Consider the following 110,544-nt stretch of genomic DNA (forward strand, 5'->3'; position numbering starts at 1 on the left):
CCGCTTCGGCGCCGAGCTGGTGTCCGACGACGTCACCTCGGTCGACCTCACCGGCGACATCAAGACCGTGGCCCTGGCCAACGGCAACACCTACCGTGCCCACGCGGTGATCCTCGCGATGGGCTCGGGCTACCGCAAGCTCGGCATCCGGGGCGAGGACGCGCTCTCGGGCCACGGCGTCAGCTGGTGTGCCACGTGCGACGGCTTCTTCTTCCGCGGCAAGGACATCGCGGTCGTCGGTGGCGGCGACTCCGCCGTCGAGGAGGCGCTGTTCCTCACGCGCTTCGCCGACAAGGTCACCTTGATCCACCGTCGCGACGAGCTGCGCGCCAGCAAGATCATGGCTGACCGCGCCTACGCCAACGACAAGCTCGAGTTCGCGTGGAACAGCGCCGTTGACCAGATCCACGGCGACGGAATCCTCGAGGGCGTCACGCTGCGCGACACCCAGACGGGTGAGACCCGCCGGCTCAACGTCAGCGGCCTGTTCATCGCGATCGGCCACGACCCGCGCTCGGAGCTGCTGACCGGTCAGGTCGACCTCGACGACGAGGGCTACGTCCTCGTCCAGCCCGGCTCCACCGCCACCAACCTGCGCGGCGTGTTCGCCGCGGGCGACCTCGTCGACCACACCTACCGCCAGGCCATCACGGCCGCCGGCACCGGCTGCCAGGCCGCCCTGGACGCCGAGCGCTTCCTCGCCGACATCGAGGCAGGATTGGTGAACGCCTAGGCGTCAGGCGTCCAGTGCGCGGGCGAGGGTCGACATCGCGCCGGGGACGAGGGCGTAGAAGGACCACTGGCCTCGCTTGGTCCGGGTCAGCAGTCCGGCCTTGACGAGGATCCCCAGGTGATGGCTGACCGTCCCCTGGCTCAGGTCGAGCGACTCATTCAGGTCACAGACACACGCTTCACCCGACTCGGTAGCGGCGATGAGGGACAACAGCCGCAGGCGGCTGGGGTCGCCCATCGCCTTGAACCGGGCGGCGAGGCTCCTAGCCTCCGCATCGCTCAGGACGCCGCCGGTGACGGGGGAGCAGCAGCTCGTCGAGACCGGCTCGAGCACGGTGAGTTCGGTGGCCATGACACCACCCTAGATCGTTCATTGACATTCATCAATGAAGCGCTAGAGTCGAGGCATCGACAATCGTCAATGTACGCGAGGAGCGTCCCTGATGTCTGAGCTTTCCGACCTACCCGTCGTCGTGATCGGTGCGGGTCCCGCCGGCCTTGCCGCCGCCGCCCACCTGCGTGGCCGTGGAGTGGACTTCATCGTCCTGGAAGCGGGAGACGCCGCAGGTGCGGCCGTCCGGGAGTGGGGCCACGTGCGGCTCTTCTCCGCGTGGTCCGAGCTGATCGACCCCGCGGCCGAGAAGGTCCTGGCCGACGCCGGCTGGACCCCGCCTGACCCGAAGCGCTACCCCACGGGGGCGGACTGGGTGGCCGGCTACCTCCAGCCCCTGGCCGATGCGCTCGGTGGCTCGGTCCGCTTCAACACGACGGTGACGGCCGTGGCCAAGCAGTCGCGCGACCGTTTGGTGAGCTCGGGTCGCGACGAGGCCCCGTTCACCGTCCACGTCACCACGCCCCTCGGGGTCGAGCGCCTCACCGCCCGTGCGGTGATCGACGCCTCCGGCACCTGGAGCGGTCCCAACCCGCTCGGCGGGGACGGCGTCCCGGCCATCGGTGAGCACGAGGCAACGGACCGCATCTCCTACCGGATCCCGGATCTCGGCAACGCCGCAGAGCTCGACCGCTACGCCGGAAAGCACGTCGTCGTGGCAGGGACGGGCGCTTCGGCGAAGGGCGCGTTGATCGGGCTCACCGCCCTGGCCAGGACGGCGCCCGAGACGCGCATCACCTGGCTCGTCCGGCGCGCGAGCGTGGGGGAGGCGTTCGCCGGCAGTGGCCAGGACGAGCTGCCGGCGCGGGGTGAGCTCGGTCAGCAGGCCCAGGCGGCAGTCGAATCCGGGCCCGTGACGACGATGAACGGCTTCCGGACATCGCGCGTCTCGCGGCAGGACGACGACCGGCTGACCATCGAGTCCTTCGACGGACAGATCGTCACCGACGTGGACGAAGTGGTCGTCCTAACCGGGTTCCGCCCCGAGCTGCAGATGCTGTCGGAGCTGCGACTGGACCTCGATCCGGTGCTCCAGGCACCTCGCGACCTGGCGCCGCTGATCGACCCGAACGAGCACTCCTGCGGCACCGTCTACCCGCACGGCGCCAAGGAGCTCGCCCAGCCCGAGAGCGGGTTCTACCTGGTCGGCATGAAGTCCTACGGTCGTGCGACGTCCTTCCTCGCGCTGACCGGCTTCGAGCAGACGCGTTCGGTCGTCGCGGCCATCGCCGGCGACCACGAAGCCGCGGAGCGCGTGGAGCTGACCCTTCCCGACACCGGCGTCTGCGGTGGTGCCGGACTGTTCGACGACGAGAGCGCCGAGGGCGGGAGCTGCTGCGTCGCTCCCGCTGCACCTGAGCTCATTCAGCTCGGCGGTCCGACCGCCTGATGAGCGGCGGGTGAAGCAGCATGTCCACCACGCTGCGTCCGATCGATGACCGGCTATGTTTGATGCATGGTCTCCAGAGCCCCGCGTCCCGACGGCTCGCAGCCGTCGCGGCCCGCGGCGGTCCTGCGACCTGCTCTGACGCGGCAGCAGGCCGAGGACACGGCTCAGCTGCTGAGTGTCGTCTCGAACTCCACGCGACTTCAGCTTTTGAGCCTCGTGCATCTCAGCGAAGGTGGACGCGCGCGGGTCGTCGACCTGACCCAGGCGCTGGAGCTGCGCCAGCCGACGATCAGTCACCACGTCAAGGTGCTGCACGAGGCCGGGATCTTGTCGCGGACCCCCGTCGGTCGGGAGGTCTGGTACAGCATCGTGCCGGACCGGTTGAGCGCCATCGCCGATCTCCTGCGCTAGTCGTCCGGCCGGCACCATGACTCGCTCCCCGGTGTCCCCAGCCGCTCAGGCGCGAGCCATGGCCGACCCGATCCGTGTGCATCTCCTCGCCATGGTCATGGCGGCGCCCTCGGGCCAGATGAGGATCGACCTGCTTCAGCGCGCGCACGGTGATGGCGTCACGTCGCACGTGGACGCCATGGTCGAGGCGGGACTGCTCGAGGCCGACGAGTATTCGGTCCGACCCACCCACGACGCCCTGGTGCGTTTCGGGGCATGGGTCGCCGAGCCCTCGGGCGGTCAGCCCGAGCCCGCACCACGGGATCACGCGCGCTCGCTGGATGACATCAGCGAGGAGCTGATCGACCGGTACGACGGCATCGTTGCCGCCGAAACGGTTCGGGAGTTCGTCCAGGACAGCTACGACCTCCTCGCGTCGCGGGCCACCGTTCGGCGCTTCCTGCCGCAACTGACTGCGCGATTCGCGGCGGACCGACTCTCAGCGTTGGCGTCGCTCTCGGGCCGGGATGGAAGGCGCCGGGCCGACATCCTCTTCGTCTGCGTCAGGAACGCAGGTCGGTCGCAGATCGCTGCCGCGCTCGCGCGGTCGATCGGGGGAGAACGTGTCCGGGTGCGCACGGCCGGATCGATGCCGGCGGCGCACCTGGACCCGGCGGTCCGCGCCGAGCTGTCCGCTCTGGGCATCGATCATCTGACTGAGTTCCCGCGACCGCTCACGCGGGAAGTGATCCAGGCGTCGGGCACCGTCGTCACGATGGGATGCGGTGACGCCTGCCCCATCGTGCCGGGGCGCAGGTACGTCGACTGGCCGGTGATGGATCCGGTCGGATGCTCACGGGACGAGGTTCGGGCGATCATCGAGGACATCCGTCGTCGAGTCGAGACACTCCTGGAGGAGCTCGGTGTGATCACGGCGCCGGGTCTGCGTTAGGGCGGGGTGAACACTCCGGGGTTGAGGCGGTAGCCGACGCCTCTCACCGTCTGGATGGCGTCGAGCACTCCGGCCTCGGCGAGTTTGCGGCGCACCCGTTTCACCGCGGCGACGAGCAGGTCGTCTGCGGACGTCCTGCAGTCGGACCAGAGAGCATCGATCAGCTCGTCGCGTGTCACGGAGTAGCCGGCGCGCTCGGCGAGCATGTGGAACAGGTCGAACTCCAGAGCACTGAGGTCGAGCGGTGTGTCGCGGACATGAGCGTCGATGGATTCGGTGATGAGCGTCAGCACGCCCAGCGTGAGGCGATCTGCTCGCTGTCGCGGAAGCGGACTCTGGTCGATGATCTGAGCGATCTCGCCGACGCGGTACGGCAGAGCGATGGCCCGAGCTCCTTCCAGCACGGCCGGCCCGATCGACGCCACATCGGTGCTGGCACAGGCCACCAGGACCGGGACGGCCGACTCCGACCGGATCACCTTGACCACCTCGGACAGCGGCACGGGACCGGGAGCGGCATTCAGGACGACCGCGCAGACGCCCGCGGCGTTCAGGCGCGCCACCAGCCGGAGGGGGTCCGACGCAGCGAGAACCGTTAGGCCGAGAGGTCGCAGACTCGACTGGAGGTCGGCGACGGTCTGCGCATCGGACTCGAGCAGCAGGATCGTGTCGGCTTCGGGTGGGCGCCGCAGGCGCGAGCGGCTGGCGTGCTGGTCCGCGGACCTCGGGGCCAGCACCCGCAACTCCGTCATCCGAACCGCCCGGTGATGTACGCCTCCGTCCGGGGGTCAGCCGGAGCCTCGAAGATGTCCTGGGTCCGGTTGAACTCCACGAGCAGCCCGGTGCGGTTTCCGGTGGTCTCGTCCGGTCGGGCCGTGAAGAACGCCGTTCGGTCGGAGACCCGCGAGGCCTGCTGCATGTTGTGCGTGACGATGATGATGGTGAACTCCGTCTTCAGCTCGCTCATGAGGTCCTCGATGCGCGCAGTGGCGATCGGGTCAAGGGCCGAGCACGGCTCGTCCATGAGGATGACGTCAGGCCGAGTCGCGATGGTTCGCGCGATGCACAGTCGTTGCTGCTGCCCACCGGACAACCCGTAGGCCGGGGACTTGAGCTTGTCCTTCACCTCGTCCCACAGGGCGGCCCCGCGAAGGGCGTCCTCGACCACGGCATCCATGTCCGTCACCTTCATCCCCGTCACGCGGGGTCCGTAGGCGATGTTGTCGTAGATGGACTTGGGGAAGGGATTGGGCTTCTGGAAGACCATCCCGATGTGCTGGCGAACGGTGATCGGATCGACCTTCGGGCCGTAGATGTCCTCCCCGTGGTAGGTCACGCTTCCCTGGACCTTCGCGCCTGCGACCAGATCGTTCATCCGGTTGAGGGACCGCAGCACGGTGGACTTCCCGCACCCGGAAGGTCCGATCAGCGCGGTGATCTCGTGGCGTCCGAACGAGAGGTTGACGTCGTGGACCGCATGGAAGTCGCCGTAGAAGACGTTGAGATCGCGCGTCTCCATCACCGGCCCGCGCGGGGCGGTCCTTGCGAGGTCGGAAGCGTCGCCGTTGTTCACCGCCTCCGTCCGGTCGGTCACGTCGAGGATCTCGTCCGTCGTGCTCGTGGGGGAGTGGATCGTCATGTCAGCTGGACTCCTACCAGTTCCGCTGGAACTTGTTGCGAATGAGAATGGCGAGGGCGTTCATGCCCAAGATCATGAGGAGCAGCAGGATGATGGCGGCCGATGCGGCCTGCTGGAGCTCTTCTTGCGGGGCGGACGCGAGGTTGTAGATCTGGACGGGCAGGGCCGCGACCTTGTCGGTGAGCCACGCGGGATCGAACCGGACCGTCGCCACGCCGATCATGATGAGTGGCGCCGCCTCGCCGATGGCGCGCGACAGGCCGAGGATCGTGCCCGTGGCGATGCCCGGGACTGCCGACGGAAGCACCTGGCGCCAGGTGGTCTGCCACACCGTCGCCCCCAGTGCCAGCGACCCGTGCCGAATCTCCTGGGGCACGGCGCGTAGGGCCTCGCGGGTCGAGATGATGATGACGGGCAGGATCAGCAGTGCGAGGGCGATCGCGCCGCCCAGGACGATCCCTTGGTAGGTGTATCCGAGGATCGTCATGATCGCTGCGGCGAGCATGCCGTAGATGATCGACGGCACGGCGGCCAGGTTCTGGAGGTTGACCTCCACGAACTTGTTGTACCAAGCCCTGGAGTCGGCGAACTCCTCCAGGTAGACCGCCGACGCGATCCCCAGGGGAATCGCGAGAAGCGCCGTGCTCATCATGAGCCACAAGGAGCCGAGGATGCCGGCACGGAAGCCTGTCTCGCCCTTGCGAACCGTCGACTCGTAGTTGGTGAACAGGTTGGCGTCGAAGCGCCCGGCACCCGCGATCGCGGTGTCGACGATGAGGACGACCAGCACGGCGACACCGAAGAACAAGGAGAACCAGAGCGCGCACAGGAAGACGAGGGATGCGACGTTGCGATCCTTGTTCCCGCCGGTGCGGAGACTTTGAGTGGTGGCGCGGGACGCGGTGACGGCTGCGACGTTCATCAGTACACCTGCCTGTAGCGACGGACGATGACGATGCTGATCGCGTTGATGATCAGTGTCACCAGGAACAGCAGCAGGGCGACGGCGAAGAGCATGTTGTAGCTGGCCGTGCCCACGGGGTTCTCACCCTGGGCTGTCTGGGCGATGAAGGCGGTCATCGTCTGATGGCCCTCACCGACGTCGGGGGACGTGTTCTTGGCCGAGCCTCCCGCGAGTGCGACGATCATGGTCTCGCCCACGGCGCGGGACATGCCCAGCACGACCGCCGCGGCGACTCCGGAGATGGCGGCCGGCAGCACCACCCGCAGCGACGTCTGCATCCGATTGGCGCCCATGGCCAGGGATCCCTGGCGCAGCGCCTGGGGCACCGCGCTGAGCGCATCCTCGGAGAGCGAAGCGATGGTGGGAATGATCATGACGCCGACGAGGATGCCGGCCGCGAGCGAGTTCGTGAACGACACGTCGAGGCCGAGCCACCCGTTCAAGACCGTGGGAGTCAGGAAGAAGACCGCGAAGAAGCCGTAGACCACCGACGGCACGCCGGCCAGCAGCTCGACCGTCGGCTTGAGCCAGGCGCGGGTGCGGCGCGTGGCGTACTCGGACAGGTACATCGCGGCTCCGACTCCGAGAGGGATCGCCAGCGCCAGGGCGATGACCGTGACCATGAAGGTACCGAGCAGCAGCGGGAGCACCGCGGGGCGCAGATCCTTGCTGCCCTGGTCGGTCCACGAGAAGAAATCGCCGAGCGGGACCTGGCCGAAGAAGTGGATGACCGGCTCCACCAGCGCCACGATGATGCCGAAGGTGATGGCGACCGAGAGGAGGGCGGAGGCGATCAGCAGCCCTTGGATGACGGCTTCGCCCGGACGACGCTTCGCGGTGAGGAGCGGACCGCCGGGCAGGCCCGCCCTCGCGGGCGGGCCTGCCTGGGTGAACTGAGACATGTGTGGGCCGGCTGTCAGAGCGCTTCGACGGCGGATTGCGTCTCCGCCAGGTCTTCGTCGTTGAGAGGAATGAACTGCGCCGACTCGGCGATGTCGGTCAGGTTCTCCACGTAGAAGTCGACGTAGGTCGAGACGGCCTCGTTGTCGGCGTAGGCGCTGTTCTTGACGTAGATGAACAGTGGACGGGACAGGGGCGTGTACGAGCCGTCGCGTGCGGTCTCGGACGAAGGCTCGACACAACCGCTGCCGTCGTCGATGGCGACCGCCTTGAGGTTGTCCGCGTTCTCCTCGAAGTAGGAGTACCCGAAGAAGCCAACGCCTCCCTTGGTGCCCGAAACGCCCTGGACCAGCACGTTGTCGTCCTCCGAGGACTCGAAGTCCTCGCGCAGCGCCTCGGACTCGTGACCGACGACGTCGGCCGCCATGTAGTCGTAGGTCCCGGAGTCGGTACCCGGGATGAAGCCTGTGACCTTCTGGTCGGGGAAGCTCGGATCCAGGTCCTTCCAGTTCGTGATCTTGGAGTCCGGGCCGAACAGCTGCACGACCTGGTCAGTCGTGAGGCAGTCCACGCCGAGATCCGGGTGGGTGACCACCGTGAGCGCGTCGGTCGCGACGTGGAGCTCGGTGAACTCGACGCCCCCGGTCTCACAGGCCGTCTTCTCCTCGTCCTTGATGGGTCGGGACGCGTCCGAGATGTCGATGTCACCGGCGCAGAACTTCTCGAACCCGCCCCCGGTGCCCGAGAAGCCGACGGACACCTCGATGTCAGGCTGCTCCTCCGAGAGGAGTTCGGCCGCGGTGTTGCTCATCGGGTACACGGTCGAGGATCCGTCCACCGCAACGGAACCGGACACAGCGTTCTCGTCTGCGCTGGAACCGCCACCGCAGGCGGCCAGGGTGAGCAGCAGGGCGGAAGCACTCAACGTCGCAGTGAGTGTCTTGGAGCGAAACATGCACGTTTCCCATCAGTTTGGCCGCGGGAGCGGCGCGTCTTTGATCGAACAAGATAGATAGAACGCCGTCTATGTGAACGGGCGATGAACGTAGCCGGACGCGCACATGAAGGTGCGAACACGGGTGGAAATAGATCGCGCCGGCCGTTCTGGTTGGCCATCATTCATTGCACCGAATCGATGAATCGTCGGCTAGAGTATCCATCGACGAACTTCGATATACGATCGCGAACTCTCGACCGATCCGATCGAGCCGTCGCTCAACCCGAGGCCCAAGGAGGCAGGACAGTGGACCCATCGCACGAGTTGAACCGCGAGGCGATCTCGTCGGAGATCGCCTACGAGCACCAAGGCACGTTCACGCTCGACGAAGTCAGGGAATTCGTCGACCGCGCAGCCGAGTCGCTGCTGACCGACGCAAAGATCGCACGACACGTCCCGCTGCTCGTCAGCCGCTACGCTCGCGAGCTCTTGACGGCCTCGGCCCAGACGAAGGGACTGATCGCGAAGAAGGTTCCCGAGCTCCTGTTCGTCTGCGTGCAGAACGCCGGACGCTCACAGATCGCCGCCGCCATCGCTGCGCACCTGGCGCCAGGGAAGCTGCACGTGCGTTCGGCCGGGTCCCGGCCCACGGGCGAGATCAACCCTCTCGCGGTCCAGGTGCTCGCCGAGCGCGGCATCGAGCTGGCCGAGGCGTACCCGAAGCCCCTCTCCGACGACGTCCTGCACGCTGCGGACGTCATCGTCACCATGGGATGCGGCGACGAGTGCCCCTACTTCCCCGGCAAGCGGTACGAGGACTGGGACGTCTCGGACCCCGAGGGCGCCACGCTCGAAGAGGCACGAGACATCCGGGACGACATCCAGCGTCGTGTCACGGATCTGCTCCGCGACCTCGACGTCTGAGAACCGCGCGGAGCCTGCCAGCGGCCGGTCTCAGGCCACGGGCCACCATGGGGGAGTGACTGACGGCATCGCGATCCTCGGCATGACTCCCGAGGACTGGCCACAGGTGGAGGCCATCTACGCAGCCGGCATCGACGCCGGACACGCGACCTTCGAGTCAGTGGTCCCGACCTGGGAGTCGTTCGACTCCTCACGGCTTCCCGACCACCGTCTCGTGGCAGCGCACGCCTCCGGAGCAGTGGCCGGATGGGCCGCGTGCTCGCCGGTGTCGAGCCGACCCGTGTACGCGGGTGTGGTCGAGCACTCGATCTACGTCGCGCCGCAAGCCCACGGCGGCGGGATCGGCAGTCTGCTCCTCGAAGCGCTCATCGAGTCCACGGAGGACGCGGGCATCTGGACCATCCAGTCGAGCATCTTCCCCGAGAACACGGCGAGCCTTCGCCTCCACGAACGCCACGGCTTCCGGACCATCGGCACCCGAACCCGCGTCGCGAAGGCCATCGTCGGCCCCGCCGCGGGCAGATGGCGGGACACCGTCCTGGTCGAGCGCCGGAGTCAGGTCGCGCGCATCGACTGAGCAACGGTCACGCCCGCCGCCCGCGAGTCCCGGTGATGGCGGCCGCTGTCGACCGAGCCGTGGGGCCGACGCCGGCCAGAGTTGCCGAGGCCGGTCCGGTCCAGTCCCCGTACCCCACCAGGAACAGCCGCGGCTCGCCGATCGCCTGCGTCCCGGAGGCGCCTCCGACAGCGATGCGTCCACCCTCGAGGCGCAGGCCCAACGGACGTAGGTGACGAAGCTCCGGTCGAAAGCCGGTGCACCAGATGACCGCGTCACACGGTTGCTCCGTGCCATCGGCCCACGCGACGCCGTCGGTGCTGAGCCGGTCGAACATCGGACGCGCCTCTAACACGCCGCGTTCTCTGGCGTCCTTCACGCTCGCCACCATGACGATGTCCCCAAGCCCCGCCACACCGCTGTGCTCGCGCCCCTCGGCCAGCGCCTTGACGCGGGCGCTGGCCGTCTCGAACAGCACCCTTCCATCCACCTCGTCGGCCAGGAACCTGGGCGGACGGCTGGTCACCCACGTCGTGGCAGCCACCGTGGATACCTCCGCGAGGATCTGGGCCGCGGAGTTGCCGCCGCCCACCACCACGACGTGCTGCCCGGCGAACTCGTCAGGCCTGCGATAGTCAGCCGCGTGCAGCTGCCGGCCGGCGAACGCCGCAGCGCCCGGGTAGACCGGCCAGAACGGTCGCTCCCAGGTGCCGGTGGCCGAGACCACGGAGCGAGCAGCCACCGCGAGGTCACCGCCGACGACCCCGAGCAACCCGTGGGGGTCCTCATCAAGACGCGTCACGGACTCCACGCGGCACGGGCGCAACACCGACAGCTCATAGCGCTCCTCGTACCGGGTCAGGTAGTCCACCACGTGGTCCCGCGGCGGAAAGCCACGGGTCGCGTCGTCCCAGGCTGGCATCATCCAACCCGGGAGCGAGGAAAAGCCCGCCGGTGAGAACAACCGGAGCCCGTCCCACGTCCGGGGCCATGCTCCACCGGGCCGATCGGCAGCGTCGAGGATGACGAAGTCACGCCCCGGGACCATGCCCGCACGCCGCAGGTAGAACCCCGTCGCGAGCCCGGCCTGACCGCCCCCGATCACGGCGACCTCGACCTCTCGCGCCTCCCCGCCAGCGGCCCCGGAGGGTGAGTCGTCTCGTGAGGACGGTTCCATCCGCTGACTCTCCACCGTGACCTCCGTTGCTGGTTTCGGACGCATCGACGCCTCGCAGGGGCAACCGGCCGTTCGCCCCTGCGATTCTGTCCCGTCTGACGTTGCCAGGTGGGACGCGCCTCCGTTCGGCGAGCGCTATGTGGCCTGACTGGACAGTGTTCGTTGTTGGCAGACGGGCATCGTCGGACGTGACCGAACGAGCTGAGCGGCGGCGCGAACCCACCCCGGGCTGAGGGGTGCGCAGCGGTGAGCACGTCACGCCTGGCGATCGGCACCTACGGGTCGATCGTCTTGGGATGCGAACAACCCAGAGGGGTCTGGGAGGTGTCCGCCTTCAGCGGCCGAGCAGGTTCCGGAGCCACCCTCCTTGGCGCTCTGACTTCGGGTGTCCGGGGCACCACTGATCGGCGGGGACCGTCGCCTTGACCTGGGCGATGTGCTGGCCGCAGCCGGCCCAGGTGGTCTTGTGGCACGTGCGGCAGGTGGTCGGTCGGCACATGGAATGCTCCTTTTTCTGGTGGGTGTTCGTGTGGGGAGTGAGGGGTGCGGCCCGGAGGCTGGGGAAGCGTCGCCCCCGGGCCGCGGAGGTGCCCGGGCGGGGGGACCCCGGGCGGTCTGGGAGTCAGTCGTGCGCGAACGTGATGTTCGGCAGGACCTTGCGCAGCCAGGCGGGGCTGTACCAAGCGGCGTGGCCGGTCAGCCGGAGCATCACCGGCAGCAGGACCAACCGGACCAAGAAGGCGTCGAGCAGTACGGCGATGCCGAGGACGACACCCATCTCCTTGGGCGGAATGGGGCCGGACAGGGCGAAGGTGAAGAAGACGGCGACCATGACTGCCCCAGCGGCGAAGATGACACGGCCGGAGTGGGCCAGTGAGCCGACCATCGCGTCCTTGGCGTCACCGGACCGCTCGTAGTGCTCCTTGGCGGACGCGAGCAGGAAGACGGTGTAGTCCATCGCGATGGCGAAGATCATCGCGAAGAAGAAGACCGGGGCCCAGGCGTCCAGGAAACCCTGGGGCTCGAAGCCGAGGAGATCGGCGCCGTACCCCTCCTGGAAAATGAGGCGTGCCACGCCGAACGCGGCGGCAGTCGACAACAGGCTGGCGAGTGTGCCCAGCAGCGAGATCAACGGTGCCTGGAGGGCCACCAGCAGGAGCAGGAAGCCGAGCACCAGGACCACGCCGATGACGATGGGGGTGGACTCGTCGAGCTGGGACTTCAGGTCCAAGTTCTCCACGGCGGCGCCACCCACGAGCGCTGAATCCGGCAGGTCGGCGCGCAGGCGCTCCACGGTGTCCCCGAGTGCGGGGTCGGACGGGTCGACGGTCGGCACGGCTTGGACTAGCACGAGGTCCGATCCGTCGGCAGCGGGCATCGGCGCCATCGCCGCGGCGATGCCGTCATCGGCGGCCAGCACGGCTGTGGTCGCGTCGGCGTCGGCGCCGGCCGTGACGATTTGCAGAGTGCCGGGCGCACCCTCGCCGAACGACTCCTGGACGCGGTCGTAGCCAACACGCGCCGAGGCGTCCTCGGGCAACACCTTGATCGACGGCATGGCGGTCTGCAGCCCGAGAATCGGCGCAGCGAGGGCGACGAGCACTACCAAGGAGGCCAGACCCCACGTGAGGGGCCGCTTCCAGAGCCGTTCACCCCATGCAGCGAACTTCGCCGAGCGGTGCTCGCCTGAGCGGGACCATGGGAGGGCGAACTTGTTGATTCGGTCATCGAGCTTGACCAGCACCAACGGAAGGAGCGTCAACGTCGCCGCCAGGACGAAGACGACCGAGAGCATGATTCCTCCGGCCATCGAGCGGAAAGAGGGCGACGGCACCAGCATCACGGCCGAGAGCGAGATAAGCACGGTCATGCCAGAGAGCAGGACGGCCTTGCCGGCGGTGTCCATGGTCTGCGCGATGGCCCACCGCCGATCGGCCGCCGCCATTGCCGGGTCGGCCGAGCGCCGGGCCGCCCGGGCGGCCCGGTAGCGCACGACGATGAAGAGCGCGTAGTCGATGCCGAGCGCGAGGGCGAACATCATGGCGAAGTTCATCGCCCAGATCGAGACCGGAACGAGCTCGTTGATGAGCACGAGGGATCCCGCCGAGGCGACGAGGCCGGCGAGCGTGAGGATCAGGGGAAGTCCTGCGGCGACCAGCGCGCCGAAGGCGAGAACGAGGATGGCAAGGGTGACGGGCCAGGACATGAATTCCGACTTCAGCATGGCGTCAAGGTTCGCCTCGTTGAAGTCGCTCCACAGCAGGGAGGATCCGGTGGGATTGACCTCGACCGTCTCGGTTGAGAGCCCTTGGAGTTCGCCCTTGATGTCGGTGGCGACCCGCACCATCTCGTTGGTGTCCGCGCCTGCTCCGGCGAGGACGATCGCGGTCTCACCGTCCTGGGAGAGGGTGGCGCCAGGTGTCGGCGGCACGACCTCGGCGATGCGGGGCTCCTGCTCGAGGATGTTGGTGACCTTGGCGAGGACCTGCTGGCCGTCACCCTCGGTGACGGGGCCGTCGGTGGAGCGCACGACGACCTGGATGGCGGACGAGGCGTTGCCGCCGAAGTGTTCGCGGGCCAGCTCGCGGGCTTCGACGGACTCCGACCCGTTGGCCTGCCAACCGGCGCCGGAGAGGTTGTGCTCGACCTGCGGCGCGAACGCACCGAGGCCGACGATGGTCAGCAGCCACAGGACGCTGACAAGCCTGGCGTGATCGGTGACCCACACGCCGAGGCGGCCCAAGGGGCCAGGTCGGCTGGGCGCGACGTGGTCGGGTGAGGGTGAAGCAGTCCGGGGGGAGGCCGGGGTGATGCTCATGAGTGTCCGTTTCTGTGATGGTGCGGTGGCCCGCGGGAAGGGAGCGAGGCGACGGCGAGCTGCCGAGCCGAGGTCAGAGGAGCGCGGGGAATGCCAGCGCAGCGGTGTAGAGAGATACCCCGAGAATGAGGATGGTGAACGCGCCCTGGAGGCGTGCGGTGTCCAGCCGGTCCGCGACCGAGGCGCCCACCGCTGCGGCTACACCGGACGCCACCGTGAGCGCCAGCACGAAACCCCAGTCTGGGTCCGTGCCGGTGCCGGCGCGCACCATGAGTGCCGCAGCGCTCGTGATGGTGATCACCACCAAGGACGTGCCGGCCGCGTACTTCATCGGTAGTCCCATTGCGAGCACCAGGGCCGGGACGACGAGGAAGCCGCCGCCGACCCCGAGGAAGCCAGTCAGCAGCCCGACTGCCGTGGCCGTGAGGAACAGCTTCAGGGCTCGAGGGCAGTTGCACGCGAAGGTCGGGCTGAACGTGACGATCGGGTCGTCCAGTCGCGGGCGGATGCCCGCGCTGTCGCCACGGCGATTGTGGTGGAACTGGCGCCACGCCATCAGGCTGCCGATGAGCAGCAGCAGGATCGCGAAGGCGGCCAGCAGGACCTCGCCCCTCACGTGGGACGCCGCCTTGGCACCGATTGCGGCGCCCCCGATCGCGACGGTGCCGAACACGACTCCGCGGCCGAGCAGCACGTTCCCGACCCGGTGGGCGGCCGCGGCGCCGATCAGCGCGGTCACGCCCACGACCACCAAGGAGCCGGTGGTCGCTTCGGCCGGGGTCTGGTCCAGGAGGAAGACCAGCACCGGGACGGCGAGGATGGACCCGCCGCCTCCGAGCGCTCCGACCGATAGGCCGATGAGCACGCCGGCGACGACGGCGAGAGCGAGGGTCATGTCAGGCGTTCGGTCCGCCCTGGTCGTCCGCGGGACTGACGAGGTGCAGTCCGACCTTCTCGGCGTTGTCGAACGAGTCGTCGACTGCGACGATGCGGCGGGCGGCGGCGTCGAGGAACGACGCGGCGACCGAGGCCCGGTAACCTCCGGCGCAGTGGACCCACACCTCGCCGGCGGGCACCTCCGCGACGCGGCGCGGCAGTTCATGAATCGGGATGTTGACTGCGCCCTCGATGCTGGACTGACGGTGCTCGTCGCTGCGACGGACGTCAAGGATGACGACCTCGCGGTGATGCAGGACGTCCGCGAGCTCGGCGAAACTGGCCGTCGGGAAGCTCCCCAACTCGCCCGTGGCCCAGGTGGTGGGGTCGCCGGTGGCGCGCGCAGCGGGTCGGTCGATGCCGATGCGGACCAGCTCGCGTTGCGCCTCCGCCACGTCCTCGGCCGTCTCGCCGAGCAGCGTGACCGGGGTGCCCCACTCGATGAGCCATCCCAGGTAGGTCGAGAATGCACCGTCGAGACCGAAGTTGAAGGTTCCCGGCGCATGGCCGGCGGCGAACGCCGTTCGATTACGCAGGTCGACGACCCACTCGCCGGCCTCGATCCGACGACGCAACTCATCGGCGTCGGCCTCGGAGACGGGGGAGAGGTCAGGGGCGGCCGGTCCGGCGGCGTTCGCGGCGCCCATGTGGGCGTAGTAGGCCGGATAGGCGCCGAGCCCGTCGAGGAGCTCGCGGACGTAGGTCTCCTCGTCCTGGGTCAGGACGGGGTTGGACTGCTTCTCCTGGCCGATGGTGGACTCGGTGGCGTCTGACTGGGTCGCCGAGCAGAACGATCCGAACCCGTGGGTGGGGTAGACCTCGGCCTCGTCCGGGAGCTGCTCGGCGAGTTTGTGGGCCGAGGCGTGCTGATGGCGCACCAGTGTGTCGGTGTGTTCCTCGCCCATGAGGTCAGGCCGGCCAGTCGCCCCGTAGAGCAGCGACCCTCCGGTGAAGACCGCATACGGTTCGTCGCCCTCGGGCCCGCTGGTCGCCAGGGCGTAGGAGAGGTGGGTGAAGGTGTGGCCCGGTGTCGAGATGGCGCGGACTCGCATCCGGTCACCGACCTCTACGGTCTCGCCGTCAGCGATCGGCGTGCGTTCGAAGGCCACCTCGTCCTCACCGTTGACGCGGTACTCCGCACCCGTTCGCTGGGCGAGCGCGAGACCGCCGGTGACGTAGTCGTTGTGAATGTGGGTCTCGAAGACGTGCGTCAAGCGGACGCCGTGCTCCTCGAGGAGGTGCAGCACGCGGTCGATGTCGCGCTGCGGATCCACCACGAAGGCCACCTCCCCGTCGTGGACGAGGTAGCTTCGGTCACCGAGGGACGCGGTCTCGATCGAGACGACGGTCAGGTCTTGGTTCATCGGTATCTCCAATCGCCGTGGCGCTGTGTGGAAGTCATCAGAAGGTCAGTCGCGAGGAGGGACGCCGGTTTCCACCGGCCGGCCCGAACGCACCCAGGCGCTGGTGCCGCCGACGACCGAATACGCGTCGAAACCCTGCGACACCAGCAGGTCGGTCATCGCGGAACTGCGGTTGCCAGACGCACAGACGACGTAGACCGGACGGGTCGCATCGATGTCGCCGAATCGCGAGGGGAGCATTCCCATCGGAATGAGCGCGGCCCCGGGCACGTGGCCCTCCGCGTATTCCGAGGGCTGACGGACGTCGATGACGGTCGCGTGGCGCTCTGTGGCCGTCGCGAGGACATCGATGGAGATCTCGGGTGTGTCCTGGCTCATCGGCGAGTTCCTCTCGGGTCAGTCCAGCACGATCGCGTCTTCTCGACTCGTACCCGGATACTGGGTGGGGTATTCGCTCTCTATCAACCATGACACCCCGGGGGGTATTCCGCAAGCGACGTCGCTGGCGGCCAAACGCGCTGGCGGAATACGGAGGGGGGTATACTGGTTGTGCTGGGGGAAGCCCTCTTCGAGGGCCGTCACGACAGCGAAGGAGCAAGCATGGCCACCATCGATCTTGACAAGTCAAACTTCGAAGGCACGATCACCGGCAACGAGATCGTCCTCGTAGACTTCTGGGCCGGGTGGTGCGGTCCCTGCCGGATGTTCGCTCCGGTCTACGAAAAGGCATCGCAGAACCACCCCGACATCGTGTTCGGGAAGGTGGACACCGAGGCGGAGCAGGAGCTCGCTGCCGCGGCGAAGATCACGTCGATCCCGACGCTCATGGCTTTCAAGGGCGGGACCCTGGTGTTCGCCCAGCCGGGTGCTCTTCCTGCGACGGCGTTGGAGCAGGTCATTGCCGGAATCCGCGACCTCGACGCCGACCAGCAGCGGAGCGCCTGATGGGCGACTACACGATCTCCACCACGCTGGCCCGGCCCTACGCCGATGCCGTCCACCTGGTGCGCACCGCCTTGGGGGAGCAGGGCTTCGGCATCCTCACCGAGATCGACCTCAAGGCCACACTGAAGTCCAAGCTCGACGTCGACGTAGCGCCCCAAGTCATTCTCGGGGCGTGCCGCCCCGCGCTGGCCTATGAAGCGCTCACCGCCGAGCCCTCGATCGCGGCCGTCCTGCCCTGCAACGTCGTGGTTCGCGCGCTCGATGACCGCACGACGGTGGTCGAGGCGTTCGACCCCGACGCGATGATGGGCCTGGCGGACAACCCCGCGCTCCATGCGGTCGCCGCCGACGCGAAGCAGCGGATCACAGCGGCCCTGGCTGCTCTTCACTCCAACGAGGGAGACCACTGATGGAACTCGACCCTGACGCGATGGCGCCCGTCAAGAACCGGATCAAGAGGGCACGCGGACAACTCGATGGCGTCCTGAGAATGCTCGAGGAAGGCCGTGACTGCGAGGACGTCGTGACCCAGCTTGCGGCGGTCTCGCGTGCGATCGACCGTGCCGGGTTCGCCATCGTTGCCAGTGGCATGCGCGAATGCATGAACAACGGCGACGATGTCGACAGCCTCGACGTGAAGAAGATGGAGAAGCTCTTCCTCTCCTTGGCATGAGCTGTGCCGGGCTGCAAGCTCGCCCGCGGGGTGTCAGTCGGCTCGATCTGGGTACGAGTGACGTGAGTCTGTCTACGGAGGGGGAGTTCAAGGAAGACCAAACGCTCGAAGGTGGCCGGTCGACTGACGTGCAACCGCGGAGCCTTGCCGTACTCGGCATCGTGCTCGGTGTCGGACTGGGCGGCTTCGTCGATGGGATCGTGCTCCATCAGTTGTTGCAATGGCACCACATGCTGACGTCGACCGACACCGACAACATCGGTGTGCGCTACTACCCCGAGAGCACCGTCCATGGACTGGAGATCAACACGGTGTGGGACGGTCTCTTCCACGTCTTCACCTGGGTGATGGTTCTCGTGGGACTCGCGCTGCTCTATTCACGCGTCCAGCACTCGCGCGGTCGAGTGTGGACGTCGCGTGCCCTTTGGGGTTGGGTTCTCGTCGGCGCGGGCGTCTTCAACCTGGTTGAAGGGGTCGTCGATCATCACATCCTGGGAATTCACCACGTTCGCAGTGGAGACAACCAGATGTGGTGGGATCTCGGTTTCCTCGCGCTCGGCGCACTTCTGGTCCTCGTCGGCTGGCTCCTGCAGCGAGGAGCTTCCTACCGCGACCCCGAACTCTCGGCGGCGCGCGGTCGCGGCGAGCAGGCGTGAGCAGGTCGCCATCGATGGTCTTCGAACTGCCAGCCAAGCTCGGCTCTCACGCAAACCATCAGCACGAACCTGAGGGGTGGAGTGCGATTGCGGGCGCGCTCACCGTCTGGCTGCCGCTGCTGCTCATCGGCGCGGTTGCGGCAGGGTACGTCTGGCTCTCGATCCGCGAGAAGGCTGGTCGGGGGTGGCCGACGTCGAGGATCGCTCTCTTCCTCGTCGGGTCACTTCTGTTGCTGGTGGCACTCGGCCCCGGCCTCGACGGCTACGCGGACCGGGACTTCGGCGGACACATGGCGCAGCACCTCTTGCTGTCGATGATTGCTCCGCTTGCGTTGGTGCTTGCCGCGCCGGTGACCTTGCTGCTGCGACAGCTTCCCCACCGGCACGCGCGACGTCTCGGCAGGTTGCTCAACACGCCGGTGGTCCACTTCCTCTCACATCCGGTTGTGGGACTCACGCTGACCAGCGGGGGGGGGCTCATCGTCCTGTACTTCACCCCGCTGTACGCACTCAGCACCACGAACGAGACGGTGCACGTCGCGGTGCACCTGCATCTCATCGCTTCGGGTTTGCTCTTCGCGTGGGCCATCGCCGGCCCCGACCCGGCCCCGCACCGGGCGTCCGTACGTTTCCGGCTCGTGGTTCTCGGTATCGCCATCGTCATCCATTCGGCGGTCGCGCAGCTGATCTTTGCGGGCTTGTTCGTTCAGGTCCGGGAGCCGATCGATGAAATGCGGGCCGCGGGGAACCTCATGTACTTCGGCGGAGACATCGCCGAGCTGCTGCTCGCCTTGGCGCTCCTGCTGACGTGGCGACCAGCTCCCGCCCCGGCGCCACCCGGCCTGGGGTCCAGCGCGACCTCGAAGGCGACGTCCACCGGTCGCGATCTCCATCCCGTGCTGGATACCGGTCAGGGTCGATGAGCCTCTCGCTCCTTCAGGAAGTACTGCCGCACGCAGTCGGTTTGGAGCCGGAGGGCCTCCTCCCCGCTCGTCAGCAGATGGCGCTCTCCCTCGGCTGGCACATCATCTTGGCGTCGTTCGGTGTGGCCTTCCCGGCGATCATCTGGGCGGCGCACTGGCGAGGGGTGTACCGCGGCGACGACGTCGCCCTCAACCTGGCCAGACGGTGGGCCAAGGTCTCGGCGGTGCTGTTCGCGATCGGCGCGGTGTCCGGGACGGTCCTCAGCTTCGAGATGGGGCTGCTCTGGCCTGGACTCATGGGGCCCTACGGTGACGTCTTGGGTCTGCCGTTCGCCTTCGAGGGCCTCTCGTTCTTCGTGGAGGCCATCTTCCTCGGCATGTACCTCTATGGCTGGGGGCGTGTCCCGCCCAAGCGGCACCTGCTCATGCTGGTGCCCATGGCGATCGCGGGCGTCGTGGGCAGCTACTGCGTCATCTCGGTCAACGCCCGGATGAACATGCCGGTGGGCTTCCGCGTCGAGGATGGACAGGTCGTCGACGTGGACCCGTGGGCGGTGCTGTTCAACCCCGGCGCAATCCTGCAGTTCGCGCACATGTGGGTCGCGGCCTACATGGTCGTCGGCTTCACGGTGGCCGGGGTCTACGCCGCCGGCATGCTCCGTGGACGCCGCGACCGACATCACCGGCTCGGTTTCACCATTCCCTTCGTCTTCGCCAGCGCGGCCGCAGTGGTGCAGCCCTTCCTCGGCCACGTCCTCGGCCTGCGGATCGCCGAGGCCCAGCCGGCCAAGCTCGCTGCCTTCGAGCTCGCGACGGAGACCGAGAGTCCCTCGCCGCTGCGGCTCGGAGGCCTGCTCATCGACGGTGAGGTTCGCTACTCCCTGGACATCCCTGGCCTCGGGTCGATCATCGCGCGCAACTCCTTCACCAAACCCGTCCAGGGGCTGGAGACCATCGCGCCCGCGGACCGGCCCCCCGTCAACATCACCCACGTCGCCTTCCAATCCATGGTCGGCATCGGCACGCTCCTGTTCGTCGCGGTGCTCGTCTACTGGTTCGTCCGCTGGCGCGGACGCGACCTGCTCGACCACCGATGGACGCTGCGGGCCGCGGTCGCAGCGGGCCCGCTCGCGGTCGTGGCCATGGAGGCAGGTTGGATCGCGACCGAGGTGGGCCGCCAACCCTGGGTCGTCTACGGGTACCTGCGCACTCCCGACGCGGCAGGGGACAACCCACAGATCTGGATCCTCCTGGTGGCCACGGCCGTCCTCTACACCGGTCTCACCGTGGGGGCGGTGGTCGTGCTGCGCTCGATGGCTCGGCGATGGCGCGCCGGCGAGGAGGACCTGCCCAGCCCGTACGGGCCTGAGTCGGCTGCAGCGGGCGGCGCCTCGCGGCCCCACGACCGTGGTCCGGAGGCGTCGTGACCCTCGAGCTCGCCGTGGCGGTTGCCCTGTTCGCCGGAGTCGTCGCCTACGCGCTGTTCGGCGGCGCTGACTTCGGATCCGGGTTCTACGACCTCACTGCCGGAAGTGCCCACCGTGGCTCCGAGCTTCGGACCCTCGTCGACCACAGCATCGGGCCGGTGTGGGAGGCCAACCACGTGTGGCTCATCTACATTCTGGTGATGTGGTGGACGGGCTTTCCCGAGTCCTTCGCCAGCGCGATGAGCACCCTGATCCTGCCGATGCTCCTGGCTCTGCTGGGGATAGTCCTGCGGGGGTCGTCGTTCGCGTTCCGCAAGTTCGCCCCGACGATCGGCCAGGCGAGGTTGTACGGCGCAATCTTCGCCGGCTCATCGCTGATCACGCCGTTCTTCCTCGGCACGGTGGCCGGGGCCATCGCCTCGGGCCGTGTGCCGGCGCAGGGACGCGGGGACCTGTGGTCGTCCTGGCTCAATCCCACGTCGCTGCTGGGCGGCGTCATCGCTGTGGGGAGCAGCGCCTTCCTCGCGGGGGTGTTCCTCACCGCCGAGGCCCACCACGCGGACCGCGGAGCGCTGACGGCCTCGCTGCGTCGACGCACCCTCGCGGTGGGAGCGGTCACCGGTGCGGTCGTCTTCGCGGCGCTGATCCCGATCCTGCACGACGCTCCCACGCTTGCCGACGGACTGACAGGGCGTGCCGCACCTCTGATCATCGCCTCAGGTCTGGCCGGAGCAACAGCCTTGGCCCTGGTGGCCGCGCGGCGCTACGGTCCGGCGCGCATCAGCGCAGTCGCTGCCGTGGCGTCGGTCATCAGCGGCTGGGGGGTGGGCCAGTACCCGTGGCTGCTCGTTGACGAGGTCCGCATCGCCGACGGTGGTGGTGCGGACGCGACCCTGGCCGGGCTGCTTGTCGTGGTCGGACTCGCCGGTGTGCTGGTTCTTCCCCCGCTGGTCTATCTCTTCCGGCTCACTCAGTCCGATGAATGGGTGCAGCATTGACGCCAACCGCCAACGGGTTGGTCGGTCAGCACATCGCCAACGCGAGACGACCACGTCACCTCGGAAGCGATGACCGCCCGAAGGGATCGGACTTCCAATTGGCGATGTAACGACTTCGGCCCACGATGCGTCTAAGTGGTAAACCTAGTCGAAGGAGAATCTGATGAGACTCAATATGGGTACCCTCGACCGTCGGCTGCGCTTGTTCATCCTTGCACCGATCCTGGTCATCGCCGGCGTGATCGTCGGCCCGACGAGCATCCTCGCGATCGTGCTGTACGTGCTCGCTGCGGTCATGGTGGGGACCTCGCTGGCGGGCTCGTGTCCGTTGTACACGCTCTTCGGGATCCAGACCTGCCCGAAGCAGACGTTCACCACGGCCGACGAGGGGGGAGTCGCCCGCTGAGCCCGGCCGTCGATCCCGAGCGGCTCCGAGGCCGGCTCAGCGAAGAGATCCCGGGGCTTCTTCGGTATGCCCGGAGCATCACCCCGGACCGCGCGCTGGCCGAGGACCTCGTGCAGACCACGATGGTGCGGGCCTTGGAACGACTCGACACCTTTCGCGGCGAGTCCGGCCTGGCCACGTGGTTGCATCGGATCTTGCACAACGCCTTCGTGGATCACGTCCGCCGCACCCGAGAGGCGCCCGCCGAGGACGTGTGGGAGATGGTGGAGGGGCGCTGGCGCGACGATGCCTACACCCTGGATCCCGCCACCGTGGCCGCACGGGCGAGCACGGTGCAGGACCTGCGCGACGCACTCCTGCGCCTACCGATGATGTACCGCAGCGCAGTGGTGCTCCACGACATGGAGGGTCTCACGGTGCCGCAGATCGCCCGGGTCCAAGAGATCGGGCTCTCCGCTGCCAAACAACGCCTGCACCGCGGCCGCATCATGCTCGTCAGCGCACTCGCATCCGGAGCCGAGCGCCGAGCGGCCACGAGAGGAGTGCCGATGAACTGCTGGGACGCACGCACGCAGGTGTCCGACTACCTCGACGACGAGCTCGGCGACCGCGACCGGCAGCTCCTCGAACAACATCTGGAGCATTGCCCAACCTGCCCACCGCTCTACTCGGCCCTGGTTGCCTCCCGCGACGCGGTCACCAGGCTCCGCGACGCCGACACGGTCATCCCACGAAGTCTCGCGGACCGACTAGAGCGGCTCCGTCAAGAATCTCGCCGGCCAAAGGAAGACGCCCCACCACCGGCTCCGCGCGTCATCTGATCAGGCGGGAACAGTTGGCGCTGCGACCGCCGGACCACAACACCCATCATGGCGCGAGGTGGGGCACGCGACGACGGCGCCGGCAGTCGCCGGAGAACCTGACAACAGCCTGGACGTGAGGAAGAAGGAGAGCTTCCTTCGCTCGCCGACCTGATCCGTGTCAATCATGCCGGACCCGGTCACCGCGCTGCAGGTGTGTCGGTGCGTTTCATGCGGCGCCAGGCCACGAACGAGGAGACCGCCAGAACGACCGCGGGCAGGACCCACGCCGGGACGGACGCCGCAAGATCGCTGACGGCACGCTGGGCGTCGAACTCCATGTCCGTGGTGTCGCCGAACCCGAGGAATCCGGTGATTCCCGCGGTGCCGTCGAAGCGCAGGAAGAGCACGCCGATGACGACGAAGAGCAGCCCTGACAGCAGTGAGGTCGTGTGCAGGCGCAGGGGCCCGAGTTCAATCGTGCGACCGCGCAGCCAGCGGCGCCGGCCCAAGTCGAAGCGGTCCCACAGCGCGGCGAGCACCAGCAGTGGAGCTGCCATTCCCAGCGCGTACGCGGCAAGCAACAGGCCTCCGTGCCAGACGGACGACTGCGTCGCGGCCATCGTGAGGATTGCGCCCAGCACGGGTCCGGAGCAGAATCCGGCCAGTCCGTAGACGGCACCGAGGGCCACGGTGCCCAGGTGGGAGGATCCGCCGTGCGCGGCCACGCGGCTCTGGAGAGCGGAGACGAACGGAATGGAGAAGCCCCGGCCCAGCAATTGCCACACCCCAAGTGCGATGATCGTCCACCCGGCGATCGTGATGAGCACTGGCCGATGGCCGTAGAACAGCTGAGATGCAGCGCTGACCCCGAGCCCGAGCGGCACCAGAGTCAGGAGCAGGCCGAGGTAGAAGGACGCGGTTCGCCCCACCAAGGCTCCCGTGCTCCCGAACGCATAGGCGAAGAACGATGGCAGCAGTAGCGCACTGCAAGGAGACAACAGTGCCAGGACTCCGGCCGCCAGCGCGGCCAGGAGCCCTACCTCACCCACGGGCGTCCTTGATCGCGGCGTCGATCGTTTCCACGAAGTCCTCGGTGGGCAAGGCACCCATCAGCACCCGATCGTTGATCAGGAACGCGGGCGTCCCCGTGACACCGATGGCCATGCCCTCGTCGCGGTCGCGTTTGATCGCTGCCGCGACCTCGTCGGAGTCCATGTCCTTCAAGAAGCGGTCGGTGTCGAGTCCGAGGTCCTTCGCGATGCCGCTGAGGCGTTCGCGGTCCAGGCGGCCACTGTTGGGCGGTGGCTGCTCGGCGAAGAGCCGCTCATGGAACGGCCAGAAGCTGTCCTGTTCGGCCGCGGCTCGTGCTGCGCGTGCTGCTAGGTCGGACTCGTCCCCCAAGTAGGGGAAGTCTCGGAACTCGATCCGCAGCAGGCCTTGGTCGACGTACTTCTCGACGAGTTTCGGTGCGGTCTCTCGCGAGTACTTTCCGCAGAAGGGGCACTGAAACTCCGAGTACTCGATCATCACGACGGGGGCGTCGACGTCGCCCAGCGCCATGGGATCGTCGGCCTTGCGCCGCGCGAGTTCGGTGAGCTGGGAACTGCCCGCGTTCTCGGACGAGGTGACGGTGGCCGGACTCTCGTCGCCGGCTCCGCTGCCGCCACTTGCGACAGCGAGCATCAAAGCTACCGCGGCGCCGAGGGCGATGACGATCGGTAGGACCGGGATCTTACGGGTGTCGGACATGGGTACCTTCCTGGGTTCGGACGGCGCAGGCGATCTCGCCGAGAAGCCGTTGGCGCAGCGCCCAGAGCAGCAGGGCGACCGCGACGAGTTGGAGGATCGGCTGGATCGGCTCGAACCAGGTGATCGCGCCGGCGCTGCCCAGTGCGACGAGGACGAGCTTGTTGCAGACCGGGCAGCCGACAGCGAAGAATGTCAGGAATCCGCCGGCCCAACCCCCGCGTCGTGCTCTGGCCTCGTCAGCCATCCCCGCGGGGGCCGCGACGTACGTAGCAGCCAGCAGCCCGGCGAGAACGCCGGAAACCGCAAGTGACGGCCATGCCCACCACGGACTCGGGATCTCGCGACTGAAGAACGGTGTCTCCACCATGGCCGTCGGAATCGCGATGACGGCCATCACCAGGAGGGCGACCACCGCGGCCGTCAGCCAACGCCGCAGCGGCCACCGGCTAAGGGCGCGCGTCATCATCGGCCGACCTCAACGGGTTGCCCGTGGCTTCGCCATTCGAGCATGCCGTCCTCGAGTCGCCGGGCCTGGACGCCCTCGCCTGACAGGAGGCGGACAGCGTCGTGCGCCATGACGCAGAACGCGCCGCGGCAATAGGCGATGACATCCTCCGAACCCGTCAGCTCGGAAGCGCGCGCGATGACCTCGGCAAGGGGCACGCTGCGAGCACCGGGGATGTGTCCCGCAGCGAACTCCTCAGCGGGCCGCACGTCCAGGACGACTGCCTCGCCGCTCTCGAGGAGGCCGATCAGCTCTTCGCGGGTGACGATGCCCACCTCGTCGCCCGAGGGCACGCCGAGGTGGGACTCCAGGGCACGCTGAACCTGCGGCGACCGAGTGCGGGCGACGGTTCGCATGGCGTCGTAGAGCTCGAGAACGTCGTCACCCGCGAGGCTGTAGTGGATCTTGGTGCCCTCGCGTCGCGACTGGACGAGGTTCGACAATTTGAGGACCTGCAGGTGGGCTGACACGGTGGTCAGTCCCATGTCCGCTGCTTTCGCCAAAGACTCGACCGTTCGCTCGCCCTGGGCCAGGAGGTCGATGAGTTCGAGCCGCTTCGGGCTGCCGAATGCCTTGCCGACGACTGCCAGCTCGTCGAATGCCGTTGTGTTCACCTCTTCACCCCTTATCCAGTAATCTTTGGAATAACGTATCAAGGGAACTCGACAGCAAGTGGCGCGCTCACTCGGGGTCCGGGTTCCGGTCAGGACGGGAGAACGAGTGCGAGTGCAGTTGTGTGACGATGACGCCAGTGACTCGTCGGGATTTCGGCAGATCAGGAGGGCACGTAGGTGGACCAAGCGAAGGCGAGTCAGTCGAAGCTGAGTCGGCAGGACCTCCCGCTCCTGGCGGCCATGGGGGGCACGATCCTCGTCCTGCACGTCGTGGGAATCGCGCTGCTGGTGATCGCGGCGGGACAGGACGTCCGCCTCTCCAACGGCGCGTTCTTCAGCATTGGGCTCGGCGTCACGGCCTACACGCTGGGAATGCGGCATGCCTTCGATGCCGACCACATCGCGGCGATCGACAACACGACCCGCAAGTTGGTGGCGGAGGGTGGGCGCCCGCTCTCGGTGGGCTTCTGGTTCTCGCTGGGACATTCAAGCGTCGTGATGGGCCTTTGCGTGTTGCTGGCCATCGGAGTTCGGTCCCTGATCGGGCAGGTCAGCGACGACGCGTCCGAGCTGCAGCTGGTGGCAGGAGCGATTGGCGCCACGGTGGCCGGGCTGTTCCTCATCGCCATGGGGCTTATCAATCTCATCTCGCTCGCACGGATCGCGAGTCTGTTCCGCACCATGCGTGATGGGAAACTGGACGAGGCCGCACTGGAGCACGAACTCAACCGGCGCGGCCTGATCGCTCGAGTGCTCCGACCGTTGACGCGATCGGTGACGCGACCCAGGCACCTCTACCCGGTTGGCCTGCTGTTCGGACTGGGCTTCGACACCGCCACGGAGGTCTCCCTGCTCGCCCTCGCCGGCGGAGCCGCGCTGACCCTTCCCTGGTACGCGATCCTGTCGCTGCCGATCCTTTTCACCGCGGGCATGTGCCTGTTCGACACCATCGACGGTGTCTTCATGAGGACGGCCTACGGGTGGGCGTTTGAGGCGCCGGTTCGCAAGGTCTACTACAACCTCGTCGTCACGCTGCTGTCCGTCGTGGCGGCTCTGGTGATCGGAGTCATCGTCATCAGTGCGCTGGTGGCAGAGCACACCGAGATCAATGACGGGCCTGTCGCCATGCTGGCGCGGATCAACATGGACCTCGTCGGGTACGCGATGGTCGCCTTCTTCATCACGGCGTGGGCCGTGTCGACGTTGGCGTGGAGAGTGTTCCGGATCGAGGAACGATGGGTCCGCCCGCCGGCGCACGACTGATCGGTGACCTCGACAGTTGACGTAGCCGCGGATTCCCAGCTTCAGATGAGATTAGGCGGCCGACGGTCTCCGACGGGGCCGGGTTCACGTTCGCCTCCCAGGACCCGCAGGCTGGCGGCGATCGATCGGTCTGGTCGATCAGTGGCCATTTGGTGTCCGGATTGGCCCAGCGCGCCTCGCCGGTACTCGGGTATCGTCGGAAGTGACTCAAGGGGATCATCCCTACCATTGAAGGGAATTCCGCAGTTCTCGGTACCCAGCGTGTCGGCTCGTATAGAGCTCGGCTTCGACAGGGGGTCGCAGGTTCAAATCCTGTCAGCCCGACAACGGAAAGCCCCGGGAGACCGGGGCTTTCGTCATTTCTCGGGTGCGTCGAGGAGCGGGATCTACTCGCGGGCCGGGGTGAGAGCCACGACGAGCGCACCTGTCACGAGGTAGACCAACTGCAGGACGTGGAACCCGCGGATCGAGGCGACCTCACCGACGAGCAGGTTCACTTCGGGGTCAGCCCCGACCGGGTGCCAGCCCGCGAACGCCGCCGTACCTCGCGCGGTGAGCATCCCCACCAGCGCTGTGAGCACCGACTGAGCACGGACTGCTCCGAGAAGCCCAGCGCGGAGGCGATCTGGCTCATCGCCATGGTGGTCGCCGTCAGGTAAGTGCGTGCCTTGGCTTGTCTCTGGGCGTCGAGCAGCGCGGCGAAGGACGTGCCTTCGCCAGCGAGGCGACGCTGCAGGGTGCGAGGGTGCATGGCGAGGATCGCGGCTGTCGAGTCGATGTCGACAGGTGCCGTGCCGAGCAGCTGCTCGATCGTGGACTCGACCCGCGGCGCGATGTCCCCGGGGATCGCGGTGTACCGCTGCAGGTGCTCGAGTGCGAGGTCGCGAACGACCGTGTCGGCTCGGTCGAGGGATCGGGTCAGCAAGGAGCTCGGGACGCGCAACAGGGCTCGTGGTCGGCCCGGCCTGACCCGGGCGCCGAAGAACTCCTCGTAACGCGCCAGCGGGCTGATCGGCAGGTGCGGCAACTCGACGGAGCGCAGTCCATAGGGACCGGCGACGAACTCGCCGATGGCGCGGTGCAGGAATCCCAGTCCGGAGTCGATGCCCTGGCGGAAGGCGCCGCCACCGGCAGGCGTGGAGTACTGGATCGCGATGACGCCCGCCGCACCGTGGGGATCGGGGACGATCTCGACGCTGAGTCCGGGCGCGTGGACGAACAGGTACCGAGACGTGCAGGCGAGGGCCTCCGCGACCGTGGGGGAGTTGCCGATGGCGACGGCCAGGGGGCCGAGCATCGAGGAGTCCTGCCTCTGGGCGACCCGTAGGCCGAGGTCGGGCAGATCGAGCTCGGCCGCGGCCAGCTCGAGCACTCGACCGAGGGCGAGCTCCTCCACGAGGATCTCGTCGCTGCGCAGCGCCTCCACGGGCAGCCGCACGCGCCGGGCGAGGTCCTCCGGATCCCCGCCGTGCTCGGAGACGAGGTCGGCGAACCCACGGATACCAGCCGAGCGGATCAGAGCCATGTCGTTCAGGGTCAAGTAGTTGTCGCCTCAGGTCAAGTCTGCGCAGCCGGGACAGGTCATGCTCGACGCATGAGCACGCGAGAGCAGACCCCGTCTGACCACGTCGACGTCGTCATCGTCGGAGCGGGTCTGTCCGGTGTCGGGGCGGCCTACCGCCTCCAGACCGAGGCACCCGGCACCAGCTACACGATCCTGGAGGGTCGCACCGCCCTCGGTGGCACGTGGGACCTGTTCCGTTACCCGGGCATCCGCTCGGACTCGGACATGTACACGCTCGGGTACTCCTTCAAGCCGTGGCGGGACGGGAAGGCGCTGGCTGACGGAGCGTCGATCCTGGAGTACATCCGCGAGACCGCGGACGAGTTCGGGATCGAGGAGCACATCCGGTACGCCAGCAAGGTCGTCGACGCCGACTTCGACACCGAGTCCGGACACTGGACCCTGACCATCGAGGACACGACCACCGGCGACCGGCGCTCGATGACGTGCGGCTTCCTCTACTCCTGCGCGGGCTACTACGACTACGACGACCCCCAGGCTCCGGAGTTCCCCGGGGCGGAGACGTTCACGGGACGAGTCGTCCATCCCCAGTTCTGGCCGACGGATCTCGACCACGACGGCAGCCGGGTGGTGGTGATCGGTTCGGGAGCGACCGCCGTGACGCTGGTGCCCGCGATGCTCGCCGGCGACGAGGCGGCCGCGCACGTCACCATGCTCCAGCGAACGCCGACCTGGATCAGCGCGGTGCCGTCCACCGACAAGCTCGCCGAGCGCCTGAAGTCCGTCCTGCCCGCGAAGGTCGCCCACCGCGCCGTTCGCGCCAAGAACATCGCCTTCTCGACCGCCGTGTACCAGTTCTGCCGTCGCTGGCCCGAGAAGGCCCGCACGGTGCTGACGGCCAACGTGGCCAAGTTCGTGGGCGAGGATCAGACCGCTGCGCACTTCACCCCGCCGTACGACCCCTGGGACCAGCGGCTGTGCGCCGTCCCCGGCGGCGACCTGTTCAGGTCCATCACGTCCGGCCGTGCCGAGGTCGTGACCGATCACATCGAACGGTTCGTCCCCGAGGGGATCCTGCTGCGGTCGGGGCGCATCCTCGAGGCGGACATCATCGTCACTGCGACAGGCCTTCGGCTGTCGGCGTTCGGAGGGATCCGACCGAGCGTGGACGGCGAACAGGTCGTCCTTTCCGACCAGTTCGTCTGGAACGGCGCCATGATCACCGGGATCCCGAACTTCGCCATCTGCATCGGCTACACCAACGCCTCGTGGACCCTGAGGGCCGACCTGACGCATCGCCTGGTCTGCAAGGTCATCAACTGGATGGGACGCAACGGGCACCGCGCGGTCGAGCCTGCTCCCGACGCTGAGCTGACGCCCCAGCCGCTGCTGGACCTGTCATCGGGCTATGTCCAGCGCGCCATCGACGCCTTCCCGCGCCAGGGCGACCGACGACCGTGGCAGGTCCGTCAGAACTACGTCCTCGACTCCATCACGACCCTGCGCACCGACCTCGACACGACGCTGCGACCCGTCCCGGCGCGTAGACGCGCGCCCGGCCGCGTCGCGGTCTGATCCGTCGTCGGGGAGGCGTCTTCGCCGCCCGAGGTCAGGCAGGGCCGGCCGCGCGGTGGATCCGCGTCCGGAACTCCGTCAGGTCCAGCCCGTACGTCGGACCGCCGGTGGCGGCGTAACGCTCGAGCCGGCCGTTGCCGCGCTCGAGCAGCCGCCCGGCGCCGATGGTGTTGCCGCGCAGGGCGTGGGTCAGCCCGACGCACAACTGCGCGAGCCCCTGCCAGAGGTCGTGCTCGGTTCCCGGAGCGTCCTTCCACCGGGCCTCGAAGACCTCGTGGGCCGAGAACGGCCGCCCGCGGTCCAACAGCTCGAGGGCGAACCGCACCGTCTCCAGGGGCGGTAACGGGTCTTCGGAGACCGGATCGACCCCCTCAGCGCCGTACGGCAGCGGTCGGCCGAGCTCGTCGCGCGGCCTGGCCTGGCGCGGCCGGCCCTCCTCGTCGCGGTCCCTGGTCACCATGGGGCCACTGTCCCGCCCCTCGCGCGCCGAGACAAACCCGGGGCCGGATGTCGGCTGGAGGTCGTCGCGGTTCACCGTCACTCGGCTGGCGGGGCCGGGGTGAGGCCACCATGCTGGAACGCGTGACGACTTCCTCCGAGCTGGCGGAGCTGGCCGCCGCCCACCACGTCGCGACGCGGTACCGCGGGTCCGATCGCGAGATGGTCGAGGTGGCCCCCGAGGTCGTCGTCGCGGTTTTGGCCCAGCTCGGCGTGGACGCGAGCAGCCCGGAATCGATCCAGCGCGAGCTCGACGCGGTGCGACGAGAGCAGGCGCGGACCTCCCTGCCGCCGACGATCGTCCTGACCGCCGGCACGACGCGTGAGCTGGAGGTGGCGGCGACGCTGGTGCTCGAGGACGGCACGTCGTCGCAGGTCGACCGACTCGCCGACGACCTTCCCCTGGGGTGGCACCGGCTGGTCACCGACACCCAGGAGGTGACGGTGATCGTCGCTCCGGGCCGCATGCCCGAGGTCCCGCGCACGTGGGGCTGGATGCTCCAGCTGTACGCGCTGCACTCGCGCGGGTCCTGGGGGATGGGGGACTACGTCGACCTGGCCGAGATGGCGCGACGCGCCGGGACGGAGCAGGGTGCGGGCGTCCTTCTCGTGAACCCGGTCCAGGCGTTCATGCCCACGCGACCCCTGGAGCGCTCTCCCTACTCGCCGTCCAGCCGCCGGTACGCCAACCCGCTCTACCTCCGGGTCTCCGAGACGGCGGCGTTCCGGGCGGCCGACGACGAGACTCGGGCGGCGGTGCTGGCGCTGGCGCCCGACCACGACACCGGGCTGATCGACTACGACGAGGTCTGGGCCGCCAAGCTGGCCGCCTGCGAGATGTTGTGGGCGACGGGGATCGACACCCAGGCCGACATCGACCCTGACCTGCTGATGTTCGCCACCTTCTCCGCCCTCGCGGAGGTGCACGGTGCCGACTGGCGCGAGTGGCCGGAGGAGCTGCGGAACCCGATCGGCGGGGCCGTGGCCGAGGCGGAGCGCTCCCTCGCGGATCGCGTCGCCTTCCACGCGTGGCTGCAGCGACTGTGCCGGGAGCAGCTCGACGAGGCCCGGTCGGCGGCCCGGGACGCCGGGATGGCCGTCGGCATCGTGCACGACCTGCCCGTCGGCGTGCACCCGGGCGGCGCGGACGCCTGGGCGCTGCAGGAGTCCTTCGCCTCGGACGTCCGCGTGGGGTGTCCCGCCGACGCGTTCAATCCGCTCGGCCAGGACTGGGGACTGCCTCCGTGGCGGCCGGACAAGCTCGCCGAGTCGGGCTACGCACCCTTCCGCGACGTGATCCGCAGCGTCCTGCGCCACGCGGACGGCATCCGCGTCGATCACATCGCCGGACTGTGGCGCCTGTGGTGGATCCCGCCGGGCGAGCCGGCACACCGTGGCACCTACGTCCACTACGACGCTGACGTCATGCTCGGGATCCTGGCCCTCGAGGCCTACCGGGCCGGGGCAGTGGTGGTGGGGGAGGATCTCGGCACCGTCGAGGACGAGGTGACCGAGACGATGCACGAGCGCGGGATGCTCAGCTCGGCCGTGCTGTGGTTCGAGCGCGACTGGGAGGCGCCGGGCCAGCCGCACGTGCCGCCCGAACAGTGGGAGCCCGAGACGATGGCCAGCATCAGCACCCACGACCTGCCGACGGTCGCCGGCTGGCTGCAGGACGAGCGCGTCCGCATCCAGGCCGATCTCGGCCTGCTCGCCGGGACGGCCGAGGAGGCCTACGCCGAGGCCGAGTCCGACCGTGAAGCGATGCTCGACCTGCTGCGGGCCGAAGGAGTCCCGGACGACGATCTCGTCGTCGCGCTGCACGCGGTGATCGCCCGCGCCTCGTCCCGGCTGGTCCTCAGCTCGCCGGCCGACGCGTCCGGCCAGGTGCAGCAGCCGAACCTCCCGGGTACGGTCGACGAGTACCCCAACTGGAGGATCCGTCTGCCGATGGACCTCGACCAGTTCTTCGCCGACGACCGGGTACGTGCCTGCACCACCCCCTTGCAGGCCTCGCGCCCGTCCACGTGAACGACACCCCCTCATCACAAGGAGAGCTCGTGCAACCCTGGCCCGGATCGTCCTATCCGCTCGGCGCCACCTTCGACGGGACCGGCACCAACTTCGCCGTCTTCTCCGAGGCGGCCGAGTTCGTGGAGCTCTGCCTGTTCGACGAGGCGGGCACCGAGACGCGGGTCCGCCTGGAGGAGGTCGACGGCTTCGTCCACCACGGGTTCCTGCTCGGGGTCGCTCCCGGCCAGCGCTACGGCTTCCGCGTGCACGGCCCGTACGAGCCGGAGAACGGGTCCCGCTGCAATCCCGCCAAGCTGCTGATCGACCCGTACGCCAAGGCGACCTCCGGCTCGGTCGACTGGGACCCGTCGCTGTTCGCGTACGACCTCGACAACCCGGACGAGGTCAACGACGAGGACTCGGCCGGTCACGTCCCGTACTCGGTGGTCATCAACCCCTACTTCGACTGGGGCGACGACCGGCGGCCGCGCACGCCGTACAACGAGTCGGTGATCTACGAGGCCCACGTCAAGGGCCTGACGATGACCCATCCCGAGGTGCCGGACGCGCTGCGGGGCACGTACGCGGGCATCGCCCACCCGGCCATCGTCAAGCACCTGAAGTCGATCGGCGTGACCGCGATCGAGCTGCTGCCCGTGCACCAGTTCCTGACCGACCACTACCTGGCCGAGAAGGGCCTCACCAACTACTGGGGCTACAACACGATCGGCTTCTTCGCCCCGCACGCGGAGTACGCCGCCCACCCGGGACGCCAGGTGGAGGAGTTCAAGGGCATGGTGCGTGCGTTGCACCAGGCGGACATGGAGGTCATCCTCGACGTCGTCTACAACCACACGGCGGAGGGCAACCACCTCGGGCCGACGCTGTCGATGCGCGGCATCGACAACTGTGCGTACTACCGGCTCGTCGAGGACGACGAGCAGCACTACATGGACTACACCGGCACCGGCAACTCGCTCAACGTGCGTCACCCGCACACGCTGCAGCTCATCATGGACTCGCTGCGCTACTGGGTGACCGAGATGCACGTGGACGGCTTCCGCTTCGACCTCGCCGCGACCCTCGCCCGGGAGTTCTACGACGTCGACAAGCTCGCGACCTTCTTCGAGCTCGTCCAGCAGGACCCGGTCGTCAGCCAGGTCAAGCTCATCGCCGAGCCGTGGGACGTCGGTCCCGGCGGGTACCAGGTCGGCAACTTCCCTCCGCTGTGGACGGAGTGGAACGGCCTCTACCGGGACACCGTCCGCGACTTCTGGCGTGGAGAGCCCGCGACGCTGGGCGAGTTCGCCTCGCGCATCGCCGGGTCGTCCGACCTCTACCAGGACAACGGACGACGGCCGTACGCCTCGATCAACTTCGTCACGGCGCACGACGGGTTCACGCTCAACGACCTCGTGACCTACAACGACAAGCACAACGACGCGAACGGCGAGGACGGCCGCGACGGCGCGGACGACAACCGCTCGTGGAACTGCGGAGTCGAGGGGCCGACCGACGATCCCGAGGTGCTCGAGCTGCGCCGCCGCCAACGCCGCAACCTCATGGCCACCCTGCTGCTGTCCCAGGGCGTGCCGATGATCCTCCACGGCGACGAGCTCGGCCGGTCCCAGTACGGCAACAACAACGTCTACTGCCAGGACAACGAGGTCAGCTGGGTCGACTGGGACTCCCGCGCGGAGGAGCGCGCGCTGCTGGAGTTCACCGCCGCCCTGACGGCGTTCCGGAAGCGGCATCCGGTGTTCCGTCGCCGCCGCTTCTTCGAGGGCAAGCCGGTCCGCAAGACCGACGGCCTGCGGGACATCGCCTGGTTCACCCCGGCGGGCGACGAGATGGAGGAGAAGCACTGGGACGACGACCTGGGCAAGTCGATCGCCGTGTTCCTCAACGGCAACGCGATCGCCGACCGCGACGCCCGAGGCGTGCGCGTCAGGGGCAACTCGTTCCTGCTGGCGTTCAACGCCCACAGCGAGCCGGTGGACTTCATCCTCCCCGGCGACGACTACGGCAGCGACTGGCGCGTCGTCGTCGACAGCTCGACCGGTGCCGTCGAGCAGCCGGGCGCGGAGACGTTCGGCGCCGGTGCGACCCTCACGGTTCCCGACCGCTCACTCGTCGTGCTGGAGCGAGTCTGACCATGACCGCTCCGTCCTCGACGTACCGCCTGCAGCTGCACCCGGGCTTCACGCTGGACGATGCCCTGGCGGTCGTTCCGTACCTGCACGACCTCGGCGTCGGCGCGCTGTACCTGTCGCCGGTCATGGAGGCGACGCCCGGCTCCACCCACGGCTACGACGTCACCGACCCGACGCGGGTGCGAGCCGAGCTCGGCGGTCCGGACGCCCTGCGCCGGCTCGGCGAGGCGGCGCGCGAGCGCGGCATGGGTCTGGTCGTGGACGTCGTCCCGAACCACATGAGTGTCGAGGTGCCCAGCGCGAACCCGTGGTTCTGGGACGTCCTGACGTACGGCCGCGAGTCGTCGTTCGCGCACTACTTCGACGTCGACTGGTCGCGTCCGCGGCTGCTCCTGCCGGTGCTCGGCGACGACGCCGACGTGGCCGAGCTGCGGCTCGAGGGCGGGCAGCTGGCCTACTACGACCACCGCTTCCCGGTGGCGCCCGGCACCGAGGGCGGTAGCGCCCAGGACGTCCACGACCGCCAGCACTACGAGCTGGTCGGCTGGCGCCGCGGCAACACCGAGCTCGGGTACCGGCGGTTCTTCGACATCACCTCGCTGGCCGCGGTCCGGGTCGAGCTCGAGGACGTGTTCGACGCCGTCCACGGCGAGATCCTGCGGTGGGTCGAGGAGGGCCTGGTCACGGGGTTGCGCATCGACCACCCCGACGGCCTGGCCGACCCGACGGCGTACGCCCGGCGGCTGCGCGAGCGGGCGCCGGGCGCGTGGATCGTGGTCGAGAAGATCCTTCACCCCGGTGAGCACCTGCCGGCGTCCTGGCCGGTCGACGGCACCACCGGCTATGACGCCCTCAACGAGGTGGCCGGGGCGTTCTTCGACCAGGCCGGGCGCGACGCCCTCGCCGGGGCGGGGGAGCGGCTCGGTGTGCCGGCCGACTTCGAGGCGGTGCAGACGGACGCGCGTCGCATGGTCACCGACACGATCCTCGTTGCCGAGGTGCGACGCATCGCCGCGCTCGTTGTGGGGGTCGACCCCGAGGCGGCGCGCCAGGCGGTCGCCGAGACGTTCGTGGCCCACCGCGTCTACCGCTCCTACCTGCCCGAGGGCGCCGACGACTGGGCGGCCGCGATCGGCACGGCCCGTGAACGACGGCCCGACCTCGCCGAGGCCCTGGACTCGCTCGACGCCCAGGTCGTCGACGACCCGCACGGCGAGCTCGCCATCCGCGTCCAGCAGACGTCCGGCATGGTCGTCGCGAAGGGCACCGAGGACACGACGTTCTACCGCGCGACGACGTTCGCTGCGGCCAACGAGGTCGGCGGTACCGGCGGCTGGTGGGCCCACGACCGCGAGGGCTGGGAGCACGCGGCGGCCCGCCGCGCCCAGCACGAGCCCGCCGCCATGACGGCGCTGACGACGCACGACACCAAGCGGTCCGAGGACACGCGGGCACGCATGAACGCGCTCTCCCAGCTGGGCGACACGTGGCGCGACGCCGTCGTCGACTGGTCCGGTCGGGCAGGCCTCGACGAGCCGTCGCTGGACGCCCTGGCCTGGCAGACGCTCGTCGCGGCCTGGCCGGCGTCCGACGAGAGGCTGGCCGACTACCTGCTCAAGGCCGCCCGCGAAGGAAAGGTGCGCACGACCTGGACCGAGACCGACGAGGCGTTCGAGGAGCAGGTGCGCGCGTGGCCCGCTCGCGTCCGCGAGGACGAGCAGCTGTCGAGCGAGGTCGAGGGGTTCGTCGACCGGCTGCGTCCGCTCGGCTGGTCGGACTCGCTCGGCCAGAAGCTGCTGCAGCTGGCCGGGCCGGGGGTGCCGGACGTCTACCAGGGCACCGAGCTGTGGGACCTCTCGCTCGTCGACCCCGACAACAGGCGCCCGGTCGGCTATGCCGCCCGGCGCGACCTCCTCGGGCGCATCGACGGAGGCTGGCAGCCCGACATCGACGACGAGGGAGCGGCCAAGCTGCTGCTCACCGCGCGCGTCCTGCGCCTGCGCCGCGACCGGCCGGACCTGTTCGAGGGCTTCGAGCACGTCCCGGCGACGGGCGCGGCGGCAGGCCACGCGCTGGCCTTCCTGCGGCACCCGGACCTGGTCGCCGTCGCGACGGTGCGCAGTGGCGCGCTGGCCGCGTCCGGAGGCTGGCAGGACGCCGCACTCGAGCTCGGTGCCGGTACCTGGACCGACGTCCTGACCGGCCGCGAGCACTCCGGACCGCAGGTGCCGCTGGACGACCTGACGGCCGTGTACCCCGTTGCCCTGGTGACTCGCACGTGACTCATCCGGCCCGTCCGGCGTGGGTCCTCACCAGCCGCGCCGTCGTCACCGCGCCGTCGTCGCCGCCCGCACCTAGCCTTGACGCATGGAGTTCCGGTACCTGGGCCGCAGCGGCCTGAAGATCAGCGAGATCATCTACGGCAACTGGCTGACCCACGGGTCGCAGGTGGAGAACGACGCGGCGTTCGCCTGCGTGCGGGCCGCCCTCGACGCAGGCATCACCAGCTTCGACACCGCCGACGTCTACGCCAACGGCGCCGCCGAGACGGTGCTCGGCGAAGCGCTGAAGGGCGAGCGCCGCGAGTCGCTGGAGATCTTCACGAAGGTCTACTGGCCGGTCGGCCCGAAGGGCAAGAACGACGTCGGGCTCTCGCGCAAGCACATCCACGAGGGCATCGACGCGAGCCTGCGCCGCCTCGGCACCGACTACGTCGACCTCTACCAGGCGCACCGCTACGACCACGAGACGCCGCTCGAGGAGACGATGCAGGCGTTCGCCGACGTCGTCCGTGCCGGCAAGGCGCTCTACATCGGCGTCAGCGAGTGGGACGCCGAGCAGTTGCGCGCCGGTCACGCGCTCGCCCAGGACCTCGGCTTCCAGCTCATCTCCAACCAGCCGCAGTACTCCATACTGTGGCGCGTCGTCGAGGGTGAGGTCGTGCCGGCCTCCCGCGAGCTCGGCGTCTCCCAGATCGTCTGGTCGCCGATCGCCCAGGGCGTCCTCACCGGCAAGTACCAGCCCGGCCAGGCCCCGCCCGAGGGCTCGCGCGCCACGGACGAGAAGGGCGGCGCGCAGATGATCTCGCGCTTCATGCGCGACGAGGTGCTCGAGGCCGTGCAGCGGCTGAAGCCGATCGCCGACGACCTCGGCGTCGAGCTGGCCCAGCTGGCCGTCGCCTGGGTGCTGGCCAACGACAACGTCGCCGGCGCCATCGTCGGTGCCTCGCGTCCGGAGCAGGTCACGGCGAACGCCGCGGCCGCCGGACTGCGGCTCGATGCCGGCGTGCTCGAGGCGGTCGACGAGGTGCTCGGCGACCTGCCCGAGACCGACCCGGCCAAGACCGTGTCGCCCGAGACCCGCCCGGCATGACGTACGCGGTCTGGGCGCCGAAGCTCGAGCGCGTCCGGGTGCAGGTCGACGGCGACGTCCACGAGATGCGTCGCGACGCGTCCGGCTGGTGGCACGCCGACGTCGAGGCGCCTGCCGGAACCGACTACGCGTTCCTGCTCGGGGACGACGACACGTCGTTGCCCGACCCCCGTTCGACCTGGCAGCCGCACGGCGTGCACGGCGCCTCCCGCGTCTACGACCACGCTGCCTTCACATGGACCGACCAGGACTGGCCGGGCCGCTCACTCGCGGGCTCGGTGGTCTACGAGCTGCACATCGGCACCTTCACCGCGGGCCGGACGTTCGACGCGGCGATCGAGCGGCTCGATCACCTCGTCGACCTGGGCATCGACCTCGTCGAGGTGATGCCGGTGAACTCGTTCGACGGCACCGCCGGCTGGGGGTACGACGGCGTGCTGTGGGGCGCGGTGCACGAGCCCTACGGCGGACCGGACGGCTTCAAGCGATTCGTCGACGCATGTCACGCGCGGGGCCTCGGGGTCGTGCTCGACGTCGTCTACAACCACCTCGGGCCGTCGGGCGCCTACCTCGACCGGTTCGGTCCCTACTTCGCCGGCGAGAACGACTGGGGGCCGGGACTCAACCTCGACGGGCCGCAGTCCGACGAGGTGCGCCGCTACGTGCTCGACAACGCGATGGCGTGGTTCGAGCACTTCCACGTCGACGCGCTGCGGCTCGACGCCGTCCACGCCTTGGCCGACACGCGAGCACTGCCGCTCCTCGAGGAGCTGTCCGCCGAGACCGAGCGGACGGCGGACGCCCTGGGTCGGCCGCTCACGCTCATCGCGGAGTCGGACCTCAACGACCCCCGGACCGTGCGCCCGCGCGCGAGTCACGGCCTGGGCATGGACGCCCAGTGGTCCGACGACCTGCACCACGCACTCCACGTCCGGCTGACCGGCGAGACCCACGGGTACTACGCCGACTTCGCCGCGCCGGACGCGTTGGCCAAGACCTTGCGCGGGGCGTTCTTCCACGACGGGACCTGGTCGTCGTTCCGCGGACGGACGCACGGCAGGCCGGTCGACGTCGAGGAGCTTCCCGGCACGGCGTTCCTGGCCTACCTCCAGAACCACGACCAGATCGGGAACCGCGCCACGGGCGACCGCATCTCGGCCTCCGTCCCTCCGGCGCTGCAGGCCTGCGCCGCCGCGATCGTGCTGCTCGGCCCCTACACGCCGATGGTCTTCATGGGCGAGGAATGGGCGGCGTCGACCCCGTGGCAGTTCTTCGCGTCGTTCCCCGATCCCGAGCTGGCCGAGGCGGTCCGCACGGGGCGACGCCGCGAGTTCGGCCGGCACGGCTGGGGAGAGTCCGAGGTGCCCGACCCGATGGACCCGGCCACGGTCGAGCGCTCGACGCTCGACTGGAGCGAGCTCGCCGAGGCCGCGCACCGCGAGATGCTCGACGTCTACCGCGCGCTCATCGCCTTGCGACGGCGGCATCCGGAGCTCTCCGACCCTTCCTTGAGCGACCTGGAGGTCGAGTCGGCCGCCGACGGCTCCTGGCTGGTGATGCACCGAGGCCGCTTCCGCGTGGCCTGCCGATTCGGCGACGAGGCGCCCCCGGTCCACGGCGAGGTGCTCTTCGCCCTCGAACGAGTGGCCGTCAGCACGACCGAGCCGTCCGCCGTCCGGTGACGGCACGGCCCCTGCCGAGCCTGCATGTTGCGGGTGGGCAAGGGGTGCACCACGGTGGGTAGGGAGCACCGACACGATCGACCGACGGGAGTCCACTGCATGACAGGCCGAATGGGCATCGACGACGTCCGACCCGTCTCCGGCGACGGCACCTACCCGTCGAAGGCGGTCGTGGGCGAGCACGTGCCGGTCACCGCGACCGTGTGGCGTGAGGGCCACGACGCCGTCGGGTGCGACGTGGTCTGGCGCGGGCCGGGGGAGCGGCGCGACCGCCGGGTCCGGATGGCTGAGCAGGGCGAGGGACTCGACAGCTTCGGCGCGGTGATCGTCCCGGACGCCGTCGGGCGCTGGACGTTCCGCGTCGACGCGTGGGGCGATCCGTGGGCGACGGTCCTCCACGCGATCGAGGTGAAGCTCGCCGCCGGCCAGACGGCCGACGAGCTCGCCAACGACCTCGAGCTCGCAGCCCGCCTGCTGGACGAGGTGGCCGCCCGCAAGGAGCTCAGGACGGACCAGCCGGCGCTGGCCGGAGCCGCCACCGCGCTGCGTGCCGCGGACCTCCCGCTCGGCGCCCGCACCGGGCCGGCCCTGGCCCCCGAGATCCGGCAGCTCATGCATGACTTCCCGGTCCGCGAGGCGCTCACCACCGGTCCGACGCGCACGATCTGGGTCGATCGGACCCGTGCGGCGTTCGGGTCCTGGTACGAGTTCTTCCCCCGCTCGACCGGAGGCGTCGACGAGAAGGGCGCGCCCGTCCACGGCACGTTCGCCACGGCGACCGCCGAGCTCGACCGGGTCGCCGCGATGGGCTTCGACGTGGTCTACCTCCCGCCGATCCATCCGATCGGCCGGGTCAACCGCAAGGGACCCAACAACACGCTGACGCCGGGCGAGCACGACCCCGGCTCGCCGTGGGCGATCGGTGCGCGCGAGGGCGGACACGACGCGTTCCACCCCGAGCTCGGTGGCGAGGCGGACTTCGCCGCCCTCGTGGCGAGGGCGCAGGCGCTGGGCCTGGAGATCGCCCTGGACCTGGCGCTGCAGGTCGCACCCGACCACCCGTGGGTCGAGGCCCATCCGGAGTTCTTCACGACGCTGCCCGACGGCACGATCGCCTACGCCGAGAACCCGCCCAAGAAGTACCAGGACATCTACCCGCTCAACTTCGACAACGACCCCGAGACGATCTACGCCGAGATGCTGCGCGTGACGCTGCACTGGGTCGAGCGCGGGGTGCGGATCTTCCGGGTGGACAACCCGCACACGAAGCCGCCGAACTTCTGGGCCTGGCTCATCGACGCGGTCAAGAGCGAGCATCCCGACGTGCTGTTCCTGTCCGAGGCCTTCACGCGTCCGGCGCGCCTCTGGGGACTCGCGCGGCTCGGCTTCACCCAGAGCTACACCTACTTCACCTGGCGCACGACGAAGCAGGAGCTCATCGAGTTCGGCGAGGACCACCGCGACCGGTGGGACGAGGGCCGCCCGAACCTGTTCGTCAACACTCCGGACATCCTTCCCGCGCACCTGCAGGTCGGCGGCCCGGGCATGTTCGCCCTGAGGGCGGCGCTGGCCGCGACGCTGGCCCCGACGTGGGGTGTCTACTCCGGCTACGAGCTCTTCGAGCACGAGCCGCTCGGGCCCGGCAAGGAGGAGTACCTGGACTCGGAGAAGTTCCAGCTGCGCCCCCGCGACTACGCGGGCGCCCTCGCGGAGGGCCGCTCCCTGGAGCCGTGGCTCACCCGGCTCAACGAGATCCGTCGCGCCCATCCGGCGCTGCAGCAGATGCGCACGCTGCGCTTCCACGAGGTCGACCACGAGGCACTGATCGCCTACTCCAAGCAGGACCCGGCGTCCGGCGACACGGTCGTCGTCGTGGTCTCCCTCGACCCGCACGAGGCGCGCGAGGGCACGCTGTGGCTCGACCTGCCGAGCCTGGGCTTCGCGGCCGGCGATCATCTGGTCGCGCACGACGCGGTCACCGGCGAGTCCTACGACTGGACCGACTCCAACTACGTTCGCCTCGACCCTGCCCGGGCGTGCGCGCACATCATCAGCCTGCACCGCTCGGAAGGATGACATGACGGACGAGACCACCCGCACGACGACAGTCCCTGACGCGGCCCTGACCGGACTGGACGACATTCCCCACACCGGCGAGTCGATCGCCGACGACGGCACCCTGACGGAGCCGCAGGCCGACGACTTCGGGCACGCCGAGCAGGCGCCCAGCAACCCCGAGTGGTTCAAGCGAGCCGTGTTCTACGAGGTCCTGGTGCGGGCGTTCGCCGACTCCAACGGGGACGGGACCGGTGACCTACGAGGACTGGCCGGCCGTCTGGACTACCTCCAGTGGCTCGGCGTCGACTGCCTCTGGCTCCCGCCGTTCTACGCCTCGCCGCTGCGCGACGGCGGGTACGACATCAGCGACTTCCGTGCCGTGCTGCCCGAGTTCGGCACCGTCGACGACTTCGTGTACCTGCTGGAGGAGGCGCACAAACGCGACATCCGGGTCATCACCGACCTGGTGCTCAACCACACGTCCGATGCGCACCCGTGGTTCCAGCAGTCGCGCAACGATCCCGACGGTCCCTACGGCGACTACTACGTCTGGCGGGACGACGACTCGGAGTACAGCGACGCCCGGGTGATCTTCGTCGACACCGAGGCGTCCAACTGGACCTACGACCCGGTGCGCGGGCAGTTCTTCTGGCACCGGTTCTTCAGCCACCAGCCGGACCTGAACTTCGAGAACGAAGAGGTCCAGGAGGCGATGCTGGACGTCCTGCGCTTCTGGCTCGACCTCGGCATCGACGGGTTCCGACTCGACGCCGTGCCGTACCTGTTCGAGGAGGAGGGCACCAACTGCGAGAACCTCCCGCGGACGCACGAGTACCTCCGCCGGGTCCGCGCGGCGGTCGACGAGGAGTACCCGGGTCGGATCCTGCTGGCCGAGGCCAATCAGTGGCCCGCGGACGTCGTGGAGTACTTCGGTGATCCCGAGGTCGGCGGCGACGAGTGCCACATGGCGTTCCACTTCCCGCTGATGCCGCGGATCTTCATGGCCGTGCGGCGGGAGTCGCGGTTCCCGATCTCGGAGATCCTGGCGCAGACGCCCGAGATCCCCAGCGGTGCGCAGTGGGGCATCTTCCTGCGCAACCACGACGAGCTGACCCTCGAGATGGTCACCGACGACGAGCGCGACTACATGTACCGCGAGTACGCCACCGATCCGCGGATGAAGGCCAACATCGGCATCCGGCGTCGGCTGGCGCCGCTGCTCGACAACGATCGCAACCAGCTGGAGCTGTTCACGGCGCTGCTGCTGAGCCTGCCCGGCTCCCCGGTGCTCTACTACGGCGACGAGATCGGCATGGGCGACAACATCTGGCTCGGCGACCGTGACGCGGTGCGGACACCGATGCAGTGGTCGCCCGACCGCAACGCGGGGTTCTCCCGGTCCGACCCGGGCCGCGTCTACCTCCCGCCGATCATGGACCCGACCTACGGCTACGAGGCGATCAACGTCGAGGCGCAACAGGGCAACGCCGCGTCGCTGCTCAACTGGACGCGGCAGATGATCGCCGTGCGCAAGCAGCACCTCGCCTTCGCCGAGGGCGACTTCGTCGACCTGGGTGGCTCCAACCCCAGCGTGCTGGCCTACCAGCGCGTGTGGGAGCGACCGGACGGCCTGAAGGACGTCGTCCTGTGCGTCAACAACCTGTCGCGGTTCCCGCAGCCGGTCGAGCTCGACCTGTCCGAGCACCTCGGCTGCACACCGGTCGAGCTGACCGGGAGCGTGCGATTCCCCAGGATCGGCGAGCTGCCGTACCTGTTGACACTTCCCGGCCACGGGTTCTACTGGTTCCAGTTGGTCGAGACCGGCGACGAGGGTGAGCGGAGGAGCCAGGTATGAGCGAGCACATCGAGCCGTCGGGCATCCCCCACGACGAGCTGGCGGCCCAGGTGGCGGCCGCCCTGCCGCAGTGGCTGCCGTCGCAGCGGTGGTTCGGCGGCAAGGACCGCGAGATCGACTCGGTCAGCGCGGTGTCGTGGACCACGCTGCTCGACGGCGACCCGCTGCTGCTGCACCTGGTCGTCCGGGTCGAGCAGGGCGACCGTCGTGAGCTCTACCAGCTCCTGATCGGCAGCCGGCAGTCCCAGCTGCCGGACGTGGCCGCGGCCGCGTCCATCGGGCTCGAGGACGGACGGACCTGCTACGAGGCCAGCGGCGATGCCGACCTCACCGCCTGCCTGCTGGACTTCATCGCCGAGGGCAAGCGTATCGGCTCGATGACCTTCGAGCACGAGCCCGGCGCCGACCTGACGACCGGCCTGCGCGGGCACCCCATCACGTCCGAGCAGAGCAACACGTCGTTGGTCTACGGTCACCACCACATCCTCAAGCTGTTCCGCAAGCTCGGTTCCGGCGTCAACAAGGACCTGGTCCTCCATCGCGCCCTCCACGAGCTCGGCTCGCAGCAGATCGCGGAGCCGCTGGGATCGATCAGCGCCGAGGTCGACGGCGAGGACGTCACCATCGGCATGCTGCAGCGCTTCCTGCCGGACGCGGCGGACGGCTGGGTCATGGCGACGACCAGCGTGCGCGACTTCATGGCGGACACGGCCGGACTCCCGCCCGAGGAGCTCGGCGGCGACTTCGCCGGCGAGGCCTATCGACTGGGCAAGGCGGTCGCCACGGTGCACGCCGACCTGGCGCGTGCCCTGGGTACCGAGCAGGCCGGCGCCGACGACGTGCGGCGAGCGGTGGACTCCATGCTCGCTCGGCTCGAGCGCGTGTCCGCGCAGGTGCCGGCGCTCGCGCGGCACGCCGATGCCGTGCGTCCGGTGCTCGAGCGGGTCGCCGACGTCGCGGTTCCGGTCTCGACGCAGTCCGTCCACGGCGACCTCCACCTCGGTCAGGTCCTGCGCACCGTCAACGGCTGGCTGTTGCTGGACTTCGAGGGTGAGCCGGCGGCGAGCGTCGCCGAGCGCGCGGCGCTGGCCTCTCCGCTGCGCGACGTCGCCAGCATGCTGCGCTCGTTCGACTACGCCGCGCAGCAGCTGCTCGTCGGCCAGCCCGACGACCCGGAGACGACCGCGAGGGCGATGAGCTGGGCCCGGCGGAACCGGGCGGCGTTCTGTGACGGGTACGGCAAGGTCGCCGGCCAGGACCCGCGGGACGACGCCGCGCTGCTCCGTGCCCTCGAGCTCGACAAGGCGGTCTACGAGGTCGCCTACGAGCACGCCAACCGTCCCGACTGGCTGACCGTGCCGATGGCATCGATCGAACGGATCCTGAGCGAAGGTGAGTGACCGCGTGAGTGACACCTATCCCTGGCCGCCGTCCGTGGGCGAGCTGGACCTGCACCTGATCGGCGAGGGCCGGCACGAGCGGCTGTGGGAGGTGCTCGGCGCGCACGTGCGCACGGTCGAGGGTCCGGACGGCCCGGTCGCGGGCACGACCTTCGCGGTCTGGGCGCCCCACGCCCGTACGGTGCAGGTCGTGGGCGACTTCAACGGCTGGGGTGGCGGCGACCATGCGATGCGATCGCTCGGAGCACCCGGCGTGTGGGACCTCTTCGTCCCGGACGTCGGTGCGGGCACCCGCTACAAGTTCCGGATCCAGGACCGGGGCGGGCACTGGCACGAGAAGGCCGACCCGCTGGCGTTCGGCACCGAGGTCCCGCCGGCCACCGCCTCGGTGGTCGTCGAGCCGGGGCACGCCTGGGCGGACGACGCCTGGGTCAGCCGGCGCGACGAGACCGTGTGGCTCGATGCGCCGATGAGCATCTACGAGGTGCACCTGGGCTCGTGGCGCCCCGGGCTCGACTATCGCGAGCTGGCCGAAGCGCTGGCGGACTACCTGGACGAGACCGGATTCACGCACGTCGAGCTGATGCCCGTCGCCGAGCACCCGTTCGGCGGATCGTGGGGCTACCAGGTCACGTCGTACTACGCGCCCACCTCGCGCTTCGGGTCCCCGGACGACTTCCGGTGGTTCGTCGACCGGCTGCACCAGCGGGGCTTCGGCGTGATCGTCGACTGGGTGCCGGCGCACTTCCCGCGCGACGAGTGGGCGCTGGCCCGCTTCGACGGCACCCCCCTCTACGAGCACCCGGACCCCCACCGCGGCGAGCAGCCCGACTGGGGCACCTACGTCTTCGACTTCGGCCGACCCGAGGTGCGGAACTTCCTGGTCGCCAACGCGCTCTTCTGGCTGGAGGAGTTCCACCTCGACGGGCTCCGCGTGGACGCGGTGGCGTCGATGCTCTACCTCGACTACTCGCGCAACGAGGGGGAGTGGGTCCCCAACCAGCACGGCGGCCGCGAGAACCTCGAGGCGGTGCAGCTCCTGCAGGAGCTCAACGCCACCGTCTACAAGCACCACCCCGGCGTCGTCATGGTGGCCGAGGAGTCGACGGCGTGGCCCGGCGTCAGCAGCCCGACCAGCAGCGGCGGCTTGGGCTTCGGCTTCAAGTGGAACATGGGCTGGATGCACGACACCCTGTCCTACCTCGGCCACGAGCCGATCCACCGCTCGTACCACCACGGCGAGCTGACGTTCTCGATCGACTACGCCTGGAGCGAGCACTTCATCCTGCCGCTGTCGCACGACGAGGTCGTGCACGGCAAGGGATCGCTGTGGGGGCGGATGCCGGGCGACGACTGGAACAAGGCCGCCGGTGTCCGCGGACTGCTGGCGTTCATGTGGGCGCACCCGGGCAAGCAGATGCTCTTCATGGGCGGCGAGTTCGGCCAGGCGAGCGAGTGGGCGGAGTCGGGCTCGCTCGACTGGGCTGCGCTCGACGAGCGGCTGCACGCGGGCATCCTGCGCCTCGTGGGCGACCTCAACCGGCACTACCGGGCGGATCCCGCGCTCTGGTCGGCGGACAGCCGTCCCGAGGGGTTCCGTTGGATCGATGCCAGCGACACGAGCGGGAACGTCGTCTGCTTCCTGCGCCTCGGTGCGGACGGATCGCAGCTGGCGTGCGTCGCCAACTTCTCGGGCGAGCCGCACCACGACTACCGGGTCGGACTGCCGGAGGCAGGCACCTGGAACGAGGTGCTCAACACCGACGCCGAGATCTATGGGGGCTCCGGAGTCGGGAACCTCGGATCGGTGGAGGCCCTCGACGAGGCGTGGCACGGCCTGCCGGCGTCGGCCGTGCTCCAGCTGCCGCCCGGCGGTGTCCTGTGGTTGCAGCCGGCGCGGCGTCCGGTCGGGGGACGGCGGGCTCGCAGCGGGGCGTGACGCGGGACGGACGGGTTCGCGAGGGAGGTGAGGGTCATGCCGGCACGGCAGCCGCTCCCGCGCGAGTTGCAGATCCGCGACGCACCTCGTCGGCCCGAGCCCGATCCGACGCTGGGGATCTCCGTGCCCACGGCCGCTGCCTCCGGGCCGGCGCGACACCGGCTGGTCACGGTCGGGGACTCCCTCACCCAGGGGTTCATGAGCGGCGCGATCCACCGCACCGATCTGAGCTGGCCGGCGATCGTGGCGTTCGAGCTCGGGCTGAGCGCCCGGGACTTCACCTATCCGATGTACGAGTGGCCGACGGGTCCGGGCGGCCTGCCGGTCGACCTCGAGCGCCTGGCGCGCGAGGTCGAGCGACGGTTCGGCAGCAGGATCGACCTCCTCGAGACCGTCCGGGCGGCTCCGTGGCTGCGCAGTCACATGGACGCCATCGAGGACTACTGGGAGCGCGGACACGGTTCGAGGAGGCCCGAGGACGGTCGGCCGTTCCACAACACCGCGGTCTACGGCTGGGACGTCCTGGACCCGCTCGTGACGACGCAGGCCCGGGTGGAGGAGCGGCTCGCGACCAGGCCCGGCGACGACTTCCTCGACCAGCTCGTCGAGCACCATCCCGCGCGCGCCGCCCGGCCGGTCCTGCACCGCGCCGCCGGAGGGGACTCGGACCGCACCGTGCTCGACTCCGTCGCGGAGCTGGCCGCCGACGGGGGGATCGAGACGCTCGTGGTGGTCCTGGGGTCCAACAACGCCCTCGGGTCGGTGATCTCGCTCGAGATCGCGTGGACACCGGCCTCCTACGCGACGATGACGCTCGCGCAGCGACGTGATGCCCGCGGCGGCAGCAGCCTGTGGCGACCGAGTGCCTTCCGGGCGGACTGGGCCGACCTGGTCGCGAGGCTGCGGACGATCCCGGCGCAGCACGTCGTCGTCGCCACGGTCCCGTCGGTCACGATCGCGCCGATCGCGCGGGGGACGCACGAGAAGGTGCGTCCCGACTCGCGCTACTTCCCGTTCTACACGCGCCCCTGGATCACCGACGAGGACTTCGACCCTCGGTACGACCCGCACCTGCGCGAGGACGACGTCCGCGCCATCGACTCGGCGATCGACTCCTACAACGAGACGATCATCGACTCGGTGCGCGCGGCCCGTGAGGCCGGACTGGACTGGCTCCTGTTCGACCTCGGTGGGCTGCTCGACCGGCTCGCCGAGCGCCGGTACGTCGACAGCCCGTGGGCGCGACCGGCGTGGTGGGACCAGTACGAGCTGCCGGCCGCGCTGCGGCGGCTGGACCCCGTGCCGACCACGCGGTTCTTCCGGGCGGGACCCGACGGGCGCACCGAGGGCGGGCTGTTCTCGCTGGACGGCGTCCACCCGACGACGATCGGCTACGGGATCCTGGCCCAGGAGGTCATCCGGGTGCTGCGCCTGGCCGGCGTGGCGTTCGCCGACCGCCACGGCGACCCGCGGGCCGACCCGGTCGAGGTCGACTTCGAGCGCCTCCTGCGCGCCGACACCCTGGTCTCGGACCCGCCTGCGTCGATCACGAGCTCCCTCGGCCTGCTCGGCTGGCTCGACGACAGCCTCGACTGGGTGACCAGATTCCTGCCCTCCGTCGGACCGCGACGCTGAGCTGCCATGAGGCGTCGTCCCGACCTTCCCTTCGCCGACCGGGTCGACGCCGGCCGCCGGCTGGGGCGACTCCTGCGGCATCTCGGCGGCACGGACGTCGTCGTCCTGGGCCTGCCGCGCGGGGGAGTGCCCGTCGCGTTCGAGGTGGCCGGAGCACTCGGCGCGCCCCTGGACGTCATCGTCGTGCGCAAGCTGGGCTTCCCGTTCCAGCCGGAGCTGGCCATGGGGGCGATCGGCGAGGCCGGCTGCGAGGTGCTCGACCTCGACTCGATCGCCCGAGAGGGGGTGTCCGCCGACGAGGTCCGGGCCGTCGAGCGACGGGAGCGGGGCGAGCTGGAGGCGCGCGTCCGGAGGCTTCGGGGCGCACGCGAGCGACTCGACCTCACCGGGCTGACCGCGGTGATCGTCGACGACGGGATCGCCACCGGGGCGACCGCCCGGGTCGCGTGCCAGGTGGCGCGTCTGCAGGGCGCAGCCCGCGTCGTCGTGGCCACTCCGGTCGCGCCGTCGTCAGCCGCCGACGCGCTCGACGCCGCCGACGAGGTCGCCGTGCTCGAGAGTCCGGAGCCGTTCGTGGCCGTCGGTCGCTGGTACCGCGACTTCACCCCGGTCAGCGACGAGGAGGTCTCCGCACTGCTGGCGAAGACCTCCCGTCGCGCGCCGACCCGGGGTCACCCCGACGACTGAGCGAGGAGCAGGGTCACTTGACCTCGGAGCGCAGCAGCGCCCGCGTCCCGATCAGCAGCGGCACGGCCAGCCAGAACACCGCCGCGACGCCGAGCTGGGCCCACATCTCGCCGGTCAGGTTCTCGTCGAAGAGCCGCATCGTGGCCCAGTTGAGGTCGAACCACGGGCCGTTCTCCGCCCACCAGTCCTGCGTGCCCGCCAACGCACTGGAGGCTCCCGGCAGGACGAGCGCGTAGACGAAGTACGCGACGATCGCGCCGGGTGAGCTGCGCAGGGCGATGCCGAGCATGAGGCCCATCAGCATCCCGATCTCGTTGGCCAGGATGATCTGGGCGAACTCACGGACGCCGATGTCCCACGAGGGGTCGACGCCGGCGATCGAGGTGCCGACGAGGTTGCCCACGACCCCGACGGCCCCGGCGACCAGCATCGAGACGGCGCCGATGAGGACCGTGATCACGGCCTTCGCGGCCAGCACTCGGCCACGGTGGGGCACCAGCGTGAAGGTGGTCAGCGCCGTGCGCTGGCTCCACTCGCTGGAGACGGCGAGGATGGCGATCATCGGCAGGATGACCGACATCGGGGCGCCGACCGCACTCGCGAAGTGCTCGTAGGTGAGGTCGTCGGCGTCGACGAAGATCACCGTCGCCACGGAGGCGATGACCGACAGCAGGACCACGCTGGCCATCAGCCAGAAGCCCGAGCGGGTGTCGAACATCTTGCGCAGCTCGACCCGCAGGATCCGCGTGAACGGGATCGGGTCGGGCACGGGACGGGACTCCCGCGGGACGGTCCCGCTGGTGCCGGGGACGATGGTGGTGCTCATGCTGCTGCTCCTTCAGTGACGTGCTGGACGCTCTCGCGCTGGGTGTCGGCGGTGAGGGACAGGAACATCTCCTCCAGGCGCGCGCCGTCCGCCGCACGCAGCTCCAGCAGCGGGATCCCGGCCGCGAACGCGGCGGTTCCGACGCTGGTCAGGTCGGCGTCGGCGAGCACGGCGCCGTCGGCGGTGGGACGGGCGATGAGGCCGGCGGCCTGCAGCGCCACCGCGAGGGCGGCCCCGTCCGCGGCGCGGACGAGGGTGCCGGCGCTGGCCAGCAGCTCCTGCTTCGTCCCCTGGGCGACGATCCGGCCGTTGCCGATGACCACGAGGTCGTCGGCGATGACCTCGATCTCGTGGAGCAGGTGCGACGACAGCAGCACCGTGCCGCCATCGTCCGCGAAGCCCCGCAGCAGGTCGCGCATCCAGCGGATGCCGGCCGGGTCGAGCCCGTTCGCGGGCTCGTCCAGGATCAGCACCTGGGGGTCGCCCAGCAGCGCGGTGGCGATGCCGAGGCGCTGGCGCATGCCCAGCGAGTAGTTGCGGACCCGGCGGCCTGCCTCGGCCGGCGTGAGGCTGACGCGCTGGAGCATCTCGTCGACGCGCGAGCGGGGCAGGCCCATCGTGAGGGCCGCAATGGTCAGGATCTCGCGCCCGGTGCGTCCGGCGTGCTGCGCCGAGGCATCGAGCAGGACACCGACCTCACGCCCGGGGTCGGGCAGGTCCTGGAAGCGGCGTCCGAGCACGTGGACGTCGCCGCGGGTGGGAGGAGTGAGTCCGACCATGACACGCATGGTGGTGGACTTGCCGGCACCGTTCGGCCCGAGAAAGCCGGTGACGCGGCCGGGGGCCGCGCTGAAGGAGACGTCGTCCACGGCGGCTTGTCCGCCATAGGACTTGGACAGGGATTCGACGGTGATCATGCTCCGTAGCGTCGCGGGAACGCCCCGCCGAGCACATCGGGCGCGACCCCGAACGTCGCCCTGACGCCACCCTGAATCGGCTCAGGGTGCGAGTCCCGGGATCCTCAGGGCAGCCGGGCCGATCTGCCGCTAGCGTGCGGGCATGACCGAACGAGTGCGCGCTGTCGTCGCCGGCTGGAACGGGTTCATCGGGCACCGGCTGGTGGAGGACCTCACCGCTCGCGGGTACGAGGTCGCGCGCGTCGGTCGCACCGGGCCGGACGCGAGCTGGTCCGACCCCTCGTCGCTCGCGCGCGTCGTCGATGGCGCCGATCTGCTCGTCAACCTCGCGGGCAAGAGCGTCGGCTGCCGGTACACCGACCGGAACCGCGACGAGATCCTGCGCTCCCGCGTCGAGACCACGCGCCAGCTGCGTGAGGCCGTCGCGGCCGCGCAGCAACCCCCGCGGCTGTGGCTCAACGCCAGCACCGCCACGATCTACCGCTACGCGATGGACCGTCCGCAGACCGAGTCCGACGGCGAGATCGGCAGCGGGTTCTCGGTCGACGTGGCACGCAGCTGGGAGCGGGAGCTCTTCGCCGGCGACCTGCCCGGGACGCGACGGGTGGCGCTGCGGATGGCCATCGTGCTCGGGGGGCCGGCCTCGGACCTGCTCGCCCGGGTGGCGAGGCTCGGCCTCGGCGGCGCGCAGTACGACGGACACTGGTTCCAGCACCGGCGCTACCGCGGGATCGGTGATGACCCGACCGGGGGACCCGTCCCGATGCACCGATCGCGCGGGCGGCAGAAGTTCTCGTGGATCCACATCGACGACGTGCTGGCCTCCCTGCGCTTCATCGAGGAGCACGACGAGATCGAGGGGCCGGTCAACCTGTCCGCGCCGAACCCGAGCGACAACCGCACGCTGATGGCCGACCTGCGCCACGTCGTCGGGATGCCGATCGGGCTCCCGGCAACGCGGTGGATGCTCGAGCCGGCGATGTGGGTGATGCGCAACGAGTCCGAGCTGCTGCTCAAGAGCCGCTGGGTGCTGCCCGAGCGGCTGGAGACGGCCGGCTACGAGTTCCGCTGGCCCGACCTGCGTCCCGCGCTGCAGGACACCGTCGGAACGTAGGGTCGTCGCGTGCGCATCGTCTCCCTGCTCCCGTCCACCACCGAGATCCTCTTCGGCCTCGGCGCCGGCGAGGAGGTCGTCGGCGTCACCTTCGAGTGCGACTTCCCCGACGAGGCGCGCTCGCGCACGATCGTGTCGTCCTCCGCGATGCCGGAGGGTCTCAGCCCGCGTGAGATCGACGACTTCGTCGCGGCCGCGGCCGCTCGGGGCGAGGACCTGTACCGCCTCGAGGGTGACGCGCTCGTCGGTCTCGACGCCGAGCTCGTCGTCACCCAGGACCTGTGCGCGGTCTGCGCGATCGATGTCGGCACCGTCGACGCGGCCCTCAGCCACCTCGGCTGCGCCGCCGAGGTGCACTCCTACGACCCGTACTCGATCGGCGAGATCTTCGACGGGATCGTCGCGCTGGGGGAGCGGGTCGGGCGCGCCCCGGAGGCCACGGCCTGGGTCGCGTCCCTGACGCAGCGTCTGGACGTCGTGGCGGAACTGGTCGGCGGACTGCCCGCGCCCCGCGTCCTGCTCCTGGAGTGGACCGACCCGCCCTTCGCGCCGGGGCACTGGATCCCCGAGATGGTCGAGCGCGCAGGTGGGATCCCGGTCCTGGGGCGCGCCGGCCAGGACTCCGTGCGCGTCACGTGGGAGCAGGTCGACGAGGCCGCCCCCGACGTCGTGGTCGTCGCGCCCTGCGGCTTCGACCTCGACGGAGCCGCGTCGCAGGCCGAGCTCATCGCCGACCGGTTCCCCGGCCTGCCGGTCTGGGCGGTGGACGCCGACGCGATGTTCGCCCGGCCCGGGCCTCGCGTCGTGGACGGCGTCGAGGCGCTCGCGGCCGCCTTCCACCCGTCGCTCGGCCTCACCACGGACGGCGCTCGGCGGGTCAGTCCGTCGCGTCGCGGTAGTTGATCCACGAGTAGACGATCATCGCCCCGGCGGCCAGGCCCGACCCGATCAGCGTGACTCCGGTGCCCCAACCGCCGGGCAGCCACCACCGGTCGGCGAGCGGCCACCAGCCGGGCGAGGCCGGATGCAGGCCCCAGACGACCCCTGCCGCCACGAGAGCGAAGGCCAGCAGGACCGAGAGCACGATCCGCGGCGTCGACTGGACGCTCTCGGCCGCCGTGCGGAGTGCGGCCTTCTTGACCGGCTCGAGCCGGCGCTCGGCCCAGTCGTACTGCGTCGCCAGCAGCGCCATGCCGGCGAAGAGGGCCAGCAGCCCCGGACCGGGCAGGACGAGGGCGGCAATGCCGGCGACCACGAGGACCCAGCCCGCGACCTGGATGGCGATGCTCTTCGCAGCCCGAGAACCTTGCACGTGCGCCACGCTACGCCGTCCCGCCGGGATCGGCTGGACGCCAGGAATGGAACGCAGCACGCGGCCGTTGCAATCAACGTGTCGGTACCTCTGAGCATCCTCGACCTCGTCTCCATCCCCGAGGGAGCGACGGCCCGCGACGGCATCGCCGCCTCGATGGAGTCCGCCCGTCTCGCCGACCGGCTCGGCTTCCACCGGCTCTGGTTCGCCGAGCACCACAACACCCCGAACCTCGCGTCGAGCGCCACCGCGCTGCTGATCTCGCAGGCCGCCTCCGTCACCGAGCGGATCCGCGTCGGCGCCGGCGGCGTGATGCTGCCCAACCACGCGCCGCTCATGGTCGCCGAGCAGTACGGCACCCTGGCCAACCTCCACGGCGACCGCATCGATCTCGGACTCGGGCGAGCGCCGGGCACGGACATGATGACCGCCCAGGCGCTGAGCCGGACCTCGGCCGAGCCGCAGGCGTTCGCCCGCAGCATCTTCGACCTGCAGGGCTGGTTCGGCGACTCCGGCACGGCGCACAGCAGCCCGATCCTGTCGTCGGCGTCGGCGGGGACGAACGTCCCGATCTGGGTGCTCGGCTCGACGGTCAGCGGTGCGTCCATCGCGGGTCAGCTGGGGCTGCCGTTCTCGCTCGCCTCGCACTTCGCCCCCGACCAGATCGACGACGCGATCCGGGTCTACCGCGAGACCTTCACGGTCGATTCGCCCACCGCGCGCATCGAGGAGCCCTACGTGATGGCGGGGGTCAACGTGATGGTGGCCGACACCGATGAGGAGGCCGCGCGCGAGTTCACCGTGATCGAGCAGATGTTCCTCGACATCCAGAGCGGTCAGCGACGTCGGATCCAGCCTCCCGTCGACCCGGCCACCCTGCCGGGGAGCGGCAGCAACCCCATGCTGCGGATCAAGGCCGTCGGCTCGCCCGACACCGCGAAGGCCCAGCTGGAGCGGTTCGTCGAGCGCACCGGCGTCGACGAGCTCATCATCGCCACCTACGCCTTCGACCCGGCCGTCCGTGACCGCTCGATGGAACTGTTGGCGAAGGCCTGGTTCTGAGACTCGCCCGTTCCACTACCGTCGGCGCATGACCTCTCAGCGAACCCCGGCCGTGGCGGGGATGCCGCTGGCGATCCTGCGCACCGAGGGCATCGTCCTGTTCGCCGCGTCCCTCGCGGGCTACTTCGTCGGCCTCGACGAGCCGTGGTGGATCGTCCCGCTGCTGCTGTTCGTGCCCGACGTGTTCATGGCCGGCTACGCGTCGTCGTCGCGCGTCGGCGCGATCGTCTACAACCTCGGTCATGCCTACCCGCTGCCGGCGCTGCTCGGCGCGTGGGCGCTCTGGGCCGACCAGCCGCTGGCCCAGGGCGTGGCGCTGGTGTGGTTCGCGCACATCGGCATGGACCGGGCGCTCGGCTACGGACTCAAGTACGAGACGGACTTCAAGGACACCCATCTCGGACGGATCGGCCACTGAGCGCTCGTACCGGGGACACTGGACCGGTGAACCCGCGCCAGCCCCGCGTCGTGGCCGTCAGCCGTGACGAGCAGAACCGTTTCAGCAAGATCCCGGTGGCGTCGATCACGCTCGTCGCCGGGCACGGCATCGAGGGCGACGCGCACGCGGGCGAGATGGTCAGGCACCGGTACGGGCCGCACCGCGGCAAGACGCTGCCCAACCTGCGCCAGGTGCACCTGCTCGCGTCCGAGCTCTTCGACGAGGCGGCCGCCGCCGGGTTCGACGGCCTCGGTCCGGGCGACCTCGGCGAGAACGTGCTCACGGCCGGCATCGACCTGCTGACGCTGCCGGAGGGCACCCTCCTCGACCTCGGAGGCCCCGTCGTGCGGCTCACCGGACTGCGCAACCCCTGCGTGAAGATCAACCGGTTCCGCGCCGGACTGATGAAGGTCGTCCTGTCGAAGGCCGACGGCACGCCGGCGGAGAAGCCGGTGCCGCTCAGCCGGTCCACGGTCGTGCGCCGGGCCGGTGTCATGTCTGTCGTGGTCGCCGGCGGCGACGTCGTTCCGCGCGCCCCGATCACCGTCACCCTCCCGGCCGCGCCGCACGCCTCGCTGGTGCCGGTCTAGTCCTGGGCGAGACGCGCCGGGAACCCACCGGTCGCGACCGGGCCCCACGACGTCGGCGCGATCCGGATGATGCTCTTGCCCTGGTCGAGCATCGCCTGCCGGTACTCGTCCCAGTCGGGATGCTCGCCGGAGATGTTGCGGAAGTACTCGACGAACGCGTCGAGCGCCTCGGGCACGTCCAGCACCTCGGCCGTCCCGTCGACCTGGACCCACGCGTCGTTCCACTCGTCGGAGAGCACGACCACGCTGACCTGCGGGTCGCGCCGGGCGTTCCGCGTCTTCGCGCGCTCCGGGTAGGTCGAGATCACGAGGCGACCGGAGTCGTCGACGCCGCCGGTGACGGGGGAGGCCTGCGGCCTGCCGTCCGCACGGCGCGTGATGAGGATGAAGCGGTGGCGTGGCCGGACGAACGCCAGCAGGTCGTCGAGGTCGACGCGGGTGTTCGTGGCGATGGAACGTGGCATGGGCGCCACGCTACGCCCGCGAGAGGATGAGGGCGTGCCCGACGATCTCGTCCTCGCCGCCGGTGCCGTGATCACCGACGACCGCGGCCGCCTGCTGCTGGTCCTGCGTGGCCGCGAGCCCGGACGCGGACTGTGGTCGGTGCCCGGCGGCAAGGTCGAGCCGGGGGAGTCACTCGAGGACGCCACCGTGCGCGAGGTCCTCGAGGAGACCGGGCTCGCGATCACGGTGGGCCGTGAGCTCTGGACCGTCCGCGTGCCCACCGGCGACGGGCGTGAGTACGAGATCCACGACTTCGCCGCCACCGTCGTCGGTGGCGTGCTGCAGGCCGGCGACGACGCCTCCGAGGCAGCATGGTTCGCGCCGGAGGACCTCGACGGCCTCCCGCTCGTGGATTCGCTGCTCGACCTGCTGCGCACGACGGGACTAGGGTCGTGAACCGATCTCGGTGACCCGAAGGAGTGTCCATGGAACCGATCGTCCGCGTCCAGAACTTCATGGTCTCCAGCGACGGCTTCGGCAGTGGCGAGGGACAGAGCCTCGAGCGCCCCTTCGGCCACGCCGACCCCGCGGTCCTGGCCGGCTGGGCCGGGGCGACGGCCCACTGGCCCAACCGCACCGAACCCGGCGGCACGTACGGCCTCGACGACTACTTCACCCGCGACTTCAGCAACAACATCGGTGCCGAGATCATGGGCCGCAACAAGTTCGGGCCGCAGCGGGGCCCGTGGGAGGATCACGACTGGCAGGGCTGGTGGGGCGACGAGCCGCCGTTCCACACGCCGGTGTTCGTCCTCACCCACCACGAGCGCCCGTCGTTCTCGCTCGGTGAGACCACCTTCCACTTCGTCGACGCGTCGCCGGTGGAGGCGCTGTCGCAGGCCCTGCGGGCCGCGGGCGGCAAGGACGTCCGCATCGGCGGTGGGGTGCAGACCGTGCGCGAGTTCCTCGACGCCGACCTCATCGACACGATGCACTGCGCCGTGGTCGACGTCGAGATCGGCCGCGGCGAGCGGCTGTGGAACAGCCCCGACGACCTGCTCGACCGGTTCCACCTCGAGAAGATCCCCAGCCCCAGCGGCGTGGTGCACCACCTCTTCTGGCGACGCTGAGCCGATCCGCCCCTCAGCACTTTTTGGAACGGGATCCACCTCGAATCCTCGACGCGAGGTGGATCCAGTTCCAAAAGTGGCGATCCGCCGCGACTCGGGGGCTGCCGGTATCCCGCGGACCGCCCCCGGCTCATGGTGAGGTGAGCACAGGAGGCGGGTCCGATGGCCGTCGAGTACTACGTCGCGTGGTGGAACCTGGAGAACCTGTTCGACGAGGAGAACGCGCCGCCCGAGCGACGCACCGACAAGGTCCGGCGCGCGCTGGGAGACGACCTGGTCGGATGGACGCCCGCCCTGCGCGACCGCAAGGTCGACCAGCTGGCCTCGGTGATCGCACAGATGAACCGGGGAGCGGGGCCCGATCTGCTGGGCGTCTGCGAGGTCGAGAACCGCTTCGTGCTCGAGCTGCTCGTCGCCGAGCTGGCGCAGCGGCTGGGCGGCCGCTCCTACGGGATCGCCCACGCCGACACCGACGACGCACGCGGCATCGACGTCGCGTTCCTCTACGACACCGACCGGTTCGAGGTGCCTCCCGGCGAGACGTTCTTCCACGTCGTCATGCGCCGCAACGCCACCCGCGAGCTGGTCCAGGTGAACTTCCGCACGCGGCACGGCGGCAGGACGTGGGCGGTCTTCGGCAACCACTGGCCCTCCCGCAGCGGCGGCCAGTTCGAGTCGGCGGGCTACCGGCACATCGCCGGCGAGACACTCGCCTACTTCCACGAGCGGGTGCTGGAGGTGCACGGTCCCGAGACGCCCGTGCTGGTGATGGGCGACTTCAACGACGAGCCGTTCGACGTGTCCCTCGTGACGCACGCGCTGAGCACCCGCCAGCGCAACCGCGTCCTGAACGCCGAGATCCCGTTGCTGTGGAACCTGTCGTGGCCGCTGATCGGCGGCCGCGGCGGCCAGCCGGACGGCACCTTCTACTTCCAGAACCAGCCGAACCTGCTCGACCAGTTCCTCGTGAACCGCGCGATGGCCGATGCGCCTCTGCGCGCCGACGAGACGTCCGTCGAGATCCTGCGGTTCCCGGGCACGTCCGACGACGGCGACTATCCGCGCCCCGTCCCGTTCGGCGGCATGGGGCACGCAATCGACGAGGACGGGTTCTCCGACCACTTCCCCCTCGGGATGCGGGTGACCGAGGCGTAGCGTGGACGCATGGCCGACCTCGCCACGCCCAACCTCCCGTCCCGCGACTTCTCGCACACGGCCGACTTCTATGCGCGCCTGGGCTTCACGCCCTCGTACCGCGACGACGGATGGATGATCCTGGTGCGGGGCGACCTCCAGCTGGAGTTCTTCCCCGACCCCGACCTGGATCCCGCCCGGAGCTCGTTCGGGTCCTGCCTGCGACTGGACGACGTCGACGCCTTCCACCGCGTCTGCGTGGAGGCGGGCGTGCAGGACTGCACGACGGGGTTCCCGCGCCTGCACCCACCGGTCCGTGAGGCCTCGGGACTGAGGATCGGCGCCCTCCTCGACCCCGACGGGAATCTGCTGCGCCTCGTCGAGAACGCGTAGACCCCGCGTGGCGTAACGTGCACGCACAGACGACGCGGCCCCCGTGTCGATCCGGTGCAAGAGGCGGAGGATGACGACCGAATCGCAGTCCGAACAGCCCGTGCGTGCTCAGGTTCCGCCGGCGCTCGACCTGGCCCAGATCGTGCTCGAGCTGCACGAGACGCACGACAGCGAGCACACCATCGAGCGCGTCGCGTCGTACGCGGTCACCGCCGTCGCCTGTGACGACGCCGGCGTGATGATCTCCCTGGGCCGCAACCGGGTGGAGACGGCGGGTGCGACCGGCGAGAAGGTCCACCGGGCGCACGAGCTGCAGATCGAGTTCGACGAGGGGCCGTGCCTGGACGTGCTCGAGCACCCGGACCGGATCCATCGGGTCTCCGACACCACGACGGACCCGCGCTGGCCACGCTGGGGAGCTGCGGTCGCCGGGCTGGGGTACCGCAGCGTCGTCAGCGTGCCGCTGGCGAAGAAGGGTCACGGGTACGGGTCGCTGAACGCCTACGCCGAGCGGGCGCAGGCGTTCGACGCCGACGACGTGGCCGTCATGACGATCCTCGCCCGCCACGCCTCGGCGGCGCTGACCGTCACCCACGACCTCGAGGGGCTGCGCAAGGCGGTCGACGCGCGCAAGCTCATCGGGATCGCGATGGGGATGATCATGGAGCGCTACGACATCGACGCCGACCGCGCGTTCCACGTCCTGCGCCGGCTCTCGCAGGCCGAGAACGTCAAGCTGCGCGAGGTGGCGCGCCAGGTGGTCGAGCGTCGGGGCCTGCCGGCGGAGTGACTCTGCGGGCTGGCTACCCCTTCCCCTTGCCCTTGCCCTTGCCCTTCGGCTTGCCGCTGTTGTTGCCCTTGCCCTGGTTGGGGTTGCTCTTGGTGCCGCCCCCGGAGCTCTTCGAGGTGCCACCGGAGCCGGCCCCCGAGCCGGAGGTCGAACCGGCGGAGCCGCCGGCCGTCGCGGGGGCCGGGGGAGCCACCGCGACCGACAACGTGAGGGTGGCCCCGTCCGGCAGCCGCCCGGACTTGTCGAGGGCGACGACCTCGCCGGTGTCGCCGGTGCGCGTCACGTCCTTGCGGCGGACCACGAACCCACGCTTCTCCAGGGCGGCCGCCGCCTTCGCGTAGGGCGTGCCGATCACCGAGCCGGCCGAGACCCGCACCTTGCCCGAGACCACCGAGAGCTCGACCGGCTCGTCGTCGGCGCTCTCGCTCCCGGCCGCCGGCGTCTGCTCGACGACCTCGCCCCGGGTCTGGTTGGGGACGTCCACGATCTTGGTGCGCGGCGTGAAGCCGGCGTCCCGGATCTCGGCGGTCGCGTCGTCGACGCTCATCCCGACGACGTCCGGCACGACCGGCGGACCGCCGAACAGCAGCTCGCGGGCTCCGAGAAGGGCCAACAGGGCCAGGACCGCTGCGACGGCCGCGTAGACGCCCACCGGTCGGCGCCGCCGCGGCGGGTCCGACGGGGGCACGGGCGTGACGGTGGTGCGGGGCGCGGCCGAGGCGGTCCGCGGTGCAGGCACCGGCATCTCGAAGGTCTCCGGCAGGTCGATCGACCCGGCGGCGCCGATGGCCGCCGCCGCTCGGGCCACGTCGGCCGCCGTGGCGGGCCGGTCCTTCGGATCCTTCGCGGTCATGCCCTCGATGAGCCGCTGGACGTCGGCCGGAACGCCCTCGTCGAAGGGCGGCAGGTCGTCGTGGAGGTGCGCCATCGCGGTGGCGATGTGCGTCTCGCGCCGGAACGGTGACGTGCCGCTGAGGCAGTGGAAGGCCACGACGCCCAACGAGTACAGGTCGGACTGCGGCGTCGCCGAGCGTCCGCGGACCTGCTCGGGACTGATGTAGTCGGTCGTCCCGACGAGGGAGCCGGTGTCGGTCAGCGGCTCACTGGTGTCGGCCTGCGCGATGCCGAAGTCGACCAGCACGGTGCGGCCGGCCGGGGTGAGCATGATGTTCGCGGGCTTGAGGTCGCGGTGGACGATGCCCGCGTCGTGGGCGGCCTGCAGCCCCTCGGCCACCTGCTGCACGACGGACATGACCTGGTCCGCCGGCATCGGACCGCGATCCTTGAGCAGCTCCGAGAGCGACCGGCCCTCGACGTACTGCATGACGATGTACGACGAGCCGTCCGCGGCGGGGTCGGCCTCCTCGTAGTCGAAGACCTGCGCGACGCCGGGATGGTGGATCGACGCGGCCAGGTGGGCCTCGCTGCGCATGCGCGCGCGGGCCACCTCGTCGGCGCCCTGATCCGCCCGCATCACCTTGACGGCCACGGTCCGGCCGAGGCGCGTGTCGATGGCGCGATGCACGGCTCCCATCCCGCCGGAGCCGATCACCTCGTCCAGCTCGTAGCGCTGGTTCAGTTGCACGGCCATGCCGCAACCCTAAGTCGCGGGTGGGGGCGGTGCATGACGATGGGGGTGGGTCCGCCGTGGCCCGTCGTTAGGATGAGGGGTCGTCCCACCCGTCACTTCCCGCGCACGAACGGACTCCTTCATGTCGTTGCCCGCGCCCTCGCGCGTCCCCGAGTCCGACCAGGTCCACTCGGTCCGCGCGGCGCTGCGGTCGCCGCGCCTCCTGCGCACCGAGGTGCTCGCCGGGCTCGTCGTGGCCCTGGCCCTGATCCCCGAGGCGATCTCGTTCTCGATCATCGCCGGCGTCGACCCCCAGGTGGGCCTCTTCGCCTCGTTCACGATGGCGGTGACCGTGGCCATCCTGGGCGGCCGACCGGCGATGATCTCGGCGGCCACCGGTGCCGTGGCCCTCGTCGTCGCACCCGTCATGCGCGACCACGGCTTCGACCACCTGGTCGCCACCGTCCTGCTCGGCGGGCTGATCCAGATCGTGCTCGCGGTCGCCGGCGTCGCGAGGCTCATGCGCTTCATCCCGCGCTCGGTCATGATCGGCTTCGTCAACTCGCTGGCACTCCTGATCCTCGTGGCGCAGGTCCCGCACCTCGTCGACGTCCCGTGGCTCGTCTACCCGATGATCGTCGGCGGTCTGCTCGTCATCGTCCTGCTGCCGAGGATCACGACCGTGGTCCCGGCCCCACTGGTCGCGATCGTCATCCTCACCGCGATCACCGTGGTCGCCGCGCTCCAGGTGCCCGACGTCGGCGACGAGGGCGAGCTGCCCAGCAGCCTGCCCTCCCTGTTCACGCCCGACGTCCCGCTGACGCTCGAGACGCTGCGGATCATCGCGCCGTATGCGCTGGGCATGGCGCTGGTCGGGATCATGGAGTCGCTCATGACCGCCAAGCTGGTCGACGACATCACCGACACCCACTCGGACAAGACCCGCGAGACGTGGGGCCAGGGCGTCGCGAACGTGGTCACGGGGCTCTTCGGCGGCATGGGCGGCTGCGCGATGATCGGCCAGACCATGATCAACGTGAAGGTCTCAGGTGCCCGCACGCGGATCTCGACCTTCCTGGCCGGCGTCTTCCTGCTGATCCTGGTCGTCGGCTTCGGCGACGTGGTCGCCACGATCCCCATGGCCGCGCTGGTCGCCGTCATGATCATGGTCGCGGTCGGCACCTTCGACTGGCACAGCGTCCGCCCGTCGACCCTGCGCCGGATGCCCCGCAGCGAGACCCTCGTGATGCTCACGACCGTCGCGGTCGTCGTGGCCACCGAGAATCTCGCCATCGGTGTCGTCGTCGGCGTGGTGGTCGCCTCGGTGATGTTCGCGCGACGGGTCGCCCACTTCACCCAGGTGATCGACGTGGCCCATCCCGACGAGCGCACCCGCGTGTACAAGGTCGTGGGCGAACTGTTCTTCGCCTCGAGCAACGACCTCGTCTACCAGTTCGACTACGCCGGCGACCCGGAGAACATCGTCATCGACCTGTCCGACTCGCACGTCTGGGACGCGTCCAGCGTCGCCGCGCTCGACGCGATCGAGACGAAGTACGCCGCCAAGGGCAAGACCGTCACGATCGAGGGGCTCAACCGGGCGAGTCAGGACCGGCACGAGCGCCTCGCCGGCCGACTGGACGGCGCGCCCTAGAGTCGTGGTCGTGACCCTCGATCTGCCCGCCGTCGGCTTCGGCACCTACCAGCTCAACGGCCTGGTGGCCGTCGAGGCCATCGGCTCGGCGCTGGACGCCGGCTACCGCCTCCTCGACTCGGCGATGAACTACGAGAACGAAGGCGCCGTCGGCGCGGCCGTCCGGCGCTCCGGCGTGCCCCGCGACGAGGTCATCGTCACCTCCAAGCTGCCCGGTCGGCACCACGCGTACGCGCAGGCGGTCACCTCCGTCGAGGAGAGCGTCCTGCGTACGGCCCTGGACCACCTGGACCTGCACCTGATCCACTGGCCGAACCCGTCCCACGACCTGTACGTCGAGGCGTGGCAGGCGCTGATCGACGCCCGCGAGCGCGGGCTGGTGCGCGAGATCGGGGTGTGCAACTTCCTGCCCGAGCACCTCGACCGGCTCGAGCGCGAGACCGGGGTGGTCCCGGCCGTCAACCAGATCGAGCTGCACCCGTACTTCCCGCAGGTCGAGGCGCTCGAGGACCACCGCAGGCGGGGGATCGCCGTCGAGGCATGGAGCCCGCTGGGCCGCAAGAGCGACCTGCTCGTCAACCCGGTCGTCACCGAGATCGCCGCGCAGCACGACGTGACGCCCGCCGAGGCGGTCCTCGCGTGGCATGCCGCGATCGGCACGGTGCCGCTGCCCAAGTCCGCCGATCCCGGGCGGCAGCGCCTGAACCTGGCCGCCGTGGCGATCGCGCTCGACCCGGCGGAGGTCGATCGGCTCACGGCACTGGGACGTCCCGACGGCCGCCTCTTCGGCGGTGACCCCGCCGTCTGGATCGAGGACTGAGCCACGGATCGATGACCCCGACCCGCACCGTCCTGCTGGTCCTGCTCGCCGCGACCGCCCTGCGCCTGCCGTTCCTCGGCGTCCTGCCGAGCCCGGACGAGGCGGGACTGCTGATCATCGGCGAGCAGTGGACGCCGGGGGACTCCCTCTACGGCGACTACTGGGTCGACCGGCCGCCCCTGCTGGTCGCCCTGACGGCTCTCGCGGCGCACGCCGGGGGAGTGGTGGCCCTGCGCCTCATCGGTCTGCTCGCCGTCGTGGTCACGGTCGTCGCGTGCTCCGCCGCGGCCGGACGGGTGGCCGGCGACCGGGCCGCACGCTGGGCCGCGGCCGCGGCCGCCGTCCTGACCGTCAGCCCGTGGTTGGGTGCCGACCGCGTGAACGGCGAGCTGCTCGCCACCCCGTGGATCGCCCTCGGGATCTACGCCGCCATCCGCGCGGTCGAGACGCCCCGGCTCGGGTGGGGGGTGGCCACCGGCGCCGCGATCGCCGGCGCCGTCCTGACGAAGCAGAACCACGCCGACGCGGCCGTGTTCGCCGTCGTCCTCCTCGCCGCGGGTGCCGCGACCGGCCGGGTCCGTCCCGTCGTCGCCCTGCGACTGGCCAGCGGCGCGCTGCTGGGCGGGCTCCTCGTGGTCGCCGTCGTCCTCCTCGCCGCCTGGACCCGGGGCACCGCACCCGCCGACCTGTTCGACGCGCTCGTCTCCTTCCGTCTGCGCGCGGCCGACGTCATGGCCGCCGACCCCGAGGGCGCCAAGACCCACCGCCAGACCGAGATGCTCTTGCGCGCCCTGGTCGGCGGTCAGCTGGTCCTCGCGGCGGGCGTCCTGGCGGCGCCGCTGTGGAGGCGGCTCCGCTCACCCGCGGCCGTCGCGGTGAGCGCCGCCGTGGCCTTCGGCTGCCTCTCGGTCCTCGCGGGCGGCAGTTGGTGGAACCACTACCTCGTCGAGCTGGCCGCGCCCGTGGCGGTGGGCACCGGCCTCGTCGCCGCCCGCACCCGTGTCGTCGTGCCCGCCCTGCTGGCGTACGCCGCGGCGGCCGCCGTCGTCGGTGCGGTCCTCGTCCGGCCGGTCATCGACACCGCCGACGGTCCGGTGGCGGCGGGTCGGATGATCGCCGACGCAGCCGAGCCGGGGGACACCGTCGTCAACGCGTGGGGCCGTCCCGACCTCGTCCTGGCCTCCGGCCTCGACTCACCGTACGAGCACCTGTGGAGCCTGCCCATCCGCACCGACGACGCCCGGCTCGAGGCCTTCGGCGCCCTCGTCGCCGGTCCCGACGCGCCCACGTGGCTGGTGTTCCGGGACTCGCTCGACGGGTGGGGGATGGAGCACGAGGCGGCGCAGCGCACCGTCGAGAGCCGCTACCGCGAGGTCGCGACCGTCTGCGGGTACGGGATCTGGCTGGTCGACGGCACCGAGCGCTCCGTGCCGACCCCGCCGCGAGACGTTCGCTGCAAAGCGTCCACGTGGCTGCGGTGAGCCCCGATGATGGACCCATGAGCGATCCGGTGGTGCGCGCCGTGGGCCTGACGCGCGTGTTCGAGGACCGGGTCGCGGTGTCCGCCCTCGACCTCACCGTCGATCGTGGTCGCGTCCTGGGCGTCCTCGGCCCCAACGGGTCCGGCAAGTCCACGACCGTCCGGATGCTCACCGGGCTGCTCCGCCCCACCGCGGGCACGGTCGACCTGTTCGGCGAGCGCGTCACCCCGTCCTCGGCGCCGCGACTCCGAGCCCGGATCGGCGTCCAGACCGAGGCCAACCTCTACCACCGGCTGACCGTCGCCGAGAACCTGCGCACCTGGGGAGACCTGCACGGGCTGAGCCGGGCCACCACCGAGCGTCGGCTCTCGGAGGTGCTCGAGATCCTCGGGCTCGCCGATCGCCGGGACACGCCCGTCGGATCGCTCAGCAAGGGCCTGCGACAGAAGGCCAACATCGGCCGGGCCCTCCTGCCCGAGCCCGAGCTCTTGTTCCTCGACGAGCCCACCGCGGGCCTCGACCCGGCCTCCGCCCTCGACGTGCTCGACCACCTCGGCAAGCTCCGCGCCGAGGGCGACACGACGATCGTCCTGTGCACGCACCAGCTGCACGGCCTCGAGACCCTGTGTGACGACGTCGTGATGCTCGACCGGGGCCGTGTCGTGGCAGCGGGCGAGGTCACCGACCTGCTGGTGACGCACTGGCCCATCCGCGACTACGTGATCCGCGTGGGCGACCGAGCCCTGGCCGAGCGCGCGGTGACCTACCTGCGTGCCTCGGGCGCCGCCGTCGACGACCCCGAGAGCGCCGACCCCTCACTGCACGACCTGTACTTCCGGATGCTGGCGGGGGAGGAGTCGTGAACCCCACCCGCGTGCGCGCCCTCGTCGCGAAGGACTGGATCGAGCTGCGCCGGAACCGCCAGACCCTGCTGCCGGTGGTCCTGCTGCCGATCGTCTTCGCCCTGCTGCTGCCGACGACGCTGATCTCCGCGACGAAGCGCCCCGAGGCGCTCGAGCGACTGGGCTTCATCGACTCCTACCTCGTCGGGCTGCCCGACGCGATCGCGGCCGACCCGACGCGCGCGATGGTCGAGTACTTCATGGCTCCGATCTTCCTGATGATCCCGATCGTCGTGGCCACGGTGCTGGCGACGGCCGCGTTCGTGGGGGAGAAGGAGCGCGACACCCTCGAGGGCCTGCTGTTCACGCCGCTCACCGACCGCGAGCTCGTGATCGGCAAGATCCTGGTCTCGTGGATCCCCGCCGTGGCCGTGACCTGGCTGTCCACCGCGATCTACGCCCTCGTCGTCGCCGCTCTCGCGCGGCCGTGGGAGGACGGCTGGGGGTTCCCGAACGGCACCTGGCTGGCGCTCGTGGCCGTCATCGCGCCACTGGTGTCGTTCTTCGCGATCGGGTGCATCGTGCTGATCTCGCACCGAGCGTCGACGCTCCAGGGCGCCCAGGCCGTCGCCGGACTCCTCGTCCTGCCCGTCATCGTGCTGATCCTGTCGCAGGCGATGGGGGCGCTGGCGTTCGACCGGCGGGTCGTCGTCGTGATCGGGGTGGTCGCCGGGCTGGGCGATCTCGTGGTGTTCCACCTCGCCGTCCGGCGCTTCGACCGTGACCGTGTCGTCACACGACTGTGACCCGTTCGTGCTGTGGCCCATCCCACAGGGGCGCGCGGAGAGTGGCCCACAAGTCGCGGTAAGGTCACGGTAATCTCCGGGATCGTGCCGTCGGAAACACCCGTCGGCGCGGGACGGAACTTCGACGTGACCGGACCGGCCGGCGGGCTGGTCCAGGAGAGGAACAGGCAGACCGATGGTCGACGTGGACAAGGTCCTGGACGAGGCGGGGTTGAAGAACCCTCACGTCCTTGAGTTCGTGAAGCACTGGGCGGGAATCACCCAGCCCGATCGCATCGAGGTCGTCAGCGCCAGCGATGACGCCCGACTCCTGCAGGAGTCGCTCGACGCGGGCGAGCTCGAGCCGGCCGGCGAGGGCCTCTACTACTCGCAGAGCTACCACAAGGACACGGCCCGCTCCGAGGAGCGGACCATCGTCGCCACGAGCGATCCCGCGGACAAGGGCGTCTACAACAACTGGCGCCACGCCGACGAGATCAAGCCCGTCGTCATCAACAACATGACCGGCGCCTCGCAGGGCAAGACGATGTACGTCATCCCCTACCTGATGGCCGCCCCCGGCTCGCCCCTCGAGGCGTACGCCGCCGGTGTCGAGCTGACCGACAACCGCAACGTCGTCCTGCAGATGATCCGCATGGCGCGCGTCGGCGTCGACGTGTTCGAGAACCTGAAGGATCCCGAGAGCTTCGTTCGCGCGGTTCACGTCACCGGCGACCTGGAGAACCTCGGCCAGGGCACCCCCGACGACAAGCGCTACTTCGTCACGGTCGCCGACGAGCGCACGATCCTGCACTTCGGCTCGTCCTACGGCGGCAACGCGCTGCTGGGCAAGATCGCCCACGGCCTGCGCCAGGCCAACTGGGACGGCTGGGCGTCGCGCAAGTTCCTCGCCGAGCAGTACATGCTCATCGCGATCCAGGACAAGGAGACCGGCAAGAAGTACCACATCGCCGGTGGCTTCCCGAGCGCCTCGGGCAAGACGAACCTGGCGATGATGGTCGCCCCGGGCGCCCTCGGCGACCGCTACTACGTCGAGTTCTTCGGCGACGACATCGCGTGGCTGTGGGTCGGCGACGACGGCAAGCTCTACGGCATGAACCCCGAGTACGGGGTGTTCGGCGTCGCGATCGACACCAACGCGATCACGAACCCCAACGCGCTCGCCGCCGTCGAGGAGGGCACCGGCGCGATCTTCACGAACACCGCGTACAACGTGAACACGCACGAGACGTGGTGGGAGGGCAAGTCGCCCGACTACCCCACCGACGTCGAGGGCTGGCGCGACTGGAAGGGCCACCTCATCTCCGAGCGCCCGGCCGAGGAGCAGCGCTCCAAGGACCACGTGTGGGCCCACCCGAACTGCCGCTTCACGTCGACGATGTCGAACGTCCCCAACGAGTCGCCCGACTACAACGACCCGGCCGGCGTGCCGATCGACGGCATCATCTACGGCGGCCGCACCCGCGACCGTGAGCCGCTGATCCGCGCCATCGAGGATCCGGCCGAGGGCGTCTACGACGGCCTGACGCTGGGTGCCGAGGCCACGGCCGCGGCCGAGGGCGTCGCCGGCCAGCTGCGGTACGACCCGATGTCGATGCGTCCGTTCCTGGCGCTGCCCGAGGGCCGCTACGCCCAGCACTGGCTCGACATCCTCGACCAGGTCACCGACAAGCCGCTCTTCGCGCACGTCAACTGGTTCCAGCGTGACGCCGACGGCGGCTACCTGTGGCCCGGCTACAGCGAGAACCTGCGCGCCCTGCTGTGGATGATGGACTACCGCGAGGGTCGTGTCACCGGCACGAAGACCCCCGTGGGCGTTGTCCCCACCAAGGAGGAGCTGAACCTCGAGGGCCTCGAGATCGACGACGCCGTCCTCGACCAGCTGCTGGCGATCGACGTCGCTCGCTGGAAGCAGGAGATCGACCTGCGCGAGGCGCACCTCAAGGCGTTCGACGGTCTGCCCGAGCGGATCTGGGAGGCGCACCGCCGCGTCGCCCAGGACCTCGACCAGGCCTGAGCCACACCGACGAAGGGCCCCACCGGCGACGGTGGGGCCCTTCGTCGTGTCGTGCTGACGGATTCCCGGGGAGACCGCCGGCCTAGGCGACCGGGAGCGACCAGGTGCCGTCGCCCTCGGACTTCAGGCCGAGCTTGCGCGACTGGGCCGCGACCCAGGCCTGCTGCGACTTCGTCAGCGACCCCACCGAGAACCGCGTGCCCCAGCCGAACGGCGAGGTGCCCGGGATGTCGACGAGGGTGCCCTCGGGGCCGCGCTGGATCTGCGCGACGATGTCGCGGTAGCCGGCGGTGAACTCGAGCCGCTCACCGAACTTCCTGCGGAAGTCCGCCGAGAGGCGCTTGGCCCGCTTGGCGACGTCGCAGCGCAGCAGGGTGCTGTCGGTGGCGCACAGGACGCCGCGCGGCACCTGGCCGTTGCTGTAACCGCCCCAGCCCTTGCCGGCGCCGCTGTTGGTCAGGAACTGCACGAGCACCGGCATCGGGTCGATGAACTGGCCGTTGACCTGGATCTCGAAGTGCAGGTGCGGACCGGTGGAGTTGCCGCGCGACCCCACCAGGGCGATCTCGTCGCCGGAGCCGACCGTCTGGCCGTCCTGGACGAGCACCTTGGAGGCGTGGGCGTACCGCTCGGCCGTGCCATCGGGGTGCGAGATCGTGACGAGCGTGCCCGCCCACCCGATCTCCTGCAGGCTCACGACGCCGCCGCGGGACGCGTAGATCGGAGTGCCGGTCGGCGCCGCGAGGTCCTGGCCCGTGTGCGTCGACTGCCACATGCCGCCGCCCATGCCGAAGCCTGCGGAGATCGAGTAGCTGCCCTGCTTCAGGGGGAACGTCCAGCCCTGGCGCGTCGCGGCCGTCGGCTTCGTGGCGTTGCAGACCGTCGTGGGCGCCTTCGCCGTGCCCTTCGGCGGGGTGTTCCTGCCGGCACCGAGCGACGGTCGCGTGATCGCGAACGGCTCGGCCGGCAGGAGCGAGACGCCCACCTGGGCACGGGTGCCCGGCGCGTCGATCATCTTGCCGTCGCCGATGTAGACGCCGACGTGGTGGACGCCGGAGGCCTTGTTCGCCGTGAAGACGAGGTCGCCGCGCTTCACGGTGGCGGGCTTGACCTTCACGGTGCGGGCGTAGAGCTGGGCCGGCGTCCCCCGGAGGTCGTACGCGCCCTTGACGTCGAGCAGGCCACCACAGCTCCACGCGCCCGGGGCGTTCTCGGTGGCGTAGTCGTCGCCGACGCGCTTCATCAGCGTCGTGAGCAGCCGGATGGTCTGGGCGGGCAGCACCTCGACGGTGCGCGAGCCGACGGTGGCCGTCTTCACGCCGCCGGATGCCTTGAGCCGCCGCGCCGAGGGCGCCTTGACGCCGAGCCGGGCGAGCTGGCGCGTGTACCCGGCCCAGCTCGCCGCGGCCGCCGTGTTCCACGACTCCTGCTCGGTGCGGGTCTGGGGGAGTCCCTCCGGGGTGGACGAGGCGCCGAGGCCGAGCTGGTCGGCGAGCTTGCCGATCTGCTTGAGTTGGCGCGCGGCGGTCTTCTCGGCCTTCTCGGCGGCGCGCGTGGCGCGGTCGGCGCGGGCCTGCAGCACCTGGGCGGCGTCGAAGGCACGCTTCGCCTCGCCGAGGTGGCCCTCCTGGGCGTCGGTCACCTGCTCGCTGCTGAAGATGCCGGTGATCAGGTCCTCGGGGTTCTCGGCGGCGGCCAGCGCCGTCAGCTTCTGCGCGAAGGGGTCGCCGTTGGGCGACATCGCGTACTCGACGACCTGGTCGACGTAGGCGCGAGCGATCTTGCGCTGCCGGTCGGCGTCGCGGAGCCGCTCGGCGGCCTCCTTGCGGCGGTCCTCGGCGACGCTGAGGTTCGCCTCGTAGCGCAGGGCGAGCGTCGTCAGCTCGGTGATGGCGCTGGGCGCGATCGCCAGCGGATCGGGCACGTCCAGGCTGGGGGAGGACGTGGTCGTTCCGGTCCCCACCGTGGCGGGGGGCGTGGTGGGTTCGTCGGCGAGGGCGACGGTCGGGACCGCCAGCGTGGCGACCAGGACCGACACCCCAGCGAAGACCCGAGTCAAACGCATCAGTGCGACACCTCCAACGGCGAGTGAACCATGCGCCCCAACCCGCCGTTCACACAATCCCCACAAGTCACTCCAGTGTGGCCATCGCGCATGGTGCTGATGGGCCACCAGGGCCACGAACACCGGCCGGATACGCTGGAGACGTGCGTCTGATTACTCCTGTGCTGCTGCTCGTCACCGCCGTGCTGTTCGGATGGTCGATGCCAGCGCAAGCGCACACCTCCCTGATCTCGTCCGACCCCACCGCGGGGTCGCGCACCGAGGAGGTCCCCGACCGGATCGTCCTGACGTTCAGCGAGGACCTCCGCCAGCCCTCCGAGGCCAGCCTCATCGTCGACGGGTCCGCACTCGGCGCCGAGGTGAAGGTCGACGGCCCCCGCCTCGTCGTCGTGCCGCCCGCCGATGCCGCGGGTGGCGCGTACCAGGTCAATTATCGCGTGGTCTCCGCGGACGGCCACCCCATCACCGGCACGCACGAGTTCACCGTGGCCGACCAGGACGCCGTCGTCGCCGACGAGCCGTCCGCGACGCCCACCGCGCAGGCGGCACCGGACGAGGACACCGCGGCCGACCCGAAGGACGCCGCTGCGGAGGACGACTCGGTCCTGACGTCGCCCTTGCTGCTGGGCGTCCTCGTGGCTGCCGTCGCCCTCGGTGCCGCCGCCTTCCTGCTGGTGCGCGGGCGCTCGAGCACCCCCGACGATGACCGTTCCTGACCGCGGGGCCCGCCCCGGCGCGCCCGTCGCCGGACTCGGCCTCGCTGCTGTCGCCGGGCTCGGCCTGCTCGTTCTCGTCGGACTGCTGGTGGGCACCGGCGCCACGCCCCAGGCGCCCCCGGCGGGGCTCCCCGACCCGGGACGCGTCGTCGGCTGGGCCCTGCCGGTCTCGCGCTTCCTCTCCGACCTCCTGGCCACGGTCACCGTGGGCTTCCTGCTGGTGGCCGTCGTCCTGCTCCCGTCCGGCGAGCGGCTCGAGGGCCTCGCGGTCCAGGCCGTCCGCATCGCCTCCCGCGCCGCGTGGGGCTGGTGCGCGGCAGCCCTGCTGCACTACTGGGCCAACGTCGCCGACCTCTACGCGCGGCCGCTCACCGGCGTCGACGTCGGGCAGCTGATCGACTTCGCGAAGGTCTTCGCCACGGGCCGCGGCCTGCTCGTGCAGGCGCTCGCGGCGCTCGTCATCGCGCTCTGGGCGTCGTGGACCTTCTCGGTGCGCCAGCTGGCGATCTGCGTCCCGGTCGCCCTCGTCGGCATCTCCGCGGTCGGCCTGACCGGCCACTCGGCGTCCGCCGGCTCTCACATGCTCGCCACCGCGGCGCTCGTGCTGCACCTCGTCGGCGTCGTGCTGTGGGTCGGCGGCCTGATCGCCCTCGGCTGGGTGGCCCTGCGCCGCAGCCGGCGCCTCGACGACGCCGTCTCGCGCTACTCGACCCTCGCCGGGTGGAGCTTCGTCGTCGTGGCCGTCTCGGGCCTCGTCAGCGCGGCCGTCAACCTCGGTTCGTTCGGGGGGATCGACTCCACGTACGGCGCCCTCGTCGTCGTGAAGGTCGTCGCGCTGGTCGCCCTGGGTGCGTTCGGCGTCGCCCAGCGTCGCCGGCTGCGGCGCGCCTCGTCCGGCTTCGCCCGGTTCGCGATCCTCGAGGTCCTGCTGATGAGCGTCACCATGGCTGTCGCCGTGGTGCTCGGCCGGACGGCCACGCCCGTCGGCGAGGACGTGCTCACGACCCGCGCCGAGCTGCTGCTGGGGCGCCCGCTGCCGCCCGAGCCCACGGTCGTGCGCATCCTCACCGGCTTCTATCCCGACGGCATCGGCCTGTCGATCGTCGCGCTCGGCTCCGCGCTGTACGTCGCCGGGCTGATCGTGATGCGCCGCCGCAACGACCGCTGGCCCATCGGCCGCACCATCAGCTGGTTCGCCGGCCTCGCGATCGTGGCGTGGGCCACCTTCGGCGGCCTGGGCGCCTACTCCAGCGTGCTGTTCAGCCTGCACATGGTGTCGCACATGATGCTGTCGATGGTGGCGCCGATCTTCCTCGTACTGGGTGCACCGATGACCCTGGCGCTGCGCACGCTGCCGGGCCCGCGCCGCCCGGGCGAGCACTCGCCGCGGTCACTGCTGCGCGACGCGCTGCAGTCGAGGATCTCGGCGTTCTACACGCACCCGATCGTGGCCGCCGTGATCTTCCTCGGCACGCTCTACGCCGTCTACTACACCGGCCTGTTCGAGTCGATGATGCGCACGCATTCCGGGCACGCGTTCATGGAGCTGCACTTCCTGCTCTCGGGCTTCCTGTTCTACTACGTGATCATCGGCGTCGACCCGTCCCCGAAGCGGCTCGGCCCGCTGGCCCGGTTCGGCGTCCTGATGCTCTCGGTGCCGTTCCACGCCTTCTTCTCGGTGGCGCTCATGTCGTCCGACGTCATCATCGCCGAGTCGTACTACCGAGCCCTCGAGCGGCCGTACGCGACCGACCTCGCCCAGGACCAGTACCTCGGCGGCGGCATCGCGTGGGCGATGGGCGAGATCCCGCTGCTGCTGGTGATCGGCGCGATCTTCGTGCAGTGGTTCCGCTCCGACACGCGCGAGGCCACCCGCAGCGACCGGGCCGCCGACCGCGACGACGACGCCGCACTCGAGGAGTACAACGCCTACCTCGCGGGCCTGGGCGACGGCTCCGTCCGGCGCTGACCCCCGCACGACACAGAACTGCCCGGCCACCTCACGGTGACCGGGCAGTGTGCGTCTCGCCCGAGGGCGAGTCACGGGGTCAGAACAGGATCTGGCCGCCGCTGGTGGCCGCGGTGAAGCGCTCCTGCGCGTCGGCCCAGTTCGCGATGTTCCAGAACGCCTTGACGTAGTCGCCCTTGACGTTGAGGTAGTCGAGGTAGAACGCGTGCTCCCACATGTCGAGCTGGGAGATCGGGATCAGCGTCGCCGGGATGTTGGACTGCTGGTCGTACAGCTGGACGATGACCAGCTTCTGACCCAGCGTGTCCCACGCGGTGATGGCCCAACCCGAGCCCTGGATGCCGAGGGCGACCTGCTCGAACTGCGCCCGGTAGGCGTCGAAGGAGCCGAAGTTGTCGTCGATGGCGGCCTGGAGCTCACCGGTCGGCTTGTCGCCGCCGTCCGGCGAGAGGTTCTTCCAGAAGATCGAGTGGTTGATGTGGCCGCCGAGGTTGAACGCGAGGTTCTTCTCCAGCAGGTTGATCGTGTCGTACGCACCGGCCGCACGCGACTCCTCGAGCTTCTCGAGGGCGGTGTTGAGGCCGTTCACGTAGTTCTGGTGGTGCTTGCTGTGGTGCAGCTCCATGATCTTGCCCGAGATGTGGGGATCCAGTGCCCCGTAGTCGTAGGGCAGGTCCGGCAGGGTGTAGTCGGCCACTCGTCCTCCTGGTCGTCGTTCGGTGATGTCGTCTTCAGGGTTCAAGCCTCAGTCTGTCAGTTGTGTTCCCCGAGGCAAGGGCAGCCCGGATTGCGGGACCCTCGCCGGTAGGCTGTTCCCCGTGGCAGGCAAGCGGGTCCGACGGGTCGAAGGCGCGGACGAGGTCGAGGCGGAGGCGCCCTCCTCGGACGTCGGCACGCCCGCCGCCCCCGAGCCCGCCCGGCCCGCACCCGCTCGTCCGGCGCCGCAGCCCCGGGCCGCCGTGGCCGAGACGACGCCGGCGAAGCCTTCGCTGCGTGCCGAGCTGTTCACGATCCCGAACCTGCTCAGCGCGATCCGGATCCTGCTCGTGCCGGTGTTCCTGTGGCTGGTGCTCGTGCCCGAGCGCGACGTGCTGGCGATCGGCGTCCTCGTGGTCTCGGGCATCACCGACTACCTCGACGGCAAGATCGCCCGGGCCACCGGCCGCACGACGCGGCTGGGCGCGATCCTCGATCCCGTCGCCGACCGCCTCTACATCCTCGCCGTCGTCGTGGGGCTGGGCCTGCGCGAGGTCATCCCGTGGTGGCTCGCCGTGATCCTCCCGCTGCGCGACGTCGTGCTGTTCTCGCTCGTGCCGTTCCTGCGCACCCGCGGCTTCAGTGCCCTGCCGGTGCACTTCCTGGGCAAGGCCGCCACGGCCGGGCTGCTCTACGCGTTCCCGCTGCTGCTGCTCGGCGACGGCGAGGGGTCGGTGGCCAACCTGGCTCGCGTCTTCGGCTGGGCCTTCACCATCTGGGGCGTGGCGCTCTACTGGTGGGCCGGCATCCTCTACGCCGTCCAGGTGCGCCGCCTGCTGGCTTCGACGCCGCGGGCGCGATGAGCGAGCGGTCCGGAACCGGGTCCTCGGTCCAGGAGGCGGAGTCGATCCTCGAGCGGCTCGCCGCCACCGCGCTGGACGACGACTACTACGTCGTGCACGACGATCCGCCCCGGCCGACCGCGAAGCTCCTCACCGGGGTCGCCGCCGCCGTGTTCGGCCTGCTGCTCACCGTCGCCGCCGTCCAGACCCGCGTCGATCGCCCCGCCACCGAGGTCGAGCGCGACGCGCTGATCGAGAACATCCGGCTCCGCCAGGACCTGGTCGACAACCGGCAGGAGACGGTGGTCGGCCTCCAGGAGGAGATCGCCGACCTGCAGGCCGCGTCGGTGGTGGACGGCCCGGGCACGCTCGCGCTGCGTGCCGCGGCCGGCGCGGTCCCGGTGGTGGGGGGCGGCGTCGAGCTCACCGTCGAGTCCTCGTCGAACGAGGACCGTCCCGGCGGCCGCCTCACCGACACCGACCTGCAGCTCGTCGTCAACGGCCTGTGGCTCGCGGGCGCCGAGGCCGTCGCGGTCGACGGCCACCGGCTGGCGTCCACGTCGGCCATCCGCTCGGCGGGCGAGGCGATCACGGTCAACTACCGCTCCGTCACCGAGCCGGTCGTCATCACCGCGATCGGCGACGAGGACGTGCTCCAGAACCAGTGGGAGCAGGGACCGTCAGGTCGCTACCTCGCCGCGCGTGCCGAAGCCGATGGCATCCGCTTCGCCGTGCGAGGATCAGACGATGTCGAGATGGCCGCCGCCCCCGAGGCGCGGCTGTCGATCTCGGCCGAACCCCTGAGGAGGAGCACGTCGTGATCCCGGTCATCGGCCTGGTCGTGGGCGTCACGATCGGCCTGATCCTGCAGCCCACCGTGCCCACGGGGCTGCAGCCCTACGTGCCGATCGCCATCATCGCCGCACTCGACGCCGTGCTCGGCGCCGCGCGCGCGTTCCTGGAGGGCCGCTTCGACGACCGCGTCTTCGTGGTCTCGTTCGTCTCGAACGTGGCGATCGCCGCGATCATGGTGTTCCTCGGCGACCAGCTCGGCGTGGGATCGCAGCTCTCGACCGGCGTCATCGTCGTGCTCGGGATCCGGATCTTCGCCAACTCCGCCGCGATCCGCAGGCTGATCTTCCATGCGTGAGCCGTTCGACCTGCGCCAGGCGCTGGGCCGCCGCTCGAGCTGGATCGTCGGTCTGCTCATCGGCCTGCTCGCCTTCACCATGACCGTGCAGTGGCGCGAGGACGACGAGACCGACGACTTCAGCGGCGTCCGCGGGCGCGGTGACCGCGTCGGTGCTGCTGGACGCGGTGCAGGAGATGCGCGACGCCGGCGCCGAGGTCATCTCGCTCAACGGCGTGGCCCGCGTCGTGGCCCAGACCTGGTTCCTCGACGACGACGCCGGGGTCCGGGTCAGCGGCCGCGTGCTGAAGCCTCCGTACGTCATGGAGGTGATCGGCGATCCGAAGACGCTCGCCGACGCCGTGACGTTCCGCGGCGGCTTGGCCGACCGGGTCGAGAGCCGCGGGGGAGAGGTCGGCGTCGAGAAGCGCCAGCGCATCCGCATCACCGCTGTGGCCGATGCACCCGAGCCCCAGTACGCTCGACCCGCGAACGACTGACCGCGCGACGATGGAGGACCCCGTGATCCCTGAGGACCTGTTCTACAGCGAGGAGCACGAGTGGGTGCGTGTCGAGGGCGACGTCGCCATCATCGGCATCACCGACTTCGCGCAGGACCAGCTCGGCGACATCGTCTACGTCGACCTGCCGGCCGAGGGCGACTCGGTCGAGTCGGGCACGGTCGTGGGCGAGCTGGAGTCGACCAAGTCGGTCTCGGACGTGTTCACGCCTGTCTCCGGTGAGGTCATCGCGCGCAACGACTCCCTCGAGGCCACGCCCGAGGTGATCAACTCCGACCCCTACGGCGAGGGCTGGTTGCTCAAGGTCCGCACCACCGAGGAGGACGTCACCTCGGGCCTGCTGACGGCCGAGGCGTACTCGGCTCTGGTGAGCGGCTGACCCGACGCACGGGCGGGTGTTAGGTTGGGGGCGCAAGAACCCTGAACCCCCACTTGAGCAAACCCTCAAGCTGTACTTGAGACGGAGTTGATCGCGTTGACGACGCCGGAAGGTTTCGAGGAAACCAACTTCATCCCGGTCATCGACGCCGACACCGAGGAGATGACCGCCGGCGACGTGTTCGCCGTCGAGAACCTCCCGGTCGGCAATGCGATGCTGCTCGTGCAGCGCGGCCCCGACGCCGGATCGCGCTTCCTGCTCGACCAGGACGTCGTCTCGGCCGGTCGCCACCCGTCGAGCGACATCTTCCTCGACGACATCAGCGTCTCGCGGCGCCACGCAACCTTCTCGCGGCGCGGCAGCGGCTACGTCGTCACCGACCTGGGCAGCCTCAACGGCACCTATGTCAATCGCGACCGCATCGACGGCGACATCCCGCTGGCGGGCGGCGACGAGGTCCAGCTCGGCAAGTACCGGCTGATCTACTTCCCCGGCACGGTCGCCTCCGAAGGTGGTCAGTGAGCGGCGGCGAGGCGGCACGCGAGCAGCTGCTCGGCATCGGACAGGTCATCGCCGAGCTGTCCGAGGAGTTCCCCGACATCTCCCAGAGCCGCATCCGGTACTACGACGAGCAGGGTCTCGTCGAGCCCCGGCGCACCCCGTCCGGCTACCGCAAGTTCACGTTCGGCGACGTCGAGCGGCTCCGGTTCGTGCTGCGGATGCAGAAGGACCGCTACTGGCCGCTGAGTCACATCCGTCAGGTCCTCGACCAGATGGACTCCGGCGAGGTGCCCGACACCGAGCTGCGCGCCACCTTGCGCGTGCCGCAGGTGACGCTGGCCGCCGACGGCACGCCCACCGCCCAGTCGATCACCGAGGGCGCCGGCTCGACGCGCATGACGCGCGACGAGCTGCTCGACGCCGCCGGCATCGACGCCGCGACCCTCGACGAGATCGAGCAGTTCGAGCTCATCCGGCGCCGCCCCCAGCAGCGCTACTACGACACCGACGACCTGGTCGTCGCGTCCCTGGTGGGCGAGCTGGCCAAGCTCGGCCTGGAGCCGCGCCACCTGCGCGGGTTCCGCAGTGCCGCCGACCGTGAGGTGGGCCTGCTCGACCAGGTCATCCCGCCGGCCGCGCGCCAGCAGACCGGTGCCGCCGCCGAGCTGGCCGAGCTGGCCGCCCTGGCGGTCCGGCTGCACACGGTCCTCGTGCGCGCCGGCCTGCGCGGCTGAGGGGAGGGGTCCGATGCGCGAACTCGAGATCGTCGGAGTCCGGGTCGAGATGCCCACCAACCAGCCGCTGGTGCTGCTGCGTGAGCTCGAGGGCACCCGGTACCTGCCCATCTGGGTGGGCGCGATCGAGGCCTCGGCCATCGCGTTCGCCCAGCAGGGCACCGTGTCGCCGCGGCCGCCCACGCACGCGCTGATGGCCTCGATCATCGAGGGCCTCGGCGACGAGCTGCAGGAGGTCCGCATCGTCGACGTCCGCGACGGCGTCTTCTTCGCCGAGCTGGCGTTCGCCGGGGGAGCGGTCGTGGACGCCCGGCCGTCGGACTCGATCGCGTTGGCCCTGCGCACCGGCGTGCGCGTGGTGTGCGCGGAGGACGTCCTCGACGTCGCCGGGTTCGCCCAGACGCCCGACGAGGACGAGGAGATCCAGAAGTTCCGGGAGTTTCTCGACCACGTCGATCCCGAGGACTTCGAGAAACCCTCAAGTGAAGGTTGAGCCTAATACCCGTCGCGACACGCGTGTCGGTGCGTGCACGGAAGGACCCTCACGTCTAACTTGAGGGTACGCAAGACCACAGCGGTGTGGTTCTCTTGTTGTGGGAGGCCGGTCCAACCGGCAGCCAGGAAGGCGTGATCATGATCGATCCTCGTGACGAGGCAGCAGAGGCGCAGGCCCAGGCCAGCGCCCAAGGCCTGTTGTTCGACGACGACGTCGCGCCCATGCCGCAGGACACGGGCTTCCGTGGTCCCACCGCCTGCAACGCCGCCGGCATCACGTACCGCCAGCTCGACTACTGGGCCCGCACCGGCCTGGTCGAGCCGACCGTGCGCTCCGCCACCGGCTCGGGCACGGCACGGCTGTACTCCTTCAAGGACATCCTGCTGCTCAAGATCATCAAGCGCCTGCTCGACGCCGGCGTCTCGCTGCAGCAGATCCGCACCGCGATCGACCACCTCCGCGAGCGCGGCACCGAGGACCTCACGCAGGTCACCCTCATGAGTGACGGTGCCAGCGTCTACGAGTGCCGCTCCGCCACCGAGATCGTCGACCTCCTCCAGGGTGGTCAGGGCGTCTTCGGCATCGCCATCGGCGGTGTGTGGAAGGAGATCGAGGGCACGCTCCACGAGCTGCCCACCGAGCGCGCCGAGGTCGACGTCCCGTCGGCCAACGACGAGCTCGCCGCGCGCCGCGCGGCCCGCAAGGCCAACTGACCCGGCCGACCGCCACCCCGACCGAGGTCGGGGTAGGCTGAGCCTGCCGTTTGAACCGTGCGGGAGAGTCCCGTTCAGGGCGCCGAAGGGGCAATTCCTCCCCGGAACCTCTCAGGCCACCGGACCGCACGTCACAGGCGACTCTGAAGCCGCGTCGAGGTCGACGTGACGACAGAGGGGGAGGGTTCCATTCGTCGAGCCCTCGGGAGTCATGCTCATGCCGCAGTCCGATCGCCATCCCGCCACCCGCTTCGTCGACCGTCACATCGGTCCGCGCGCGTCCGACCAGGCCGCGATGCTGCAGCGGCTCGGCTACGACAGTCTCGACGCGCTGATGCAGGCCGCCGTGCCGTCGGGCATCCGCTCGGCGCTCGAGGGCCTGCCCGACGCCGCCAGCGAGACCGAGGCCACCGCCCGGCTGCGTGAGCTGGCCGACCGCAACGTGCCGGGCGTGTCGATGATCGGCCTGGGGTACCACCCGACGACGACGCCGGCCGTGATCCGCCGCAACGTGCTCGAGGACCCTGCCTGGTACACGGCCTACACGCCGTACCAGCCCGAGATCTCGCAGGGCCGGCTCGAGGCGCTGCTGGCGTTCCAGACGATGGTCGAGGACCTCGTGGGCCTGCCCACGGCGAACGCCTCCCTGCTCGACGAGGGCACGGCCGCCGCGGAGGCCCTGACGCTCGTGCGCCGCGCGGACCGCAAGCGCACCGACCTGCCGGTCGTCGTCGACGACGGCCTGCTCCCGCAGACGCTGGCCGTGCTGCACACCCGCGCCGAGGCCGTCGGCCTGCCGCTGGTCGAGGCCGACCTGCGCGACGGGCTGCCCGAGGGCGACTTCAGCGGCGTCATCATCGCCTACCAGCGTGCCGACGGCGCCGTCATCGACCTGGCCCCGGTGATCGAGCAGGTCCACGCCGCCGGCGCGCTGGCCGTCGTCGTCACCGACCCGCTGGCCCAGGTGCTGCTGCGCTCGCCGGGCAGCCTCGGGGCCGACGTGGTCGTCGGCTCGACCCAGCGGTTCGGCGTCCCGATGTTCTACGGCGGGCCGCACGCGGGCTTCATGGCGGTCCGGAAGGGCCTCGAGCGCCACCTGCCCGGGCGGCTCGTCGGCGTCTCGGTCGACTCGGCCGGACGCCCCGCCTACCGGTTGGCGCTGCAGACCCGCGAGCAGCACATCCGCCGCGAGAAGGCCACGTCGAACATCTGCACCGCGCAGGTGCTGCTGGCGGTCGTCGCGGCGATGTACGCGGTCTACCACGGCGCCGAGGGCTTGCGCGCCATCGCCCAGCAGGTCAACGGTTACGCCGCCCGCCTCGCCGACGGCCTCCGTGCCGCCGGCATCGAGCTGGCCTCCGACCGGTTCTTCGACACCGTCACCGCGATCGTGCCCGGCCGTGCGGCGGAGGTCGTCGCAGCCGCGCGCGAGTCGGACCTCCACCTGTGGCGGTTCGACGACGACCGGGTCGGCATCGCCGTGTCCGAGCCGACGACGCCCGAGCACCTCTCCGCCGTCCTGGCTGCCTTCGGTGCGGGCGACCTGCCCGCCGAGGCCGAGCCCTCGCTCGAGGACGCCTGGCTGCGCGACGACGAGATCCTGACCCACCCCGTCTTCATCGAGCACCGGAGCGAGACCCAGATGCTGCGCTACCTGCGCCGGCTCAGCGACCGCGACTACGCGCTCGACCGCGGCATGATCCCGCTGGGCAGCTGCACGATGAAGCTCAACTCCACCACGGAGATGGAGCCGATCAGCTGGCCGGGCTTCGCCGACCTGCATCCGTTCGTCCCCGCCGAGGACGCCGCCGGGATGATCGAGCTGGTCGAGACGCTCGAGTCCTGGCTGGCGACCGTCACCGGCTACGCGGCCGTGTCGGTGCAGCCGAACGCCGGCTCGCAGGGTGAGTTCGCCGGTCTGCTGGCCATCCGGGAGTACCACCGCAGCCGCGGCGAGGAGGCCCGCGACGTCTGCCTCATCCCGAGCTCGGCGCACGGCACCAACGCGGCGTCCGCGGTGATGGCGGGCATGCGCGTCGTCATCGTCAAGGCCACCGACGCCGGCGAGGTCGATCTCGACGACCTCCGCGCCCAGTGCGAGACACACGCCGACGACCTGGCGGCGATCATGGTGACCTACCCGTCGACGCACGGCGTCTACGAGCACGGCATCGGCGAGCTGTGCGACATCGTCCACGAGCACGGCGGCCAGGTCTACGTCGATGGCGCCAACCTGAACGCGCTGCTGGGCCACGCCCAGCCCGGGAAGTTCGGCGGCGACGTGTCGCACCTGAACCTGCACAAGACGTTCTGCATCCCGCACGGCGGCGGCGGCCCCGGCGTCGGACCGGTGGCCGTGGGGGAGCACCTGGTGCCGTTCCTGCCCAAGCACCCGTTCCACCCCGACGCGGACCGCCGGCAGTCCGCGGGCACGATCAGCGCGGCCCCGTACGGCTCGGCGGGCATCCTGCCGATCCCGTTCGCCTACGTCGCGATGATGGGCGCCGACGGCCTCACCGACGCCACCTCGGTGGCCGTGCTCGCGGCCAACTACGTGGCGGCTCGGCTCGGCGACGCGTTCCCGGTGCTCTACTCCGGCGACCACGGCCTCGTGGCGCACGAGTGCATTCTCGACCTGCGCGAGATCACCAAGAACGCGGGCCTGAGCATCGACGACGTCGCCAAGCGGCTCATCGACTACGGGTTCCACGCGCCGACGATGAGCTTCCCGGTCGCGGGCACGCTCATGGTCGAGCCGACGGAGTCCGAGGACCTGGCCGAGCTCGATCGGTTCTGCGAGGCGATGCTGGCGATCCGCTCCGAGATCGACCGAGTCGCCGCGGGGGAGTACGACGCCACGGACAACCCGCTCACGAGCGCGCCGCACGCCGCCCACGAACTGGTGGACTGGACGCACCCGTACCCGGTGGCCGAGGGCGTGTTCCCGGCCGGCACGACGCAGGACAAGTACTGGCCGCCGGTCGGGCGCATCGACAACGCCTACGGCGACCGGAACCTGGTCTGCTCCTGCCCGCCCGCGGAGGCGTTCGCCTGATCGGTCCACCACCGGACGACACGGTCCACCACTGGCGCGGGGTGCTTCGCCCAGAGCACGTGGTGGGCCGTCCCGCCCTCGGGCACGAGGTCGCGGGTGTACTCCCACCGGGTGAGGGCGGCTTCGTCGACGAGGGTCCGCTCGAAGCGGCGGGCCGCCGCCTCGATGGAGAAGCCGTCGCCGGCGAGGTGCACGGCCAGCGTCGGCAGGCTGATGCGCCGCTCGACCGGATAGGGCGGGCGGCCCGTGTGCACGATGCGTGCCCATTCCCGCATCAGGGTGCGTGCTCCCGGCCCGCCGAACCACGGCTTGGGCACGTGCCCGCGCACCAGGCCGACCACGGGGACGGTCAGCGCCATCGCCGCCAGCGGCAGGCCGATCCTCGGGTAGTGCCGGAAGTGCGGCAGCGAGACGCCCACCAGCACGAGCCCATCGGCCGGGCGCGGGCCGATCTGGACGGCGCCGCCGAGCTGGCCGCCGAGGCTGTGCCCGAACAGCACGATCGGGCGACCCGGGTGCTCGGCGCGGGCCGCGTCGACCGCCTCCTGGGTGTCGGCGATCTCGTCGGCGTACGACCAGTCGTGCCGGCGGGAGGCTCGGGGCAGGTCGCGCTCGAAGCCACGCCGCGGCAGGGCGCGGGCTGACCAGCCGCGATCCTCGAGGGCCGCGACGAGCGGCGCGTAGAACGACGACGGGACCGCCATGGCGGGGGAGATCAGGACGATCGGGGTGCTCACCGGGCCATCCTGCCAGCGTGACAGACTCGTGTCCGACATGCCTGACGCCCTGGTGTACGCGACCTCCGCGGTCGCTCTCGTCGTGGCCGCCTTCGCCGGGTGGCACACCCTCAAGTCGTACCGCTTCAGCAACCCGCTCTTCTACGCGATCGCGCTGGTCGAGGCGCTGCTGCTCGTCGCGCTCGTCTGGGGGATTGTCGCCGCCGCGAGCACCGACCGCGACATCGAGACCGGGCTGTACCTGTCGTACCTCGTGACCACCGTCCTGATCCCGCCGGCCGCCGTGCTGTGGGGCGTGGGCGACAAGACTCGCTGGGGCACCGGCGTCGTCGCCGTGGCCCTGTTCACCGTCTCGATCATGTTGATCCGCACGCACCAGATCTGGGTGGGACATGGCTGAGCACGGCCCCGCGCACGACACGCAGCACGGCTTCGGACGCGCCCTCGTGGCGCTCTACGCGATCTTCACGGTCGCGGCCACCGCCCGTTCGGTCTACCAGCTCGTGACCAAGGCCGACGAGGCGCCGGTCGCGTACGCGCTCTCGGCCGTCGCCGGCGTCGTGTACGGCGTCGCCACCTGGGCCCTGGCCACCAGCAATCGCCGGGTCGCCACGGCGGCGATCGGCTTCGAGCTGGCCGGCGTGCTGGGAGTCGGCGTGCTCAGTCTCGTGGACGCGTCCCTGTTCCCGGACGAGACCGTGTGGTCGGGCTTCGGCGCGGGATATGGCTACGTCCCGCTCGTGCTGCCGTTCATCGGCCTGTGGTGGCTGCGCCGGACCGGTCGATGACCGAGCGGGCGTACGCGTTCCGGTCCGTCTGGGACGTCGCCGAGCCGCCCGACCGGCTCTGGCACACGCTGGAGCACTTCCTCGAGCAGGAGGACCCGCTGCCGTGGTGGGACGCGGTCCGCGTCACCGGCCACCGCGGCGAGGAGATCGACCTCGTCGCCCGGAGCGCCTTCGGCTACCGGCTGCGCTTCACGGTGTACGACCTCGACCTGCGGCCCACGACCGAGATGAGGTTCAGCGCGCGCGGCGACCTGGAGGGGACCGCTGCGCTCGCCTTCGCTCCCGGACGGCCCGGGCGCACCGAGCTGGCGATCGACTGGCACGTCGACGCGACGGCCCCGTGGATGCGACGCTCCGAGCGCGTGCTGCGGCCGGTGTTCGTGCTGGCGCACGACCTCGTCATGAGGTCGGGGGAGCGCCGACTGAACCGGTGGTTGCGGCAGCGAGGCTGACGACGTCGCCGATGATCGTGATGGCCGGGGCCTGCGCGTCCGCCGCGCGGTCGGCGATGGTGCCCAGCGTGGCGATCGTGGTGCGCTGGTCGGGGGAGAAGCCGCGCTCGACGACGGCGGCCGGGGTGTGCGGGTCGTGGCCCGCGGCGATGAGCTCCTCGGCGGTACTGCGCAGCCGCTTGACGCCCATCAGCATCACGAGGGTGTGGTCGCCGCGGTGGGGCAGCTCGCCGACGGCCTCGTGGCCGGTGATCACCGAGAAGCCGCGGGCGACCCCGCGGTGCGTCACGGGGATGCCGGCGGCCGCGGCGACGGCGATCGCGGACGTGACGCCCGGGACGACCTCGACCTCGACGCCGGCCTCACGGCAGGCGAGCAGCTCCTCGCCGCCGCGGCCGAAGACGTACGGGTCGCCACCCTTGAGACGGACCACGACCTTGCCCTCGCGGGCTCGATCGACCAGCAGGGCGTTGATCTGCTCCTGCGGGATCGGGTGGTGGTCGGGCTGCTTGCCCACGTCGATGACCTCGACGTCGGGGGCGAGCTCGGCCAGGACGGACTGGGGCGCCAGCCGGTCGAACACGACGACGTCGGCCTCGGCCAGCAGGCGACGGCCGCGGGAGGTGAGGAGCCCCGGGTCACCGGGGCCGCCGCCGACCAGCGCGACGAGGCCGCGGGCATGGGTGCGGTGGCGCAGCGGGAGGTCACCGGTCTGCAGGGCCGTGGCGAGCGCGTCGCGCAGGGCCGCGGCACGCCCGGCGTCGCCGCCGCCGCTGACGGCGATGGTCACGTCGTCGACCCGGGCGACGGCCGGAGTCCAGGCCGTCGCACGCTCGGGGTCGCCGCCCTTGAGGCAGAACACCTGACGGGACTCCGCGTCGGCCGCGACCTGGTCGTCGACCGCGGCGACGTCGGTGGCGGTCTGGACCAGCCACGCTCCCTCGAGGTCGCCGCTGCGGTAGCCGCGCTGGTGCCAGGTGATCGTGCCGCGGCCGATCGCCGACGCCAGGGAGTCCGAGACGGCGGGGGAGACGACGTGGACGTCCGCACCGGCCTCGGCGAGCGCGAACGCTCGCCGGGTGGCCACGTGCCCACCGCCCACGACCAGGACGCGGCGACCCGAGAGTCGGAGCCCGAGAGGAAAGATGCTCACGTGTGCAGGCCGCACTCCGACTTGTCCAGGCCCGCCCAGCGGCCGGCCCGGGGATCCTCGCCCGGCGCGACGCGCCGGGTGCAGGGCGCGCAGCCGATCGACGGGTAGCCGTCGTTGAGCAGCGGGTTGAGGATGACGTCGTTCTCGTTCGCGTAGGCGATCACCTGGTCGAAGGTCCAGTCGGCCAGCGGGTTGATCTTGACCAGCCCGTTCTTCTCGTCCCAGGTGACGAAGGGCGTGTCGGCCCGCAGCGGGCTGTCGTCGCGGCGGACACCCGTGATCCACGCCTCGTACCCGCCGAGGGTCTCGGCCAGCGGCTCGACCTTGCGCAGCTGGCAGCACAGCGCGGGGTCGCGCTCGAAGAGGCGCTCGCCGTACTGCGCGTCCTGTTCGGCGACGCTCTGGCGGGGCTGGACGTCGACGATCGTCAGCTGCATCGACGCCTCGACGGCGTCGCGCGTGCCGACGGTCTCGGAAAAGTGGTAGCCCGTCTCGAGGAACAGCGTGTCGACCCAGGGGACGTGGCGGGCGACGACGTGCGGCAGGACGGCGTCGGCCATCGAGCACGCGACGGCGGTCAGGTGACCGAACTCCTGCGCCACCCAGGCGAGCAGCGCGTCGGTGTCTCCGTCGGCGAATCTGCCCTGCGCTTCCAGGGAGATCGCCCGGAGCTCGTCTCGCGACCGACGGGGCCGCGAGCGGGCTGCACGGTCGGCGACGTGGGCGGCGCGTTCGCGCTCGTGGGCGAGCTGGCGCTCACGCCGTTCGGCCAGGGTCGGGGTGCTCACGCAGTCGACATTAGTTCGCCGTCGAACACGTCCCCGACCCGTCCAACATGCGAACATGCCCAACTCACGGCAAGGTGGAGGCGAACCAATCGAAGGGAGTCACCCCATGTGGAACACCATCTTGTGGATTGCCGCAGTGATCATCGCGATCTTCGGCATCATCCGACTTGTCCAGCGCGACTTCGTGATGGGCGCCGTGCTCATCGTCATCGCCCTGCTCGTCGGCCCGGGCGGCGTCAGCCTCTTCACCTGAGTCACTGACGTCTAGGGTGGCGAACATGGTTCGCTACATCGACATCCATCCCGTTGACCCGCAGCAGCGCACCGTCGAACAGGCGGTCGCGGTGCTGCGGGGCGGCGGGTTGGTCGCTTATCCGACCGACTCCGGTTATGCGCTCGGCGCCCAGATCGGCAATGCCGACGCCTTGCAGCGCATCCGGAGCATCCGCGAACTGGACGACAAGCACCACTTCACGCTCGTCTGTCGCGACTTCTCCCAGCTGGGCCAGTTCGTCCGGGTGGACAACTCCGTCTTCCGCGCCGTCAAGGCCGCGACGCCCGGCCCCTACACCTTCATCCTTCCGGGCACGATGGACGTCCCGCGCCGCCTCCTGCAGGCCAAGAAGAAGACGGTCGGCGTGCGCATCCCCGACCACAAGGTCGTCCGGGCCCTGGTCGACGAGCTCGGCGAGCCGCTGCTGTCGTCGACGCTGATCCTTCCCGGCGAGACCGAGCCGATGACCCAGGCCTGGCAGATCGACGAGGCGATCGGCGACCGGATCGATGCGGTCATCGAGTCCGGTGACGAGGTCATCGGCGAGCCGACGACCGTGATCGACCTGTCCGAGGGCTACGCGGTGGTCAGCCGCGTCGGCGCAGGCGATCCCACGCCCTTCGAATAGCCCCAGGCGTCGACGACGGCGGCGGCGGGACGTCGTCCGTCGGCCGACCGCGGCCGCGCCGCTCCCGCCAGGCAGCCACCTCCACCTCGACGTCCCGCAGCTGCGTCACCACCGGCGGACCGCCCTGCAGCTGACGACGAGCAGCCACGATCCGGCGGTTGAAGTCCTCGACGGCCTCGCGCACCGCCCGCTCCGATCGCAGCGCGTCGAGCTGCTCGTCGAGAGCGGTGTCGTCCTTGCGCAGCTGCAGCGCCTCCGGCAGCACCCCGGTGATCTGCTCGCGCTCGATGAACCGTTTGAGCCACCAGTCGGGCTCGGCCGCGGTGTCGATGTGGGGGAGCGGCTTGCCCGCGTAGGGCAGGTCGTCGAACTCGCCCCGCGCCATCGCCGCGCGGATCTGCTGGTCGACCCACAGGGTCTGGTCCTCCGGCCGGCGGCGCGGCGGGGGAGTCGCCTCCTCGTCCGGCGGCGTGCTGTCGGTCTCGCCCTGCGGATCCATCCGGTAGCGAGCAGCGCGGTTGCGGGCGTCCTCGTCCATCGGCGCCAGTCTACGTTTCGACGCGCAGGCGCACCCGGATCCGATCACCCTCCCCGCAGCCCTCGGCCTGCCTGACGGCCTTCTTCACAGGAAGGATGAACGTCGCCAGCTCCTTGCTCGGGAAGACCGAGGTGCGCCACGTGCTGGCGCCGACGGTGACCTCGACCTTCACCGAGCCGAACCCCGCCTTGTGGGGGATGAGCTCGTCGATCTCGTCCGTGACGTCCTCGGGAAGGGTCAGGAAGTGCCACGTCCCCTCGTCACGCCATCGCCACAGGGTCGCCTCGAACTCGAACACGAGGCGATCCTCGCCGATCCTGCTCAGAAGGGGAACAGGGCGACCAGTTCGTCGGTCGTGGCGTCCTCGGCGTCCGGGTCCGTCTCGACGGTGACCCCGGCGGCCGAGGCGGTCGAGGCGTCACCCTCCAGCAGGACGGTCTGGTCCGGGCTCCTGGCCATGGAGCCCGCGTTGACCATGTCGTCGCCCTGCTGCAGCCAGACCACGTACGAGTGGCCCTTCGGCGCGGGCGGCATGTCGCTGGTCACGAGGACCGCACGCCCGAGCGAGGGGGAGCGGACCACGGTGGCCTTGGCCCCGTCCTCGAACTCCTGGGTGACGCGCTGGGCGTCGTCCGCGCGCAGGACGCGGTCGGCGAGGCTGACGACCTGGCCGGAGCCGGTCTCGTCCTGCCAGGGGCGGGTGACGCCGACACCGACACCACCGACCACGACGGCCGCCGCGGCTGCGGCGACCAGCAGTCGACGGGGCGTCCGTCGAGCCGGGCGGGACGGGGACCCGACCCGGGGCGGCAGCTGGCGGGTCTCGCCGATCGCGGCGAGCACCGAGCCGCGCAGCTCGGGCGGCGGCTCCTCTGCGGTGAGCGCCGAGAGCTCGGACACGGCCTCGCGGAGCGAGGCGACCTCTTCGGTGCAGATCTCGCACCCGGTGAGGTGCCGCTCGAACTGCTGGCGCTCGATGTCGGTGACCGCGTCGAGCGCGTAGGCGCCAGACAGGGCATGGACGTCGCTCATCGTTCACCTCCGATCGTGTCGCGAAGCCTGATGAGGCCGTCACGTACCCGGGACTTCGCGGTTCCCAGCGGTACTCCCAACATCGTGGCGACCTCGGTGTGTGTGCATCCCTTGAAATAAGCCAGTTCGATCGCCTGGCGCTGGGTCTCGGTGAGACCTGCCATCGCCTTCCGAACACGCTGTGCGTCCAGCCGGGACTGGACCACTTCACTCGTTGAATCGTATTCCACCGCATGATGGCGGTGCCCGTATTCGATGTCCCGGGTGTGCGTGGCCTCCGCGCTGCGCACCCGGTCCACGGCCCGGCGGTGCGCGATCGTCATGATCCACGCCAGTGCCGAGCCGCGGGCCGGATCGAACCGAGCCGCCTGCCGCCAGATCTCCAGGAAGGCCTCCTGTGTGACTTCCTCGGACTGGGCGGGATCACGGATGATCCGCTTGACCAGGCCGAAGATGCGCGGGGAGACCAGGTCGTAGACCTGGGCGAACGCCCTCTCGTCGCCGAGAGCACATTGCTGGAGCAGGGGTGCGAGCTCCTCGGGCGGCGAGGCTTCGCCGCCCGAGGTCGCTGCGCGGAGGTGGTTCACGGGTTCATCGCCCTCGAGGGTTCAGGTGGTCACGGCATGATCACGGAGTCGACCACGTACACCTTGGCGTTGGCCGTCTGGACGTCGCCGCAGATCACGTTGGACTCTCCCACGGAGAACTCCTCGCCGGAACCCTCCACGGTGATGGTGTCACCTGCGAGCGTCGTGTGCTCGGCGGCGATCTCGTCGGGGCCGATCTCGCCCTCGACGACGTGGTGGGTCAGCACCTTCGTCAGCGCGTCCTTGTCGGCCAGCAGGGCGTCCAGGTCGGCGGCGGGGATCTTGGCGAACGCGTCGTTGGTGGGCGCGAAGACGGTGAGGGCCTCGGCGCTGTTGAGCGTGTCGCCCAGGTCGGCGGCCGTGACGGCCTTGACCAGGGTGGTGAGCAGCGGGTTGTTCGACGCGGCGGTGGCGACCGGGTCGTCGGCCATGCCGTCGACCGAGCCCTCACCGGACGTGGGAACAGCCTCGCAGCCGGCGCCGAACGGACCGGAGGCCATGGCCTCGGTGGTCATCGAGGCGCTGGGCTCGCTGGAGCTGTCGGACGAGGAGTCGTCGTCGCTGCTGCTGCACGCGGTCAGACCGAAGCCGAGCGCGAGGGCAGCGGTGGCGAAGCCGACTCGGCGGGAGATCGTGGTGTTCATGGTGATGCCTTTCGGTGGGTGCCGTTCAAGCTGTCGGGAGTGATTCGGAGCGTCGGTGCGATCGGATGGGTCGATTCACCGAACTTGTACGACGATCTGCTGGAATCCGCTGGAACCGTCGGGAAAAGGCGTGGCACGCTTTTCCGTCTGGTACTCGCCGTCGGGCGTCTGGGCCCTGACCCTGAGCGTGTGGCGGCCCGGCTCGGCGTCCCACAGCAGGTACCACTGGCGCCAGTAGTCGACGCCGGCGTCGGGCCCGAACTCGGCCTCCCGCCAGTCGCCCTCGTCGACGCTGACCTCGACCTTGCCGATGCCCCGCCCCGGGGCCCAGGCGACGCCGGCGACGACGATGCGGCCCGCGTCGACGGCTCGCAGGGCGACGGGCGTGTCGATGCGCGACGCGATCTTGATCGGTCCGTCGATCGCCCAGTCGCGCTCGGTCCAGTACGCCTCTTTCTTCGCGTACGTGGTCACAGTCAGCCGCGTGAGCCACTTGGTGCCTCCGACGTAGCCGTAGAGACCAGGCGTCACCAGACGCGCCGGGAAGCCGTGCGCGCGGGGGAGCGGCTCACCGTTCATGCCGACGGCGACGATCATGTCCCGCCCGTCCTGGGCGGCCGCCAGAGGAGTGCTGATGGTGAATCCGTCGGTCGCCGTGCTGAGGATCTGGTCGGCGCCGGAGCGCACCCCGGCCCGCTCGAGCAGGTCGGAGACCCGGACCCCGAGCCAGCGGGCGCCGCCGAGGTACGGTCCGCCGACCTCGTTCGAGACGCAGCACATCGTGATGTCGCACTCGATCATCGGCAGCTCGAGCAGCTCGTCGAAGCTCAGCTCGAAGGGACGGTCGACCATCCCGTCGATGCGCAGGCTCCACGTCTCGTGGTCGACGACGGGGACCGTGAGGTTGATGTCGACCCGGTAGAAGTCCTTGTTGGCGATCTGGAACGGGGTGACGTCCCGGAAGCGCGACTCGAGTCCGCGCGGCAGCGGCGGCAGCGGCTTCCGGGCGCGGGGGAGCACGACGTTCGACACCGCCTGGGCGCGCGCGATGAGCCACTGGCCGGCGGACCCCGCGACGATCGCGCCGCCGGTGATGACACCGGCGCGGAGCAACAGCCGACGACGACTCATCCCGTCGACGACCTCCACCGGTCCGGACGGGCCGGGGGAGAGCCATCGCAGGGCGGCCAGGGCGACGACGGCGGTGGCCACAGCGGGCAGGACGTCCACGGCCCGTGCCTCGGGGCGCGCGAGGGCGGCCCAGCCGGCGAGGCTGACGAGCACCAGGACGGCCGCGGCGCCCGCCGGGAACCAGCGTCGTGCCAGGACTCCGCCGATCGCGGCGAAGACCAGGGTGCCGACGAGGACGCTCGCCAACAGGATGAGCTTGTCCGAGTCGCCGAACCGCTCGATGGCCCATTGCTTCAGGGCCGTCGGCGTGCGGTCGATCACCGCACTGCCGACGGCGAGCACGGGGGAGGCGGCTGGCGTGGTCAGGGCGGCGACCAGGTGACCGACGGCCAGGCCGGCGGTGGCCGAGGCCACGCCTGCCAGGGAGCCGAGGGCGACATCGTGGCGATTCATGGAGGTGGTTCGTTGCGGACGGCCATCCGGATGGCTCACGGACATGAGAGTGCTCTCATGTTCTGCTCACGGAGGTCTCACCGACCCCACGCACGATGGAGGCATCACGCACCGATCGAAGGAGTTCGACATGAAGACCAAGCCTCTCGCCCTCGCCCTGGTCGGCGGCGTCCTGCTGGCGGGCCTTCCGGCCGCCGTCGCGACCGCCGACGATGACGACGACCGCCGCAAGAACGTCACCCGCACCGGCAACTACACGGTGAAGAAAGGTCGCGAGATCAACGGCAACCTCACCGTCCGGAACGGCAACGTCATCATCCGCGGCGAGGTCGACGGCACCGTCCGCCAGATCGGCCGCGGCTCCGTGACCGTGGCGCGTTCGGGCTCCGTGGACGGCCGCATCATCGAGCGCGGCTCGGGCGACGTGAACGTCAAGGGAGACGTCGACGGAAACGTCGTCGAGACCAACGCGGGCCACGTGCGCATCGCCCGGACGGCCGACGTCGACGGCAGCGTCAAGGAGCGCGGCACGGGCAACCTGGCCGTCTGGCGCGGCGCCGACATCGACGGCGCCGTCAGCGAGGGCGGTTCCGGCCGCAAGCTGCGCCGCTGAGGCGAATGGTCATTCGCCGGCCGGTCTGAGCCGGCCGGCGGGGAGCCACCCGGTGTGCACGACGCCGTCGGGGGAGGCCCACGTGCACAGCGCCTCCCAGCCCTTCACGACCGGCCGCCACTCGATCAGGACGCCGGGATACACCGCTGGCGCATGCTTCACCGTGGAGAGGTTGACCCACACGTGCTGGGGCCGGATCCGCGGCGGGGGAGCCACGGCAGGTGCGTCCAACGCGGTCAGCGGGTCGCCGTACCTCCGGTTGTGACCCATGGGGCCACTGTAGAACGTGTGTTCGACGTAGGACCTGAGAACCCCGTTACGTCAGCGATCGATGTGGCGGGCCCAGGCGAAGCAGAAGAGTCCGAACGCCACGAATCCCGCCCCGAACAGGCCGGTCAGGAACGGACCGAACGGCTGGTCGAGCACGGTCAACAGGGCCTCGTCGATGCCACCGGACTTCTCAGGCTCGTGGGTGATCGCGGCATAGGCGAAGAGCGCCGCGACGCCCACGATGGCGGCGCCCTTGGCGACGTACCCGCATCGGCCGAGCCAGATGTACGCGGTGCCGACACGTCCGCTGGCTCCACCGGCCTCGATGTCCTTGAGGAACCGGTCGGTCGCGCCCTTGAAGACGAGGTACCCGCCGACCGCGGCGATGCCGAGGGCGACGAGCCCCATGATCACCTGGCCGAGAGGGAGATCGAGGATCTTGGCGCTCAGGGGAGTGGTGCCGTCCTTCTGCGACGAGCTCGACCCCATGACGACCTTGATCGCGCTGCCGGCGATGACCGCATAGACCACGGCCTTGCCGAGGCTCGTGACGCGCTTGCGCAGTCGCGCGGTGTCGTCCTCCTGGCGATGTCCGACGGCGGCCTCAAGGACCTGCCACACGGCCAGCAGCGCCATGCCGATGCCGACGGCCCACACCATCGCCTCACCGAACGGCTGTTGGGCCAGCTCGCGGACCGCGCCGGTGCTGTCGGCCTTGTTCTCGCGGTCGCCGAACGCGAGCTGGATGACGATCCAGCCCAGGACCAGGTGGACCACGCCGAAGGCGACCAGCCCCACGCGAGCCACCTGGTCCATCGCCGGGTGGTCGTCGACGGCGCGCGCGGCGGATCGTGCTGAGTCAGGTGTCATGGCGCGAGCCTAGGGCGTTCACGCGCTCCCGGCCCGATCACGTGCTCGCGACCGTGGGGGCGACAGGGCCCACTGGGGCGGTCGAGAATGCCTTCCAACCCCAACCGTCACCAATCAGGACGACGCGGGCTGCGGTCCTTGTGGACCGCGCCGGCGAGTCGGTACGTTTCGGCCGAATCATCTGATCGAACGAATTCGGGGGAAGAAATGAAGAGTGTGTTCCACACGGCCACCCAGCGCGCTGCACTGGTGGTCACGTTCGGCGTGGCCCTGGCCGGATCGGGCCTGGTCGCCCAGGCGAGCGCCGCTCCGGCGCCGCAGGCCGACGGCCTGACCAACGCCCAGGTCAACCGCGAGCTCGACAAGCTGGCCAAGCAGCTGGCCGTCGCGTCCGACGACGACCCGGAGTTGCGCAAGACCATCCACGGCGCCGTGAAGAAGCGCTTCGACGGCGACGAGAACGCTCTGCTGAGCACGCTCGTGGCCAAGCCGAACTTCACCGCACGGGTGGCGGGTCCCGGCAAGAGCAAGGACGCGATCGCCAAGGCCGCAGAGAAGATCCCGCGCCTCCAGGTCGCCGTGCCGCGGGGCTTCGACTCGTGGGATCCCGCGACGTACGCGCCCCTGGTCGCATACTTCCCGCAGGGCGTCGACGACACGAAGGTCAAGACCCTCACGGCCTACGACGCGGCAGGCAACACCGTGACGCTGGATGCCCAGGTCGCACCGAAGCGTCCGGTCATCGTGGTGGGCCTGAACGAGCGCACCGACGAGGAGGGTGAGCTCCTCAAGCAGACGACCACGTCGCTCGCGACCGCCAAGACGTCCCAGACGAACCTGGCCGTGAACGCGGTCGAGGCGGCCGCGGCTCGGACCGCCTACTCGGTCGACATCCGCATCGTGCACCTGATCAAGGACAAGGAGCCGTGGGCCCTCGGCGACGCCGAGATCTCCATGAAGGCCCGGAGCAGGGGCTGCAGCGGTGTCGAGTTCCTCGGCACGGACTGGAGCAACCTGAACAACGATGACGACTGGTGGGCACCGGGTGGTGTCAAGAACATGGGCAAGACCACGTGCGACGTCGTCTTCTACTGGTGGGAGGACGACGGCGGCGCCTTCGACTTCAGCCTCTCGTTCAACGGCTTCGGCCTCGGCGTCAAGATGGACAACGACGACGACATGATCGGTGGCAAGCAGCTGGGCTACGCCTCCTTCAAGGGCGGGGGAACGGACCAGTGGATGAAGGTCGACGACTGGGACGCCCTCCACATGTGGGTCGAGTGACTCTCGGGCGTTGAAGCGAAGCTGGCGGGTGACGGAGGAATTCGTCGCCCGCCAGCGTCGTCTCGGAGCCCCTAGACTCCGGGCGTGACCCTCCAGCTGATCGGCGCCGGACTCCCGCGCACGGGGACGTCGTCGTTGCGTGACGCACTCAGCTTCCTCTTGGATGCGCCGGTCTATCACATGAGCGAGGCGCTCCGGCATCCCGAGCACGCCGGCACGTGGGTCGCGGCGATCGCGGGGGAGCGGCCCGTCTGGGACGAGTTCCTCGCCGGATACGCCGCCGGGGTGGACGCCCCGTTCTCGAACTGCTGGCGCGATCTGGCCGAGGCGTATCCGGAGGCGCCGATCGTGCTGTCGCGGCGGGTCGACGCGGCCACCTGGTACCGCAGCATGGCCGCGACGGTGCTGCCGCGCACCCGCGAGATCCTGGCCAGGGGAGCGGCCGATCCGATGGCGCCGCTGTTCGGCGTCATCTTCCGTGACGTGTTCGACGACATGGACGACCCGCAGGACGTCATGGCCGGCTATGAGCGCCGGCTGGAGCAGATCCGTTCGGAGGCGCCGGCCGACCGGCTCGTCGAGTGGGAGCCCGGCGACGGCTGGGCGCCGATCTGCGACGCCCTCGGGCTCGCCGTGCCCGACCGGCCGTTCCCTCATGAGAACAGCACCGCGGCGTACGTGGCACGGCGTGAGGCGAGGGCGCAGCAGGACCGACGGCGCCTCGAGCCCCTGGAGCACACGGGACGGGATCAGTGACCGGAGCAAGAAGCAACTCACGGATGCGTGTTGTTGCTGCGGACCTCGACGTCACCACCGGTGATCCCGTCGAGACGCACTATCGCGTGCGTCTCTGGGAGCCGCCGTCCGGAAGTAACGAGACGTGCGACGGTCGCCATGCAGGCTGATCGCCCCGTCGCGGACCCATGGCGCTGACCGCGACACGGGCGCATATTCGGAGCGTTGCATTCAACGCGAACGCATAGTCAATGACGAGCACCGCAGCCGGAGCACCTCGATGCCGACCGACCGCGGGCAGTCGGCGCACACAGGGGATGATCCCTGCCGCAACGTACCCGCCGTGAGGGCGTTCTTTATGTCTCCTCTATCGTCTTCGCCAAGGGGATTGAATGATGATCGAGCGTGAGTCCTTGGTGAGCGCGTCGCGGCGCCGCGTTGCCCGCGGGTTGATGGTGGGCTGCTTTTTGGCCGCACTGGTGACGTGGTTCGGACCGTCGGTGGTGATCGCGGGCTATGACTCCCTGTCGTTCTGCGAGGACGAGGGCGCTGCTCCGCAATCGTTCTGGAGCTCTCCCGACCGTGACACGCGGTTCTCCGATGGTGGCTTTCTCTATCCGGAAAGTGGGACCAGCGCCGTCACCCATCACGTCAACCCGTGGACGCAACAGGTGACCTGCAGTTATCAGAACAGAGCCGGTGAAGTCGTCGACCAGCACTACGGGACACCGGTGATCTTCGTGGTGATCACCGTGTTTTTCCTGGTAGTGGGCGTTCTCGAAGCGATGATGTACCGACTCGGTGGACCCGGGGGAAAACGGCGTTTTCTGACGTCATAGAGCGCCCCCGCCATTCGGAGGTGTCCTGGTCGAGGTCGTAAGCAACCCTGTTGGCGGGGCGGCTGTATCGACAGCCGCCCCACCGGTGCATCAGTTGTAGAAGATGCACTCCTCAGGGGCGTACCGATAGGGGTCGGACCCGACAGAGGACCAGAAGCATCCGGGCAGGGTCCAGTTGCGGTCCGCATTCACGATCGGTTCGGACTTCTTCAAGTTCCCAGCGAGATCTTCAAAGCCGCTAGAGTCGAGTCCCATGCAGTCCGTGTTCGGTGCTATTCCGAAAGGGCAATCGTTGGTCACGGCTTGGTAGTTCGCCGAGAAACGCTGTTGGTCAAACACCCCCGATTGCGCGTACATGGTGATGATGTAGCCACGCGAGCGGGACACTCCACTCGCAATTAAGGGCGCGTCCTGGGGGTGGGCAATCCCGATCGCAAGACTCTTGCGGCCACAGTCGTCGAAGAGTGCGTTTGAGTCGAGGTAGGCCCCGTACGCCTCGGGGTCCAGCGACTGGTCAACTGTGGCGATGCTCCACGCCATCACGCGGTCGCCGCCCGCCCAGAACTGATCCTCTACGTTGGGCACACAGAACGGGTCGCTCCCGGTGAGGTGGAGACCTCGGCACGGCTGGGATGCGTGACGGAACCGACGGCTTCCTCCGGCTGTACGGATCGCCGGGTGACACGGGTGGTGGTGCCACCACGACAGTCTTCTTCCACCGCGAGGAGGAGGAGTGACGAGTCGTCACGCCACCCTCGATCCCTCGTCCGAAGACGCATAATTGACATAATGTGCATTATCGGACAAGCGGTGAGCGAAGCGAATGTGGCGGAAGCGGCGTCCATCTGGGCCCGGGCCGCCGCCCGTCGTGACGGTCGATCTGGACACACCGACGTCGCGTCGGCGCTGGCCGGAATCCGGCGGCGTCTCGCGCTGGACGGCGCGACGCTGACGCTGGCACGTCGTGACGTTCGCGCCATCGGCTTCGACCTGGTCGCTCCACGTGAACACGTCATGGAAATCTTCTACGTGGCGGTCGATCCGGACGTCTGGGGCGACGGCGTGGCCGGGCTGCTGTTGCAGGACGCCCGGAGCCGCGCTCGTGTCGCCGGATGCCGAACCCTCGAGCTGTGGGTGATCGACGACAATCACCGTGCCAAGGCCGTCTACGAGAGAGCCGGTTGGCTCAGCACCGGCGAGACACAGCCCGACGCGGCTTCAGGACGCGCCGAGCGACGCTTCATCCGGCACGTCGACGCGCTGGCTCATGGGCGACACCGAGACAGCTCAACCAACGCTGGTGCTGGACGTCCGGTGGCCGACGCATGAAGGAACGATCTCTTTCGAGACTCTCACCGAGGTCGGCGCACGCCTCACGGTGGACCGGCTCGACCCCGCCGACGGGCTGGGCACGGTTCACGGATGCGGGGTCGACCCAGCGGGAACCACCTGGAACTTCCTCGTTGACCGGACGTCGTTCTACGTCGAGTCCCTGCGCCCACCCGTGCTGACCCTCAACGACCGACCCGAAGGTGACAGCCGCTGTTCAGGCTCGGGATGATCGCGTTCCCGTCGCCTCAGTCCTGAACCCGGTCGTACGTCAGGAAGATCGTGCCGCTCGGCAGCACCGTGTGGTCGGCCAGCGCCCAGGCGTGCGGCGCGAACGCCGCCTGGCGCCCGAACACGGGGATGCCCGCGCCGATCGTCAGCGGGGCCAACTTGACCACCAGTCGGTCGATCTCGGAGTACAGCGCACCGGCGACGTCGCCGCCGCCGACGAGCCAGATGTCGCGGTCGCTCGATTCGGCCTTGAGCTCGCGGACGGCAGCCGCCGGGTCGCCCGCGATGACCGTCACCGCCGGATCGGGCGACACGAGGCTGCTGGAGAAGACGACGTGCCGCAGGTGCGGGTACGCGTCGCTCAGGCCGGCCTTCAACCCGATCTCGTAGCTCCTGCGACCCTCGAGCGCCGTGTCGAAGTGTCGGCCTTCGCCGGTGATGCCCATCGCATCGCGCGCCAGACCGGGCAGCGTCTCGGGGTACTCCGACACGAGGTGTCCGACGTAGTCCTCACCGACGGGCCAGAATCCCCCGGGACCTGTCGGGTCACTCCCCTCGGGGTCGGTGATGAACCCGTCCAGGGTCGAGGCGATGAAGTAGACCAGTCGGCGCACGTCAGGACTCTGTCAGCGATTCCGCGAGAACGGAACCTCTCGCCCAGCGAAGGCGGCGAGGCGCTCGTACGCGTCGGCACCGTCCGGCGCGGGCTTCGCGGGTGCGAATGCCTGCCCGCGCTGTTCGTCGGCGAGCGCCTGGGACATGAACGCGTACCCCGTCTCGGCGACCTCGGGATCGAACCCCGACCTGTCGTGTCCCAGTGCCGATGCCAGGTCCCAGCCGTGGATCGCGAACTCGCCGGCCATCATGCCCTCGGGCACGGACCCCTCGTGCGCCTCCAGCGCGGCGAGCAGGTCGTCGGCGTGCCGGCGGAACGTGCCGGCCGCGTCGTCGTGGTGCGGCGTGGGAGCGGACCAGTCGACCTGCTCCCCCTTCGCCATCGTCGCGAACTGGGCCGGCAGGTTGACCAGGTGGTCGGCGAGCTGACGGGCCGACCAGTCGGAGCAGGGTGTCGGGGCGTCCCAGGCGTCGGCGGGGACGCCCTTCAGCAGGGCGTGTGTCTGGTCGAGGGCACCGGAGATGACGGGTGAGCTCATGAGGGCAGTGAACCTTTCGGATCGGACAGTTCCGCGACGACGGGTGACCACAGATGGCCGTCGGGATCGGTGAAGCTCGCGGTGTACCCCCAGGGCTGCTCCCCCGGGTCGGTGACGATCTCGGCGCCCGCCTGCCGTGCGCGCTCGACGATCGCGTCGACCTCGGCCGCCGCGGCGACAGAGACGGAGAACGCGCACTCGTGCTGGCCGGCCGGTGCGACCTCACGGCCGCCGATCCCCCAACCGAATCCCCCGGTCGGGACCAGCATCAGGCTGACGGTCTCGGACAGCGAGAACTGCAACGGCTCGGGAACGCCGTCGTCGGCCGGCTCGCCAAACGCCTGGAGTCCCAGCACTCGCTCGTAGAAGTCGAGCGAGGTGCGCCGGTCGCCGATCGGCAGGGAGACGACGATGCTCTGACGGCTCATGAGGTCTAGCGTGGCACTCATGAGCAGTCGAGTGGAAGCCCTCGTCATCGACGCGAACGACCCGGCGCGGCTGGCCGCGTTCTGGGCCCGGATCCTCGACCGCGAGATCACGGAGTCGGACGACGACGACGGCGTCCTGACCCTCCTGGCACCCGACCACACCACGTTCACGATCGACATCGAGCCGACGCGGCACCCCAGGACCATGCGCAACCGGATGCACGTCGACCTGACCAGCGCGACGCCGGAGGCGCAACAGGCGACGGTGGACCTCGCGCTGACGCTCGGCGCGAGCCACCTCGACGTCGGCCAGCTGCCGACGGACACCCACGTCGTCCTCGCCGATCCCGAGGGCAACGAGTTCTGCGTCCTGCCGGCCGACAACCGGTTCACCGCCGGGTGCGGTCGCATCGGTGCGCTGAGCTGCGACGGCACCCGCGCCGTCGGCGAGTTCTGGCAGGCGGCCCTCGACTGGATCATGGTCTGGGACGAGGGCGACGAGACCGCGATCCAGTCGCCCCACGGCGGCACGAAGATCTCCTGGGGTGGTCCGCCGGTGATGGACAAGCCGGAGAAGAACCGCTGGCACCTCGATCTGCGCCCGCACGGTGACCAGGAGGCCGAGGTCGAGCGCCTCGAGGCGCTCGGCGCCACGCGCACCGACATCGGTCAGGGCAAGGTCGACTGGATCGTCATGCGCGACCCGGACGGCAACGAGTTCTGCGTGCTCAGCGCGACGTGACCGACTTGACCCACCGGCTCCACTCCCCCTGCGGCACGTACCCCGCGGACCTCCACAGACCGGCCGCCGGGTCGTTCTCGTCGAGCACCATCGCACACAGTCGCGTGGCTCCGAGCGCTGCGAGACGGTGCTCGGCATGGGAGAGCAGACGGCGGCCCACTCCCCTCCCCCGCAGCCCCGGGTGCACGGCCAGCCGGTAGAGATTCGCCCGCCAGCCGTCCCAGCCAGCGACCACGCTGCCCACCAGTCGTCCCTCCTGATCGGCGACGATCACCGCCGCCGGGTCGCGATCCAGCAGCTGCTCCACGAGCCGAGCGTCGTCGGCCGGCCGCGCCGCGTTCTCCGCCGCCTCCACCCAGAACGCCAGCAGGGCGTCGACGTCGTCCACGGTCGCGTGCCGGAACTCGAGGTCGCCGTCGACGACGCGCAGTGGGTGCTCGGCGAAGGTCGGCCGCTCGAACCCGTCGACGTGTGCCGCGACCTCCTGGTCGGTCAGCCGGAGGTCGTCCGGTCCCGTGTCACAGCGCGACGCGACCCGCCGCAGGGCGGTGTCGCGGTCGACATCGAGGAAGACCGTCTCGGCCCGGAGGCCGAGCCCGTCGGCCACCAGGGCGCGGTAGTCGTCGCGCAGCGACCGGGTCGAGAACGAGAAGTCGACCACCACGTCGTCGCCTCGACCCACGGCGACGATCAGCCGCTCGCGGAGGTCGTCCTCGATCCGGTCCAGGTCGGCCTGAGACACCGGCTCCGCGGGGGCCCCGAGACGCCACGTCTCGACGTCGAAGGACAGTCGGGTCCAGCCCGTGTCCACCAGTCGCCGCGCGAAGGTCGACTTTCCGGCCCCCGTGGGCCCGCACATGAGGATCACCGCCACGTGCCGCATCCTGCCACGGGCGACAGGGCCACAGCTCGACATGTCGGGCGGCTCAGGATTCTCCCGTACGATGGAACGGACGGCGCCTGCGCGCCGTCATCGTCTATGTGTTTCGGGAGCCTTCTCTTCATGCTGCGCAAATTCCTCGCCGTCCTCGTCGGCCTGTTCCTGGCCGCCGGGCTCACTGTTGCGGTGTCCGGCACGACCGCCGCCGTGGCGGCCTCCCCCGGCCTCAAGCGGTCCCCGGCCAAGCCGTGGCCCGGCGAGGTGACGAAACTGAAGGGGACGATTGCGCCGAAGGGCCGCATCGTCGCGCTGCAGAAGTACCAGGCGGGTCGCTGGGTCCAGGTGAAGCGGACCCGCACGAAGACCAAGGGCGCCTTCTCCCTGGCTGTGCGCGCGAGCACGACCCGCGTGAAGTACCGCGTCGTCGCTCCCAAGGCCAAGGTCGCCGGAAAGACCCGTCGCCAGGTCGTCACCTCCTCCCGCACGGTGGTCGCCACCGCGCCGAGCGTCCGCCTGGCCTTCGGGTCCACCCCCGTCGTGAAGAAGAACGGCCGCGCCTACCTCTCGGGTCGCGTGTCCGCCACGCCGGCCGCCTCGCGAGCCAACGTCGTCGTGCAGCGGATGTCCGCCAAGGGCTGGCGCAACGTGACCTCGGGCAAGCTCACGAAGGGCAGCCACCGCTTCACCGTCGTGGCCAACAAGTACAAGTACCGCGCCCTCGTTCGCGCGACGGGCTCGACCGCCAACTGGGCCGTGTCGAAGACCGTCACGCCGCGGTGGCGCGTGACCTGGCGTGACGAGTTCACCAACGACGCGAAGTCGCGCCAGACGTGGGACCACCGCGACCTCGGCAGCCGCTACGGCCGCCGCGTGTGCAGCACCACCGGCGCCCGTCAGACGACCTACCCCGGCGGCGTCATGCGGCTGCGGCTGAGCAAGGACTCGCGCCCGAAGCAGGACCCCGACGGCACGCGGGTGAAGAACTGGAAGAAGGCGTGCCCCGATGGCACCTACCTCAACGCCATGGTCGGCACCCAGGTGACGAAGAACTTCAAGCAGGGCGTCTTCGCGGCGCGCGTCAAGTTCCAGGCGCCTCAGGGCATGCATGGAGCGTTCTGGCTGCAGTCGAACGGCGGTACTCCGGAGATCGACGTGGCGGAGTACTTCGGCAACGGTCGTGCCGACGGCGGGTTGGCCAGCTTCCTGCATTCCCGGCCCAACGCCCGGGGCAAGCAGACCACCGTCGGTGGCGTCCTGAAGTCGGCTGACCGCATCGTCAACCGCGGTTCGGGCACGGCGGCCTCGCGGTACCACGTCTACTCGGTCGAGTGGACGAAGACCGGCTACGTCTTCCGGATCGACGGCAAGGTGACCCTGCGGACCAAGCGCCTGCGCAGCAACGATCCGCACTTCATGGTGCTCAGCCTCATCTCCTCGGACTGGGAGATGAAGAACCTGAAGAAGAGCCAGCTGAAGAAGGCGTACGTCGACGTCGACTGGGTGCGTGTCTGGCAGAAGTGACGAGTGTTGTGGCCGGTTCGCCACAACCTCAGCCATTTCTGACGTAGCGTGAGCCTCTGAGCACCGCCCTTCCCCGCTAGCAGTTCTCGGAGTGATTCATGCGCAAGCCCCTCGTCGTCCTGGCCGCCCTGGTGATGACCGCCGGACTCCTCGGAGCATCCACGGCCTCCAGTTCGGCCGCCTCGTCGAAGATCTCCGTCCGGTCGAGCGTGAAGGCGCCGTGGCCGGGCGAGGCCACGAAGCTCACGGGTCGCGTCACGCCCAAGAAGCGTGTCGTCGAGCTGCAGAAGCGCCGCGGCAAGAAGTGGGTGCGCGTGAGCCGTACCAAGACGCGTTCCGGCGGTGCCTTCGCGTTCTCCGTGCGAGCGACCACGACCCGCACGAGCTACCGCGTGGTCGCTCGCAAGACGAAGATCAAGCGCAAGGTCTACAAGAAGAAGCTGTCGAAGACCCTCTACGTCAAGGCGGCCTCGCCCAAGGTGAGCCTGTCCCTGTATCCGGCCGCCGTGCGCGTCTCCCCGATGAGGGCGGGTGTCCCCGTGGTCGTGCAGCGCAAGATCGGCAGCGCGTGGAGCAACGTCGTCAACACGAAGCTGCCCGCCTCCGGGCTGATCGAGTTCCCCGTCGCGAGCAACGTCACGGACTACCGGGCCGGCGTCCGCGCCCCCGGCGCCACGACGTGGACCTACTCGTCGCAGGCACGCTCCTCGCGCAAGCTCGCCTGGAGCGAGGAGTTCAGCGACCCGTCGACCCTGGGCACCACGTGGCGCACCCGGGACGAGGCGACCTACCACGGGAAGCGCATGTGCAGCGCCACCTCACCCAAGAACAGCTACGTCTTGAAGGGGCACCTCCGGCTGAAGGTCACGGCCGACAACAACCCCGATCCGGCGCTGGTCGACATCGAGAAGTGCAAGACGGTGGGCGGTGGAACCGTCCTGCAGGGCATGGTCGGCACGCAGCTGAGCCACGCGAAGTTCAAGTACGGCACCTTCGCGGCCCGCATCAAGTTCCAGGCGCCGCGCGGCATGCACGGCGGATTCTGGCTGCAGTCCGCCGGCGTCCCCGAGATCGACGTCGCGGAGTACTTCGGCGATGGACGGCCCCGGGGCGGACTCACCCACTATCTCCATGACCGGCCCAAGGGGACGAGTACCGACTGGGTGCGCGTCGGCACCGAGAGCCTCAAGGCCAAGGAGCTGCTCACCCACGGCCGCAACACCCCGTCCACGGGTTTCCACGTGTACTCGGTCGACCGGACGACCGCGGGATACGTGTTCCGCGTCGACGGCGTGGAGACGTTCCGCACCACGCAGCTCCGGAGCGAGGACGAGCACTACCTCGTCCTGAGCCTGGTGTCCTCCGACGAGGACCGAAAGAACTACCTCGACAAGAGCAAGCTGCCCCAGGCGTTCATGGACGTCGACTGGGTGCGCGTCTGGAAGTGACGCCCGGCTGGGTCGCCGCCCTCGCGCGCTTAGGGCGCGGTGGTGGCGATGAAATCGGCCAGGACGTCGGCGAACCGGTCGGGGTCGTCCAGGTGCGGGAAGTGGCCCGCACCCTCGAAGAGCTCGACCCGGCAGGACGGCACCGACTCCTGCGCCTTGATCGCGTGCCAGGCCGGGATCATCCGGTCCTTCGTGCCCCACACCAGCAGGACGGGGATCGGCCGCACGTCGGCGAGGTGGTCGTGGGCGCTGACGGTCTGCCCTCCGGGGTCGACCACGGCGCGCGTGGTGGCGAGGAAGGCCTTGCGGCTCTCGCGGTCGCCCAGTGAGGTGAAGCCACGCCAGATCGCGCCCACATCGGCTCCCGGCTTCCAGCCGACCCTCGCCGCGGTGCGGCCGACGGACTCCACCCGGTCGAGCACCCACCCCGACGCGATGACGCTCAGCACCTGCTCCGCCCCGGGCAGCGTCGCCGAGCGCAGCAACGGGCTGACCTCGCGGCCGAGGCCGCCGCTGGCGACCAGCACGAGCCGCTCCACCCGCTCGGGGAACAGGTAGAAGAACTGCATCGCGATGCCGCCGCCGAGCGAGTGGCCGACCACGGTGACCGTGTCGATGCCGAGCCGGTCGAGCAGGTCGCGCAGGGTCGCGGCGTGCGAGCTCAGCGAGTAGTCCCCCATCGGCTTGGCCGAGGCGCCGTGCCCGAACAGGTCGGGCACGATGACGCGCTGCGTCTCGTCCATCCGGTCGACGAGGTGCTTCCAGTTGTGCTGGGAGCCCAGGATGCCGTGGATGAACAGGACGACGGGCCCGTCGCCACGATCGAGGAACGAGAGCCGGTGGCCGTGCAGGACGATGGTCTCGGGCAGCTGGGGCACGTGCGGTCTCCTGGACGTCGGGGCGTGACCCCACGGTAACCCGCGAAGGTGCCGCTCAGTCGTCCGAACCGAACGCCCGCAGGAGAGCGGCCAGCGCCGCGAGCACCACCACGATCGCGCCGTACGCCAGCGCGGTGTCCCTGAGCCCGACCTCGCCCACCCCGAAACCGGCCAGGACCGCCGGAACCCCGAAGGCCAGGTAGCTCGCCACGAAGACCGCGGCGAACAGCTCGCCGCGGCGCTCGGGCGGGGCCAGGGGTGTGACCGACCTCATCACCCCCAGGAAGGACGCACCGAAGCCCGTACCGGCGAAGACGGCGGCCGCGAGGAACCACGGCAGGCTGCCGGCCGCGAGCGCCGCGAGCGTCAGCGCGGTGCCGAGGGCCAGGGTCGTGGCCCCGTACAGGGTGATCCGCCTGCTGCTCCAGTCGCGGGCGACGAAGCACATCGCGGCGCCTGCACCGTTGAGCGCCGTGATCACCAGCCCCTGGGAGACATGGCTCGCTCCCCCGAGCTCCTGGGCGACCAGCGGTGCGCCGAGCGACAGGTAGAAGCCACTCGTGGCCCACCCCGCGACGAGGGCGGGAAGCGCCCGGAGGAACGCCGCGCGGGCCTTCGGCGGCACGCCCACCTCGGGTCGCAGGGAGGCCAGCGCGCCCGCACGGCGTGCGGACGTCTCGGGCGCCAGCCACACCGACGCCGCCATGAGGACGAACAACGTCGTGAGCACGCCGAAGACCACCGTCAGGGCGGCGTCCTCCGCGTGGTCGAGCGCCAGGCCCGCGAGCAGGCCACCGGCCGCCAGCCCGGCCAGCGGGGTGACGGAGTTGGCGATCGCGGCTGCTCCGGGGCGACCGGGAGGCTCGAGGTCGACGACGGCCGCGGACATCGACGACAGCAGCAGTCCGGCGCCGAAGCCCTGCACCACGCGCGCCGTGACGAGCACCGTCACGCTCTCGGCCTGCCAGAAGGCGGTCATGCTGAGCGCGAGGACCAGGAGCCCGGCAGCGATGACCGGGCGCCGGCCGAGGTGGTCCGAGAGCGATCCGGTCACCAGCAGGGTCGCGAGCATCGCCAGCGCATACACCGCGAAGATCAGCGTCATCATCACTGAGGAGAAGCCGATGCGCTCCTGCAGCACCGGGTAGAACGGCGAGGGCGCGCTGGCGCCGATCAGGAACACGGTCAGGGCCACCAGGACGACGCCGAAGCCCACCCGTCGGCGGATCCTGGTCCGTTCGGTGGCAGGCGCGCTCATGGTGCGGCGAGTGTAGGCCGCTCAGGCGCCGACGTACGCAGCCAGGTGCTCGCCCGTCAGGGTCGGCCGTGCCGCCACGAGGTCGGTCGGGGTGCCCTCGAAGACCACCTGCCCGCCGTCGTGTCCCGCGCCGGGACCGAGGTCGATGATCCAGTCAGCGTGCGCCATCACGGCCTGGTGGTGCTCGATCACGATGACGGACTTGCCCGAGTCGACGAGCCGGTCCAGCAGGCCGAGCAGCTGTTCGACGTCCGCCAGGTGCAGGCCGGACGTGGGCTCGTCGAGGACGTACGTACCGCCCTTCTCCCCCAGGTGCGTGGCCAGCTTGATCCGCTGGCGCTCACCGCCGGACAGGGTCGACAGCGGCTGGCCGAGCGTCAGGTAGCCGAGACCGACGTCCTCCAGCCTGGCCAGGATGCGCGCCGCCGCGGCGACGTTCACCCCGTCCTTGCCGAAGAATGCGTGCGCCTCGGCGACCGACATGGCCAGCACCTCGCTGATGTCGCGCTCGCCCAGCGTGTACTCGAGCACGGCGGCGTCGAAGCGCCGGCCCTCGCAGACCTCGCACGGGGACTCGACCGTGGCCAGGATGCCGAGGTCGGTGAAGACGACGCCCACGCCGTTGCAGTTCGGGCAGGCGCCCTCGGAGTTGGCCGAGAAGAGCGCCGGCTTGACACCGTTCTCCTTCGCGAATGCCTTGCGGATCGGGTCGAGCAGCCCGGTGTACGTCGCGGGATTGCTGCGGCGCGACCCCCGGATCGCCCCTTGGTCGATCGCGACGACGCCCTCGTTCCTCGCCACCGATCCGTGGACGAGCGAGCTCTTGCCCGACCCGGCGACGCCGGTGACCACGACGAGGACCCCGAGCGGGATGTCGACGTCGACGTCCTTGAGGTTGTGCGCGTCGGCGCCCCGGACCTCGAGGTGCCCGGTGGGCTCACGCACGGCCTCCTTCAGCCGCGCGCGGTCGTCGATGTGACGGCCGGTCACGGTGTCGCTGGCGCGCAGGCCGTCGAACGTGCCCTCGAACATGATCTGCCCGCCGCCGCTGCCGGCCCCCGGACCGAGGTCGACCACGTGGTCGGCGATCGCGATGGCCTCGGGCTTGTGCTCGACGACCAACACCGTGTTGCCCTTGTCGCGCAGCTGGAGCAGCAGCTGGTTCATCCGGTCGATGTCGTGCGGGTGCAGGCCCACCGTGGGCTCGTCGAAGACGTAGGTGACGTCGGTCAGCGACGAGCCGAGGTGACGGATCATCTTCGTGCGCTGCGCCTCGCCGCCCGACAGCGTGCCCGCCGGCCGGTCGAGCGACAGGTAGCCCAGTCCGATCTGCACGAACGAGTCGAGCGTCTCGCCCAGCACCTTCAGCAGCGGCGCCACCGAGGGATCGTCCAGCTCGTGCACCCAGGCCGCGAGATCGGTGATCTGCATGGCGCAGGCCTCGGCGATGTTGACGCCCTTGATCCTCGAGGACCGCGCGCCCTCGTTGAGGCGGGTGCCGTCGCACTCCGGGCAGGTCTGGAACGTGATGGCCCGGTCGACGAACCTGCGGATGTGGGGCTGCATCGCCTCACGGTCCTTCGACAGCATCGACTTCTGGATCTTCGGGATCAGGCCCTCGTACGTGACGTTGATGCCGTCGACCTTGATCTTGGTCGGCTCCTGGTGGAGCAGGGCGTCGAGCTGCTTCTTCGTGAAGTCCTTAATCGGCTTGTCGCCGGGGAAGAAGTCGCCGTTGAGGAAGATCCGACCGTACCAGCCGTCCATCGAGTAGCCCGGGATCGTCAGTGCCCCCTCCGCGAGGGTCTTCGTCTCGTCGTAGAGGGCGGTGAGGTCGAAGTCGGACACCGCTCCCCTGCCCTCGCACCGGGGGCACATGCCGCCGGTGATCGAGAACTCGCGGCGCTCCTTGACCGTACGGCCGCCGCTCTCGAACGAGACCGCGCCGGCGCCGCTGATCGAGGCGACGTTGAAGGAGAACGCCTGCGGCGATCCGACGTGCGGCTCGCCCAGCCGGCTGAACAGGATCCGCAGCATCGCGTGCGCGTCCGTGGCGGTGCCGACCGTGGATCGCGGGTCGGCTCCCATGCGCTCCTGGTCGACCAGGATCGCGGTGGTGAGGCCGTCGAGCACGTCGACGTCGGGGCGCGCCATCGACGGCATGAAGCCCTGGACGAAGGTGCTGTAGGTCTCGTTGATGAGGCGCTGCGACTCGGCGGCGATCGTGCCGAACACCAGCGAGCTCTTGCCCGAGCCGGAGACGCCGGTGAACACGGTCAGCCGCCGCTTGGGCAGCTCGACGCTGACGTCCTTGAGGTTGTTGACGCGCGCACCGTGCACGCGGATGAGGTCGTGGCTGTCGGCCTGATGGGTCACGCGGTGATTCCTCCCCTGAAGCGGTTCTCGAACGATAGCGCCGCCGATAGCGTGGACGGAACGACGAACGCCGCTGCCGCGGCCCGAGGGAAGAAACTTCCGAACGGGTGTCGATCTCGCGCGGTGCCGTTCGACGTCAGGGTGAGAGGGCGCACGAGGCGTCCGCACGAGAGGACCGGAACGATGACGAAGTACATGCTGATCATGCGCAGCTCCGACGCCGCGAACGAGGCCGCGAAGGACGTCGACTTCGAGGAGATCATCAACGCGATGGGCGCCTACAACGAGGCGCTGATGAACGCCGGCGTCATGATCGGGGGCGACGGCCTGTCCGACCCCTCGGAGGGGTTCGTCGTCGACTTCTCCGCCGAGGAGCCGATCGTTTCCGACGGCCCCTACGGCGAGACGCACGAGCTCTTCAACGGCTTCTGGATGCTGCAGGTGGGCTCGCGCGAGGAGGCCGTCGAGTGGGCCAAGCGCTGCCCGCTGGGACCCGGCGCGAAGCTCGAGGTCCGCCGGGTCACGGACGAGTCCGACTTCGAGGACTACGCCGACAACGAGTACGTCCAGAAGGAAGCCGGCTGGCGCGAGCAGCTCGGCACCGTCTGAGATGGACGACCTCGCCGGGACCCTCGATGCGATCTGGCGCATCGAGGGCTCGCGGGTCGTCGCCACGCTGGCACGGGTCACGGGCGACCTGGCCGAGGCCGAGGACCTCGCCCAGGAGGCGCTGGCCGAGGCGCTCCGGTCCTGGCCCGCGAGCGGCGTCCCCCGCAACCCCGGAGCGTGGCTCACCACGGTGGCCCGACGGCGCGCGATCGACGGGTGGCGCCGCCGGGCCGCGCTGGACGACCGGCACCGGGCGCTCGCCCGCGACCTCGGCGAGGCCGCCGACGACGTGTGGCAGCCGATCGAGGACGACCTGCTGCGGCTGGTCTTCACGGCGTGCCACCCGGTCCTTCCTCGTGAGGCCCAGGTCGCGCTGACCCTGCGCGTGGTGGCGAGCCTGTCCACGGCCGAGATCGCCCGCCTGCTCGTCGCCTCCGTGCCGGCGGTGCAGCAGCGGATCGTCCGGGCCAAGCGGACGCTGACGGAGGCGCGCGTGCCGTTCGAGGTGCCCGACCACACCGAATGGGTACCGCGGCTGCAGTCCGTGCTGACCGTCGTGTACCTGGTCTTCACCGAGGGCTACGCCGCCACCGCCGGCGACCGGTGGGTGCGACGCGAGCTCGCCGAGGAGGCCCTGCGGCTCGGTCGTGTCCTGTCCCGGCTGCTCCCCCGCGAGCCGGAGATCCACGGCCTCGTCGCGCTCATGGAGCTCCAGGCGTCCCGCTTCACCGCCCGCGTCGACGACGCCGGCGACCCCGTCGTCCTGGCCGACCAGGACCGGCGGCAGTGGGACCGCGGCCAGATCCGGCGCGGGCTGGAGGCACTCGAGCGGGTCGACGCGCTCCGACGCGGTCGTGGGCCGTACGCCCTGCAGGCCGCGATCGCCGCGTGCCATGCCACCGCCCCGAGCTTCGCCGAGACCGGCTGGGACCGGATCGTCCTGCTGTACGACGCCCTCGGCGCCCTCGCGCCCGGACCGGTCGTGCGACTCAACCGCGCCGCCGCGCTCTCCATGACCGAGGACGGCACCCTGCCCGCGCTGGCCGAGGTCGAGCAGATCGCGGACGCCGGGCAGCTGGGCGCGAGCCACCTCGTCGGCAGCGTGCGAGCCGAGCTGCTGCAGCGCCTCGGCCGGACGGCCGAGGCGCGAGGCCAGTTCCTCGCTGCGGCCGAGCTCGCCACGAACGACCGGGAGCGGGCCTGGCTCGAGCGAAAGGCGGAACGGCTCGCCGGTGCTTGACCCCTTGTGGTTCTATGTACGTAGGACCACAAGGGAAGGATCCGCCATGAAGG

General features: G+C 70.1%; 115 protein-coding genes, 1 pseudogene and 1 riboswitch (1 of these 117 only partly in view). Of the genes and pseudogenes, 72 read left to right on the forward strand and 44 right to left on the reverse strand.

The annotated features are described in order from the left end of the window. Window positions 1–733: NAD(P)/FAD-dependent oxidoreductase (locus tag AFL01nite_RS06695; RefSeq protein ID WP_146826706.1), on the forward strand; the 733-nt coding region annotated here is incomplete at its 5' end. A 3-nt stretch (window positions 734–736) separates the two neighbouring features. On the opposite strand, the gene AFL01nite_RS06700 is transcribed toward AFL01nite_RS06695, so the two are convergent. Then, the gene (locus AFL01nite_RS06700; RefSeq protein ID WP_146826708.1) at window positions 737–1,084 is read right to left on the reverse strand and encodes an ArsR/SmtB family transcription factor; all 348 of its coding nucleotides are present in this window, start codon (window positions 1,082–1,084) and stop codon (window positions 737–739) included. A gap of 91 nt (window positions 1,085–1,175) precedes the next feature. On the opposite strand from AFL01nite_RS06700, the gene AFL01nite_RS06705 reads away from it, so the two are divergent. From AFL01nite_RS06705 to AFL01nite_RS06715, 3 genes are all read left to right on the forward strand, one after another. After that, window positions 1,176–2,513: an FAD-dependent oxidoreductase gene (locus tag AFL01nite_RS06705; RefSeq protein WP_146826710.1), complete on the forward strand. Its 1,338-nt coding sequence runs from the start codon at window positions 1,176–1,178 to the stop codon at window positions 2,511–2,513. Window positions 2,514–2,579: 66 nt separating this feature from the next. After that, the gene (locus AFL01nite_RS06710) at window positions 2,580–2,924 is read left to right on the forward strand and encodes an ArsR/SmtB family transcription factor (RefSeq protein WP_146826712.1); all 345 of its coding nucleotides are present in this window, start codon (window positions 2,580–2,582) and stop codon (window positions 2,922–2,924) included. Between the two features lie 58 nt (window positions 2,925–2,982). Beyond that, on the forward strand, window positions 2,983–3,855 hold the full coding sequence (locus tag AFL01nite_RS06715; protein WP_246119618.1) for an arsenate-mycothiol transferase ArsC: 873 nt from the start codon (window positions 2,983–2,985) through the stop codon (window positions 3,853–3,855). On the opposite strand, the gene AFL01nite_RS06720 is transcribed toward AFL01nite_RS06715, so the two are convergent. The 5 genes from AFL01nite_RS06720 to AFL01nite_RS06740 form a co-directional block, all read right to left on the reverse strand. Continuing rightward, window positions 3,852–4,607 carry a winged helix-turn-helix domain-containing protein gene (locus AFL01nite_RS06720; RefSeq protein ID WP_146826714.1) on the reverse strand — a complete coding sequence of 252 codons (756 nt, stop codon included), beginning with the start codon at window positions 4,605–4,607 and terminating at the stop codon, window positions 3,852–3,854. The two genes, AFL01nite_RS06715 and AFL01nite_RS06720, sit on opposite strands and share 4 nt — an antisense overlap. After that, the gene (pstB, locus tag AFL01nite_RS06725) at window positions 4,604–5,374 is read right to left on the reverse strand and encodes a phosphate ABC transporter ATP-binding protein PstB (protein WP_246119636.1); all 771 of its coding nucleotides are present in this window, start codon (window positions 5,372–5,374) and stop codon (window positions 4,604–4,606) included. Before pstB ends, AFL01nite_RS06720 begins: the two co-directional genes overlap by 4 nt. A 133-nt stretch (window positions 5,375–5,507) precedes the next feature. Further along, the gene (gene pstA, locus AFL01nite_RS06730) at window positions 5,508–6,416 is read right to left on the reverse strand and encodes a phosphate ABC transporter permease PstA (RefSeq protein ID WP_146826718.1); all 909 of its coding nucleotides are present in this window, start codon (window positions 6,414–6,416) and stop codon (window positions 5,508–5,510) included. After that, entirely contained in the window at window positions 6,416–7,360 is a 945-nt protein-coding gene (gene pstC / locus AFL01nite_RS06735; RefSeq protein ID WP_146826720.1) for a phosphate ABC transporter permease subunit PstC, read from the reverse strand. Before pstC ends, pstA begins: the two co-directional genes overlap by 1 nt. A gap of 14 nt (window positions 7,361–7,374) precedes the next feature. Beyond that, complete coding sequence (locus tag AFL01nite_RS06740) at window positions 7,375–8,313, reverse strand: PstS family phosphate ABC transporter substrate-binding protein (protein WP_146826722.1); 939 nt, start codon at window positions 8,311–8,313, stop codon at window positions 7,375–7,377. Between the two features lie 288 nt (window positions 8,314–8,601). Between AFL01nite_RS06740 and AFL01nite_RS15460 the strand changes: the two genes are divergently transcribed. After that, entirely contained in the window at window positions 8,602–9,219 is a 618-nt protein-coding gene (locus AFL01nite_RS15460) for an arsenate reductase ArsC (RefSeq protein WP_246119619.1), read from the forward strand. 55 nt (window positions 9,220–9,274) lie between these two features. After that, entirely contained in the window at window positions 9,275–9,796 is a 522-nt protein-coding gene (locus AFL01nite_RS06750; RefSeq protein WP_246119620.1) for a GNAT family N-acetyltransferase, read from the forward strand. A 7-nt stretch (window positions 9,797–9,803) separates the two neighbouring features. On the opposite strand, the gene AFL01nite_RS06755 is transcribed toward AFL01nite_RS06750, so the two are convergent. The 6 genes from AFL01nite_RS06755 to AFL01nite_RS06775 form a co-directional block, all read right to left on the reverse strand. Beyond that, a complete protein-coding gene (locus AFL01nite_RS06755) occupies window positions 9,804–10,997 on the reverse strand; it encodes an ArsO family NAD(P)H-dependent flavin-containing monooxygenase (protein WP_307724452.1) in 1,194 nt (397 codons plus the stop codon). A gap of 289 nt (window positions 10,998–11,286) precedes the next feature. Further along, window positions 11,287–11,451 carry a DUF8730 family Cys-rich protein gene (locus AFL01nite_RS15295; RefSeq protein WP_186813852.1) on the reverse strand — a complete coding sequence of 55 codons (165 nt, stop codon included), beginning with the start codon at window positions 11,449–11,451 and terminating at the stop codon, window positions 11,287–11,289. A gap of 123 nt (window positions 11,452–11,574) precedes the next feature. Further along, entirely contained in the window at window positions 11,575–13,680 is a 2,106-nt protein-coding gene (locus AFL01nite_RS06760; RefSeq protein WP_246119621.1) for an MMPL family transporter, read from the reverse strand. Window positions 13,681–13,843: 163 nt separating this feature from the next. Continuing rightward, complete coding sequence (locus tag AFL01nite_RS06765) at window positions 13,844–14,665, reverse strand: sulfite exporter TauE/SafE family protein (protein WP_146826728.1); 822 nt, start codon at window positions 14,663–14,665, stop codon at window positions 13,844–13,846. Window position 14,666: 1 nt separating this feature from the next. Then, window positions 14,667–16,070: an MBL fold metallo-hydrolase gene (locus AFL01nite_RS06770; protein WP_146826730.1), complete on the reverse strand. Its 1,404-nt coding sequence runs from the start codon at window positions 16,068–16,070 to the stop codon at window positions 14,667–14,669. Window positions 16,071–16,115: 45 nt separating this feature from the next. After that, window positions 16,116–16,448 (reverse strand): rhodanese-like domain-containing protein, encoded by a 333-nt coding sequence (locus tag AFL01nite_RS06775; protein WP_146826732.1) that lies wholly within the window; start codon window positions 16,446–16,448, stop codon window positions 16,116–16,118. Between the two features lie 222 nt (window positions 16,449–16,670). Here AFL01nite_RS06775 and trxA point away from each other — a divergent pair, with 222 nt between their 5' ends. The 9 genes from trxA to AFL01nite_RS06820 all read left to right on the forward strand — a co-directional run bounded on the left by trxA (window position 16,671) and on the right by AFL01nite_RS06820 (window position 22,919). After that, window positions 16,671–17,015, forward strand: a complete 345-nt coding sequence (trxA, locus tag AFL01nite_RS06780) for a thioredoxin (RefSeq protein ID WP_146826734.1) — start codon at window positions 16,671–16,673, stop codon at window positions 17,013–17,015. Further along, window positions 17,015–17,425 (forward strand): DUF302 domain-containing protein, encoded by a 411-nt coding sequence (locus AFL01nite_RS06785; RefSeq protein ID WP_146826736.1) that lies wholly within the window; start codon window positions 17,015–17,017, stop codon window positions 17,423–17,425. Before trxA ends, AFL01nite_RS06785 begins: the two co-directional genes overlap by 1 nt. Next, window positions 17,425–17,688, forward strand: coding sequence for a metal-sensitive transcriptional regulator (locus AFL01nite_RS06790; RefSeq protein ID WP_146826739.1), 264 nt, complete (start codon window positions 17,425–17,427; stop codon window positions 17,686–17,688). Before AFL01nite_RS06785 ends, AFL01nite_RS06790 begins: the two co-directional genes overlap by 1 nt. A 62-nt stretch (window positions 17,689–17,750) precedes the next feature. Further along, the gene (locus tag AFL01nite_RS06795; RefSeq protein ID WP_246119622.1) at window positions 17,751–18,344 is read left to right on the forward strand and encodes a DUF2243 domain-containing protein; all 594 of its coding nucleotides are present in this window, start codon (window positions 17,751–17,753) and stop codon (window positions 18,342–18,344) included. Between the two features lie 14 nt (window positions 18,345–18,358). Further along, window positions 18,359–19,267, forward strand: a complete 909-nt coding sequence (locus AFL01nite_RS06800; protein WP_146826743.1) for a cytochrome c oxidase assembly protein — start codon at window positions 18,359–18,361, stop codon at window positions 19,265–19,267. Between the two features lie 77 nt (window positions 19,268–19,344). Continuing rightward, window positions 19,345–20,694 (forward strand): cytochrome ubiquinol oxidase subunit I, encoded by a 1,350-nt coding sequence (locus AFL01nite_RS06805; RefSeq protein WP_146826745.1) that lies wholly within the window; start codon window positions 19,345–19,347, stop codon window positions 20,692–20,694. Beyond that, window positions 20,691–21,692 carry a cytochrome d ubiquinol oxidase subunit II gene (locus AFL01nite_RS06810; protein WP_146826747.1) on the forward strand — a complete coding sequence of 334 codons (1,002 nt, stop codon included), beginning with the start codon at window positions 20,691–20,693 and terminating at the stop codon, window positions 21,690–21,692. The genes AFL01nite_RS06805 and AFL01nite_RS06810 overlap by 4 nt, the downstream gene beginning before the upstream one ends. 175 nt (window positions 21,693–21,867) lie before the next feature. Further along, a complete protein-coding gene (locus AFL01nite_RS06815; RefSeq protein ID WP_222593423.1) occupies window positions 21,868–22,098 on the forward strand; it encodes a YgaP family membrane protein in 231 nt (76 codons plus the stop codon). Further along, a complete protein-coding gene (locus AFL01nite_RS06820) occupies window positions 22,014–22,919 on the forward strand; it encodes a sigma-70 family RNA polymerase sigma factor (RefSeq protein ID WP_146826751.1) in 906 nt (301 codons plus the stop codon). Before AFL01nite_RS06815 ends, AFL01nite_RS06820 begins: the two co-directional genes overlap by 85 nt. A gap of 179 nt (window positions 22,920–23,098) precedes the next feature. On the opposite strand, the gene AFL01nite_RS06825 is transcribed toward AFL01nite_RS06820, so the two are convergent. The 4 genes from AFL01nite_RS06825 to AFL01nite_RS15465 form a co-directional block, all read right to left on the reverse strand. Then, window positions 23,099–24,007 carry a cytochrome c biogenesis CcdA family protein gene (locus tag AFL01nite_RS06825; protein WP_307724453.1) on the reverse strand — a complete coding sequence of 303 codons (909 nt, stop codon included), beginning with the start codon at window positions 24,005–24,007 and terminating at the stop codon, window positions 23,099–23,101. Then, complete coding sequence (locus AFL01nite_RS06830) at window positions 23,943–24,461, reverse strand: DsbA family protein (protein ID WP_246119623.1); 519 nt, start codon at window positions 24,459–24,461, stop codon at window positions 23,943–23,945. Before AFL01nite_RS06830 ends, AFL01nite_RS06825 begins: the two co-directional genes overlap by 65 nt. A 172-nt stretch (window positions 24,462–24,633) precedes the next feature. Continuing rightward, window positions 24,634–25,116, reverse strand: a complete 483-nt coding sequence (locus AFL01nite_RS06835; RefSeq protein WP_146826758.1) for a hypothetical protein — start codon at window positions 25,114–25,116, stop codon at window positions 24,634–24,636. Next, complete coding sequence (locus AFL01nite_RS15465; protein WP_246119624.1) at window positions 25,113–25,811, reverse strand: ArsR/SmtB family transcription factor; 699 nt, start codon at window positions 25,809–25,811, stop codon at window positions 25,113–25,115. Before AFL01nite_RS15465 ends, AFL01nite_RS06835 begins: the two co-directional genes overlap by 4 nt. Window positions 25,812–25,946: 135 nt before the next feature. Here AFL01nite_RS15465 and nicT point away from each other — a divergent pair, with 135 nt between their 5' ends. Then, window positions 25,947–27,032, forward strand: a complete 1,086-nt coding sequence (nicT, locus tag AFL01nite_RS06845) for a Nickel transporter NicT (RefSeq protein WP_344709490.1) — start codon at window positions 25,947–25,949, stop codon at window positions 27,030–27,032. Between the two features lie 493 nt (window positions 27,033–27,525). Here the strand turns inward: nicT and AFL01nite_RS06850 are convergent, their stop codons facing one another. Next, complete coding sequence (locus AFL01nite_RS06850) at window positions 27,526–28,557, reverse strand: AraC family transcriptional regulator (protein WP_146826763.1); 1,032 nt, start codon at window positions 28,555–28,557, stop codon at window positions 27,526–27,528. A gap of 69 nt (window positions 28,558–28,626) precedes the next feature. Here AFL01nite_RS06850 and AFL01nite_RS06855 point away from each other — a divergent pair, with 69 nt between their 5' ends. Further along, the gene (locus AFL01nite_RS06855; protein ID WP_146826765.1) at window positions 28,627–30,132 is read left to right on the forward strand and encodes a flavin-containing monooxygenase; all 1,506 of its coding nucleotides are present in this window, start codon (window positions 28,627–28,629) and stop codon (window positions 30,130–30,132) included. Between the two features lie 34 nt (window positions 30,133–30,166). On the opposite strand, the gene AFL01nite_RS06860 is transcribed toward AFL01nite_RS06855, so the two are convergent. Beyond that, a complete protein-coding gene (locus AFL01nite_RS06860; protein WP_146826766.1) occupies window positions 30,167–30,592 on the reverse strand; it encodes a DUF309 domain-containing protein in 426 nt (141 codons plus the stop codon). 122 nt (window positions 30,593–30,714) lie between these two features. Between AFL01nite_RS06860 and malQ the strand changes: the two genes are divergently transcribed. The 11 genes from malQ to AFL01nite_RS06915 all read left to right on the forward strand — a co-directional run bounded on the left by malQ (window position 30,715) and on the right by AFL01nite_RS06915 (window position 49,424). Beyond that, the gene (gene malQ / locus AFL01nite_RS06865) at window positions 30,715–32,661 is read left to right on the forward strand and encodes a 4-alpha-glucanotransferase (RefSeq protein ID WP_222593426.1); all 1,947 of its coding nucleotides are present in this window, start codon (window positions 30,715–30,717) and stop codon (window positions 32,659–32,661) included. A 29-nt stretch (window positions 32,662–32,690) separates the two neighbouring features. After that, a complete protein-coding gene (gene glgX, locus AFL01nite_RS06870; RefSeq protein ID WP_146826770.1) occupies window positions 32,691–34,796 on the forward strand; it encodes a glycogen debranching protein GlgX in 2,106 nt (701 codons plus the stop codon). Between the two features lie 2 nt (window positions 34,797–34,798). Continuing rightward, complete coding sequence (gene treY, locus AFL01nite_RS06875; protein ID WP_146826772.1) at window positions 34,799–37,078, forward strand: malto-oligosyltrehalose synthase; 2,280 nt, start codon at window positions 34,799–34,801, stop codon at window positions 37,076–37,078. 85 nt (window positions 37,079–37,163) lie between these two features. Then, the gene (locus AFL01nite_RS06880; RefSeq protein WP_146826774.1) at window positions 37,164–38,168 is read left to right on the forward strand and encodes an aldo/keto reductase family protein; all 1,005 of its coding nucleotides are present in this window, start codon (window positions 37,164–37,166) and stop codon (window positions 38,166–38,168) included. After that, on the forward strand, window positions 38,165–39,850 hold the full coding sequence (gene treZ / locus AFL01nite_RS06885) for a malto-oligosyltrehalose trehalohydrolase (protein ID WP_146826776.1): 1,686 nt from the start codon (window positions 38,165–38,167) through the stop codon (window positions 39,848–39,850). Before AFL01nite_RS06880 ends, treZ begins: the two co-directional genes overlap by 4 nt. Before the next feature lie 99 nt (window positions 39,851–39,949). Continuing rightward, on the forward strand, window positions 39,950–41,926 hold the full coding sequence (locus AFL01nite_RS06890) for a maltotransferase domain-containing protein (protein ID WP_146826778.1): 1,977 nt from the start codon (window positions 39,950–39,952) through the stop codon (window positions 41,924–41,926). A gap of 1 nt (window position 41,927) precedes the next feature. After that, window positions 41,928–43,763: a maltose alpha-D-glucosyltransferase gene (gene treS, locus AFL01nite_RS06895; protein WP_146826780.1), complete on the forward strand. Its 1,836-nt coding sequence runs from the start codon at window positions 41,928–41,930 to the stop codon at window positions 43,761–43,763. Continuing rightward, complete coding sequence (locus AFL01nite_RS06900) at window positions 43,760–45,163, forward strand: maltokinase N-terminal cap-like domain-containing protein (protein ID WP_186813853.1); 1,404 nt, start codon at window positions 43,760–43,762, stop codon at window positions 45,161–45,163. Before treS ends, AFL01nite_RS06900 begins: the two co-directional genes overlap by 4 nt. Before the next feature lie 4 nt (window positions 45,164–45,167). Next, a complete protein-coding gene (gene glgB, locus AFL01nite_RS06905) occupies window positions 45,168–47,102 on the forward strand; it encodes a 1,4-alpha-glucan branching protein GlgB (RefSeq protein ID WP_246119625.1) in 1,935 nt (644 codons plus the stop codon). Window positions 47,103–47,138: 36 nt separating this feature from the next. Beyond that, window positions 47,139–48,737: an SGNH/GDSL hydrolase family protein gene (locus AFL01nite_RS06910; RefSeq protein WP_146826784.1), complete on the forward strand. Its 1,599-nt coding sequence runs from the start codon at window positions 47,139–47,141 to the stop codon at window positions 48,735–48,737. Window positions 48,738–48,743: 6 nt separating this feature from the next. After that, entirely contained in the window at window positions 48,744–49,424 is a 681-nt protein-coding gene (locus tag AFL01nite_RS06915) for a phosphoribosyltransferase (protein ID WP_146826786.1), read from the forward strand. A 13-nt stretch (window positions 49,425–49,437) separates the two neighbouring features. Here AFL01nite_RS06915 and AFL01nite_RS06920 read toward each other — a convergent pair whose 3' ends face one another. Next, window positions 49,438–50,250, reverse strand: a complete 813-nt coding sequence (locus tag AFL01nite_RS06920) for an ABC-2 transporter permease (RefSeq protein ID WP_146826788.1) — start codon at window positions 50,248–50,250, stop codon at window positions 49,438–49,440. Beyond that, window positions 50,247–51,167 carry an ABC transporter ATP-binding protein gene (locus tag AFL01nite_RS06925; protein ID WP_146826790.1) on the reverse strand — a complete coding sequence of 307 codons (921 nt, stop codon included), beginning with the start codon at window positions 51,165–51,167 and terminating at the stop codon, window positions 50,247–50,249. Before AFL01nite_RS06925 ends, AFL01nite_RS06920 begins: the two co-directional genes overlap by 4 nt. A 142-nt stretch (window positions 51,168–51,309) precedes the next feature. Between AFL01nite_RS06925 and AFL01nite_RS06930 the strand changes: the two genes are divergently transcribed. After that, the gene (locus AFL01nite_RS06930; protein ID WP_146826792.1) at window positions 51,310–52,281 is read left to right on the forward strand and encodes an epimerase; all 972 of its coding nucleotides are present in this window, start codon (window positions 51,310–51,312) and stop codon (window positions 52,279–52,281) included. A gap of 9 nt (window positions 52,282–52,290) precedes the next feature. Beyond that, window positions 52,291–53,184 carry a cobalamin-binding protein gene (locus AFL01nite_RS06935; RefSeq protein ID WP_146826794.1) on the forward strand — a complete coding sequence of 298 codons (894 nt, stop codon included), beginning with the start codon at window positions 52,291–52,293 and terminating at the stop codon, window positions 53,182–53,184. Here the strand turns inward: AFL01nite_RS06935 and AFL01nite_RS06940 are convergent. After that, window positions 53,159–53,593 carry a PGPGW domain-containing protein gene (locus tag AFL01nite_RS06940; RefSeq protein ID WP_222593427.1) on the reverse strand — a complete coding sequence of 145 codons (435 nt, stop codon included), beginning with the start codon at window positions 53,591–53,593 and terminating at the stop codon, window positions 53,159–53,161. The genes AFL01nite_RS06935 and AFL01nite_RS06940 overlap by 26 nt on opposite strands. 78 nt (window positions 53,594–53,671) lie before the next feature. Between AFL01nite_RS06940 and AFL01nite_RS06945 the strand changes: the two genes are divergently transcribed. The 3 genes from AFL01nite_RS06945 to AFL01nite_RS06955 are packed head-to-tail and all read left to right on the forward strand — an operon-like array spanning window position 53,672 to window position 55,684. Further along, window positions 53,672–54,655 carry an LLM class flavin-dependent oxidoreductase gene (locus AFL01nite_RS06945; RefSeq protein WP_146826797.1) on the forward strand — a complete coding sequence of 328 codons (984 nt, stop codon included), beginning with the start codon at window positions 53,672–53,674 and terminating at the stop codon, window positions 54,653–54,655. Window positions 54,656–54,683: 28 nt separating this feature from the next. Then, on the forward strand, window positions 54,684–55,073 hold the full coding sequence (locus AFL01nite_RS06950; protein ID WP_146826799.1) for a DUF4260 domain-containing protein: 390 nt from the start codon (window positions 54,684–54,686) through the stop codon (window positions 55,071–55,073). A 26-nt stretch (window positions 55,074–55,099) separates the two neighbouring features. Next, a complete protein-coding gene (locus AFL01nite_RS06955; protein WP_146826801.1) occupies window positions 55,100–55,684 on the forward strand; it encodes an MOSC domain-containing protein in 585 nt (194 codons plus the stop codon). On the opposite strand, the gene AFL01nite_RS06960 is transcribed toward AFL01nite_RS06955, so the two are convergent. Further along, window positions 55,681–56,148 carry a PPOX class F420-dependent oxidoreductase gene (locus AFL01nite_RS06960; RefSeq protein ID WP_146826803.1) on the reverse strand — a complete coding sequence of 156 codons (468 nt, stop codon included), beginning with the start codon at window positions 56,146–56,148 and terminating at the stop codon, window positions 55,681–55,683. The two genes, AFL01nite_RS06955 and AFL01nite_RS06960, sit on opposite strands and share 4 nt — an antisense overlap. 34 nt (window positions 56,149–56,182) lie before the next feature. Here AFL01nite_RS06960 and AFL01nite_RS06965 point away from each other — a divergent pair, with 34 nt between their 5' ends. From AFL01nite_RS06965 to AFL01nite_RS06985, 5 genes are all read left to right on the forward strand, one after another. Next, the gene (locus AFL01nite_RS06965) at window positions 56,183–56,584 is read left to right on the forward strand and encodes an NUDIX hydrolase (protein WP_246119626.1); all 402 of its coding nucleotides are present in this window, start codon (window positions 56,183–56,185) and stop codon (window positions 56,582–56,584) included. A gap of 29 nt (window positions 56,585–56,613) precedes the next feature. Further along, window positions 56,614–57,258: a dihydrofolate reductase family protein gene (locus tag AFL01nite_RS06970; protein WP_146826807.1), complete on the forward strand. Its 645-nt coding sequence runs from the start codon at window positions 56,614–56,616 to the stop codon at window positions 57,256–57,258. Between the two features lie 162 nt (window positions 57,259–57,420). Then, a complete protein-coding gene (locus AFL01nite_RS06975; protein ID WP_146826809.1) occupies window positions 57,421–58,413 on the forward strand; it encodes an endonuclease/exonuclease/phosphatase family protein in 993 nt (330 codons plus the stop codon). A 9-nt stretch (window positions 58,414–58,422) separates the two neighbouring features. Beyond that, window positions 58,423–58,785 carry a bleomycin resistance protein gene (locus AFL01nite_RS06980; protein WP_146826811.1) on the forward strand — a complete coding sequence of 121 codons (363 nt, stop codon included), beginning with the start codon at window positions 58,423–58,425 and terminating at the stop codon, window positions 58,783–58,785. Window positions 58,786–58,855: 70 nt separating this feature from the next. Continuing rightward, window positions 58,856–59,575, forward strand: a complete 720-nt coding sequence (locus tag AFL01nite_RS06985; protein ID WP_146826813.1) for a GAF and ANTAR domain-containing protein — start codon at window positions 58,856–58,858, stop codon at window positions 59,573–59,575. Between the two features lie 13 nt (window positions 59,576–59,588). Here AFL01nite_RS06985 and AFL01nite_RS06990 read toward each other — a convergent pair whose 3' ends face one another. Next, a complete protein-coding gene (locus AFL01nite_RS06990; RefSeq protein ID WP_146826815.1) occupies window positions 59,589–61,166 on the reverse strand; it encodes a protein kinase domain-containing protein in 1,578 nt (525 codons plus the stop codon). A 121-nt stretch (window positions 61,167–61,287) separates the two neighbouring features. Here AFL01nite_RS06990 and AFL01nite_RS06995 point away from each other — a divergent pair, with 121 nt between their 5' ends. From AFL01nite_RS06995 to AFL01nite_RS07020, 6 genes are all read left to right on the forward strand, one after another. Further along, on the forward strand, window positions 61,288–62,799 hold the full coding sequence (locus AFL01nite_RS06995; RefSeq protein WP_146826817.1) for a SulP family inorganic anion transporter: 1,512 nt from the start codon (window positions 61,288–61,290) through the stop codon (window positions 62,797–62,799). A gap of 10 nt (window positions 62,800–62,809) precedes the next feature. Further along, a complete protein-coding gene (locus AFL01nite_RS07000) occupies window positions 62,810–63,619 on the forward strand; it encodes an aldo/keto reductase (protein ID WP_246119627.1) in 810 nt (269 codons plus the stop codon). 11 nt (window positions 63,620–63,630) lie between these two features. Further along, window positions 63,631–65,100, forward strand: a complete 1,470-nt coding sequence (locus AFL01nite_RS07005) for a glycosyltransferase family 39 protein (protein WP_146826821.1) — start codon at window positions 63,631–63,633, stop codon at window positions 65,098–65,100. 17 nt (window positions 65,101–65,117) lie between these two features. Further along, window positions 65,118–65,963, forward strand: coding sequence for an ABC transporter ATP-binding protein (locus tag AFL01nite_RS07010; protein WP_146826823.1), 846 nt, complete (start codon window positions 65,118–65,120; stop codon window positions 65,961–65,963). Further along, window positions 65,960–66,748, forward strand: coding sequence for an ABC transporter permease subunit (locus AFL01nite_RS07015; RefSeq protein WP_186813854.1), 789 nt, complete (start codon window positions 65,960–65,962; stop codon window positions 66,746–66,748). The genes AFL01nite_RS07010 and AFL01nite_RS07015 overlap by 4 nt, the downstream gene beginning before the upstream one ends. A 175-nt stretch (window positions 66,749–66,923) precedes the next feature. Continuing rightward, the gene (locus AFL01nite_RS07020) at window positions 66,924–68,765 is read left to right on the forward strand and encodes a phosphoenolpyruvate carboxykinase (GTP) (RefSeq protein WP_146826828.1); all 1,842 of its coding nucleotides are present in this window, start codon (window positions 66,924–66,926) and stop codon (window positions 68,763–68,765) included. 82 nt (window positions 68,766–68,847) lie between these two features. Here the strand turns inward: AFL01nite_RS07020 and AFL01nite_RS07025 are convergent, their stop codons facing one another. Then, window positions 68,848–70,830 carry a peptidoglycan DD-metalloendopeptidase family protein gene (locus AFL01nite_RS07025; protein ID WP_146826830.1) on the reverse strand — a complete coding sequence of 661 codons (1,983 nt, stop codon included), beginning with the start codon at window positions 70,828–70,830 and terminating at the stop codon, window positions 68,848–68,850. A 143-nt stretch (window positions 70,831–70,973) separates the two neighbouring features. Between AFL01nite_RS07025 and AFL01nite_RS07030 the strand changes: the two genes are divergently transcribed. Continuing rightward, a complete protein-coding gene (locus tag AFL01nite_RS07030) occupies window positions 70,974–71,546 on the forward strand; it encodes a copper resistance CopC family protein (RefSeq protein ID WP_146826832.1) in 573 nt (190 codons plus the stop codon). Continuing rightward, window positions 71,533–73,515, forward strand: coding sequence for a bifunctional copper resistance protein CopD/cytochrome c oxidase assembly protein (locus AFL01nite_RS07035; RefSeq protein ID WP_146826834.1), 1,983 nt, complete (start codon window positions 71,533–71,535; stop codon window positions 73,513–73,515). The genes AFL01nite_RS07030 and AFL01nite_RS07035 overlap by 14 nt, the downstream gene beginning before the upstream one ends. Window positions 73,516–73,594: 79 nt before the next feature. Here AFL01nite_RS07035 and AFL01nite_RS07040 read toward each other — a convergent pair whose 3' ends face one another. Beyond that, on the reverse strand, window positions 73,595–74,212 hold the full coding sequence (locus tag AFL01nite_RS07040; RefSeq protein WP_146826836.1) for a superoxide dismutase: 618 nt from the start codon (window positions 74,210–74,212) through the stop codon (window positions 73,595–73,597). 262 nt (window positions 74,213–74,474) lie between these two features. Between AFL01nite_RS07040 and clsA the strand changes: the two genes are divergently transcribed. The 10 genes and pseudogenes from clsA (at window position 74,475) to gcvP (ending at window position 82,581) form a co-directional block, all read left to right on the forward strand. Then, on the forward strand, window positions 74,475–75,074 hold the full coding sequence (gene clsA, locus AFL01nite_RS07045) for a cardiolipin synthase ClsA (RefSeq protein WP_186813863.1): 600 nt from the start codon (window positions 74,475–74,477) through the stop codon (window positions 75,072–75,074). Then, a complete protein-coding gene (locus AFL01nite_RS07050; RefSeq protein ID WP_146826838.1) occupies window positions 75,071–75,874 on the forward strand; it encodes a DUF881 domain-containing protein in 804 nt (267 codons plus the stop codon). The genes clsA and AFL01nite_RS07050 overlap by 4 nt, the downstream gene beginning before the upstream one ends. Further along, window positions 75,871–76,203: a small basic family protein gene (locus AFL01nite_RS07055; protein WP_146826840.1), complete on the forward strand. Its 333-nt coding sequence runs from the start codon at window positions 75,871–75,873 to the stop codon at window positions 76,201–76,203. The genes AFL01nite_RS07050 and AFL01nite_RS07055 overlap by 4 nt, the downstream gene beginning before the upstream one ends. A gap of 131 nt (window positions 76,204–76,334) precedes the next feature. After that, window positions 76,335–76,682, forward strand: a pseudogene (locus AFL01nite_RS07060) (DUF881 domain-containing protein); the annotation flags it as partial. Window positions 76,683–76,704: 22 nt separating this feature from the next. Then, window positions 76,705–77,082, forward strand: coding sequence for a glycine cleavage system protein GcvH (gene gcvH / locus AFL01nite_RS07065; RefSeq protein ID WP_146826844.1), 378 nt, complete (start codon window positions 76,705–76,707; stop codon window positions 77,080–77,082). A gap of 96 nt (window positions 77,083–77,178) precedes the next feature. Continuing rightward, entirely contained in the window at window positions 77,179–77,604 is a 426-nt protein-coding gene (locus AFL01nite_RS07070; protein ID WP_425546778.1) for an FHA domain-containing protein, read from the forward strand. After that, the gene (gene ftsR / locus AFL01nite_RS07075; protein WP_146826847.1) at window positions 77,601–78,317 is read left to right on the forward strand and encodes a transcriptional regulator FtsR; all 717 of its coding nucleotides are present in this window, start codon (window positions 77,601–77,603) and stop codon (window positions 78,315–78,317) included. Before AFL01nite_RS07070 ends, ftsR begins: the two co-directional genes overlap by 4 nt. A gap of 13 nt (window positions 78,318–78,330) precedes the next feature. Further along, a complete protein-coding gene (locus AFL01nite_RS07080) occupies window positions 78,331–78,810 on the forward strand; it encodes a bifunctional nuclease family protein (protein ID WP_146826849.1) in 480 nt (159 codons plus the stop codon). A 140-nt stretch (window positions 78,811–78,950) separates the two neighbouring features. After that, window positions 78,951–79,526: a MerR family transcriptional regulator gene (locus AFL01nite_RS07085; RefSeq protein ID WP_146826851.1), complete on the forward strand. Its 576-nt coding sequence runs from the start codon at window positions 78,951–78,953 to the stop codon at window positions 79,524–79,526. Between the two features lie 50 nt (window positions 79,527–79,576). Next, window positions 79,577–79,663, forward strand: a riboswitch (glycine riboswitch). A gap of 74 nt (window positions 79,664–79,737) precedes the next feature. Then, window positions 79,738–82,581 (forward strand): aminomethyl-transferring glycine dehydrogenase, encoded by a 2,844-nt coding sequence (gcvP, locus tag AFL01nite_RS07090; protein ID WP_371862819.1) that lies wholly within the window; start codon window positions 79,738–79,740, stop codon window positions 82,579–82,581. Here the strand turns inward: gcvP and AFL01nite_RS07095 are convergent. Continuing rightward, entirely contained in the window at window positions 82,527–83,318 is a 792-nt protein-coding gene (locus tag AFL01nite_RS07095) for a serine aminopeptidase domain-containing protein (protein WP_246119628.1), read from the reverse strand. The two genes, gcvP and AFL01nite_RS07095, sit on opposite strands and share 55 nt — an antisense overlap. A gap of 37 nt (window positions 83,319–83,355) precedes the next feature. Here AFL01nite_RS07095 and AFL01nite_RS07100 point away from each other — a divergent pair, with 37 nt between their 5' ends. From AFL01nite_RS07100 to AFL01nite_RS07110, 3 genes are read left to right on the forward strand one after another with little or no spacing between them, the layout of a single operon-like run. Continuing rightward, on the forward strand, window positions 83,356–83,718 hold the full coding sequence (locus AFL01nite_RS07100) for a hypothetical protein (protein ID WP_146826857.1): 363 nt from the start codon (window positions 83,356–83,358) through the stop codon (window positions 83,716–83,718). After that, on the forward strand, window positions 83,711–84,106 hold the full coding sequence (locus AFL01nite_RS07105) for a hypothetical protein (RefSeq protein WP_146826859.1): 396 nt from the start codon (window positions 83,711–83,713) through the stop codon (window positions 84,104–84,106). The genes AFL01nite_RS07100 and AFL01nite_RS07105 overlap by 8 nt, the downstream gene beginning before the upstream one ends. Then, window positions 84,103–84,558, forward strand: coding sequence for an SRPBCC family protein (locus tag AFL01nite_RS07110; RefSeq protein WP_146826861.1), 456 nt, complete (start codon window positions 84,103–84,105; stop codon window positions 84,556–84,558). Before AFL01nite_RS07105 ends, AFL01nite_RS07110 begins: the two co-directional genes overlap by 4 nt. On the opposite strand, the gene cobA is transcribed toward AFL01nite_RS07110, so the two are convergent. Beyond that, window positions 84,506–85,711, reverse strand: a complete 1,206-nt coding sequence (gene cobA, locus AFL01nite_RS07115) for a uroporphyrinogen-III C-methyltransferase (RefSeq protein ID WP_146826863.1) — start codon at window positions 85,709–85,711, stop codon at window positions 84,506–84,508. The two genes, AFL01nite_RS07110 and cobA, sit on opposite strands and share 53 nt — an antisense overlap. Continuing rightward, window positions 85,708–86,499, reverse strand: coding sequence for a phosphoadenylyl-sulfate reductase (locus AFL01nite_RS07120; protein ID WP_246119629.1), 792 nt, complete (start codon window positions 86,497–86,499; stop codon window positions 85,708–85,710). Before AFL01nite_RS07120 ends, cobA begins: the two co-directional genes overlap by 4 nt. 106 nt (window positions 86,500–86,605) lie before the next feature. Here AFL01nite_RS07120 and AFL01nite_RS15300 point away from each other — a divergent pair, with 106 nt between their 5' ends. Further along, a complete protein-coding gene (locus AFL01nite_RS15300) occupies window positions 86,606–86,752 on the forward strand; it encodes a GPGG-motif small membrane protein (RefSeq protein ID WP_186813856.1) in 147 nt (48 codons plus the stop codon). Window positions 86,753–86,777: 25 nt separating this feature from the next. After that, entirely contained in the window at window positions 86,778–87,401 is a 624-nt protein-coding gene (locus AFL01nite_RS07125; RefSeq protein ID WP_146826867.1) for an L-threonylcarbamoyladenylate synthase, read from the forward strand. Here the strand turns inward: AFL01nite_RS07125 and AFL01nite_RS07130 are convergent. The 6 genes from AFL01nite_RS07130 to AFL01nite_RS07155 all read right to left on the reverse strand — a co-directional run bounded on the left by AFL01nite_RS07130 (window position 87,361) and on the right by AFL01nite_RS07155 (window position 91,786). Then, window positions 87,361–87,939 carry a DnaJ family domain-containing protein gene (locus AFL01nite_RS07130; RefSeq protein ID WP_146826869.1) on the reverse strand — a complete coding sequence of 193 codons (579 nt, stop codon included), beginning with the start codon at window positions 87,937–87,939 and terminating at the stop codon, window positions 87,361–87,363. The two genes, AFL01nite_RS07125 and AFL01nite_RS07130, sit on opposite strands and share 41 nt — an antisense overlap. A gap of 10 nt (window positions 87,940–87,949) precedes the next feature. Continuing rightward, window positions 87,950–88,237, reverse strand: a complete 288-nt coding sequence (locus AFL01nite_RS07135) for a DUF1905 domain-containing protein (protein ID WP_222593428.1) — start codon at window positions 88,235–88,237, stop codon at window positions 87,950–87,952. Between the two features lie 23 nt (window positions 88,238–88,260). Further along, entirely contained in the window at window positions 88,261–88,971 is a 711-nt protein-coding gene (locus AFL01nite_RS07140) for an anti-sigma factor (protein ID WP_146826873.1), read from the reverse strand. After that, on the reverse strand, window positions 88,968–89,558 hold the full coding sequence (gene sigK, locus AFL01nite_RS07145) for an ECF RNA polymerase sigma factor SigK (RefSeq protein ID WP_146826875.1): 591 nt from the start codon (window positions 89,556–89,558) through the stop codon (window positions 88,968–88,970). The genes AFL01nite_RS07140 and sigK overlap by 4 nt, the downstream gene beginning before the upstream one ends. Window positions 89,559–89,587: 29 nt before the next feature. Then, window positions 89,588–90,202, reverse strand: a complete 615-nt coding sequence (locus AFL01nite_RS07150) for a fasciclin domain-containing protein (RefSeq protein ID WP_146826877.1) — start codon at window positions 90,200–90,202, stop codon at window positions 89,588–89,590. Between the two features lie 75 nt (window positions 90,203–90,277). After that, complete coding sequence (locus AFL01nite_RS07155; RefSeq protein WP_146826879.1) at window positions 90,278–91,786, reverse strand: molybdopterin-dependent oxidoreductase; 1,509 nt, start codon at window positions 91,784–91,786, stop codon at window positions 90,278–90,280. 130 nt (window positions 91,787–91,916) lie between these two features. Between AFL01nite_RS07155 and AFL01nite_RS07160 the strand changes: the two genes are divergently transcribed. Then, window positions 91,917–92,399, forward strand: coding sequence for a polymer-forming cytoskeletal protein (locus AFL01nite_RS07160; RefSeq protein ID WP_186813857.1), 483 nt, complete (start codon window positions 91,917–91,919; stop codon window positions 92,397–92,399). 9 nt (window positions 92,400–92,408) lie between these two features. On the opposite strand, the gene AFL01nite_RS07165 is transcribed toward AFL01nite_RS07160, so the two are convergent. Both AFL01nite_RS07165 and AFL01nite_RS07170 read right to left on the reverse strand, forming a co-directional pair. Further along, window positions 92,409–92,669: a hypothetical protein gene (locus AFL01nite_RS07165; RefSeq protein ID WP_146826883.1), complete on the reverse strand. Its 261-nt coding sequence runs from the start codon at window positions 92,667–92,669 to the stop codon at window positions 92,409–92,411. A 51-nt stretch (window positions 92,670–92,720) separates the two neighbouring features. Continuing rightward, a complete protein-coding gene (locus tag AFL01nite_RS07170) occupies window positions 92,721–93,539 on the reverse strand; it encodes a DUF1206 domain-containing protein (protein WP_146826885.1) in 819 nt (272 codons plus the stop codon). A 207-nt stretch (window positions 93,540–93,746) separates the two neighbouring features. Between AFL01nite_RS07170 and AFL01nite_RS07175 the strand changes: the two genes are divergently transcribed. From AFL01nite_RS07175 to AFL01nite_RS07185, 3 genes are all read left to right on the forward strand, one after another. After that, window positions 93,747–94,823: a DUF3103 family protein gene (locus tag AFL01nite_RS07175; protein WP_186813858.1), complete on the forward strand. Its 1,077-nt coding sequence runs from the start codon at window positions 93,747–93,749 to the stop codon at window positions 94,821–94,823. An 84-nt stretch (window positions 94,824–94,907) separates the two neighbouring features. Further along, window positions 94,908–95,579, forward strand: coding sequence for a sulfotransferase family protein (locus AFL01nite_RS07180; protein WP_146826889.1), 672 nt, complete (start codon window positions 94,908–94,910; stop codon window positions 95,577–95,579). A 371-nt stretch (window positions 95,580–95,950) separates the two neighbouring features. Next, window positions 95,951–96,397 carry a hypothetical protein gene (locus AFL01nite_RS07185; RefSeq protein WP_146826891.1) on the forward strand — a complete coding sequence of 149 codons (447 nt, stop codon included), beginning with the start codon at window positions 95,951–95,953 and terminating at the stop codon, window positions 96,395–96,397. A 90-nt stretch (window positions 96,398–96,487) separates the two neighbouring features. Here AFL01nite_RS07185 and AFL01nite_RS07190 read toward each other — a convergent pair whose 3' ends face one another. Further along, entirely contained in the window at window positions 96,488–96,982 is a 495-nt protein-coding gene (locus tag AFL01nite_RS07190) for a hypothetical protein (protein ID WP_146826893.1), read from the reverse strand. A gap of 204 nt (window positions 96,983–97,186) precedes the next feature. Between AFL01nite_RS07190 and AFL01nite_RS07195 the strand changes: the two genes are divergently transcribed. Further along, complete coding sequence (locus AFL01nite_RS07195; RefSeq protein ID WP_146826895.1) at window positions 97,187–97,726, forward strand: GNAT family N-acetyltransferase; 540 nt, start codon at window positions 97,187–97,189, stop codon at window positions 97,724–97,726. A gap of 248 nt (window positions 97,727–97,974) precedes the next feature. On the opposite strand, the gene AFL01nite_RS07200 is transcribed toward AFL01nite_RS07195, so the two are convergent. The 3 genes from AFL01nite_RS07200 to AFL01nite_RS07210 are packed head-to-tail and all read right to left on the reverse strand — an operon-like array spanning window position 97,975 to window position 99,539. Then, window positions 97,975–98,571 carry a dihydrofolate reductase family protein gene (locus AFL01nite_RS07200; RefSeq protein WP_146826897.1) on the reverse strand — a complete coding sequence of 199 codons (597 nt, stop codon included), beginning with the start codon at window positions 98,569–98,571 and terminating at the stop codon, window positions 97,975–97,977. A 12-nt stretch (window positions 98,572–98,583) separates the two neighbouring features. Further along, window positions 98,584–99,111, reverse strand: a complete 528-nt coding sequence (locus AFL01nite_RS07205; protein WP_146826899.1) for a TIGR03086 family metal-binding protein — start codon at window positions 99,109–99,111, stop codon at window positions 98,584–98,586. Further along, on the reverse strand, window positions 99,108–99,539 hold the full coding sequence (locus tag AFL01nite_RS07210) for a VOC family protein (RefSeq protein ID WP_222593429.1): 432 nt from the start codon (window positions 99,537–99,539) through the stop codon (window positions 99,108–99,110). The genes AFL01nite_RS07205 and AFL01nite_RS07210 overlap by 4 nt, the downstream gene beginning before the upstream one ends. Before the next feature lie 19 nt (window positions 99,540–99,558). On the opposite strand from AFL01nite_RS07210, the gene AFL01nite_RS07215 reads away from it, so the two are divergent. Then, window positions 99,559–100,281 carry a VOC family protein gene (locus AFL01nite_RS07215; protein ID WP_146826903.1) on the forward strand — a complete coding sequence of 241 codons (723 nt, stop codon included), beginning with the start codon at window positions 99,559–99,561 and terminating at the stop codon, window positions 100,279–100,281. On the opposite strand, the gene AFL01nite_RS07220 is transcribed toward AFL01nite_RS07215, so the two are convergent. Further along, complete coding sequence (locus tag AFL01nite_RS07220; RefSeq protein ID WP_186813859.1) at window positions 100,268–101,155, reverse strand: GNAT family N-acetyltransferase; 888 nt, start codon at window positions 101,153–101,155, stop codon at window positions 100,268–100,270. The two genes, AFL01nite_RS07215 and AFL01nite_RS07220, sit on opposite strands and share 14 nt — an antisense overlap. Window positions 101,156–101,284: 129 nt before the next feature. On the opposite strand from AFL01nite_RS07220, the gene AFL01nite_RS07225 reads away from it, so the two are divergent. Together AFL01nite_RS07225 and AFL01nite_RS07230 are read left to right on the forward strand one after the other, a co-directional pair. Further along, window positions 101,285–102,682: a glycoside hydrolase family 16 protein gene (locus tag AFL01nite_RS07225; protein ID WP_186813860.1), complete on the forward strand. Its 1,398-nt coding sequence runs from the start codon at window positions 101,285–101,287 to the stop codon at window positions 102,680–102,682. 98 nt (window positions 102,683–102,780) lie between these two features. Next, window positions 102,781–104,130, forward strand: a complete 1,350-nt coding sequence (locus AFL01nite_RS07230; protein WP_146826910.1) for a glycoside hydrolase family 16 protein — start codon at window positions 102,781–102,783, stop codon at window positions 104,128–104,130. Between the two features lie 29 nt (window positions 104,131–104,159). Here the strand turns inward: AFL01nite_RS07230 and AFL01nite_RS07235 are convergent, their stop codons facing one another. Genes AFL01nite_RS07235 through AFL01nite_RS07245 form a run of 3 tightly spaced genes read right to left on the reverse strand, consistent with a single transcriptional unit; the run spans window position 104,160 to window position 108,642 of the window. Beyond that, window positions 104,160–105,008: an alpha/beta fold hydrolase gene (locus AFL01nite_RS07235; RefSeq protein ID WP_146826911.1), complete on the reverse strand. Its 849-nt coding sequence runs from the start codon at window positions 105,006–105,008 to the stop codon at window positions 104,160–104,162. A gap of 55 nt (window positions 105,009–105,063) precedes the next feature. Next, window positions 105,064–106,266 carry an MFS transporter gene (locus AFL01nite_RS07240; protein ID WP_146826913.1) on the reverse strand — a complete coding sequence of 401 codons (1,203 nt, stop codon included), beginning with the start codon at window positions 106,264–106,266 and terminating at the stop codon, window positions 105,064–105,066. Between the two features lie 21 nt (window positions 106,267–106,287). Next, window positions 106,288–108,642, reverse strand: a complete 2,355-nt coding sequence (locus AFL01nite_RS07245; protein ID WP_146826915.1) for an ATP-binding cassette domain-containing protein — start codon at window positions 108,640–108,642, stop codon at window positions 106,288–106,290. A gap of 183 nt (window positions 108,643–108,825) precedes the next feature. Here AFL01nite_RS07245 and AFL01nite_RS07250 point away from each other — a divergent pair, with 183 nt between their 5' ends. The 3 genes in view from AFL01nite_RS07250 to AFL01nite_RS07260 are tightly spaced (at most 46 nt apart) and all read left to right on the forward strand, a layout consistent with a single transcriptional unit that may run on beyond the window. Further along, a complete protein-coding gene (locus tag AFL01nite_RS07250; RefSeq protein ID WP_146826917.1) occupies window positions 108,826–109,251 on the forward strand; it encodes a YciI family protein in 426 nt (141 codons plus the stop codon). 1 nt (window position 109,252) lies between these two features. Next, complete coding sequence (locus tag AFL01nite_RS07255) at window positions 109,253–110,491, forward strand: RNA polymerase sigma factor (RefSeq protein ID WP_146826919.1); 1,239 nt, start codon at window positions 109,253–109,255, stop codon at window positions 110,489–110,491. Window positions 110,492–110,537: 46 nt separating this feature from the next. Continuing rightward, on the forward strand, window positions 110,538–110,544 hold the start of the coding sequence (locus AFL01nite_RS07260) for a PadR family transcriptional regulator (protein ID WP_146826921.1). It continues 317 nt past the right edge of the window; 7 of the gene's 324 nt are visible here — the first part of the coding sequence; its start codon is at window positions 110,538–110,540; its stop codon lies off the right edge, out of view.

This window comes from Aeromicrobium flavum (assembly GCF_007992115.1).
Taxonomy (GTDB): domain Bacteria; phylum Actinomycetota; class Actinomycetes; order Propionibacteriales; family Nocardioidaceae; genus Aeromicrobium; species Aeromicrobium flavum.

Coding starts and splice junctions, on each gene's coding strand:
- AFL01nite_RS07085 (WP_146826851.1), top strand. CDS start 78,951: ATGATCGATCCTCGTGACGAGGCAGCAGAGGCGCAGGCCCAGGCCAGC.
- AFL01nite_RS06830 (WP_246119623.1), bottom strand. CDS start 24,461: ATGGCGCTGGGCGACGTCGACGCCCCCGTCGTGATGATCGAGTACTCG.
- AFL01nite_RS06910 (WP_146826784.1), top strand. CDS start 47,139: ATGCCGGCACGGCAGCCGCTCCCGCGCGAGTTGCAGATCCGCGACGCA.
- AFL01nite_RS07205 (WP_146826899.1), bottom strand. CDS start 99,111: ATGAGCTCACCCGTCATCTCCGGTGCCCTCGACCAGACACACGCCCTG.
- AFL01nite_RS07160 (WP_186813857.1), top strand. CDS start 91,917: ATGAAGACCAAGCCTCTCGCCCTCGCCCTGGTCGGCGGCGTCCTGCTG.
- AFL01nite_RS06985 (WP_146826813.1), top strand. CDS start 58,856: ATGACGACCGAATCGCAGTCCGAACAGCCCGTGCGTGCTCAGGTTCCG.
- AFL01nite_RS15300 (WP_186813856.1), top strand. CDS start 86,606: ATGTGGAACACCATCTTGTGGATTGCCGCAGTGATCATCGCGATCTTC.
- AFL01nite_RS06850 (WP_146826763.1), bottom strand. CDS start 28,557: ATGGCTCTGATCCGCTCGGCTGGTATCCGTGGGTTCGCCGACCTCGTC.
- AFL01nite_RS06990 (WP_146826815.1), bottom strand. CDS start 61,166: ATGGCCGTGCAACTGAACCAGCGCTACGAGCTGGACGAGGTGATCGGC.
- AFL01nite_RS06765 (WP_146826728.1), bottom strand. CDS start 14,665: ATGACCCTCGCTCTCGCCGTCGTCGCCGGCGTGCTCATCGGCCTATCG.
- AFL01nite_RS06860 (WP_146826766.1), bottom strand. CDS start 30,592: ATGGTGACCAGGGACCGCGACGAGGAGGGCCGGCCGCGCCAGGCCAGG.
- AFL01nite_RS06800 (WP_146826743.1), top strand. CDS start 18,359: ATGGTCTTCGAACTGCCAGCCAAGCTCGGCTCTCACGCAAACCATCAG.
- AFL01nite_RS06700 (WP_146826708.1), bottom strand. CDS start 1,084: ATGGCCACCGAACTCACCGTGCTCGAGCCGGTCTCGACGAGCTGCTGC.
- AFL01nite_RS06705 (WP_146826710.1), top strand. CDS start 1,176: ATGTCTGAGCTTTCCGACCTACCCGTCGTCGTGATCGGTGCGGGTCCC.
- AFL01nite_RS06835 (WP_146826758.1), bottom strand. CDS start 25,116: ATGATGACGCGCGCCCTTAGCCGGTGGCCGCTGCGGCGTTGGCTGACG.
- treY (WP_146826772.1), top strand. CDS start 34,799: ATGACCGCTCCGTCCTCGACGTACCGCCTGCAGCTGCACCCGGGCTTC.
- AFL01nite_RS07110 (WP_146826861.1), top strand. CDS start 84,103: ATGACCGAGCGGGCGTACGCGTTCCGGTCCGTCTGGGACGTCGCCGAG.
- AFL01nite_RS06890 (WP_146826778.1), top strand. CDS start 39,950: ATGACAGGCCGAATGGGCATCGACGACGTCCGACCCGTCTCCGGCGAC.
- AFL01nite_RS07170 (WP_146826885.1), bottom strand. CDS start 93,539: ATGACACCTGACTCAGCACGATCCGCCGCGCGCGCCGTCGACGACCAC.
- AFL01nite_RS07240 (WP_146826913.1), bottom strand. CDS start 106,266: ATGAGCGCGCCTGCCACCGAACGGACCAGGATCCGCCGACGGGTGGGC.
- pstA (WP_146826718.1), bottom strand. CDS start 6,416: ATGAACGTCGCAGCCGTCACCGCGTCCCGCGCCACCACTCAAAGTCTC.
- gcvP (WP_371862819.1), top strand. CDS start 79,738: ATGCTCATGCCGCAGTCCGATCGCCATCCCGCCACCCGCTTCGTCGAC.
- AFL01nite_RS07150 (WP_146826877.1), bottom strand. CDS start 90,202: ATGAACACCACGATCTCCCGCCGAGTCGGCTTCGCCACCGCTGCCCTC.
- AFL01nite_RS06930 (WP_146826792.1), top strand. CDS start 51,310: ATGACCGAACGAGTGCGCGCTGTCGTCGCCGGCTGGAACGGGTTCATC.
- pstC (WP_146826720.1), bottom strand. CDS start 7,360: ATGTCTCAGTTCACCCAGGCAGGCCCGCCCGCGAGGGCGGGCCTGCCC.
- AFL01nite_RS07210 (WP_222593429.1), bottom strand. CDS start 99,539: ATGAGCCGTCAGAGCATCGTCGTCTCCCTGCCGATCGGCGACCGGCGC.
- AFL01nite_RS06980 (WP_146826811.1), top strand. CDS start 58,423: ATGGCCGACCTCGCCACGCCCAACCTCCCGTCCCGCGACTTCTCGCAC.
- AFL01nite_RS07005 (WP_146826821.1), top strand. CDS start 63,631: ATGACCCCGACCCGCACCGTCCTGCTGGTCCTGCTCGCCGCGACCGCC.
- AFL01nite_RS07050 (WP_146826838.1), top strand. CDS start 75,071: ATGAGCGAGCGGTCCGGAACCGGGTCCTCGGTCCAGGAGGCGGAGTCG.
- AFL01nite_RS06785 (WP_146826736.1), top strand. CDS start 17,015: ATGGGCGACTACACGATCTCCACCACGCTGGCCCGGCCCTACGCCGAT.
- AFL01nite_RS06960 (WP_146826803.1), bottom strand. CDS start 56,148: ATGCCACGTTCCATCGCCACGAACACCCGCGTCGACCTCGACGACCTG.
- AFL01nite_RS06775 (WP_146826732.1), bottom strand. CDS start 16,448: ATGAGCCAGGACACACCCGAGATCTCCATCGATGTCCTCGCGACGGCC.
- AFL01nite_RS07010 (WP_146826823.1), top strand. CDS start 65,118: ATGAGCGATCCGGTGGTGCGCGCCGTGGGCCTGACGCGCGTGTTCGAG.
- AFL01nite_RS07230 (WP_146826910.1), top strand. CDS start 102,781: ATGCGCAAGCCCCTCGTCGTCCTGGCCGCCCTGGTGATGACCGCCGGA.
- AFL01nite_RS07080 (WP_146826849.1), top strand. CDS start 78,331: ATGCGCGAACTCGAGATCGTCGGAGTCCGGGTCGAGATGCCCACCAAC.
- AFL01nite_RS15295 (WP_186813852.1), bottom strand. CDS start 11,451: ATGTGCCGACCGACCACCTGCCGCACGTGCCACAAGACCACCTGGGCC.
- AFL01nite_RS07255 (WP_146826919.1), top strand. CDS start 109,253: ATGGACGACCTCGCCGGGACCCTCGATGCGATCTGGCGCATCGAGGGC.
- AFL01nite_RS07020 (WP_146826828.1), top strand. CDS start 66,924: ATGGTCGACGTGGACAAGGTCCTGGACGAGGCGGGGTTGAAGAACCCT.
- AFL01nite_RS06790 (WP_146826739.1), top strand. CDS start 17,425: ATGGAACTCGACCCTGACGCGATGGCGCCCGTCAAGAACCGGATCAAG.
- AFL01nite_RS06880 (WP_146826774.1), top strand. CDS start 37,164: ATGGAGTTCCGGTACCTGGGCCGCAGCGGCCTGAAGATCAGCGAGATC.
- AFL01nite_RS06755 (WP_307724452.1), bottom strand. CDS start 10,997: ATGCGTCCGAAACCAGCAACGGAGGTCACGGTGGAGAGTCAGCGGATG.
- AFL01nite_RS07175 (WP_186813858.1), top strand. CDS start 93,747: ATGAAGAGTGTGTTCCACACGGCCACCCAGCGCGCTGCACTGGTGGTC.
- AFL01nite_RS06995 (WP_146826817.1), top strand. CDS start 61,288: ATGTCGTTGCCCGCGCCCTCGCGCGTCCCCGAGTCCGACCAGGTCCAC.
- pstB (WP_246119636.1), bottom strand. CDS start 5,374: ATGGAGACGCGCGATCTCAACGTCTTCTACGGCGACTTCCATGCGGTC.
- AFL01nite_RS06915 (WP_146826786.1), top strand. CDS start 48,744: ATGAGGCGTCGTCCCGACCTTCCCTTCGCCGACCGGGTCGACGCCGGC.
- AFL01nite_RS07215 (WP_146826903.1), top strand. CDS start 99,559: ATGAGCAGTCGAGTGGAAGCCCTCGTCATCGACGCGAACGACCCGGCG.
- AFL01nite_RS06970 (WP_146826807.1), top strand. CDS start 56,614: ATGGAACCGATCGTCCGCGTCCAGAACTTCATGGTCTCCAGCGACGGC.
- AFL01nite_RS07140 (WP_146826873.1), bottom strand. CDS start 88,971: ATGAGCGACGTCCATGCCCTGTCTGGCGCCTACGCGCTCGACGCGGTC.
- AFL01nite_RS07185 (WP_146826891.1), top strand. CDS start 95,951: ATGATGATCGAGCGTGAGTCCTTGGTGAGCGCGTCGCGGCGCCGCGTT.
- treS (WP_146826780.1), top strand. CDS start 41,928: ATGACGGACGAGACCACCCGCACGACGACAGTCCCTGACGCGGCCCTG.
- AFL01nite_RS07225 (WP_186813860.1), top strand. CDS start 101,285: ATGCTGCGCAAATTCCTCGCCGTCCTCGTCGGCCTGTTCCTGGCCGCC.
- AFL01nite_RS07100 (WP_146826857.1), top strand. CDS start 83,356: ATGCCTGACGCCCTGGTGTACGCGACCTCCGCGGTCGCTCTCGTCGTG.
- AFL01nite_RS06720 (WP_146826714.1), bottom strand. CDS start 4,607: ATGACGGAGTTGCGGGTGCTGGCCCCGAGGTCCGCGGACCAGCACGCC.
- AFL01nite_RS06740 (WP_146826722.1), bottom strand. CDS start 8,313: ATGTTTCGCTCCAAGACACTCACTGCGACGTTGAGTGCTTCCGCCCTG.
- AFL01nite_RS06925 (WP_146826790.1), bottom strand. CDS start 51,167: ATGATCACCGTCGAATCCCTGTCCAAGTCCTATGGCGGACAAGCCGCC.
- AFL01nite_RS06805 (WP_146826745.1), top strand. CDS start 19,345: ATGGCGCTCTCCCTCGGCTGGCACATCATCTTGGCGTCGTTCGGTGTG.
- AFL01nite_RS07195 (WP_146826895.1), top strand. CDS start 97,187: ATGTGCATTATCGGACAAGCGGTGAGCGAAGCGAATGTGGCGGAAGCG.
- AFL01nite_RS07165 (WP_146826883.1), bottom strand. CDS start 92,669: ATGGGTCACAACCGGAGGTACGGCGACCCGCTGACCGCGTTGGACGCA.
- AFL01nite_RS07025 (WP_146826830.1), bottom strand. CDS start 70,830: ATGCGTTTGACTCGGGTCTTCGCTGGGGTGTCGGTCCTGGTCGCCACG.
- AFL01nite_RS06710 (WP_146826712.1), top strand. CDS start 2,580: ATGGTCTCCAGAGCCCCGCGTCCCGACGGCTCGCAGCCGTCGCGGCCC.
- AFL01nite_RS06855 (WP_146826765.1), top strand. CDS start 28,627: ATGAGCACGCGAGAGCAGACCCCGTCTGACCACGTCGACGTCGTCATC.
- treZ (WP_146826776.1), top strand. CDS start 38,165: ATGACGTACGCGGTCTGGGCGCCGAAGCTCGAGCGCGTCCGGGTGCAG.
- AFL01nite_RS06715 (WP_246119618.1), top strand. CDS start 2,983: ATGGCCGACCCGATCCGTGTGCATCTCCTCGCCATGGTCATGGCGGCG.
- AFL01nite_RS07130 (WP_146826869.1), bottom strand. CDS start 87,939: ATGGACGAGGACGCCCGCAACCGCGCTGCTCGCTACCGGATGGATCCG.
- AFL01nite_RS06950 (WP_146826799.1), top strand. CDS start 54,684: ATGACCTCTCAGCGAACCCCGGCCGTGGCGGGGATGCCGCTGGCGATC.
- AFL01nite_RS06900 (WP_186813853.1), top strand. CDS start 43,760: ATGAGCGAGCACATCGAGCCGTCGGGCATCCCCCACGACGAGCTGGCG.
- AFL01nite_RS07250 (WP_146826917.1), top strand. CDS start 108,826: ATGACGAAGTACATGCTGATCATGCGCAGCTCCGACGCCGCGAACGAG.
- AFL01nite_RS06815 (WP_222593423.1), top strand. CDS start 21,868: ATGGGTACCCTCGACCGTCGGCTGCGCTTGTTCATCCTTGCACCGATC.
- AFL01nite_RS07155 (WP_146826879.1), bottom strand. CDS start 91,786: ATGAATCGCCACGATGTCGCCCTCGGCTCCCTGGCAGGCGTGGCCTCG.
- AFL01nite_RS07105 (WP_146826859.1), top strand. CDS start 83,711: ATGGCTGAGCACGGCCCCGCGCACGACACGCAGCACGGCTTCGGACGC.
- AFL01nite_RS07125 (WP_146826867.1), top strand. CDS start 86,778: ATGGTTCGCTACATCGACATCCATCCCGTTGACCCGCAGCAGCGCACC.
- AFL01nite_RS06920 (WP_146826788.1), bottom strand. CDS start 50,250: ATGAGCACCACCATCGTCCCCGGCACCAGCGGGACCGTCCCGCGGGAG.
- AFL01nite_RS06770 (WP_146826730.1), bottom strand. CDS start 16,070: ATGAACCAAGACCTGACCGTCGTCTCGATCGAGACCGCGTCCCTCGGT.
- trxA (WP_146826734.1), top strand. CDS start 16,671: ATGGCCACCATCGATCTTGACAAGTCAAACTTCGAAGGCACGATCACC.
- AFL01nite_RS06975 (WP_146826809.1), top strand. CDS start 57,421: ATGGCCGTCGAGTACTACGTCGCGTGGTGGAACCTGGAGAACCTGTTC.
- AFL01nite_RS07035 (WP_146826834.1), top strand. CDS start 71,533: ATGACCGTTCCTGACCGCGGGGCCCGCCCCGGCGCGCCCGTCGCCGGA.